113 protein-coding genes, 2 tRNA genes, 2 pseudogenes and 3 riboswitches (2 of these 120 running past the window's edge) are annotated in these 111210 nt (G+C 64.9%); of the genes and pseudogenes, 59 read left to right on the top strand and 58 right to left on the bottom strand.

All coding sequences use genetic code 11. The features are described from left to right. The 7 genes from gcvT to QTI04_RS04815 all read right to left on the bottom strand — a co-directional run. A protein-coding gene (gene gcvT, locus QTI04_RS04845; RefSeq protein ID WP_286614378.1) for a glycine cleavage system aminomethyltransferase GcvT crosses the window boundary here: on the bottom strand, positions 1–824 show its 5' portion. It extends 340 nt beyond the left edge of the window; the window shows 824 of its 1164 coding nt (coding positions 1–824); the start codon lies at positions 822–824; its stop codon lies off the left edge, out of view. A 46-nt stretch (positions 825–870) separates the two neighbouring features. Continuing rightward, positions 871–984, bottom strand: a riboswitch (glycine riboswitch). Positions 985–997: 13 nt separating this feature from the next. Further along, positions 998–1097: riboswitch (glycine riboswitch) on the bottom strand. Positions 1098–1165: 68 nt separating this feature from the next. Further along, complete coding sequence (locus QTI04_RS04840) at positions 1166–2458, bottom strand: TRAP transporter large permease (protein ID WP_286597627.1); 1293 nt, start codon at positions 2456–2458, stop codon at positions 1166–1168. Beyond that, a complete protein-coding gene (locus tag QTI04_RS04835) occupies positions 2455–2967 on the bottom strand; it encodes a TRAP transporter small permease (RefSeq protein ID WP_286597628.1) in 513 nt (170 codons plus the stop codon). The genes QTI04_RS04840 and QTI04_RS04835 overlap by 4 nt, the downstream gene beginning before the upstream one ends. A gap of 94 nt (positions 2968–3061) precedes the next feature. After that, entirely contained in the window at positions 3062–4030 is a 969-nt protein-coding gene (locus QTI04_RS04830) for a TRAP transporter substrate-binding protein (protein WP_286597629.1), read from the bottom strand. Between the two features lie 39 nt (positions 4031–4069). Next, the gene (gene denD / locus QTI04_RS04825; protein WP_286597630.1) at positions 4070–5089 is read right to left on the bottom strand and encodes a D-erythronate dehydrogenase; all 1020 of its coding nucleotides are present in this window, start codon (positions 5087–5089) and stop codon (positions 4070–4072) included. Between the two features lie 35 nt (positions 5090–5124). Continuing rightward, positions 5125–5976: an alpha/beta fold hydrolase gene (locus tag QTI04_RS04820; RefSeq protein ID WP_286614377.1), complete on the bottom strand. Its 852-nt coding sequence runs from the start codon at positions 5974–5976 to the stop codon at positions 5125–5127. 91 nt (positions 5977–6067) lie between these two features. Beyond that, complete coding sequence (locus QTI04_RS04815) at positions 6068–7606, bottom strand: glycine betaine ABC transporter substrate-binding protein (RefSeq protein WP_286597632.1); 1539 nt, start codon at positions 7604–7606, stop codon at positions 6068–6070. 145 nt (positions 7607–7751) lie between these two features. Between QTI04_RS04815 and QTI04_RS04810 the strand changes: the two genes are divergently transcribed. The 3 genes from QTI04_RS04810 to QTI04_RS04800 are packed head-to-tail and all read left to right on the top strand — an operon-like array spanning position 7752 to position 10510. Further along, positions 7752–8501, top strand: coding sequence for an alpha/beta fold hydrolase (locus tag QTI04_RS04810; RefSeq protein ID WP_286614376.1), 750 nt, complete (start codon positions 7752–7754; stop codon positions 8499–8501). A 21-nt stretch (positions 8502–8522) separates the two neighbouring features. Beyond that, positions 8523–9593, top strand: a complete 1071-nt coding sequence (locus QTI04_RS04805) for an ROK family protein (protein ID WP_286614375.1) — start codon at positions 8523–8525, stop codon at positions 9591–9593. Beyond that, entirely contained in the window at positions 9590–10510 is a 921-nt protein-coding gene (locus QTI04_RS04800; RefSeq protein WP_286614374.1) for a complex I NDUFA9 subunit family protein, read from the top strand. Before QTI04_RS04805 ends, QTI04_RS04800 begins: the two co-directional genes overlap by 4 nt. Here the strand turns inward: QTI04_RS04800 and QTI04_RS04795 are convergent. The 3 genes from QTI04_RS04795 to QTI04_RS04785 all read right to left on the bottom strand — a co-directional run bounded on the left by QTI04_RS04795 (position 10501) and on the right by QTI04_RS04785 (position 13849). Next, positions 10501–11880: a phospholipase D-like domain-containing protein gene (locus QTI04_RS04795; protein ID WP_286614373.1), complete on the bottom strand. Its 1380-nt coding sequence runs from the start codon at positions 11878–11880 to the stop codon at positions 10501–10503. The genes QTI04_RS04800 and QTI04_RS04795 overlap by 10 nt on opposite strands. Continuing rightward, positions 11877–12545, bottom strand: coding sequence for a glutathione S-transferase family protein (locus QTI04_RS04790; protein ID WP_286614372.1), 669 nt, complete (start codon positions 12543–12545; stop codon positions 11877–11879). Before QTI04_RS04790 ends, QTI04_RS04795 begins: the two co-directional genes overlap by 4 nt. Before the next feature lie 185 nt (positions 12546–12730). Further along, positions 12731–13849, bottom strand: a complete 1119-nt coding sequence (locus tag QTI04_RS04785; protein WP_286614371.1) for a 5-methyltetrahydropteroyltriglutamate--homocysteine S-methyltransferase — start codon at positions 13847–13849, stop codon at positions 12731–12733. A gap of 145 nt (positions 13850–13994) precedes the next feature. Between QTI04_RS04785 and QTI04_RS04780 the strand changes: the two genes are divergently transcribed. The 9 genes from QTI04_RS04780 to QTI04_RS04740 all read left to right on the top strand — a co-directional run bounded on the left by QTI04_RS04780 (position 13995) and on the right by QTI04_RS04740 (position 22026). Then, the gene (locus QTI04_RS04780; protein WP_286614370.1) at positions 13995–15104 is read left to right on the top strand and encodes an aromatic ring-hydroxylating dioxygenase subunit alpha; all 1110 of its coding nucleotides are present in this window, start codon (positions 13995–13997) and stop codon (positions 15102–15104) included. A gap of 5 nt (positions 15105–15109) precedes the next feature. Then, positions 15110–15868 carry a GntR family transcriptional regulator gene (locus tag QTI04_RS04775; RefSeq protein WP_286599221.1) on the top strand — a complete coding sequence of 253 codons (759 nt, stop codon included), beginning with the start codon at positions 15110–15112 and terminating at the stop codon, positions 15866–15868. 12 nt (positions 15869–15880) lie between these two features. Further along, positions 15881–16891 carry a PDR/VanB family oxidoreductase gene (locus tag QTI04_RS04770; RefSeq protein ID WP_286614369.1) on the top strand — a complete coding sequence of 337 codons (1011 nt, stop codon included), beginning with the start codon at positions 15881–15883 and terminating at the stop codon, positions 16889–16891. Between the two features lie 158 nt (positions 16892–17049). After that, positions 17050–18219: an ABC transporter substrate-binding protein gene (locus QTI04_RS04765; protein ID WP_286597642.1), complete on the top strand. Its 1170-nt coding sequence runs from the start codon at positions 17050–17052 to the stop codon at positions 18217–18219. Between the two features lie 19 nt (positions 18220–18238). Further along, positions 18239–19111, top strand: a complete 873-nt coding sequence (locus QTI04_RS04760) for a branched-chain amino acid ABC transporter permease (protein WP_286614368.1) — start codon at positions 18239–18241, stop codon at positions 19109–19111. After that, positions 19111–20082: a branched-chain amino acid ABC transporter permease gene (locus tag QTI04_RS04755; RefSeq protein WP_286614367.1), complete on the top strand. Its 972-nt coding sequence runs from the start codon at positions 19111–19113 to the stop codon at positions 20080–20082. The genes QTI04_RS04760 and QTI04_RS04755 overlap by 1 nt, the downstream gene beginning before the upstream one ends. Before the next feature lie 8 nt (positions 20083–20090). After that, positions 20091–20849: an ABC transporter ATP-binding protein gene (locus tag QTI04_RS04750; RefSeq protein WP_286614366.1), complete on the top strand. Its 759-nt coding sequence runs from the start codon at positions 20091–20093 to the stop codon at positions 20847–20849. Then, positions 20842–21546, top strand: a complete 705-nt coding sequence (locus tag QTI04_RS04745; protein ID WP_286597645.1) for an ABC transporter ATP-binding protein — start codon at positions 20842–20844, stop codon at positions 21544–21546. The genes QTI04_RS04750 and QTI04_RS04745 overlap by 8 nt, the downstream gene beginning before the upstream one ends. A gap of 63 nt (positions 21547–21609) precedes the next feature. Beyond that, entirely contained in the window at positions 21610–22026 is a 417-nt protein-coding gene (locus tag QTI04_RS04740) for an SRPBCC family protein (protein WP_286614365.1), read from the top strand. Here the strand turns inward: QTI04_RS04740 and QTI04_RS04735 are convergent. After that, positions 22020–22637, bottom strand: coding sequence for an NAD(P)-dependent oxidoreductase (locus tag QTI04_RS04735; protein WP_286614364.1), 618 nt, complete (start codon positions 22635–22637; stop codon positions 22020–22022). The genes QTI04_RS04740 and QTI04_RS04735 overlap by 7 nt on opposite strands. 32 nt (positions 22638–22669) lie before the next feature. Beyond that, a pseudogene (locus QTI04_RS04730) lies at positions 22670–23337 on the bottom strand (DsbA family protein). Positions 23338–23414: 77 nt separating this feature from the next. On the opposite strand from QTI04_RS04730, the gene QTI04_RS04725 reads away from it, so the two are divergent. After that, entirely contained in the window at positions 23415–24389 is a 975-nt protein-coding gene (locus QTI04_RS04725; RefSeq protein ID WP_286614363.1) for a LysR family transcriptional regulator, read from the top strand. On the opposite strand, the gene QTI04_RS04720 is transcribed toward QTI04_RS04725, so the two are convergent. From QTI04_RS04720 to dnaG, 4 genes are all read right to left on the bottom strand, one after another. Further along, positions 24334–25470, bottom strand: coding sequence for an HPP family protein (locus QTI04_RS04720; protein ID WP_286614362.1), 1137 nt, complete (start codon positions 25468–25470; stop codon positions 24334–24336). The two genes, QTI04_RS04725 and QTI04_RS04720, sit on opposite strands and share 56 nt — an antisense overlap. 5 nt (positions 25471–25475) lie before the next feature. Beyond that, a complete protein-coding gene (locus QTI04_RS04715) occupies positions 25476–26714 on the bottom strand; it encodes a multidrug effflux MFS transporter (RefSeq protein WP_286597653.1) in 1239 nt (412 codons plus the stop codon). 139 nt (positions 26715–26853) lie between these two features. Next, entirely contained in the window at positions 26854–29169 is a 2316-nt protein-coding gene (gene rpoD / locus QTI04_RS04710; RefSeq protein WP_286614361.1) for an RNA polymerase sigma factor RpoD, read from the bottom strand. 279 nt (positions 29170–29448) lie between these two features. After that, a complete protein-coding gene (gene dnaG, locus QTI04_RS04705; protein ID WP_286614360.1) occupies positions 29449–31413 on the bottom strand; it encodes a DNA primase in 1965 nt (654 codons plus the stop codon). Positions 31414–31494: 81 nt separating this feature from the next. Between dnaG and QTI04_RS04700 the strand changes: the two genes are divergently transcribed. Further along, entirely contained in the window at positions 31495–32457 is a 963-nt protein-coding gene (locus QTI04_RS04700; protein WP_286597656.1) for a YihY/virulence factor BrkB family protein, read from the top strand. On the opposite strand, the gene QTI04_RS04695 is transcribed toward QTI04_RS04700, so the two are convergent. Continuing rightward, positions 32405–33163 (bottom strand): 3-hydroxyacyl-CoA dehydrogenase, encoded by a 759-nt coding sequence (locus QTI04_RS04695; RefSeq protein WP_286614359.1) that lies wholly within the window; start codon positions 33161–33163, stop codon positions 32405–32407. The genes QTI04_RS04700 and QTI04_RS04695 overlap by 53 nt on opposite strands. Positions 33164–33327: 164 nt before the next feature. Continuing rightward, positions 33328–33885: a phasin family protein gene (locus QTI04_RS04690; protein ID WP_286597658.1), complete on the bottom strand. Its 558-nt coding sequence runs from the start codon at positions 33883–33885 to the stop codon at positions 33328–33330. Positions 33886–34048: 163 nt separating this feature from the next. Between QTI04_RS04690 and QTI04_RS04685 the strand changes: the two genes are divergently transcribed. Then, positions 34049–34987: a histone deacetylase gene (locus QTI04_RS04685; protein ID WP_286614358.1), complete on the top strand. Its 939-nt coding sequence runs from the start codon at positions 34049–34051 to the stop codon at positions 34985–34987. Then, positions 34984–35421 carry a thioesterase family protein gene (locus QTI04_RS04680; RefSeq protein ID WP_286614357.1) on the top strand — a complete coding sequence of 146 codons (438 nt, stop codon included), beginning with the start codon at positions 34984–34986 and terminating at the stop codon, positions 35419–35421. The genes QTI04_RS04685 and QTI04_RS04680 overlap by 4 nt, the downstream gene beginning before the upstream one ends. Positions 35422–35491: 70 nt before the next feature. Here QTI04_RS04680 and QTI04_RS04675 read toward each other — a convergent pair whose 3' ends face one another. Both QTI04_RS04675 and QTI04_RS04670 read right to left on the bottom strand, forming a co-directional pair. Then, a complete protein-coding gene (locus tag QTI04_RS04675) occupies positions 35492–35899 on the bottom strand; it encodes a hypothetical protein (RefSeq protein ID WP_286597662.1) in 408 nt (135 codons plus the stop codon). A 55-nt stretch (positions 35900–35954) separates the two neighbouring features. Next, entirely contained in the window at positions 35955–36188 is a 234-nt protein-coding gene (locus QTI04_RS04670) for a CsbD family protein (protein WP_286597663.1), read from the bottom strand. A 182-nt stretch (positions 36189–36370) separates the two neighbouring features. Here QTI04_RS04670 and pncB point away from each other — a divergent pair, with 182 nt between their 5' ends. The 5 genes from pncB to QTI04_RS04645 are packed head-to-tail and all read left to right on the top strand — an operon-like array spanning position 36371 to position 42557. Further along, positions 36371–37588 (top strand): nicotinate phosphoribosyltransferase, encoded by a 1218-nt coding sequence (gene pncB / locus QTI04_RS04665; protein WP_286614356.1) that lies wholly within the window; start codon positions 36371–36373, stop codon positions 37586–37588. 32 nt (positions 37589–37620) lie between these two features. After that, a complete protein-coding gene (locus QTI04_RS04660; protein WP_286614355.1) occupies positions 37621–39015 on the top strand; it encodes a sodium:proton antiporter in 1395 nt (464 codons plus the stop codon). Positions 39016–39017: 2 nt separating this feature from the next. Next, positions 39018–40004 (top strand): D-glycerate dehydrogenase, encoded by a 987-nt coding sequence (locus QTI04_RS04655; RefSeq protein WP_286614354.1) that lies wholly within the window; start codon positions 39018–39020, stop codon positions 40002–40004. A 19-nt stretch (positions 40005–40023) separates the two neighbouring features. Further along, positions 40024–41367: a DNA recombination protein RmuC gene (locus QTI04_RS04650; RefSeq protein WP_286614459.1), complete on the top strand. Its 1344-nt coding sequence runs from the start codon at positions 40024–40026 to the stop codon at positions 41365–41367. Beyond that, entirely contained in the window at positions 41364–42557 is a 1194-nt protein-coding gene (locus QTI04_RS04645) for an MFS transporter (protein ID WP_286597667.1), read from the top strand. The genes QTI04_RS04650 and QTI04_RS04645 overlap by 4 nt, the downstream gene beginning before the upstream one ends. Here the strand turns inward: QTI04_RS04645 and QTI04_RS04640 are convergent. From QTI04_RS04640 to earP, 3 genes are all read right to left on the bottom strand, one after another. Beyond that, on the bottom strand, positions 42545–43411 hold the full coding sequence (locus QTI04_RS04640) for a TIGR00730 family Rossman fold protein (protein WP_286597668.1): 867 nt from the start codon (positions 43409–43411) through the stop codon (positions 42545–42547). The two genes, QTI04_RS04645 and QTI04_RS04640, sit on opposite strands and share 13 nt — an antisense overlap. A 114-nt stretch (positions 43412–43525) precedes the next feature. Continuing rightward, positions 43526–44080 (bottom strand): elongation factor P, encoded by a 555-nt coding sequence (gene efp, locus QTI04_RS04635; RefSeq protein ID WP_286568623.1) that lies wholly within the window; start codon positions 44078–44080, stop codon positions 43526–43528. Positions 44081–44218: 138 nt separating this feature from the next. Continuing rightward, positions 44219–45289, bottom strand: coding sequence for an elongation factor P maturation arginine rhamnosyltransferase EarP (earP, locus tag QTI04_RS04630; protein ID WP_286614353.1), 1071 nt, complete (start codon positions 45287–45289; stop codon positions 44219–44221). Positions 45290–45337: 48 nt separating this feature from the next. Here earP and QTI04_RS04625 point away from each other — a divergent pair, with 48 nt between their 5' ends. The 4 genes from QTI04_RS04625 to QTI04_RS04610 are packed head-to-tail and all read left to right on the top strand — an operon-like array spanning position 45338 to position 49275. Then, positions 45338–45820, top strand: coding sequence for an OsmC family protein (locus tag QTI04_RS04625; RefSeq protein ID WP_286614352.1), 483 nt, complete (start codon positions 45338–45340; stop codon positions 45818–45820). A gap of 5 nt (positions 45821–45825) precedes the next feature. Then, entirely contained in the window at positions 45826–47787 is a 1962-nt protein-coding gene (gene uvrC / locus QTI04_RS04620; protein ID WP_286614351.1) for an excinuclease ABC subunit UvrC, read from the top strand. 43 nt (positions 47788–47830) lie between these two features. After that, complete coding sequence (pgsA, locus tag QTI04_RS04615) at positions 47831–48397, top strand: CDP-diacylglycerol--glycerol-3-phosphate 3-phosphatidyltransferase (protein ID WP_286597672.1); 567 nt, start codon at positions 47831–47833, stop codon at positions 48395–48397. Further along, positions 48394–49275: a DMT family transporter gene (locus QTI04_RS04610; protein WP_286614350.1), complete on the top strand. Its 882-nt coding sequence runs from the start codon at positions 48394–48396 to the stop codon at positions 49273–49275. The genes pgsA and QTI04_RS04610 overlap by 4 nt, the downstream gene beginning before the upstream one ends. A gap of 4 nt (positions 49276–49279) precedes the next feature. On the opposite strand, the gene QTI04_RS04605 is transcribed toward QTI04_RS04610, so the two are convergent. After that, positions 49280–50224 (bottom strand): LysR family transcriptional regulator, encoded by a 945-nt coding sequence (locus QTI04_RS04605; protein ID WP_286614349.1) that lies wholly within the window; start codon positions 50222–50224, stop codon positions 49280–49282. 74 nt (positions 50225–50298) lie between these two features. Here QTI04_RS04605 and QTI04_RS04600 point away from each other — a divergent pair, with 74 nt between their 5' ends. The 7 genes from QTI04_RS04600 (at position 50299) to QTI04_RS04570 (ending at position 55414) form a co-directional block, all read left to right on the top strand. Beyond that, complete coding sequence (locus QTI04_RS04600) at positions 50299–51189, top strand: alpha/beta fold hydrolase (protein WP_286614348.1); 891 nt, start codon at positions 50299–50301, stop codon at positions 51187–51189. A gap of 3 nt (positions 51190–51192) precedes the next feature. Further along, entirely contained in the window at positions 51193–52278 is a 1086-nt protein-coding gene (locus QTI04_RS04595) for a tartrate dehydrogenase (protein ID WP_286614347.1), read from the top strand. Between the two features lie 222 nt (positions 52279–52500). Next, positions 52501–52773, top strand: coding sequence for an HU family DNA-binding protein (locus QTI04_RS04590; protein ID WP_007830705.1), 273 nt, complete (start codon positions 52501–52503; stop codon positions 52771–52773). 17 nt (positions 52774–52790) lie between these two features. After that, positions 52791–52866, top strand: a tRNA-Val gene (locus QTI04_RS04585). A 74-nt stretch (positions 52867–52940) separates the two neighbouring features. Next, entirely contained in the window at positions 52941–54854 is a 1914-nt protein-coding gene (locus tag QTI04_RS04580; protein WP_286614346.1) for a SurA N-terminal domain-containing protein, read from the top strand. 28 nt (positions 54855–54882) lie between these two features. Continuing rightward, positions 54883–54958, top strand: a tRNA-His gene (locus tag QTI04_RS04575). Between the two features lie 117 nt (positions 54959–55075). Beyond that, positions 55076–55414, top strand: a complete 339-nt coding sequence (locus QTI04_RS04570) for an H-NS histone family protein (protein ID WP_286614345.1) — start codon at positions 55076–55078, stop codon at positions 55412–55414. Between the two features lie 65 nt (positions 55415–55479). On the opposite strand, the gene QTI04_RS04565 is transcribed toward QTI04_RS04570, so the two are convergent. After that, on the bottom strand, positions 55480–56466 hold the full coding sequence (locus QTI04_RS04565; RefSeq protein WP_286614344.1) for an NADPH:quinone oxidoreductase family protein: 987 nt from the start codon (positions 56464–56466) through the stop codon (positions 55480–55482). A 125-nt stretch (positions 56467–56591) separates the two neighbouring features. Here QTI04_RS04565 and surE point away from each other — a divergent pair, with 125 nt between their 5' ends. From surE to rlmD, 5 genes are read left to right on the top strand one after another with little or no spacing between them, the layout of a single operon-like run. Next, a complete protein-coding gene (gene surE / locus QTI04_RS04560) occupies positions 56592–57356 on the top strand; it encodes a 5'/3'-nucleotidase SurE (RefSeq protein ID WP_286614343.1) in 765 nt (254 codons plus the stop codon). A gap of 1 nt (position 57357) precedes the next feature. Then, entirely contained in the window at positions 57358–58131 is a 774-nt protein-coding gene (locus QTI04_RS04555; RefSeq protein WP_286614342.1) for a protein-L-isoaspartate(D-aspartate) O-methyltransferase, read from the top strand. Positions 58132–58142: 11 nt separating this feature from the next. Continuing rightward, positions 58143–59102, top strand: a complete 960-nt coding sequence (locus tag QTI04_RS04550) for a peptidoglycan DD-metalloendopeptidase family protein (protein ID WP_286597682.1) — start codon at positions 58143–58145, stop codon at positions 59100–59102. A 4-nt stretch (positions 59103–59106) separates the two neighbouring features. After that, a complete protein-coding gene (locus QTI04_RS04545; RefSeq protein WP_286597683.1) occupies positions 59107–60153 on the top strand; it encodes a sigma-70 family RNA polymerase sigma factor in 1047 nt (348 codons plus the stop codon). Positions 60154–60195: 42 nt separating this feature from the next. Beyond that, on the top strand, positions 60196–61632 hold the full coding sequence (gene rlmD, locus QTI04_RS04540) for a 23S rRNA (uracil(1939)-C(5))-methyltransferase RlmD (protein ID WP_286614341.1): 1437 nt from the start codon (positions 60196–60198) through the stop codon (positions 61630–61632). A 45-nt stretch (positions 61633–61677) separates the two neighbouring features. Here the strand turns inward: rlmD and QTI04_RS04535 are convergent, their stop codons facing one another. Next, a complete protein-coding gene (locus QTI04_RS04535; protein WP_286597685.1) occupies positions 61678–62379 on the bottom strand; it encodes a Bax inhibitor-1/YccA family protein in 702 nt (233 codons plus the stop codon). A 165-nt stretch (positions 62380–62544) separates the two neighbouring features. Here QTI04_RS04535 and QTI04_RS04530 point away from each other — a divergent pair, with 165 nt between their 5' ends. After that, complete coding sequence (locus QTI04_RS04530) at positions 62545–62952, top strand: heme-binding protein (protein WP_286597686.1); 408 nt, start codon at positions 62545–62547, stop codon at positions 62950–62952. Between the two features lie 178 nt (positions 62953–63130). Here the strand turns inward: QTI04_RS04530 and hemP are convergent, their stop codons facing one another. The 12 genes from hemP to bfr form a co-directional block, all read right to left on the bottom strand. Continuing rightward, on the bottom strand, positions 63131–63343 hold the full coding sequence (gene hemP / locus QTI04_RS04525) for a hemin uptake protein HemP (protein ID WP_286597687.1): 213 nt from the start codon (positions 63341–63343) through the stop codon (positions 63131–63133). A gap of 94 nt (positions 63344–63437) precedes the next feature. Continuing rightward, positions 63438–63851 (bottom strand): biopolymer transporter ExbD, encoded by a 414-nt coding sequence (locus QTI04_RS04520; protein ID WP_286614340.1) that lies wholly within the window; start codon positions 63849–63851, stop codon positions 63438–63440. 5 nt (positions 63852–63856) lie between these two features. Beyond that, entirely contained in the window at positions 63857–64573 is a 717-nt protein-coding gene (locus QTI04_RS04515) for a MotA/TolQ/ExbB proton channel family protein (RefSeq protein WP_286597689.1), read from the bottom strand. 20 nt (positions 64574–64593) lie between these two features. Further along, on the bottom strand, positions 64594–65286 hold the full coding sequence (locus QTI04_RS04510) for an energy transducer TonB (RefSeq protein WP_286614339.1): 693 nt from the start codon (positions 65284–65286) through the stop codon (positions 64594–64596). 101 nt (positions 65287–65387) lie between these two features. After that, on the bottom strand, positions 65388–65660 hold the full coding sequence (locus tag QTI04_RS04505) for a bacterioferritin-associated ferredoxin (RefSeq protein WP_286597691.1): 273 nt from the start codon (positions 65658–65660) through the stop codon (positions 65388–65390). A 115-nt stretch (positions 65661–65775) separates the two neighbouring features. Beyond that, positions 65776–66456 carry a Fe2+-dependent dioxygenase gene (locus tag QTI04_RS04500; protein WP_286614338.1) on the bottom strand — a complete coding sequence of 227 codons (681 nt, stop codon included), beginning with the start codon at positions 66454–66456 and terminating at the stop codon, positions 65776–65778. A 101-nt stretch (positions 66457–66557) separates the two neighbouring features. Continuing rightward, a complete protein-coding gene (locus tag QTI04_RS04495) occupies positions 66558–67922 on the bottom strand; it encodes a sulfite reductase subunit alpha (RefSeq protein ID WP_286614337.1) in 1365 nt (454 codons plus the stop codon). Then, complete coding sequence (locus QTI04_RS04490; RefSeq protein WP_286614336.1) at positions 67919–68833, bottom strand: FAD:protein FMN transferase; 915 nt, start codon at positions 68831–68833, stop codon at positions 67919–67921. Before QTI04_RS04490 ends, QTI04_RS04495 begins: the two co-directional genes overlap by 4 nt. Positions 68834–68958: 125 nt before the next feature. Further along, positions 68959–69762 carry a DUF4198 domain-containing protein gene (locus QTI04_RS04485; protein ID WP_286614335.1) on the bottom strand — a complete coding sequence of 268 codons (804 nt, stop codon included), beginning with the start codon at positions 69760–69762 and terminating at the stop codon, positions 68959–68961. Between the two features lie 34 nt (positions 69763–69796). Then, complete coding sequence (locus QTI04_RS04480) at positions 69797–70321, bottom strand: DUF2271 domain-containing protein (RefSeq protein ID WP_286614334.1); 525 nt, start codon at positions 70319–70321, stop codon at positions 69797–69799. A gap of 19 nt (positions 70322–70340) precedes the next feature. Further along, positions 70341–70985, bottom strand: coding sequence for a PepSY-associated TM helix domain-containing protein (locus QTI04_RS04475; RefSeq protein WP_286614333.1), 645 nt, complete (start codon positions 70983–70985; stop codon positions 70341–70343). 198 nt (positions 70986–71183) lie between these two features. Continuing rightward, positions 71184–71660 (bottom strand): bacterioferritin, encoded by a 477-nt coding sequence (gene bfr / locus QTI04_RS04470; RefSeq protein ID WP_286597698.1) that lies wholly within the window; start codon positions 71658–71660, stop codon positions 71184–71186. 214 nt (positions 71661–71874) lie between these two features. On the opposite strand from bfr, the gene ahpC reads away from it, so the two are divergent. Next, the gene (gene ahpC, locus QTI04_RS04465; protein WP_286597700.1) at positions 71875–72447 is read left to right on the top strand and encodes an alkyl hydroperoxide reductase subunit C; all 573 of its coding nucleotides are present in this window, start codon (positions 71875–71877) and stop codon (positions 72445–72447) included. Positions 72448–72528: 81 nt separating this feature from the next. Continuing rightward, positions 72529–74103 carry an alkyl hydroperoxide reductase subunit F gene (ahpF, locus tag QTI04_RS04460; RefSeq protein WP_286597701.1) on the top strand — a complete coding sequence of 525 codons (1575 nt, stop codon included), beginning with the start codon at positions 72529–72531 and terminating at the stop codon, positions 74101–74103. 56 nt (positions 74104–74159) lie between these two features. Here the strand turns inward: ahpF and QTI04_RS04455 are convergent, their stop codons facing one another. Continuing rightward, positions 74160–74981, bottom strand: a complete 822-nt coding sequence (locus QTI04_RS04455) for a pyruvate, water dikinase regulatory protein (protein ID WP_286597703.1) — start codon at positions 74979–74981, stop codon at positions 74160–74162. Positions 74982–75169: 188 nt separating this feature from the next. On the opposite strand from QTI04_RS04455, the gene ppsA reads away from it, so the two are divergent. The 7 genes from ppsA (at position 75170) to dnaB (ending at position 81436) form a co-directional block, all read left to right on the top strand. Continuing rightward, a complete protein-coding gene (gene ppsA / locus QTI04_RS04450) occupies positions 75170–77563 on the top strand; it encodes a phosphoenolpyruvate synthase (RefSeq protein ID WP_286614332.1) in 2394 nt (797 codons plus the stop codon). Between the two features lie 210 nt (positions 77564–77773). Next, positions 77774–78292, top strand: coding sequence for a hypothetical protein (locus tag QTI04_RS04445; protein WP_286614331.1), 519 nt, complete (start codon positions 77774–77776; stop codon positions 78290–78292). A gap of 118 nt (positions 78293–78410) precedes the next feature. Then, positions 78411–78785: a 30S ribosomal protein S6 gene (gene rpsF / locus QTI04_RS04440; protein ID WP_028253450.1), complete on the top strand. Its 375-nt coding sequence runs from the start codon at positions 78411–78413 to the stop codon at positions 78783–78785. A gap of 4 nt (positions 78786–78789) precedes the next feature. Then, a complete protein-coding gene (gene priB, locus QTI04_RS04435) occupies positions 78790–79092 on the top strand; it encodes a primosomal replication protein N (protein WP_286597706.1) in 303 nt (100 codons plus the stop codon). A 21-nt stretch (positions 79093–79113) separates the two neighbouring features. Then, a complete protein-coding gene (gene rpsR / locus QTI04_RS04430; RefSeq protein ID WP_007830781.1) occupies positions 79114–79395 on the top strand; it encodes a 30S ribosomal protein S18 in 282 nt (93 codons plus the stop codon). A gap of 13 nt (positions 79396–79408) precedes the next feature. Beyond that, positions 79409–79861 carry a 50S ribosomal protein L9 gene (rplI, locus tag QTI04_RS04425; RefSeq protein ID WP_286597707.1) on the top strand — a complete coding sequence of 151 codons (453 nt, stop codon included), beginning with the start codon at positions 79409–79411 and terminating at the stop codon, positions 79859–79861. Between the two features lie 171 nt (positions 79862–80032). Next, complete coding sequence (dnaB, locus tag QTI04_RS04420) at positions 80033–81436, top strand: replicative DNA helicase (RefSeq protein ID WP_286614330.1); 1404 nt, start codon at positions 80033–80035, stop codon at positions 81434–81436. Between the two features lies 1 nt (position 81437). Here dnaB and QTI04_RS04415 read toward each other — a convergent pair whose 3' ends face one another. The 7 genes from QTI04_RS04415 to QTI04_RS04385 form a co-directional block, all read right to left on the bottom strand. After that, on the bottom strand, positions 81438–82148 hold the full coding sequence (locus QTI04_RS04415; RefSeq protein ID WP_286597710.1) for a YafY family protein: 711 nt from the start codon (positions 82146–82148) through the stop codon (positions 81438–81440). A 9-nt stretch (positions 82149–82157) separates the two neighbouring features. After that, positions 82158–82640, bottom strand: a complete 483-nt coding sequence (locus QTI04_RS04410; RefSeq protein ID WP_286597711.1) for an MGMT family protein — start codon at positions 82638–82640, stop codon at positions 82158–82160. A 1-nt stretch (position 82641) separates the two neighbouring features. Further along, positions 82642–83109: a GyrI-like domain-containing protein gene (locus QTI04_RS04405; protein WP_286614329.1), complete on the bottom strand. Its 468-nt coding sequence runs from the start codon at positions 83107–83109 to the stop codon at positions 82642–82644. An 18-nt stretch (positions 83110–83127) separates the two neighbouring features. Beyond that, positions 83128–83424, bottom strand: a complete 297-nt coding sequence (locus QTI04_RS04400; RefSeq protein ID WP_286614328.1) for a hypothetical protein — start codon at positions 83422–83424, stop codon at positions 83128–83130. 203 nt (positions 83425–83627) lie between these two features. After that, positions 83628–85373 (bottom strand): PhoH family protein, encoded by a 1746-nt coding sequence (locus QTI04_RS04395; RefSeq protein WP_286614327.1) that lies wholly within the window; start codon positions 85371–85373, stop codon positions 83628–83630. Between the two features lie 191 nt (positions 85374–85564). Continuing rightward, the gene (locus tag QTI04_RS04390; protein ID WP_021006537.1) at positions 85565–86041 is read right to left on the bottom strand and encodes a peroxiredoxin; all 477 of its coding nucleotides are present in this window, start codon (positions 86039–86041) and stop codon (positions 85565–85567) included. 120 nt (positions 86042–86161) lie between these two features. After that, the gene (locus QTI04_RS04385; RefSeq protein WP_286597715.1) at positions 86162–86548 is read right to left on the bottom strand and encodes an Mth938-like domain-containing protein; all 387 of its coding nucleotides are present in this window, start codon (positions 86546–86548) and stop codon (positions 86162–86164) included. Between the two features lie 66 nt (positions 86549–86614). Between QTI04_RS04385 and QTI04_RS04380 the strand changes: the two genes are divergently transcribed. Genes QTI04_RS04380 through QTI04_RS04355 form a run of 6 tightly spaced genes read left to right on the top strand, consistent with a single transcriptional unit; the run spans position 86615 to position 92675 of the window. Then, positions 86615–87838, top strand: coding sequence for a pyridoxal phosphate-dependent aminotransferase (locus QTI04_RS04380; protein WP_286597716.1), 1224 nt, complete (start codon positions 86615–86617; stop codon positions 87836–87838). Between the two features lie 44 nt (positions 87839–87882). Then, positions 87883–89205 carry a homoserine dehydrogenase gene (locus QTI04_RS04375; protein WP_286614326.1) on the top strand — a complete coding sequence of 441 codons (1323 nt, stop codon included), beginning with the start codon at positions 87883–87885 and terminating at the stop codon, positions 89203–89205. Further along, positions 89205–90620: a threonine synthase gene (gene thrC / locus QTI04_RS04370; RefSeq protein ID WP_286614325.1), complete on the top strand. Its 1416-nt coding sequence runs from the start codon at positions 89205–89207 to the stop codon at positions 90618–90620. Before QTI04_RS04375 ends, thrC begins: the two co-directional genes overlap by 1 nt. Before the next feature lie 15 nt (positions 90621–90635). Next, entirely contained in the window at positions 90636–91181 is a 546-nt protein-coding gene (gene mobB, locus QTI04_RS04365; protein WP_286597719.1) for a molybdopterin-guanine dinucleotide biosynthesis protein B, read from the top strand. Next, a complete protein-coding gene (glp, locus tag QTI04_RS04360) occupies positions 91174–92421 on the top strand; it encodes a gephyrin-like molybdotransferase Glp (RefSeq protein WP_286597720.1) in 1248 nt (415 codons plus the stop codon). Before mobB ends, glp begins: the two co-directional genes overlap by 8 nt. Before the next feature lie 2 nt (positions 92422–92423). Then, on the top strand, positions 92424–92675 hold the full coding sequence (locus tag QTI04_RS04355; RefSeq protein WP_286614324.1) for a MoaD/ThiS family protein: 252 nt from the start codon (positions 92424–92426) through the stop codon (positions 92673–92675). On the opposite strand, the gene dapA is transcribed toward QTI04_RS04355, so the two are convergent. After that, on the bottom strand, positions 92662–93552 hold the full coding sequence (gene dapA, locus QTI04_RS04350) for a 4-hydroxy-tetrahydrodipicolinate synthase (protein ID WP_286614323.1): 891 nt from the start codon (positions 93550–93552) through the stop codon (positions 92662–92664). The two genes, QTI04_RS04355 and dapA, sit on opposite strands and share 14 nt — an antisense overlap. 251 nt (positions 93553–93803) lie before the next feature. Here dapA and QTI04_RS04345 point away from each other — a divergent pair, with 251 nt between their 5' ends. Beyond that, the gene (locus tag QTI04_RS04345) at positions 93804–94280 is read left to right on the top strand and encodes a molybdenum cofactor biosynthesis protein MoaE (RefSeq protein WP_286614322.1); all 477 of its coding nucleotides are present in this window, start codon (positions 93804–93806) and stop codon (positions 94278–94280) included. 10 nt (positions 94281–94290) lie between these two features. On the opposite strand, the gene QTI04_RS04340 is transcribed toward QTI04_RS04345, so the two are convergent. Then, positions 94291–95283, bottom strand: a complete 993-nt coding sequence (locus QTI04_RS04340) for a Bug family tripartite tricarboxylate transporter substrate binding protein (protein WP_286597724.1) — start codon at positions 95281–95283, stop codon at positions 94291–94293. Positions 95284–95375: 92 nt separating this feature from the next. On the opposite strand from QTI04_RS04340, the gene clpB reads away from it, so the two are divergent. Genes clpB through arfB form a run of 3 tightly spaced genes read left to right on the top strand, consistent with a single transcriptional unit; the run spans position 95376 to position 98795 of the window. Beyond that, complete coding sequence (gene clpB / locus QTI04_RS04335; protein WP_286614321.1) at positions 95376–97997, top strand: ATP-dependent chaperone ClpB; 2622 nt, start codon at positions 95376–95378, stop codon at positions 97995–97997. Between the two features lie 5 nt (positions 97998–98002). Then, entirely contained in the window at positions 98003–98335 is a 333-nt protein-coding gene (locus tag QTI04_RS04330) for a hypothetical protein (protein ID WP_286614320.1), read from the top strand. 46 nt (positions 98336–98381) lie between these two features. Further along, on the top strand, positions 98382–98795 hold the full coding sequence (gene arfB / locus QTI04_RS04325; RefSeq protein WP_286614319.1) for an alternative ribosome rescue aminoacyl-tRNA hydrolase ArfB: 414 nt from the start codon (positions 98382–98384) through the stop codon (positions 98793–98795). Here arfB and QTI04_RS04320 read toward each other — a convergent pair. Together QTI04_RS04320 and QTI04_RS04315 are read right to left on the bottom strand one after the other, a co-directional pair. Beyond that, positions 98764–100479, bottom strand: a complete 1716-nt coding sequence (locus QTI04_RS04320) for a SulP family inorganic anion transporter (protein WP_286597728.1) — start codon at positions 100477–100479, stop codon at positions 98764–98766. The genes arfB and QTI04_RS04320 overlap by 32 nt on opposite strands. 68 nt (positions 100480–100547) lie before the next feature. Then, positions 100548–101423: a helix-turn-helix domain-containing protein gene (locus QTI04_RS04315; protein WP_286597730.1), complete on the bottom strand. Its 876-nt coding sequence runs from the start codon at positions 101421–101423 to the stop codon at positions 100548–100550. Positions 101424–101512: 89 nt separating this feature from the next. On the opposite strand from QTI04_RS04315, the gene QTI04_RS04310 reads away from it, so the two are divergent. After that, positions 101513–102754: an MFS transporter gene (locus tag QTI04_RS04310; RefSeq protein WP_286614318.1), complete on the top strand. Its 1242-nt coding sequence runs from the start codon at positions 101513–101515 to the stop codon at positions 102752–102754. A 13-nt stretch (positions 102755–102767) separates the two neighbouring features. Continuing rightward, positions 102768–103520: a sulfite exporter TauE/SafE family protein gene (locus tag QTI04_RS04305; RefSeq protein WP_286597734.1), complete on the top strand. Its 753-nt coding sequence runs from the start codon at positions 102768–102770 to the stop codon at positions 103518–103520. Between the two features lie 18 nt (positions 103521–103538). On the opposite strand, the pseudogene arsC reads toward QTI04_RS04305, so the two are convergent. The 8 genes and pseudogenes from arsC to QTI04_RS04265 all read right to left on the bottom strand — a co-directional run. After that, positions 103539–103907: pseudogene (gene arsC / locus QTI04_RS04300) on the bottom strand (arsenate reductase (glutaredoxin)); the annotation flags it as partial. A 20-nt stretch (positions 103908–103927) separates the two neighbouring features. Beyond that, positions 103928–104440: a 6,7-dimethyl-8-ribityllumazine synthase gene (locus QTI04_RS04295; RefSeq protein WP_286568543.1), complete on the bottom strand. Its 513-nt coding sequence runs from the start codon at positions 104438–104440 to the stop codon at positions 103928–103930. Positions 104441–104526: 86 nt separating this feature from the next. Beyond that, positions 104527–104684, bottom strand: a riboswitch (FMN riboswitch). A 56-nt stretch (positions 104685–104740) separates the two neighbouring features. Beyond that, entirely contained in the window at positions 104741–105871 is a 1131-nt protein-coding gene (locus QTI04_RS04290; RefSeq protein WP_286614317.1) for a crosslink repair DNA glycosylase YcaQ family protein, read from the bottom strand. A 28-nt stretch (positions 105872–105899) separates the two neighbouring features. Continuing rightward, the gene (locus QTI04_RS04285; RefSeq protein WP_286614316.1) at positions 105900–106778 is read right to left on the bottom strand and encodes a sugar phosphate isomerase/epimerase; all 879 of its coding nucleotides are present in this window, start codon (positions 106776–106778) and stop codon (positions 105900–105902) included. Positions 106779–106785: 7 nt separating this feature from the next. Beyond that, complete coding sequence (locus QTI04_RS04280) at positions 106786–107973, bottom strand: dihydrodipicolinate synthase family protein (RefSeq protein ID WP_286614315.1); 1188 nt, start codon at positions 107971–107973, stop codon at positions 106786–106788. Positions 107974–107981: 8 nt separating this feature from the next. Further along, complete coding sequence (locus QTI04_RS04275) at positions 107982–109145, bottom strand: Gfo/Idh/MocA family protein (RefSeq protein WP_286614314.1); 1164 nt, start codon at positions 109143–109145, stop codon at positions 107982–107984. 26 nt (positions 109146–109171) lie between these two features. Beyond that, a complete protein-coding gene (locus QTI04_RS04270; RefSeq protein WP_286614313.1) occupies positions 109172–110146 on the bottom strand; it encodes a tripartite tricarboxylate transporter substrate binding protein in 975 nt (324 codons plus the stop codon). 38 nt (positions 110147–110184) lie between these two features. Continuing rightward, positions 110185–111210 carry the 3' portion of an enolase C-terminal domain-like protein gene (locus QTI04_RS04265; RefSeq protein ID WP_286614312.1) on the bottom strand. 411 nt of this gene lie beyond the right edge of the window, so 1026 of the gene's 1437 nt are visible here — the last part of the coding sequence; its start codon lies beyond the right edge, outside the window; the stop codon is at positions 110185–110187.

Below are 111210 nucleotides of genomic sequence, written 5' to 3'. Positions count from 1 at the left end.
AATCCGCCTTCGCGCTCGCCGCCGGTGCGCCGAACCTTCTGCATCGCCCAGCCGAGCGACGCCTCGACGGGCGTGGTGGTTTCATCGATGTCGTTGCCGTAGAGGCAGAGCCCGGCTTCGAGCCGCAGCGAATTGCGCGCGCCCAGGCCGATGGGCTTGACCTCGGGCTGAGCAAGGAGCAGGCGAGCCAGCGCCTCGGCGTCCTTGGCGGCGACCGAGATCTCGAAGCCGTCCTCGCCCGTGTAGCCGCTGCGCGCGACGAAGGCCGGCAGGCCGCCGATCTGAACGGCGCCGCCCGTCATGAAGACGAAGCGCTCCACGCCGGGCGACAGGCGCGCGAGCGTGGCCGCGGCTTGCGGCCCCTGAAGTGCCAGCAACGCATGGTCGGGCATCGGCAAGACCTGGCAGCGCTTGCCGATCTTCGCCGTGATGTGCGCGATGTCGGTCTGCTTGCAGGCGCCGTTCACGATCACGAAGAGCGAATCGTGGCCCTCGTTGAAGAACATCAGGTCGTCGAGGATGCCGCCCTCGTCGTTGAGCAGCAGGCCATAGCGCTGCTTGCCCGGCGCCAGGCCGATCACGTCGACCGGCATGAGGGTCTCGAAAGCTGCCGCGGCATCCGGGCCGACGAGGCGCAGCTGGCCCATGTGGGAAATGTCGAACAGGCCCGCGGCCTCGCGCGTGTGCTTGTGCTCGGCCATCAGGCCGGCGGGGTATTGCACCGGCATCGAATAGCCCGCGAAGGGAACCATGCGGGCGCCGAGCTCAACGTGCAGGGCGTGAAGCGGGGTCTTCAGAAGATCGTCGGTCGATGCGGAGGCCAAGGCACTCTCCAAAAGGGGCAGTCCAGATCCATGACCGGAGCCATGGGCCACCCCTGCTGTCCGCTTTACCTGAGAGATTCGCCCCACGATCGGGGTTTGCTCCTTCGGTGGACAGCCCCTCCGACGTGGTGATGGGCCGTCTCTCTCCAGCAAGGAAACGCCCGTGCAGGGCGCCTCGTCAGTCCTTTTGCCTGAGCGTTCGGGCCCTTGTTTCGAGGGGACCTGCGCCTTCGGCGGCACCGCTGTCGCGGGGCTCTCTCCTGACCCGGCGAGTGTAGTGGATCGGCGCCGGGTCGGTCTGCGATTTCAGTGCATCAGCATGACACCGTGGTGACCGGGCGCTACTTGAAGCCCCACAGCCGCGGCAGCCATGTGCTGAGCGCCGGCATGAAGGTGAGCACCAGCAGTACCGCGCCGTGCGCCCACAGGAAGGGCACCAGTTCGCGCACCAGTTGCGACATCGGCACGCGCGAGACGTTGCAGGTGACGAAGAGCAGCCCACCCACCGGCGGTGTGATCATGCCGAGCGTGAGGTTGTAGATCACGATCATCGCGAAGTGGATCGGATCGATGCCCAGCTTGACCGCCACCGGCGCAAGGATCGGCGCCAGCACCATCACGCCCGGCAGCGGCTCGATGAAGATGCCGAAGAGCAGCAGGAAGACGTTCACGATGATCAGGAACATCCACGGCGACAGGTTCATGCCCGCCAGCCACTCGGCCAGCGTCTGCGGCACGTTCTCGATGGTCAGGATCCATGCGAACGAAGCCGACAAGCCGATGATGATGAGCACGGATGCCGAGAGCAAGGCGGAACGCGAGAGGATGTCGGGCAGCGCTTTCCACTCGAGCGTGCGGTAGACGAACTTGCCGCACACCAACGCATAGAACACCGCCACCACCGATGCCTCGGTCGGCGTGAACCACCCGGCCCGCATCCCGCCGAGGATCACTACCGGCAGCAGGATCGCGGGGATCGCCTTCCACGTCGTCAGCAGCACTTCGTTCCAGGGCGGCATGCCGCCGTCGCCCTTGTAGTTGCGCTTCTTCGACACGTGGAAGTTGACCGCGCACATCGCCACCGCGATCAGCAGGCCTGGAATGAGGCCCGCCACGAACAGGCTGCCGACTGACACATTGTCGTCCTGCAGCGCGTAGATGATCATGATGATCGAGGGCGGGATGATGGGCCCGACAATGGCGGTCGAGGCAGTCAGCGCGGCGGCGTATGAGCGGTCGTAGCCGGCCTTGTCCATCATCTTGATGAGCATGGAGCCCGGCCCCGCCGCGTCGGCCAGCGCCGATCCCGAGATGCCCGAGAAGAAAGTCAGCGACACCACGTTGGTGTAGCCCAACCCGCCGCGCCGGTGGCCGACGAACTGGCCGGCGAAGCGCAGCAGCACCTCCGTCAGCGAACCGCCACTCATGAGCTCAGCGGCAAGGATGAAGAAGGGCACCGCCATCAGCGGAAAGCTGTCGATGCCGGTGAAGGTTTCCTTCAGCAGCACCATCAGCGGGTAGGACTCGGCGAGGATCAGCGTCGCGGCCGTGGCGAGGCCCAGTGCGAAAGCGACCGGCACGCCGATCGCGAGGAACACGCACACCGAGAGGATGAGGACGAGGCTGGCGTTCATAGCGAGGCGCTCGCGGCCGCATCGAAGTGCGCGTCGGATGCGAATTCGCGTCGCAGCACGTAGCCACGCACGATCAGGAGCCAGTGCACGATCAGCAGCAGGCCGCCGAACATCATGGCGCTGTAGATATAGGCGAAGGGAATCTGCGTCACGGCCGTCAACTGGAACATCGTGCGCTCCATGTAGAGCCAGCCGTACCAGACCATGAAGCCGAAGAAGGCGAAGAGCAGCGCCGCGACCACCGCACGCATCGCGATGGCGGCCTTGGGCGGCAGTGCGTCCTGCAGGTTCTCGACCGCGATGTGCCCGCCGTAGCGCAGCACCGGCCCGGCGCCGAGGAAGGTGAGCCAGATCATCATGTGGCGCGCGACCTCCTCGGCCCATTCGAGCGAGTTGCTCGTGAGGTAGCGCATCGCCACGTTGATGAAGATGATGACCGACATCGCGGCGAGCAGCAGGATCAGCGCCCACCGGTTCGCGGCCAGGAAATAGTGTTCGAAGGTTTTCACGACGACTGTTGTTGTGGGATCTGTGCAATGAGAACCGCCCGGTGCCATGGCTGGCTCACCGGGCGGCGGTGCCGTAAGGGGCGCGTTTCCGCGCTTACTGGACGTCCGAGATCTTCTTGATGTTGTCGGCGCCGAATTCCTTGGCGTAGCCCGCGTAAGCGGGCTTCAGCGCTTCACGGAACGCGGCGCCGTCGACCTTGCGGGTCACCTTCATGCCGTCCTTCTCGAGCTGGGCGATGCCGTTGTTCTCGTCTTCGTTGACCTTCTTGCGTTGTGCGGCGCCGGCCTTCTTCGCGGCTTCGACGAACACTTTCTTGTCGGCGTCCGACAGCTTGTTCCAGACTTTGGGGGACAGCAGCAGCAGTGCCGGCGAATAGACATGGCCCGTCAATGACAGGTGGTTCTGCACCTGTGCGAATTTGGAGGACAGGATCACGGGGATGGGGTTCTCCTGGCCGTCCACCGTGCCTTGCTGCAGGGCACCGAACAGCTCGGGGAAGGCCATCGGCGTGGGCAGGATGCCGAAGGTGCGGTAGCCATCCATGTGCACCTTGTTCTCCATGGTGCGCATCTTCAGGCCGGCGGCGTCGGAGGGCTTGACGATGTCGCGCTTGCTGTTCGTCATGTGGCGGAAGCCGTTCTCGGTCCAGGCCAGCGCGATGATGCCCTTGCTCGGGAACTTGGCGAGGATGTCCTGGCCGATCGGGCCGTCCATCACCTTGCGCGCGTGGTCGTAGTCGCGGAACAGGAAGGGGATGTCGACGATCTTGACTTCGGGCACGAAGTTGCCGACCGGGCCCGTGGACGTGTTGACGAGGTCCTGCGTGCCGAGTTGCACGGCCTCGATCTGCTCGCGCTCGCCGCCCAGTGCGGAGTTGGGGAAATGCTGGCACTTGTAGCGGCCTTGCGTGCCTTTCTCGACCTCGTCGCAGAACACCGTGGAGCCGACGCCGTAGTGCGATTCCTTCGTCGTGGCGTAGCCGATCTTGAGCGTGGTGGTCTGTGCGAAGGCGCTGGTGCCAAGGGCGAGCGAAAGGCAGGCGGCGAGGGTGCCGAGTTTCATGTTGTCTCCGGGGAGGTTGCGGGAAGGATGCCCGACCGACTATGCCTGAAGAGGGAGCTTGACCTCGTCGGGATTTTCACGGACGTATTCGCGTATCACGTCCTCGAAGCTTGCATCCGAACCCAGGCCCAGCGCACGGGCACGCACCGTTTCGAAGCGCCCCGGCCAGCTCTTCACGATGCGGCGGATCGCCGGGTCGGGCGTGCGGTCGAGCAGATCGGTGGCGGCCGCGCCGGCGACGCGAGCGAGCGCCGCGGCCATCTCGCCGACGGTGGTGGAGAGCGAGGGCAGGTTGACCGCGGTGCGCGGACCCCATTGCGCGTCGCTCGCCTCGGCGGCACGGACCAGCCCTTCGATGGTGCGCGTCGGCGACGAGATCGCCACCGGCGTTTCGTCCGCCACCGGGCAGACGGCGCGAACGCCCGCGAGCGGCTCGCGGATCATTCCGCTGAAGAAGCCCGAGGCGGCGCCGTTGGGTCGGCCCGGACGCACGCTCACCGTCATGAGCCGCACGCTGCGGCCATTGATGAAGCCCTTGCGCGTGTAGTCGGCAACGAGTTGCTCGGCGATGAATTTCTGGATGCCGTAGCTGGTCTGCGGGGTGGGCAGCGTGTTGTCGGTGATCACCTCGGGCAAGGGTTGCTCAGGCGAGTTGCCGAACACGGCGAGCGAACTCGAGAACACCAGCGTCGGCGCCGTACCGAGCTTTCGGCAGGTTTCGAGCAGTGCGTTGGTCGCGGCGAAGTTGCTGCGCATGCCGAGGTCGAAGTCGGCCTCGCATTCGCCACTGACCGCAGCGGCGAGGTGGAAGACGAGCGAGGCATTCGGGGGGACGGCGCTCTCGGGTGCCTTGGCGAGCAGCGCATTGAGATCGCCCACCACGGCGCTCACGCGCGGGTCGCGGGCCAGATCGTTCGGCGGTGGAACGCGGTCGACGAGGGTGATGGTGTCGATGGGCGCAGGCGCTGCGCCGGCCAGGGAGAGTTGCCGACGAGCGAGCAGGGTGCGGGCGAGGCGTGCGCCGACGAAGCCGGCACCGCCGGTGATGACGATGTTCATTGCGAGGTGTCCTTGTGTCCCTGGAATGGGCAAGTCTATGTTCGTCCACTGCGCAGTAAGGTCCAGAACACCACCCGATTGAAGCCGACGGGATTCTCGGAAGGCGCACCATGTCCCGCGCCCGCGATGACTTCGCGCCGCGAGCGGGGCAGCACCAGTGCCAATTCATCGACTACTCTTCGATGAAGATCGGTGGCCCGGTCGCCGTTCAAGAGCAGAACAGGCATCTCCAAGGCCGCCACTTCCGAACGCGACAGATCGGGAAACGGCTCCGTCGACCGTGTCAGCGCCTTCATCGCGCCCGCGTTGCGCGTCACGACATGCATTCGCTCGGGCGGCAATCTGTCGAACAGCGGCTCGCCCCAGATGCCATCGACCAGCAGGCGCAACGCCGTGCGCTCGTCGTTCCGGTCGAAGGCCAGGGCGGCGGGGCGCCAGACATCCGCCATGAATGCTTCGAACAGCGCGCTCCCCTCGGGCGTGCGACACGCCCATGGGTGCAAAGGCGGTTCGTTCAAGACGAGGCTCAGCACCTGTTCGGGATGCTGGAGCGCAAACATCAATGCAATCAAGGCGCCGTAGGAGGTGCCGACCAGATGGGCAGGTCCGCAGCGAACGTGCCCTTGAAGTGCCGCGAGGTCGTCCACGTCGAGTTGCGGTGTGTAGCCGGCATGCGCGCCGGGGCTTCTGCTCGGGCTGCTGAATCGCCGGCTGTAGGCGATGACGCGGAAACGTGCCGCAAAGGTCTGCATCTGTGGCGTCCAAGAATGACAATCGCCCAAGCTGCCGTGCAACAGGATGAGCGGTGATCCGCGTCCATGCTCGGTGTAGTGCAGTTCCGCCCCATCCGCCAGCGGCAGGCGCGTGGGCAGTTCGCATCGATTCATCGTCGACTCCTCCGGGCCGCGCGTCGGCGCAGCAGCGATTCACGAGACTAGTCCGGCTCGCTTGCCGTCGCAATCGGGTGATGCGCCGTCTTCAGCCCCGGCGACGCCGCATCACGAATTCGATGGTTTCGAACAGCGCCTCGCTCAACAGGGCCAGCACGGCGGCCGGGACGGCCCCCGCGAGCAGCAGCTCGCGGTCGTTGAGCGCAAGCCCGGTCACGATGCGTTCACCGAAACCGCCTGCGCCGATGAAGGCCGCGATGGTCGCGGTGCCGATGGCGATGGTCGTTGCGGTTCGCACGCCGGCCAGCAGGGTGGGCAGCGCCAGCGGCAGCATCACCACCCGCAGGCTCTGGGCGCCGGTCATGCCAAGCGCCGTGCCCGCCTGCCGCAACCCCGCCGGAACCTCGGCCAGCCCGGTGACCGTGTTGCGCATGATCGGCAGCAGCGCATAGAGCGTGAGCGCGACCAGCGCAGGCAGCGTGCCGATCGCCCCCATCAGGGAGATCAGCACCGCGAGCAACGCGAGCGACGGAATAGTCTGCAGAAGGCCCGTGAGTCCGAGCACCACCGCGCGCAGGCGCAGGTGCGGAAACACCAGGATTCCAACCGGCACCGCGATGAGGACGGCGACCCCGACCGATACCGCGACGAGCGTCAGGTGCTGTCGCGCCAGCCGGCCCAGGTCGGGGCCAAGCAGCTTGGCGACGAAGCCGCGCGCAGCCGCGCCCGATGAGCCGGCGTGCACGCCGGCCTGCCCTTGCTGGGCCAGGAAGTCGCGGGCGATCACATCGAAGGCCACGCCCTGCAGTTCGGCGCGCGCGTTCATCGCGATCATGGCGCGTTCGTCGATGCGGCCTTCGAGCTTCTGCAGCGCCGCCCAAGCCTTCGGCCAGCGCGTGGGCACGTCGAGCCGGTACAGCACCACGGCGTCGTAGCGCGGGAAATAGCTGCGGTCGTCCTGGAGCACGCGCAGGCCGAGATGGTCGATCTTGGCGTCGGTGGTGTAGATGTCGATCACATCGATCTGCTTCGCGGCGATCGCGTCGTAGGCGAGGCCATGGTCCAGCCCGGTCGGCGTCTGCCGGAATCCGTAGCGCGCGGCGAGACCCTGCCAGCCGTCCGCACGACCGATGAACTCGTTCGACAGGCCGAGCTTCAGTTCGGGATGGTTCGCCAGGTCGCTCAGGCTGCGCACGCCGAGCCGGTCTGCATCGGCTGCGCGCATCGCGAGTGCATAGCCGTCGTTGAAGCCGAGCGGAATCGCGACGCCCAGCCCCAGCGGTGCGAGGGCCGCGTTCATGGCCTCGCGCGTCATCGACTGGGAGCCCTTGAGGATCTCCAGCGCGATCGTGCCGGTGTACTCGGCATAGAGGTCGATGCCGCCGGAGCGCAGGGCTTCGTAGACGATCGCGGTGTTGCCCAGCCCCTGGCGGACCGTCGGCGGCGTGGGCGATTGGGGCGAAGCCGTCTGCGCCATGACCTCCGCCAGGATGTAGGACTCGGTGAAACGCTTCGACCCGATGCGCAGGCCCTGTTCCTGCCCGTGCGAGACGTACGAGAACACGGCCGCGCAGAGCAGGCCCAGGCAAGCCAGGGCGGTGAGCCACGGTCGGCGCAACGAATGCATCGACCCAGTGTATCGGCGCTGCCAGGGGCTGACAGGCTCGTTCTCCTACAGCGGATCGTGCGGCAGGCTGATGCTGCAGCGCACTATCTGAACGCAAACTGAACGCGTGCTGATCAACTATGTCCGACGCGGTGAAGGGAAGCCCTTGTTGCTCGTACATGGACTTGGCAGCAGCTGGCGCTCGTGGCAGACCATCCTGAATCCGCTGGCAGCCGAGCGCGCCGTGGTGGCGATCGACCTGCCGGGCTTCGGCAAGAGCCCGCCGTTGGCGGGAGAGGTGTCCGTGCGGACCTTGTCCAACGCGGTCGCACAGTTCCTGTCGGAACACGACCTGGTCGGGACTGACGCGGTCGGCAGTTCGCTGGGCGCCCGCCTCGTGCTTGAACTGGCAAGGCGCGGCGGCGTGCTCGGCTCGGTCGTATCGCTCGGACCGGGCGGCTTCTGGGGCGGCTGGGAGCGCTATATCTACCAGAGTTCGATCTGCTTCTCGCGGCGGCTGGTGCGGAGCCTGCAGTTCGCGATGCCTTCCATCACCGGTCACGAATGGTCGCGCAAGCTGCTGCTGGCGCAATTCTCCGCACAGGCGGCACGGCTATCGCCGGCGCTGGTGTTGGAGGAGATGCGCAGCTACGCTTCGGCGGAATCCTTCAGCCTGATGCTTCGCGACCTGGTGCGCGGAGCGCCGCAGGAAGGGCTGGCCATCGGCAGCATGACCAAGCCGCTGGTGATCGGCTGGGGGCGACTGGACCGGGTGTGTTTTCCGCGGCAGGCGTCGCGCGCGCAGCAGCTTTTTCCGGATGCGCGCCTGCACTGGTTCGAGCGCTGCGGCCACTTCCCGCATTGGGATGCGCCGGAGGAAACTGCACGCCTGATCCTGGAGACCACCGGCGACTGAACGGCCTTCATGAAAGACGCAATGGCATCCAAGAAAGAATCGCATCCGCTCCCCGACGTGCACGGCGCACGTGAACTGCCTTCCGTCGTCGTCGAGGGGTACAGCCTTCAGTTGCGGGGCAAGGACGGCTTCATCGGAGACCAGGCCAGCCAGACCGCGTTCAGGGCGCTACTGGAGCGCTGGCGCCAGAAGCGCCGGCGCAAGGGCAAGGATCCGCTCGGTGGCCGCCACTCCAAGGACCTCAGCAAGCAGACGCTGGACGAGGCGCTTGGCGCGAAGAAAGCCTCTGAAGCGGGCGACGTGGTGCACGCCGCGGTCGAGGAATTCGCCGAGGAACTCGCCTCGGTGATCGAGCGATTCATGCGGCACCCGTCGTGGAAGGGCGTCGAGCGCATCGTGATCGGAGGCGGCTTTCCGGAGAGCGACGTTGGCGAGCGCGCCATCCTGCAGGCAGCGGCGATCTTGCAGGACATGAAGTTGTCGGTGCAACTCGCCCGCATCGGCCATGAGACCGACGACGCCGGGCTGCTGGGCTGGGTTCACCTCGTGCCGCCGCCACTGCTCGCTCACCACGACGCGATCCTCGCGCTCGACATCGGCGGCACCAATGTGCGCTGCGGCATCGTCAAGATGCGGATGAAGCGCGCCAAGGACATGTCCCGGGCCAAGGTGCTGCGGCGCGAAAAGTGGCGACACAAGGATGACAAGCCCAACCGCAAGGCGCTGATCGACCGCCTGGCCGACATGCTCGAAACACAGATCCGCTACTGCAAGAAAAAGGGCATCCGGCTCGCGCCGTACATCGGCATCGCTTGCCCGGGGCTGATCGCCAAGGACGGCTCGATCTCGCGCGGCGCTCAGAACTTGCCTGGCGACTGGGAAGGAAGCAACTTCCACCTGCCCAGCGAACTTTGCAAGCGGATTCCGACCATCCACGGCGCGCCCACGATGGCCTTGATGCACAACGACGCGGTCGTGCAGGGCTTGAGCGAGCTGCCCTTCATGAAAGATGTGAAGCGCTGGGCGGTGCTGACCATCGGCACGGGGCTCGGGAATGCGAGCTATGCCAACAAGCGGGCGGAAACCGGATGAACAAGCTACTGGTCCTTGGAGGAACGGGCTTCGTGGGGCGCAGCCTGTGTGCGCTGATCGCTGGCTCGGACGGCGCAACTGAGATCACCGTGCCTAGCCGTCGGCCCACGCAAGCAAGGCAACGGGAGTTGCCGCCGTCGGCCAGGGTCGTGAGTGCAGACGTCCACGACCCGACGCAACTCGCAGGCCTGGTCGAAGGCCATGACGCCGTGGTCAATCTCATTGCGATCCTGCACGGGAGCGAGGCCGAGTTCGTCCGAACGCACGTCGCCTTGCCCCGAACGCTGGTCGGTGCCTGCCGTTCGAAAGGCGTCCGGCGGATCGTGCATGTCAGCGCGCTCGGTGTCGACAGCGCACAGCCGAGCCGGTATCTGCGGTCCAAGGCAGAAGGCGAGGCGGTGCTGCGAAGCGCGGGTCTCGATGTGACCATCCTTCGGCCCTCCGTGATCTACGGCCAGCACGATCGCTTCACGAACTTGTTTGCGCGCCTGTTGACGTTCGCGCCAATGCTCCCACTGGCGTCCGCGGATGCCCGTTTCCAGCCCGTGTGGGTCGAAGACGTCGCCCGCGCGATCCTCGTCTGCCTCGAGCGACCGGTGACCGCCGGCCAGACCTTCGAGTGCGCGGGGCCGGAGGTTTTCACGCTGAGGGAGCTTGTCAAGCTGGCCGGTCGGTGGTCGGGCCATGAACGACCCGTGATTGCGCTCCCGCCTGCTGTGGGAACACTGCAGGCGGCCGTGATGGAACGCTTGCCGGGCGAGCCGCTGATGTCACGCGACAACCTGCAGTCCATGAAGACGCCGAACGTGGCCAGCGGCAAGCTCCCGTCGCTGGAGGATCTGGGCATTCGCGCTGCATCGCTCGACACGGTCGCACCGAAATACCTCGGTGCCGGCCGGGCGTCCACTCAGAGCTGAAACGCAATCGTGAGCAGCAGCCCCTCGGCCACATCGCGCACCAGCCCCGGCCTGCGTGCGCGATAGGTCTCGCCGGCGGAGGCGGCGGTCTCGATCCACTGGGCGAACCACTCGACCTCGCCGGGGCCGTAGAACACCACGGCCGCTTCGTGGTTCAGCAGCAGGCTGCGCATGTCGAGATTGATGGAGCCGCACAGGGCCAGGTTGTCGTCCACCACCACCGCCTTCGCATGCGCCATGAAGGGCAGCATGCGAAAGATGACGCCGGCGCGCGCGAGATCGCGCATGGCCCGGGCACGCACGAAGTCGGCCAGCCGATGGTTCGACTCGGCTGGCATCGCGATCGTGACCTGCACGCCGCGCCGTGCGGCGAGCCGCAATGCATCGCGCAGGCCGTCGCCCGGTACGAAGTAGGGCGTGATCGCGAGCAGACGGTGCTCGGCACGGAAGCAGGCGTCGATCAGCAACGCATGCGCGGTGTCCTCGGTCTGGTCGGGGCCGCTGGGCAGAAATTGGGCGAGGCCGTCGCTGGACGGGCTGTCGTCGGCCGCGATGGCGCGCGGCTTGCGCTTGCGCACCGACGACCAGTCATGGTCGAACTGCCGCGCCGCCGCGGCCGCCACGCTGCCCCGGAGGTCGAAGGACAGGTCACGCCACGGGACAGGGTGGTCGTCGTTGCCGGTGAAGTATTCGCCCGCGAGATTGCGGCCTCCGGACCAGAGCCATTCGTCGTCCGCGATCGTGAGCTTGCGGTGGTTGCGAAGGTTGCGCGGGCCGGTGCGGCGCAGGCTGAAGATGGGCCGGAACACGGCGACTTCGGCTCCGGCTTCGCGCAACGAATCGAAATGCGAGCGCGGCAGCGAGAGCGCGCCAAAGCCGTCGAGCAGCACCCGCACCTTGACGCCTTCGCGTGCGCGGCGCGACAAGCGGTTGATCACCTCGTGCCCGAGCGCGTCGTCGCCGATGATGAAGGTGCACACGTCGATGCGGCGGCGTGCACCCTCGATCACCTCGAACAGCGCATCACGCGCAGCGCCGCCATCGGAATGACAGCGGGGAGTGCAACGCCCCGGCGGGGCGAGGCCGAAGCTTTCGATCAGGTCGGCCGCCCAGTGCCCCGCCGGCGCGGATCTTGGCGGGCGCGGCGAGCCGGTCGGCCGCAGCTTGCGCTGGCCGAACATCAGGTACATCGGGAGGATGACGTACGGCACCAGCACGAGGCCCATGACCCATGCGATGGCCGTGGTGGGCGCGCGTTGCTCGCGCCGTGCGCGCGTGCTCAACACGTAGACCAGCAGAGCGAAGGTGACGACCAGCAAATGCTGCGACGGCGATGGCAGCCAGTCGAGCAGGTCGTCGAGCCGGTTCACGTGCGGAGGTGCTGCTGCAGGAAGGCAGGTACAGGGCGGCCTGCCGAGGCAAGGAAACCCATCATCGCGCCAATCACTTCGCGCACGGCATCCCGTGCGCCGACGCGATCGCGCCATGCGACCAGCCGCGGGGTGCCCTCGGTCATGCCCGCGCCCTTGCGGTCCGCGAACACGTGTGCCATGTAGAAGGCGATATCGGCATAGGAATAGGCGCCCGCGAGATAGTCGCGGTCGGCCAGCAGCCGATCCAGGACTTCATGAAAGCGCGCGCAGGCGCCGCAGGCTGCGACTGCGGCGGGGCTTTGCATGTCGTGCTGAAGTCCGAAGAGCTTCACCACGTGCGGGAAATAGACCTCATCCGACTTGAGTTCCAACTGCCGGGCCCGTGCCCGCGCCGCAGCCCCGGCGGGCCAGAGCGGGGGAGTGGGCGCGAGGTCTTCGAGGTACTCGAAGATCTGCGTCGAGTCGAACAACTCGACGTCGCCGTCGATCAGCACCGGCACCTGCCGCTTCGGGTTGACGCGCAGAACCTCAGGGTGCTTGGGCTCGTAGTTGTCGTCGCGATCGAAGGGCACCATGACGCATTCGAACGCGAGCCCTTTTTCGAGCAATGCGATCTGCGCCTTGGCGCCAAACATGCTGAGGGGACCGGTGAAGAGCTTCATCCCCGGAGCCTACTTCAACGGAACGCGAATACAAACCGTCCAACGAACCAGGCTCCTTCGCGCGGGCCCCTTCCCGCGGGTCCCTTCGCGAAACACCGCGGAACCGGCTTTGCCGGGCCGCCGGTGTTGCCCCCGGTAGGGGGATGGCGAAGCGACACGAAGTGCGCGAAGCCTGGGGGCGAGCTTCACCCCCCCCAGACTTCTTGTGCGACTTCCACCACAAGGCGCAGCTTGGCGCGCTGCGCCTCGACGGCGATGTTGTTGCCATGCACCGTGCTCGAGAAGCCGCATTGCGGCGACAGCGCGAGCTGGTCGAGCGACACGTACTTGGCGGCGGCCTCGATGCGGCTCTTGAGCTCGTCCTTGTCTTCCATCTCGCCGAACTTGGTGGTCACCAGGCCCAGCACCACCGTCTTGCCCTTGGGCAGGAAGCGCAGGGGGCGGAAGTCGCCGGAGCGGGCGTCGTCGTATTCGAGGAAGTAGGCGTCGAGATCCATCTCCTTGAGCAGCGCTTCGGCCACGGGCTCGTAGTTGCCGGCCGCCGCGTGAGTGCTCTTGAAATTGCCGCGGCACAGGTGCATCGCGAGCGTCATGCCGGCGGGCTTCTGCGCGACCACCTTGTTGATGAAGGCGGCGTAGCGGTGCGGCAGTTCGTTGGGGTCGTCGCCGCGCTGGCGGGCGGCTTCGCGCATCCGCTCGTCGCAGAGGTAGGCGAGGTTGGTGTCGTCCATCTGCACGTAGGTGCAGCCGGCGGCGGCCAGCGAGCGAAGCTCGTCGCCGTAGGCGTTGGCGACGTCGTCGTAGAAGGTCGGGTCGAGTTCGGGGTAGGCCTCCTTGCTGATGCCGGCGCGGCCGCCGCGGAAGTGCAGCATCGTGGGCGAGGGGATGGTGACCTTGGGCGTGTTGCCGGCCGACACCTGGCTCTTGAGGTACTGGAAGTCGGCCAGTTGGATGTTCTTGGCGTGGCGCACCTTATCGATCACGCGCATCACGGGCGGCGCCAGCTCTTCGGTGCCGTCGGGCTTGCGGATGGTGACCGGGATGTCGGTCTTCACGCCGCCGAGTTGTTCGAGGAAGTCGATGTGGAAGTAGGTGCGGCGGAATTCGCCGTCGGTGATGCTCTTCAGGCCGACGTCTTCTTGAAACTTGACGATCTCGGTGATGGCCTTGTCTTCGACCTTGCGAAGCTGTTCGGGCGTGATCTCGCCCTTGGCTTTTTGCTCGCGGGCTTCAAGCAGGTACTTGGGACGCAGAAAACTGCCGACGTGGTCGTAGCGGGCAGGCAGGGAGGCGTGCTGGGACATGGGGTGGCTCCGTCGAATCTGGAAAAGAACGGTCGATCGTATCCGCTCAGGGCATACCTGTTGTGGATACAGTGAGACTGGTGTTTTCCCTTAAAACACGCAAAAAGACTGGATGTTGAGGCTTCAATGTATACAGTCCGTATCCATGAATGCCTCCACGAGCCCATTTCCGCTGAACGCCTGGTACGCCGCGGCCTACGATGTCGAGATCAAGCACGCACTGCTGGCGCGCACCATCTGCAACCAGAAACTGGCGCTCTATCGGCGCACCGACGGTCAGGTCGCGGCGCTGGAAGACGCCTGCTGGCATCGCCTGATGCCCCTGTCGCTGGGGCGGCTGGAAGGCGACGAAGTCGTCTGCGGCTACCACGGCCTCGTCTACAACAGCCAGGGCCGCTGCACTTTCATGCCGAGCCAGGAAACGCTGAATCCCTCGGCCTGCGTGCGTTCCTTTCCGGTGGTCGAGAAGCATCGCTTCGTCTGGGTGTGGCCAGGCGATCCGGCCAAGGCCGACCCGGCGCTGGTGCCCGACATGCACTGGAACGACGACCCCGAATGGGCAGGCGACGGCAAGATGATCCGCGTGGCCTGCGACTACCGGCTGGTCGTCGACAACCTGATGGACCTGACGCACGAGACCTTCGTGCACGGCTCGTCGATCGGCAATCGTGCCGTGGCCGAAGCGCCATTCGTCGCGACACATGGCGACCGCTCGGCCACTGTCACGCGCTGGATGGAAGACATCGACCCACCGCCGTTCTGGGCCGCGCAGATCCACCACGCGCACGGCTACCGGGGCAAGGTCGATCGCTGGCAGATCATTCGTTTTGAAGGGCCGTGCACGGTCAACATCGACGTCGGCGTGGCCGAGGCGGGCAGCGGCGCCGTGCCGCGCAACGGCTCGGCGGGCGACCGCAGCAAGGGCGTCAACGGCTTCGTGCTCAACACCATCACGCCGGAGACCGACAAGACCTGCCTCTATTTCTGGGCCTTCGCGCGCAACTACTGCATCGGCGAGCAGCGCCTCACGCACGAACTGCGCGAGGGCGTGGCCGGCATCTTCCGCGAGGACGAAGTGGTGCTCGAAGCCCAGCAGCGCGCCATCGACGAGCGGCCTGACTACAGCTTCTACAACCTCAACATCGATGCCGGCGCGATGTGGGCACGACGCCTCATCGACCAGATGATTGCGCGCGAGAAGCCGCGCGCCCCCACCATTCCGATCCAGCCGGCCGCGGCGATGGAGCGGCCGTGAGTGCGATCACGACGCCTGCTGCAGCCGAGCCCGTCGAAGCGGGGGGTTCCCAGTCCGTCAAGGCGCAACTGCGGTTGCGCGAGATGGTGCTGGCCGGCGAACTGCCCGGCGGCTCGCGCATTGCCGAGGTCGCGATCTCCGAACTGCTGGGCGTCTCGCGCACGCCGGTGCGCAGCGCACTCATGCGACTCGAACAGGAAGGGCTTCTCGAAGCCTTGCCCAATGGCGGGTACGCCGTCCGGACCTTCTCCGAACGCGACGTCGCTGACGCGATTGAACTGCGCGGCACGCTCGAAGGCCTGTCGGCGCGGCTCGCGGCCGAGCGGGGCGCGCCGCCTGTGGTGTTGCGCGAGGCGCGCGCCTGCCTGAAGCGTATCGACGATTTGCTGCGCGACCCGGCGCTCGACGACGCAGCGTTCTCGCGCTACGTCGCGTTCAATGAAGAGTTTCATCGGCTCCTCTCCGAAATGGCGGGCAGCCCTTTGATCGCGCAGCAGTTGGAGCGCGTGATCAACCTGCCGTTCGCGTCACCCTCGGGCTTCGTCGTCGTGCAGGCGAACTCGCCCGCAGCGCGCGACATGCTCTTGATCGCGCAGGACCAGCACGGACAGGTGCTCGATGCGATCGAGAACCGCGAAGGCTCGCGCGCCGAGGCGCTGATGCGCGAGCACAGCCGCATTGCGCAGCGCAATCTCCGGGAGGCGCTGCATGGCGCGCAGAACCATCCCCTGCCGGGCGTGCAACTCATCCGCCGCCGGGCCTGAAGACACTTCAAGATGAAAAGCGATATCCACTGGATGCCTGCGCGCATCACGGCCTGCCGCGACCTCACGGCGACGGTGCGCGAGTTCGAGATCACGCCCGAGTCGGGCATCGTCGCCGGCCATGAGCCCGGAGCCCATCTGCAGGTTCAGGTCCTGGTCGGCGAGCCAGGGTCGGGGCGCATGCAGACCCGGTCCTATTCGGTGGTGGGCGCTCCCGACGGGCGCGCATGGCGCATCGCGGTGAAGCGGCTGGACGACGGCCGCGGCGGGTCGCTCGCGATGTGGCGCCTGGCGCCCGGTGACCGCCTGCTGGTGAGCGAGCCGCAGAGCCACTTCGGCCTCGATCTGACGGCACCGGGCTACCTGTTGGTGGCGGGCGGTATCGGCATCACGCCGCTGGTCTACATGGCACAGCGCCTTGCCGAACTGGCGCAGCGCCGAAGCGTGAGCGTCCGCATGCTCTATGGCGCTCGCAGCGAGCAGGAACTGGCTTATCTGTCGACGCTCCAGGAAGCATTGAGTCAGTCGGCGAATACCGGCATGCAGGCCTTCACCGGCAGCGCGCCTATCGACTTCGCCTCGGAGATCGCGCATCTGCCGCCCGGTGGCCAGCTCTACACCTGCGGACCGGTGCCGATGCTCGAAGCCGTCAAGCGCGCATGGGCGGCAGCAGGTCGCGCGCAGGCGGATCTTCGCTTCGAGACCTTCGGCAGCAGCGGCCGGCTTGCGGCGCAGGCCTTCGAGGTGCGCATTCCGCGCCATGACCTGGCGATCACCGTCCCGGCCGGGAGTACGCTGCTCGAAGCGCTCGAAGGCGCTGGCGTGCAGACCCTCTGGGACTGCCGTCGCGGCGAGTGCGGCTTGTGTGCGATGGACGTGCTGGCCGTCGATGGCGAGATCGATCACCGCGATGTGTTCCTGAGCGAACACGACAAGCAGTCGGGCCACAGGATCTGTGCCTGCGTGTCGCGCGCGGTCGGCACGATCACCCTCGATTCGGCATGGCGACCCGAAAGTCCATGAGTCCTCGCAAGCATTGCGCGATGATCGCGCAGCCCATTTGCTGATCGCGCAGAAATCCTCTGCGAGGGCCGTGCGCTAGGTGTTTGCCGACGCCCCGGCTCGCTTGCATCTGGTCACAATATCCCCCGTTCCTGCATCCATCCAACAAGGAGAGCTTTATGCTTCGTCGCCATCTCGTCCAGGCTGCCAGCCTGACCGCCATTGCGCTGGCCATCCCCCTGGCTCACGCCGCCGACACGTTCAAGATCGGGCTGATCCTGCCGATGACCGGTCAGCAGGCTTCCACCGGACGCCAGATCGAAGCGGCGGCGCGCCTCTACATGGCGCAGAACGGCGATACCGTGGCGGGCAAGAAGATCGAGTTGATCGTGAAGGACGACACCGCGCTGCCTGACGTCACCAAGCGCCTGGCGCAGGAGCTGGTGGTCAACGACAAGGTCAATGTGCTCGCGGGCTTTGGCGTCACGCCGGCAGCGCTGGCGGCGGCACCCATCGCCACCCAATCGAAGACGCCGCTGGTCGTGATGGCCGCAGCGACGTCGAGCATCACGCAGGCCTCGCCGTACATCGTGCGCTCCAGCTTCACGCTGCCGCAGGTCTCGGTCGCGATGGGCGACTGGGCACCCAAGAACGGCATCAAGTCGGTGGTGACGCTGGTCAGCGACTACGGCCCCGGCAACGATGCCGAGAAGTTCTTCAAGGAGCGCTTCGAGCTCAACGGCGGCAAGGTGCTCGACTCGCTGCGCGTGCCGCTGCGCAACCCGGACTTCGCACCCTTCCTGCAGAAGGTGCGCGACCTGAAGCCTGATGCGCTGTTCGTCTTCGTGCCCTCGGGCGCCGGCGCGGCGGTGATGAAGCAGTTCCTGGAACGCGGCATGGACAAGGCCGGCATCAAGATGATCGCCACCGGCGACGTGACGGACGACGACCAGCTCAACGACATGGGTGACGGCGCGCTTGGCGTGGTCACGACGCACCACTACTCCGCGGCGCATCCCTCGGCGGCCAACAAGAAATTCGTCGAAGCCTTCCAGAAGGCCAACAAGAACATGCGCCCGAACTTCATGGCCGTCGGCGGCTATGACGGCATGCGCATGATCTACGAAGCCCTGAAGACCACCAAGGGCCAGGGCGGCGGCGATGCACTGCTCGCGGCGATGAAGGGCCAGGTCTTCGAAAGCCCGCGCGGCGAAGTGCTGATCGATGCGCAAACGCGCGACATCACGCAGGACGTGTACCTGCGCAAGGTCGAGAAGAAGGACGGCCAGCTCTACAACGTCGAGTTCGACGTGATCAAGGCCGTGAAAGATCCAGGTAAAGCCAAGTAAGCGGTGGCCGGACAGCAGCATGTTGACTATTCTTTTTGACGGCATTGCCTACGGCATGCTGCTGTTCGTGCTTGCGGTCGGACTGGCTGTGACGCTGGGGTTGATGAACTTCATCAACCTCGCGCATGGCGCGTTCGCGATGGCGGGCGGCTACCTGACGGTGTTCGCAATGCAAAAGCTGGGCGTGCCGTTTCTCGTCTGCCTGCCGCTCGCGTTCATCCTGGTCGGTCTGCTGGGGGCGCTGCTGGAATGCACCTTGTACCGGCCGATGTACGGCAAGCCGCATCTGGACCAAGTGCTGTTCTCGATCGGGTTGGCGTTCATGGCAGTGGCCGGGCTCGACTACTTCGTCGGCTCGTCGCAGCAGAACATCCACTTGCCCGAATGGCTGCGCGGCCGTACCGAGATCGGCGACGGCGCGTTCCTGCTGGGCATGGGGCACTACCGCATCTTCATCATCGTGTTGTGCGCGCTGCTCACGGTGGTGCTGCAACTGATTCTTTCGAAGACGCGCTTCGGCAGCCGGCTTCGCGCCGCGGTCGATGATCCGCGCGTGGCGGCGGGGCTGGGCATCAACGTGAACGTGGTGTTCCTGATGACCTTCGCGGTCGGTTCGGGGCTCGCGGGCCTGGGCGGTGCGCTGGGCGCGGAGATCCTGGGGCTCGATCCGACTTTCCCGCTCAAGTACATGATCTATTTCCTCATCGTGGTGTCCGTCGGAGGCACCTCGTCGATCACGGGGCCGCTCCTGGCCGCGCTGCTTCTTGGCATCGCCGACGTGGCAGGCAAGTACTTCATTCCGAAGATGGGCGCGTTCACGGTGTACCTGCTGATGATCCTGATCCTGATGTGGCGGCCGCAAGGGCTGTTCACGCGCAAGGGAGGAAAGTAATGGACTTTCAGCAACCTTTGCTGCGCAAGGCTCGCTGGCGTCCGTGGGAGTTTGCCGTCTGGGCGGTGGCCTTCGTGCTGCCGCTCCTGATGCCCTCGCACGCTCTGATGATCAACGAGATCGCGATCGTCGCGCTGTTCGCGATGTCGCTCGACCTCATCCTCGGCTACACCGGCATCGTTTCGCTCGGGCATGCGGCCTTTTTCGGTTTCGGCGCCTACACGGCTGCGCTGTTCGCGAAGCTGGTGATGCCGGACCCGACGGTGGGGCTCGTGGTGGCCATCGTGCTGTGCGCCGTACTGGGCGCCATCGCGAGCGTCACCATCCTGCGCGGCACGGACCTGACGCGGCTCATGGTCACGCTCGGCACCGCGCTGCTGTTGCTCGAACTCGCGAACAAGCTCGACTGGCTCACCGGTGGGGCGGACGGACTGCAGGGTGTCGTGATGGGGCCGGTGCTCGGTCTCTTCGAGTTCGACCTGTACGGTCGGACGGCGGCCTGGTATTCGCTCTCGGTGGTCTTGCTGCTGTTCCTGCTGATGCGCCGGCTGGTGCAATCGCCCTTCGGCGCGACGCTCAAGGCCGTACGCGACAACCGCTTGCGCGCGATGTCGATCGGCATTCCGGTCGTGTCGCGCCTGGCCGTGATCTACACGGTCGCCGCTGCGATCGCGGGTGCGGCGGGCGCGTTGCTCGCACAGACCACGGGCTTCGCATCGCTCGACGTGCTGGCCTTCGACCGCTCGGCCGACGTGCTGCTGATGCTGGTCATCGGTGGCGTGGGTTGGCTCTATGGCGGCATCGCCGGCGCCATCGTGTTCAAGCTCCTGCAAGACACGCTCTCGACCGTCACGCCGCAGTACTGGATGTTCTGGATCGGCCTGATCCTGGTGCTGCTGGTGCTGGTCGGGCGCGATCGGCTGCTGCGACCCTGGACCTGGTTCGGTGCGCGCGGGAGTGCCAAGCCGTGAGCGCCACCGTGAATGACATCGTCCTGTCGGCGACGGGTCTGGTGATGCGCTTCGGCGGCATCGTGGCGACCAACAACGTCTCGCTGAACCTCCGGCGTGGTGCGCGCCATGCGCTGATCGGCCCCAACGGCGCGGGCAAGACCACGCTGATCAATCTGCTGACCGGCGTGCTCACGCCCACCGAGGGCCGCATCGTGCTCGAAGGCGAGGACATCACCCGCCTCGCGCCGCACCGGCGAGTGGCGCGAGGCATGGTCCGGACCTTCCAGATCAATCAACTCTTCGATTCCATGACGCCGCTGGAAACGCTGGCGCTGGTTGTCTCTCAGCAGACGGGGCTGGGCGGGCAGTGGTGGAAGCCGCTGGGTTCGTCCAGGCAGGTCGCCGAGCGGGCCGGGGAGTTGCTCGAGCAGTTCCGGCTCGCCGACGTCGCGCAACAGGAGACGCGGCACCTCGCCTACGGCAAGCGGCGCCTGCTGGAGATTGCCATCGCGCTGGCCTGCGAGCCGCGCGTGCTGCTGCTCGACGAACCCGTGGCCGGTGTGCCGGCGGGCGAGCGCGAGGAACTGCTGGAGACTGTCGCCGCGCTGCCCGCCGACGTGTCCGTGCTGCTGATCGAACACGACATGGACCTGGTGTTCAGCTTCGCCGACCGCATGACCGTGCTGGTCAACGGTACGCTCCTGACGGAGGGCGACCCCGACACGATTGCCAACGACCCGAAAGTGAAAGAGGTCTACCTGGGCCATGGAGCCGCGCATGTCTGAACTCTTGCGCATCGAAAACCTGAGCGCGGGCTATGGTGAGGCGGTCGTGTTGCACGACATCTCGCTCGCGCTCGGCCAAGGCCAGACCCTGGCGCTGCTGGGCCGCAACGGCACCGGCAAGACGACGCTGATCAACACGCTTGCCGGTGCGACGCGCCAGCACGGCGGCACCATCGCGCTGGGTGGCCTGGCGCTGCACAAGCTGTCGCCGCACCAGCGCGCTGCCGCAGGCATCGGCTGGGTGCCGCAGGAGCGCAACATCTTCAAGTCGCTTACCGTGCACGAGAACCTCACCGCCGTGGAACGCCCCGGCAAGTGGAATCCGCAGCGGGTCTACGAGATGTTCCCGCGGCTTGCAGAGCGCAAGGGCAATCTGGGCACGCAGTTGTCAGGTGGGGAGCAGCAGATGCTGGCCGTCGGGCGCGCCTTGGTGGTCAACCCGACCTTGCTGCTGCTCGACGAGCCGCTCGAAGGCCTGGCGCCGATCATCGTGGAAGAACTGTTGCGCGCCATCCGCCGCATCACTCGCGACGAAGGGCTGGCGGCCATCGTCGTCGAGCAGCATCCGCAGGCCATCCTGGCGATCTCGGATGAAGCCGTCGTGCTGGACCACGGCACTGTGGTTCACGCCGACCATGCGGCGACGCTAGCCACGCAGCCGGAGGTGCTCGAGCGTCTGCTGGGCGTCAAGCGCTGAGGGCTACCCGCGGGACTTGTTCGCGCCTAAACTGGCCCGCCGGCCTGAAAGGAGTGAAGAACCATGGCGTCCATTCGACAGGAAATCCGTGTGGCGGCAAGTGCCGAGCACATCTGGGATGCGGTTCGCGATGTCGGCGAGATCCACCACCGGCTGGTGCCGGGTTTCGTGATCGACTGCAAGCTGGAAGGCGACGCACGCATCGTCACTTTCGCCAACGGCCTGGTGGCGCGCGAAGTCATCGTCGATGTCGACGATGAAGCGCGGCGCGTGGCGTGGTCTGCAACCGGCGAGCGGCTGACGCATCACAACGCGTCGCTGCAAGTGTTTGCCGAAGACGCTGAGCACAGCCAACTCGTCTGGATTGCCGACTTGCTGCCCAACGATATGAAGCCGCCCATCAGCGCCATGATCGAGCAGGGCATGCTTGCGATGAAGACCACGCTGGAAGGTCAGGCCGCCGGGCGCCGCAATCAATAGCCGACGGTAAAGCGCTTGCGGAAATTCTTGGGGGCCTCCACTTCGTCGGCCAGCGCGATCGCGTAGTCCTCCATCGAGATCCAGCTCTTGCCGCCTGTATCGCTCAGCAGGCTGTCGCCGCCGACCCGGAACCTGCCGGTGCGCTCGCCGGGTGCGAAGAGGGCGGAAGGCGAGAGGAAGGTCCAGTCCAGTTCCTTTTCGGCGCGCAGCGCCTGGAGCATTGCGCTGCCGGCCTGCGCCTCCGGCTTGTAGGCGTCGGGAAATTCGGGCGTGTCGAGCAAGGCCTTGCCCGGCGCAACTGCGAGACTGCCGGCGCCGCCGACGACCAGCAGGCGCGGCACGCCGGCTTGCTTGGCAGCCGCAACAAGGGTGGCGGCGTCCGCTCCGTCCGCGAACCGCGTTGCGCTGATCACGGCATCGTGGCCGCTCAGCACCGGAACCAGCGCGTCGACGGACGTCGAATCGGCCGATTTCAGCGTCAATCCGGGGCGCGTTTCGGCGCCTTCGATCTTGCGTGCGACGCCCGTGATGGTGTGTCCGCGCTGCAGCAGTTCATTGGCGATGCGGGAGCCGGCGCGGCCGGTGACGCCCAGGATGGCGATCTTGCTCATGAAGTGGTCCTTATGGTGAGTGAAGAAACGGGTCAGCGCTGGATCAGCGCTCCGAGATGCGCAGTCCAGGCTTCCGGCTGGCCGAGGTAGCGCGCTACGTCCAGCGCGTGAGTCCGCCATCGGTCGTTTCGAGCGCGAAGGTCGGAAAGCCCTGTCCGCGTGCGCGCGCCAGCCACGCGCGGCTGTCAGCGATGTGGCGCTGCGTCGGCTCGCCGCTCAGATAGTCGAACGCTTCCGTGAAGGCTGCCGGGTCGAGGTCGATCTCGGCTGCCAGGTCGCGCAACACGGGGGTGTCGGCAATACGGCGGCCTTCGGCGTAGTGGGCGCGCTGCACGCGGTGGAGCATCTCCAATCCCTTGCCGGCGTCGGCCTCGGCGGCCAGCACCGCGGTCAGCGGCGGGGCGGAATCCAGCATGGCGCCGCCGTCGTTCAGCAATCCATCGAAGTACGCGACGCCGAAGGGCTGGCCGCTGAGTTGCGCGATGCGCCGGTCGTGCGGCATCACATAGTTGCGCCACTCGGGCGTCAACGCGCGGCGGTTCGCGCCGGTCATCATGCCGCCGCCGTGGAGGTCGATGACCAGGCCGGGAAGGGCACGCGCCGCCTGCACCAGGGGCGCTGCGGCGTAGCACCAGCCACACAGCGGATCGAAGACATAGTGAAGCGTGGCGCGCTGCGGGTCGGGATTCGTTGCTGTCATGTCCGCGATCGTAGGTTTCTTGATTCGATCGAAAAACACCGTAGCATGCAAATGTTTGTTGCCTGAATCGATCGAATATGGACCGCATCATCGCCGCCGAAGTGTTCGTCCGCATCGCCGAGCGCGCGAGCATGACCAGTGCCGCCGAATCGCTCGACATGTCGCGCGCCATGGTCACGCGCTACCTCGCGCAGATGGAGCAATGGGCCGGCGCGCGCCTGCTGCATCGAACGACGCGGCGACTGAGCCTGACCGAGGCGGGCGAGGAGACGCTGGCCCGGTGCCGCCGCATGCTCGAAGTGGCCGGCGACATGGCGGTGACGCTCAGTGCCGAAGCGGACGTTCCGCGCGGCCTGCTGCGCGTGGCGTGCGCGCAGTCGCTTGCGCAGGACGTACTGGCCTCGTCGGTTGCGGAGTACCTGAGGCGTTATCCGCTGGCCGCGATCGACCTGCATATCGACGCGCGGCCGGTGAACCTCGTCCAGGAGCGCATCGATCTCGCTATCCGCATCACCAACGACCTCGACCCGAACCTGATTGCGCGACCGTTGGGGCATTGCGCGTCCGTCGTCTGCGCGTCGCCGGCTTACCTCGCTTCCCATGGCACGCCTCGCAGCGTGCACGATCTGGCGACGCACAACTGCCTGACCTATTCGTACTTCGGCAAGAGCCTGTGGCAGTTCGACCAGGACGGCGAAAGGATTGCCGTGCCCGTGAGCGGCAATCTCAGCGCGAACGAATCGCAGGTGCTGCTTGCGGCGGCGATGGAAGGCGCCGGCATTGCGATGCAACCGGTGTATTCGGCGCGTGGGCCGATCGCGGAAGGCCGGCTCGTGGCGCTGCTGTCCAAGGTTGTTCCTCTGGGACTGGGCGTGTACGGGCTCTACGCCTCGCGGCGGCAGATGCCGGCGTCCTTGCGCGCGTTGCTCGACTTTCTGGTGGAGCGCTTCGCCGATGCACGGCACTGGCCGGCGGGCGCCGCCGAAGCCAAGCGCCTCAAGCCTGCGGCTCGACCGCCCGATACAGTGCGCGCACGAAATCGGACTGAGTGATCATCCCCGTGAGCCGCCGCTCGCCGTCGATGATGGGGATGTGGTGGTGGCCCCCCTCAGAGAACAACGGCACCAGGTCGACCATCGGCCGATCTTCGCTGGCGACACGAACCTGGCGCGTCATGATCTGGCCGACGACCTCGGGCTTGCTCGACATCACGGTGCGCGTCGCGCGGATGAAGTCGCGCAGCCGGCCGCCCAGGCCCTCGTGGTGCTGCAGATCGATGTGCCGGAAGAAGTCGGCCTGCGTGACGATGCCGACCACGCGCCGGGTTCGGTCGGTCACCGGGAGCGCCTTGATGCGCCGCTCGTGCATGAGCGACCACGCTTCTTGCAGCGGTGTGCCGAACTCGACTGTCACCGGCCCGCGGGACATGATGTCGACACAGCGCACGGTGCCCAGCCGGCGGTGCCACGACTCCATCTCGGTCTGCCGGATCAGCGATTCCAGGTCGTCGCGGCTGATGTCGAGCACCTGGTTGTAGCGCGCGAGCACCGCATCGATGTCGGCCGAACTGAAGCGCGTGTCGTCCGTGGTCGCCTGGCGCTGCGCGATCTGGACGTGCGGGTAGCGCCGGCCCGTGAGGGTGTTGTAGAGCACACCGGCGAGCACCAGCAGCAGTGAATCGGTCAGCACCGGCGAGATGGCGAAGGGGAACTCCGGGGTGTGCGTCAGCACGGTCAGCAGCGCGACCGCGCCGCCCGGGGGGTGAAGGCAGCGCAGGGAGAACATGAGCCCGATGGCCAACGCGGTCGCGACCGCGCCGAGCCACCACGCATCGGGCAGCCACCGGACGCACGCCACGCCGACCAGAGCCGCAAGCGTGTTGCCGCCGATCACCGGCCAGGGTTGTGCGAGCGGGCTGGCCGGCAGCGCGAACACCAGCACCGCGCTGGCGCCCAATGGCGCGATCAGCCAGTTGCCGCTGACCGAAGGTCCCGCCAGGAGTTCGCAGATCAATGCCGTGAACAGCAGGCCCACCGCGGCGCCGGCGACGGCGCGCAGGCGTTCCCGTCCGTCGACGACGGTAGGGCCGGGAATCCAGGCGCGCGCGAAAGTCGTGAGAGTGTCGAACCGCATCGTCGTCAGGCCGCTTCGCCGGCGACCAGGCGCCCGATCTCGGGCCACTGCCCGTGAAGCCAGACCCAGGCGACGAGTCCGATGCTCAGCATGAGGATCGAGGTCGTCGCCAGCGCCAGCGTCGAATGCATCACCAGCGGCGCGATCACACCGGCGACGACGCCGTTGGCCGTCGAGCCGATCACCGCCTGGAGCGAGGAGGCCATGCCGCGTCGTTCGGGGTGAAGATCGAGCACGAGCAAGGTCACGACCGGTACCATCAGCGCCCAGCCGAAGGCGAATACGGCCAGCGGCCACAGCGCCCACGCTGCGTGGGGAGTGAAGAGGGCGTTAGCGACCACGTTGACGAGCGAGGTCGCCAGCATGATCACGAAGCCGTCGCGAATCTGCCGCTTCGGCGCGACCTTGCCGGCCATGCGTCCGCTCGCCCAGGCGCCGGCCATGATGCCGCCGATGGTCAGCAGGAAGAACCAGAAGAACTGCGTCGGTGCCAGCGCGAGGTGTTCGCCGAGGAAGGCCGGAGCGGCCAGCACGTAGAGGAACATGCCGTTGAAGGGCACGCCGCTCGCCAGCGCGAGCAATAGAAAGCGCGGGTCCGAGCACAGGTCCCAGTAGCCGCGCATCAGGTGCCGCACCTCGAAGGGCTGGCGCTGGTCGCGGTGCAGCGTCTCGGGCAGCAGCTTGTAGTTGGCAGCGAAAAGCACCACGCCCACCACCACGAGAAACCAGAAGATGCTGTGCCAGCCCAGGTGCACGAAGAGAAAGCCGCCGACGATCGGCGCGATCGCGGGCGCAATGCCAAAGTAGATCGTGACCTGGCTCATCACCTTCTGAGCCTCGGCCGGCGGGAACATGTCTCGGATCACCGCGCGCGACACCACGATGCCGGCTCCCGTCGACAGTCCCTGCAGCGCGCGGAACACCACGAGCTGCCCGATGGTCTGCGACATCGCGCAGCCCAGTGAAGCAATGGTGAACACCGCCAGGCCCCACAGCACGACCGGCCTGCGGCCGAAACTGTCCGACAGCGCGCCGTGGAACAGGTTCATGAAGGCAAAGCCGAACAGGTAGGCCGAGAGCGTCTGCTGCATCTCGACTGGCGTGGCGCCGATCGACTGCGCGATGCCCGAAAACGCCGGGATGTAGGTGTCGATGGAGAAGGGTCCGAGCATGCCCAGCACCGCCAGCAGCACGGCGAGCGCCCAGCGCGGGGCCAGCCAGAGTTTGTCGGCGTCGGGGTTCATGCAGCGTCTCCTGTCTCCAAAAAAAAGAGCGCCTCGTCGGCGCCCTCCTGATTCTTGTTCTCTGTCTTCTTCTTCGCGGAAACACTGCGGAACCGGCTTCGCCGGGCCGCAGGTGTTGCCCCCTGCAAGGGGGGTGTGCCTAGAGTGTATCGATGAAGCTGCGGAGCTTATCCGAACGGCTCGGGTGCTTCAGCTTGCGCAGCGCCTTGGCTTCGATCTGGCGGATGCGCTCGCGCGTCACGTCGAACTGCTTGCCGACTTCTTCCAGCGTGTGGTCGGTCGACATCTCGATGCCGAAGCGCATGCGAAGCACCTTGGCTTCGCGCGGCGTCAGGCTGTCGAGGATGTCCTTGACCACGTCGCGCAGGCCGGCCTGCATCGCGGCCTCGATAGGAGCCGTGTTGCTGCTGTCCTCGATGAAGTCGCCCAGGTGCGAATCGTCGTCGTCGCCGATGGGGGTTTCCATCGAGATCGGCTCCTTCGCGATCTTCATGATCTTGCGGATCTTGTCTTCCGGGATCTCCATCTTTGCGGCCAGGATGCCGGCGTCGGGCTCGAAGCCGAACTCCTGCAGATGCTGGCGGCTGATGCGGTTCATCTTGTTGATGGTCTCGATCATGTGCACCGGGATGCGGATGGTGCGCGCCTGGTCGGCGATCGAGCGGGTGATCGCCTGGCGAATCCACCACGTCGCATAGGTCGAGAACTTGTAGCCGCGACGGTATTCGAACTTGTCGACCGCCTTCATCAGGCCGATGTTGCCTTCCTGGATCAGATCCAGGAACTGCAGGCCGCGGTTGGTGTACTTCTTGGCGATGGAGATCACGAGGCGCAGGTTGGCCTCGATCATTTCCTTCTTGGCGTCACGCGAAGACGATTCGCCTTCGTTCATGCGCTTGTTGATGTCCTTGAGCTCGGCCAACGGCACCACCACACGCGACTGGATGTCGGCGAGGCGCTGCTGGAGCTCTTGCACCGGTGGAATGTTGCGTGCGAGCACGGCGCTCCAGGGCTTGCCGGCGGCAGCCTGCTTCTCGACCCACTTGAGGTTGAGCAGATTGGACGCGACGCGGTTGCCGTTCTTGTCGTATCCGCTGAAGTCGCGGATGAACTCTTCCTGCGGGAAGCCGCACTTGTCCACGATGATGCGGCGCAACTCGCGTTCCTTCTTGCGGACGTCGTCGACCTGCGTGCGCACCAGGTCGCACAGCTTCTCGATCGTGCGGGCCGTGAAGCGGATGGTCATCAGCTCTTCCGACAGGGAGTGCTGCGCCTTCTGGTAGGCCGGCGTGCCGTAGCCTTCCTTGTCGTAGATCTTGTGGACCTTCTCGAACATCACGGCGATGCGGTCGAAGCGCTCCAGCGCGTCGCGCTTGAGTTCCTCGAGCTTCTTGGTCAATGCCTTGGAGCCGCCCTTGCCGTCGTCGTCGTCTTCCTCGTCGAATTCGTCGAAGTCTTCTTCGGCCACGTAGTCGTCGGCCTCGTTCGGGTTCGAGAAGCCGTCGACGATGGTCGAGATGACGACCTTGCCGTCACGGATTTCCTGTCCGAGGCGCAGGATTTCGGCGATGGTCGCGGGCGAAGCCGAAATGGCTTCCATCATGGCCATCAGGCCGCCTTCGATGCGCTTGGCGATTTCGATTTCGCCTTCGCGCGTCAGCAACTCGACCGTGCCCATTTCGCGCATGTACATGCGCACGGGGTCGGTGGTGCGGCCGAATTCGCTGTCCACCGTGGAAAGAGCGGCTTCGGCTTCTTCCTCGGCTTCCTCGACCGTAGTGGCGGTCGGGGCGGTGTTGTTCAGCAGCAGGGTTTCCGCATCGGGGGTCTGCTCGTAGACGGCCACGCCCATGTCGTTGAGCATGGTGACCACGACTTCCATGGTCTCGGCGTCGACCAGCTTGTCGGGCAAGTGGTCGGAGATTTCACCGTGCGTGAGGTAGCCGCGGGTCTTGCCCAGCGTGATCAGGGTCTTCAGGCGCGAGCGGCGCTTGGCCAGGTCTTCTTCGGAGAGGACGGTCTCGTCCAGGCCGAATTCCTTCATCAAGGCGCGTTCCTTCGCCTTGCTGATCTTCATGCGCAGTGGCTTGACCTTTTCCTCGGTCGTCGTGGCTGCCGGCTCGTCACCGACCAGCTCGTCCTCGATGTCGGACAGGTCGACGTCGCTCGAAGGCGCCTCGTTGCCGGCCTTGGGTTTGCGGCCTCGCTTGGCGCCTCCGGTTGCGGCGGGCGCACCGGCGGCTTTGGGAGGACGGCCAACCTTCTTGGCGGCTGGTTTCAGGGTTTCGTCGGCGGTGGTCGATTTCGTGGGCACGGTTTTCACTTTCGTTGCGGCGGACGCCTTGGACGCGGCGGCACCCGTCTTGGTTGCCGGCAGGGCGGCGACCTTGGACGGTTTCTTGTCTGCAGCAGGCTTCTTGGCAGCGGACACGGCAGGCTTCTTTGAACTGGGCATACGACCTCAATACAACAAGATGGACCAAGCGGAATCACACGCGCCACAAACCCGGCGCAGGCAGGAGCACAAACAATGAGGCCATGAGGACACAAGTCCTCGAAGAGCCGTCAAAAGGCAAGATGTCGGGCGAACATTTGGTGTGCAGTCCTTGCGGTGTATTGACCCGTTTCCCTTTGGGAAGTGCATTGCGCATGGGGTCGGCCCGGAGGTGCTGCTGTCGCTCTTGCCTGTTTTCGCGTCTAGCGAAGCCTTACATTATAGCGCGCTGCGTAATTTTCAAGCAGGGTTTGAACCGGGATTGAGGCGATTACGCAACTCCAGGCGCCGCGCTTCCAGCGCCTTGTAGCGTTCCAGGGCGCGCGGATCGCTTCCGACTGCCGCTATCGCCTCGCTTTGCTGGACCTTGAGCAGGTCGTCCAGCATGTAGTCGAGCACGTTGCGCAGTTCCCGTGCCGAATCGGCCGCCTGTTCGCCCTCGGCGTCTCCGATGGGGCCGCCGTCGGGGCCCGTCATGACGCGCAGGGCCAGCGTCTCGAAGGGCATGGTGCGCATGCCTTCGCGCAGGGCTGCCCAGGGCTGCACCCCGTGCTCGTGTGATTGGCTGTCGAGCCAGGCGAAGAGCTGGCCGTGCTCGCCCGGCAGATCGCACAGCAGCGCGTGCAGCTCCTGGGAGAGGCGTTCCCATTCCGCCATGTTCGACAGAATCAGCCTGGCCGCCACGTCGGGGCGGCTGGTCGGCAGCTTCCGGCCTCCGGGTGGCGGCAGCGGAGGGGAGGGTTTGCGCCAGGACTTGAAGCGTCGCTTTTCGGACGAAGACGAAGGGCGCGGAAAATCGTCGACCCATTCGACGCGCTCGCTCCGGTCATTCCAGTCGTTCCAGTCACTCTCGGCGCGCGTCGGGGCAGAGGGCGGAGGAGCCGGGGCTCGCGGCGCGGCCGGGGCCCACAACTCGCCCAGTTCCTGGCCGCTCAGTTGGACCAGGGTGGCGATCTCGCCCAGCAACTGGCGCTTGAGCGCGCCCTCGGGCATGGCGCTCCAGAGGGGGCGTGCGTTGCTGGCCATGTGGGCGCGGCCTTCCGCCGTACCGAGATCGCAGCCTTCGCGGGCGGCCTCGATCATGAAGCGGCTGAGCGGCGTCGCCTCGTTGACGAAGCGCGCAAAGGCGTCGGCGCCGAATTCCCGGATGAAGCTGTCCGGGTCGTGCTCCGACGGCAAGAACAGGAACTTGATGCTGCGCACGTCGGTGGCGTAGGGCAGGGCGCCGTCGAGCGCCTTGCGCGCGGCGCGTCGGCCAGCGGCGTCGCCGTCGAAGCTGAAGACGACGGATTCGGTGAAACGGAATAGCTTCTGCACGTGCTCCGGCGTGCAGGCGGTGCCCAGTGTCGCCACGGCGTTCGGGAAGCCCAGTTGCGCCAGTGCCACCACGTCCATGTAGCCCTCGGTCACGAGGGCGTAGCCGCGGTCGCGGAAGGCGGCTCGCGCCTCGTAGAGTCCGTAGAGCTCACGCCCCTTGCTGAAGACCGGAGTTTCGGGCGAGTTGAGGTATTTGGGTTTCTCGTCCCCCAGCACCCGTCCGCCGAAGCCGATGCACTCGCCCTTGACGTTGCGGATGGGGAACATCACACGGTCGCGGAAGCGGTCGTAGCGCTTGCCATCCGCGTTGTCGTCGGCCTCCCCGACGATCACCAGCCCGCTTTCGGCCAGCAGGGGATCGTCGTAGTCGGGAAACACGCTCGCCAGCGTGCGCCAACCCGCTGGCGCGTAGCCGATGCCGAACTGGCGGGCAATTTCACCGGAGACGCCGCGTCTCTTCAGATAGCCGATCGCGCCTTGCGACTGGCGCAGGTGCTTCCGATAGGCTTCGCCGGCCTTTTCCAGCACCTCGGAGAGCGTGGCCTGCTTCTGGCGCTGACCAGCGGCGCGGGCGCGTTCCTCGGGCGAGGCATCGTCTTCCGGCACCTGCATGCCGTACTGGCCTGCCAGGTCGTGCACGGCCTCGACGAAGCCCATTCCGGCGTGCTCCATCAGGAAGCCGATCGCGTTTCCGTGCACGCCGCAGCCGAAGCAGTGATAGAACTGCTTGGTCGGGCTGACCGAGAACGAGGGCGACTTCTCCCCATGGAATGGGCACAGGCCCATGAAATTGGCGCCCGCCTTCTTGAGCTGAACGTAGCGGCCGACAATTTCCACCACGTCGGCACGTGCGATCAGTTCCTGGATGAATGAAGCGGGGATGGTCATGGAGGCGAAGAGCGGCAGATGATACGCAAGCCATCAACACGCCGCCGGCCGGCGGCATACTCGTCTTCCCGAAACCGACGCATGATCCGCCGAACCATCACCCATGCAGTGCCCCTGTTGCGCCACCCGCTGAGATTCATGTGGGAGGCGCTGAAGGGGTTCAGGGCCAACCAGGGCCTGCTTCTGGCGGGCGCGGTCGCCTACTACGCGCTGCTGTCGATCGTGCCGCTGCTGATCGTGAGCGTGATCGCGCTCTCGCGCTTCATCGAGCAGGCGGCGCTGCTGCGCGCGGTCGGACGCTATCTGGAGTGGCTGCTGCCGGGGCAGTCGCGGGCGATCATTACCGAGCTTTCCAACTTCCTGACCCATGCGGACGTGCTTGGCCCGGTGCTGTTGGTCACGATGATCTTTTTCAGCTCGCTTGCTTTCACGGTGCTCGAAAGCGCGATGGCAGTCATCTTTCACCACCGCAAGGCGGATCACTCGCGTCATTTTCTGATCTCGGTGGTGATGCCGTACATCTACATCCTGTGCCTATGCATCGGCTTGTTGCTGGTCACCTTGGTGTCCGGTGCCCTGCAGGTGATCGGGGAGGAACGCATCGAACTCCTCGGCCGCAGCTGGTCGCTGTCTGGCGTGTCGGGCGTGCTGCTCTACCTGCTCGGGCTGGCCGGCGAGATCTTCATGCTGACCTCGCTCTACCTGGTGATGCCGGTGGGCCGGCTCCGGCTGCGACATGCGTTGCTGGGCGGGGTGACCGCGGCGCTGCTGTGGGAAGTCACGCGCCGGGTGCTGGTGCTCTACTTTGCGACGCTCTCGCAGGTCAACGTGGTTTACGGCTCGTTGACCACGGCCATCGTCGTGCTGCTCAGCCTGGAGATCGCCGCAACGCTCGTGCTCTTCGGCGCCCAGGTGATCGCCCAATACGAGCGCCTGGAGCGCACCGGCAGCGTGACCCCGCTCGACGACACCGAGGGAGCCCTGGGCAGCGTCAGCGCGGCGCGAGCCGGATCGCGCCGTCGAGTCGGATCACCTCGCCGTTGAGCATGTCGTTTTCGATGATGTGCTTGGCGAGCTTCGCGTAGTCCTCCGGCGTGCCGAGGCGCGAAGGAAACGGCACGCTCGCGGCCAGCGCGTCTTGCACCTCCTGCGGCATGCCGAACAGCATCGGCGTGCCGAAGATGCCCGGCGCGATCGTCATGTTGCGAATGCCGTTGCGCGCCAGATCGCGCGCGATCGGCAGGGTCATCCCGACGACGCCCCCTTTCGAGGCGCTGTACGCGGCTTGGCCGATTTGCCCGTCATAGGCAGCGACCGAGGCCGTCGAGATCAGTACCCCGCGCTCCCCGGTCGCTTCGGGTTCGTTCTTGCTCATCGCCTCGGCCGCAAGACGAATCATGTTGAAGCTGCCGATCAGATTCACTGTGACCGTCTTGCTGAACACCGCCAGCGCATGTGGCCCGGTCTTCCCGACCGTCTTTTCGGCCGGCGCGATGCCAGCGCAATTGACCAGCCCCGCCAGCTTGCCCAGGTTCAGCGCGGCAGCCACGGCGGCTTGACCGTCCGCTTCCTGGCTCACGTCGCACTTGACGAAAACACCGTCAATCTCCTTGGCGACTGCCTCACCCTTGTCGGCCTGCATGTCGGCAACGACCACCTTGCCGCCATTCGCGGCGAGCATCCGCGCCGTGCCCTCACCCAGCCCCGAAGCGCCACCGGTGACGATGAAAACCTTGCCGTCGATCTGCATGAAGAGTCTCCTGAACGATATGACCCGTGATTATGGAATCCGAAGTGAACGCCGCCCTGGGGCGAGCAAAAAAGAAGGGCCCCGTCGCAAGGACGGGGCCCCCTGAATTGGATCCAGAAGGACCCAAGGAGACAATCAGCGCCCGCTGGATGCGGGCTTGCCAATCAGCGCTTGCGCGAGGCGGTTTGCGCCGTGCTCTTGGCAGCGTTCACGGCCGTGGTCTGCACGGCCTGAAAGTTCGCTTCGGCGACGTCGGAGGCTTGCTTGACAGCCTTTTGCACCGATTCGAAAGCGTTGTTGGCAGCAGCCACGGCGCTCTTCATCACGGCAACGGCGGTTTCCGAACCGGCGGGTGCGTTCTTGGCGGCGCTGTCGACCAGGCCGACGAAGGCTTGCTGGGCTTCAGCGGCCTTGACTTCGAAAGCCTTGGTGAATTCGGCGCCGGTGCCTTGGGCGATGTCATACAGGTGACGGCTGTAGGCGGCGGTCTTTTCAGCCAGGGGCTGGTACAGGCTGGCTTGCAGGGTGAGCAGTTCTTGCGCATCCTTGACGCTCAGCAGGGCTTGCGTCGTGCCGGCGGCTTCGGTCAGTGCTGCCTTGGAGGCGGTCACGTTGAGTTCGACGAGCTTTTCGACGCCTTCGAAAGCCTTGGTGGTCAGGCCGAAGAGGGTTTCGAGGTTGGCTTTTTGAGCAGAAATCAGTTGGTCAGCGGTCAGGGCCATGTGGGGACTCCAGTTGAAAGAAAAGGGGGATTCACAGTGAGCTGCCTCTGAACTTTTGTTGCGGTGCAGCATGGACTCAAGTATAGGCAGCTTCACTTCCAAAACAAGAATTTTCTGATGCACTGCAGCAATTTAGAACGCGCCTTCTAAATGGGCCCTGACAATGTTCCCAATGCGTGCGTTTTATTCCGGCCAATTCGTCTTGCCTCTGCCCACCGGCCACCGTTTCCCAATGGGACGGTATGTCCTTCTTCGCGATCGACTCGAACAGCATTTGCCCCAGATCCAGATGTTCGAGGCACCGCGTGCCAGCGACGGCGAACTGGCGCTGGCACATACGCCGCAATGGATCGCCTCCATCAGCGACGGAAGCGTGAGTCCCGAGGCCATGCGCGAGATCGGCTTTCCGTGGAGTGAGGCGATGGTCGAGCGCTCGCGCCGGTCGACCGGCGCCACCATTGCTGCTTGTCGCACCGCCTTCGGGGAAGGCATCTCGGCCAACATGGCCGGCGGGACTCACCACGCCAGCGCGGGGAAGGGCGGCGGCTTCTGCGTCTTCAACGATGCCGCGGTCGCCGCAAGGCTGATGCAGGCCGAGCACGGCCGGCATAGGGGGCCTCCCTTGCGTGTCGCCGTCATCGACCTGGACGTGCATCAGGGCAATGGCACCGCCAGCATCTTTCGCAACGATCCCAGCGTCTTCACGCTCTCGATGCACGGTCAGAAGAACTTCCCGTTCCGCAAGGAAGCCAGCGATCTCGACGTCGAACTGCCGGACGGTTGTGCCGATGACGACTATCTTGCCGCCCTCGAACATGCGCTGGACGAACTGGATCGGCGGTTCACGCCGGGCCTGGTGATCTATCTCGCAGGGGCCGATCCCTTCGAACGCGATCGCCTCGGCCGTCTCAAGCTGAGCTTCGACGGCCTGGAGGCACGCGACCGGCGCGTCTTCGATTTCGCCTGGCAACGGCGCATTCCGCTGGCCTTCGCGATGGCCGGTGGCTATGCGAGCGACATCGCCGAGACGGTTCAGGTGCAACTGGGCACCTTCAAGGTCGCCTTCGAATACTGGCGGCGCTGGCAAAATGCCGCGCCATGAGTGCCCGACCATCCCCCGAACTTCGCACCGGCTACCGCGCCTTTCGCAGCATTCCCACGCGCTGGGCGGACAACGACATGTACGGGCATGTCAACAACGTCGTCTACTACGGCTGGTTCGATACCGCGGTCAATGCGCTCCTGATCGAGCGGGGTGCGCTGGACATCCATCACGGCACGACGATCGGCTTCGTCGTGGAGACGCAGTGCAACTACTTCGCGCCGCTTGCGTTCCCGCAGACGGTGGAGGCGGGGATTCGGGTGGCACATGCCGGCAGCTCCAGCGTGCGCTACGAGATCGCGCTGTTCGCAGAGGGCGCCGAGACCGCAGCGGCACAAGGGCACTTCATCCACGTCTATGTCGACAGGGCGACCCAGCGGCCGGTCAAGTTGCCGGCGGCACTGCTGGCCGTGGTCGACGACCTGCGCGTCTGAGGCAAAAGAAAAACGGCGCCCTAAGGCGCCGTTGGCAATCGCGACCCGGCCCGGAGGCCGATGGGGCTGATTAACCCTTGGTCTTCATGGCCTTGATTTCGGCCTTGCCCTTGGCTTCGTCAGCCTTGGCTTGCTTTTCGCAGGCGTTCTTGGCATCGCCCTTCAGGTCGTCGCACTTTTCCTTGGCGACTTCATAGGTGGCCTTCACCTGTTCTTCCTTCACATTGCGAGCATGGCTTTCGCTGGGCTTGTATTGCTGTTCGAGTTCAGCCTTGGCGACGTTTTCCTTGCCCTTGGCTTCCTTGTCGCAGACATCCTTGGCGTTGTCCTTCAGCGTGTCGCACTTCGCCTTGTCGACCTTGTAGTCAGCTTCGATCTTTTCCTTGGCGACCTTGTATTCGTCACTGGTCATCGCGCTGGCTTGGCCCGCAATCAGGCATGTAGATGCGATGGCGATCATGAGCAGATGTTTTTTCATGGCTTTTCCCTCTGGAGTTGTGAATCGGTTGTTCGGTGAATGAGTGGACGCGGCGTCAGACGCGTTCCATCCAGATGGCAGCAGGGGTGCGGCCGTCGCGGCTTTCCCAGTCGGCCACCTGCTTTTCGGCTTCATCGCGGCTGATGCCATGGCGTTCCTGGATGCGGCCCAGAAGCTGATCGCGCTTGCCGGCGATGACGTCGAAGTCGTCGTCGGTGAGCTTGCCCCACTGCTCCTTGACCTTGCCCTTGAGCTGTTTCCAGTTGCCTTCGACGGTGTCCTTGTTCATGACGTATCTCCTTCAGATCAGGTTTCGTCGCCGACCTGAACTTGTGCTGGTCGGCGTGGACACACTGTCGCGTCAAGGCATTGGCCGCACGGTAGGACGCCCGGGGAACGGTTCGTAGGCACATGCCGACGCAGCCCGTGATAATCGAACGCACATCGAACCCGGAGACAGCGTCCCGCACCATGATCATTCACAGCCTGCTCGATACCGACCTCTACAAGTTCACGATGATGCAGGTGGTGCTGCATCACTTTCCGGGCGCGCGCGTCGAGTACCGCTTCAAGTGCCGCAATCCCGGCATCGAGCTGGCGCAGTTCGCCGGCCAGATCCGCGAGGAAGTGCGCCACCTCTGCTCGCTGCAGTTCAAGGATCCGGAACTGAGCTACCTGCGCACGATGCGTTTCATCAAGAGCGACTTCGTCGATTTCCTCGGCCTGTTCCGCCTCAACGAGAAATACATCAACATCATCCCGAAGGCTTCCGGCGAACTCGAGATCCGCATCGAGGGACCCTGGCTGCACACCATCCTGTTCGAGATCCCCGTGCTGGCGATCGTCAACGAGGTGTACTTTCGCAATACCCAGCCGAACCCGGACCTCACCGAAGGCCGCAACCGGCTCGACACCAAGATCGTGCAGTTGCAGGACGAAGGTCTCGCCGACCTCAAGATCGCCGACTACGGCACGCGCCGCCGTTTCTCCAAGGACTGGCACGAAGAGGTACTGCGCACGCTCGCGACGCGGCTCGGCGCCGTGACCGCGCCCAACCATCCGAGTGCGTCGGGGAAGCTGCCGCAGTTCGCCGGCACCAGCAACGTGCTGTATGCGATGAAGCTCGGGTTGATTCCGCTGGGCACCATGGCGCACGAATATCTCCAGGCCTGCCAGGCGTTGGGGCCGCGGCTGCGCGACAGCCAGATATTCGGCTTCGAGTCGTGGGCGCGGGAGTACCGCGGCGACCTGGGCATCGCGCTGTCGGATGTCTATGGCATGACGGCGTTCCTGCGCGACTTCGACCTTTACTTCTGCAAGCTGTTCGACGGTGCGCGCCACGACAGCGGCGATCCTTTCCAGTGGGGCGAGCGCATGCTGGCCCACTACATCGCCAACCGGGTCGATCCGCGGACCAAGACGCTGATCTTCAGCGACAGCCTCACCGTGCCCCGCACCATCGAGCTTTACCAGCAGTTCCGCGGACGCTGTCAGCTGGCTTTCGGCATCGGCACCAATCTCACCAACGACCTGGGCTACGAGCCGCTGCAGATCGTGATCAAGATGATCCGCTGCAACGACCAGCCGGTGGCCAAGCTGTCGGACACGCCATCGAAGAACATGTGTGAAGACGAAAGGTATCTGGCCTATCTGCGCCAAGTGTTCGAAATCGCCCAGCCCGTCGCATGACAGCGGGGCAAACCACGAAGACTGCTTTGCGCATGCTGGCGGCCGGCGCATTGCCGATGGTGGCGCCGGCCATGGCCTTTGCAGCCGATTTCGACGGGAGTCGCCTTTCTCCGCTGTGGGGCGTGCCGTTCGCCGGCCTTCTGCTGTCGATCGCGCTGATGCCACTGCTGGTGCCGTCCCTCTGGCATCACCACTACGGCAAGGTGGCTGCGGCCTGGGCGCTGGCATTCTTGCTGCCCTTCGCAGGGATCTATGGCCTGTCGCTGGCGAGCGCCCAACTCGTGCATGCGTTGCTGGCCGAATACATACCGTTCATCGTGCTGCTGGGTTCGCTCTTCGCGGTGGCTGGCGGCATCCACATTCGCGGCAACCTGCGCGGGTCGCCCAAGCTCAACACGGCGATTCTGGCGATCGGCGCTGTGCTCGCGAGCCTCATGGGCACGACGGGCGCGTCGATGCTGCTCATCCGGCCGATGATCCGGGCGAACGACAACCGCAAGCACAAGGTGCATGTGGTCGTGTTCTTCATCTTCATCGTGTCGAACGTCGGCGGCTCGCTGACGCCGCTGGGCGATCCGCCGCTTTTTCTCGGCTTTCTGAAGGGCGTTGATTTCTTCTGGACCGCGAAGAACATCTTTCCAGACACCCTGTTCGTCGTCGGTGCGCTGCTCGCCATCTTCTATGCGCTCGATTTCTTCTACTACCGCAACGAGGGCGTGATGCCCTTCGATCCGACGCCCGATACCGGCGCGATCGGCTTCGATGGTGCCGTCAATTTCTGGCTGCTGGGGGGCATCCTGTTCTTCGTCCTGCTGAGCGGCATCTGGAAATCGCCCGTCAGCTTCGACATCCATGGCACCACGGTTGGCTTGCCGGGCATCGTGCGCGACGTGGCGCTGATCGTGATCACGCTCGTCTCGCTCAAGATCACCGCGCCCAACGTGCATGCGGCCAACCAGTTCGGCTGGGAGCCGATGGCGGAGGTCGCCAAGCTCTTCGCCGGCATCTTCCTGACCATCGTTCCGGTGATCGCCATGCTCAAGGCGGGCACGGAAGGTCCGTTCGGCGCCATCGTCTCGGCCGTGACGCGGCCCGACGGCCAACCCGATCCCGCGATGTACTTCTGGGCCACCGGGATCCTGAGCTCTTTCCTCGACAATGCACCGACCTACCTGGTGTTCTTCAATACCGCCGGCGGCGACCCCCAGGCGTTGATGACCACCTACGCGACGACGCTGGCGGCGATTTCGGCCGGCGCCGTGTTCATGGGCGCCAACACCTACATCGGCAATGCGCCCAACCTGATGGTCAAGGCCATCGCTGAAAGCCGCGGTGTGCGCATGCCGAGCTTCTTCGGCTTCATGCTGTGGTCGGGTGTCATCCTGATCCCGCTGTTCATCATTGCGACCTTCATCTTCTTCCGTTGATCATGAGCAAACCCAAAATCCTCGTTGCCCGTTCGATCTTTCCCGAGACCATTGCCCGTCTAGAGGAACACTTCGAAGTCGATTCCAACCCGAACGACGAAAGCTGGAGCAAGGCCCGGCTAATCGAAAAGCTCCAGGGCAAGCAGGGCGTCTTCACCACCGGCAGCGAGCGCATCGACGCCGAGGTGCTCGATGCCTGCCCCGACCTGAAGATCTGCGCCAACATGGCCGTGGGCTACAACAACTTCGACATCGACGCGATGACGGCGCACAGGGTGCTCGGAACCAACGCACCGGACGTGCTGACCGAAACCACGGCCGATTTCGGTTTTGCGCTGCTGATGGCCACGGCGCGCCGCATCGCGGAAAGCGAGCATTTCTTGCGCGCGGGCAAGTGGGAAAAGTGGAGCTACGACATGTTCTCCGGTTCCGACATCCACGGCGCCACGCTCGGCATCATCGGCATGGGCCGGATCGGGCAGGGCATTGCGAAACGCGGCGCGCACGGCTTCGGCATGAAGGTGATCTATCACAACCGTTCGCGGCTCGACGCGGCGCTCGAGGCCGAATGCAAGGCCGGTTACGTGGGCAAGGAAGAATTGCTGAAGACCGCCGATCACGTCGTGCTCGTGGTTCCCTACACGCCGGCATCGCATCACACGATCGGTGCGGCCGAACTGGCGCTGATGAAGCCCACCGCCACGCTCGTCAACATTGCGCGTGGAGGCATCGTCGACGATGCGGCGCTCGCGGCGGCGCTGCGCGACAAGCGCATTGCGGCGGCCGGCCTCGACGTATTCGAGGGCGAACCGAAGGTGCACCCGGACCTGCTCACCGTGCCCAACGTCGTGCTCACGCCCCACATCGCCAGCGCCACGGTGCCTACGCGCCGGGCCATGGCCGACTTGGCGGTCGACAACCTCATTGGCTACCTCGTGAACAACAAGCCGGTCACGCCCCTCAACCCCGCAGTGCTTGCGGCCAAATAAGAAGACAACGTCACCCGTGATCGAAACCTGGATCCTGCTGGCCCTCGCGGCCCTGAACTTCATCCTCATCCTGTGGTTGCTGCTGCGCAAGCAGCCGGCGCCCGACCATTCGACGCTGGTCGCGACCCTGGGCGCCGGCAACGAGCGCATCGAGCGCGAACTGCGCCACGAGATCGGCGAGTCCTCGCGCGGCGCCCGGCAGGAAACGGCGCAAGCTTTTGCCACCTTCCAGCAGGCGTTGATCCAGCAAGGCGCGGAGTCCACCCGCACGCAGAATGCGCAGATCGACGCCTTCGCGCAGCAACTCACGCTGTTGCAAAAGACGCTGGCCGACACGCTCAACACCCAACTCCAGGGGCTGAGCGAATCCAATGCGCGCCGACTCGCCGAAGTGCGCGCCACGATGGAGACCCAACTCGCACAACTCCAGCAGAACAACAGCGCGAAGCTCGACGAGATGCGCAAGACGGTCGACGAGAAGCTGCAGAGCACGCTCGAAGCCCGCCTGGGCGAGAGCTTCAAGCAGGTGGCGGACCGGCTCGAACAGGTTCATAAGGGCCTGGGCGAAATGCAGACGCTCGCCGTCGGCGTGGGCAGCCTGCAGCGCGTGCTGACCAATGTGAAGACCCGTGGCGTGTTCGGCGAAGTGCAGCTCGAGGCGCTGCTCGAACAGGTGCTGACGCCCGACCAGTATGCCAAGCAGGTCGAGACCAAGCCCCACAGCGGCCAGCGCGTGGATTTCGCGATCCGCTTTCCGGGCCGCGGCGGCGATGGCGCGCCGGTCTGGCTGCCCATCGACGCCAAGTTTCCGCGCGACGACTACGAGCGCCTGCTCGACGCACACGAACGGGCCGATCCGGGCGCCGCCGAAATTGCCGCCAAGGCGCTGGAAACACGCATTCGCACCGAAGCAAAGTCGATCGCCGAAAACTACCTGGCCGCGCCGCACACCACGGACTTCGCGATCCTCTTCCTGCCGGTCGAAAGCCTCTATGCCGAAGTGCTGCGTCGTCCCGGCCTGATGGATGCGATCCAGCGCCAGCATCGCGTGACGCTCGCCGGGCCAACCACGCTGCTGGCGATGCTCAACAGCCTGCATATGGGCTTTCGAACGCTCGCGCTGGAGCAACAGGCTTCCGAAGTGTGGAAGGTGCTGGGCGCGGTCAAGACGGAGTTCGAGCGCTACGGCGAATGGGTCTCGCGCATCAAGGAACAGGTGGCGAAGGCTTCCGACACCCTCGACAAGGCGGACACGCGCGCCAAGCAGATGCGGCTCGCGCTACGCAAGGTGGAGGCGCTGCCAGAAGCGCAGTCCCAGGCGCTGCTGCCGCCTGCCGACGGCGACGACGACCTCCAGACGTGAATGCCGGCCTGCTTCGCCTGATCCTCGCGCAGGTCTGCCTGCACGCCGCGATGACGGGCACCCGGCTGGCAGCCCCGCTACTGGCGCTGCGTGAGGGCTACAGTGCGGCCGCCGTCGGGGTCCTGCTGGCGCTGTTCGCGCTGACGCAGGTGTTCCTGGCGCTGCCTGCCGGGCGCTTTGCGGATCGGCATGGGCTGCGGCGGCCGTTGACCATCGCCGTTGTTTCAGCCTCGGCCGGAGCCGCGATGGCCGCGGTACTGCCGGTGTTCCCGGTGCTTTGCCTGGCGGCGCTGTTGACGGGGGGCGCCACCGGCATCGCGGTGATTGCGCTGCAGCGCCACGTCGGCCGCGCGGCGAGCAACCCCACCCAACTCAAGCAGGTGTTCAGCTGGCTCGCGATCGCGCCGGCTGCGGCCAATTTCGTCGGTCCCTTCGTCACGGGTCTGCTCATCGACCATGCCGGCCCCACACCGGGCGATTTGCTCGGCTATCGGGTGGCTTTCGCCTTGCTGGCGCTGCTGCCAATTGCTTGCTGGATGCTCGCGCGCGGGACAGCCGAACTCCCCCCGGTGCGCCTGCCACCCGGAGTGCCAAGGCCGCGTGCCTGGGATCTGCTGAGCCAGCCCATGTTCCGGCGCCTGCTGTTCGTGAACTGGCTGCAGTCCGCGTCGTGGGACGTGCACACCTTCGTGCTGCCGATCCTGGGTCACGAGCGCGGGCTGAGCGCTTCGATGATCGGCTCCATCCTCGGCGCCTTCGCGGTGGCCGCGGCCGGCATTCGCGTCGTGCTACCGCTGGTGGCTTCGCGCTTCAGCGAACGCGGCGTGATCACCGCATCGAACGTGGTCACGGCGCTGGTCTTCGCGGCCTATCCATTCATGACCTCGGCGTTCGGCATGGGCGTCTGCTCGGTGGTGCTGGGTGTGGCCCTTGGTGCGGTGCAACCGATGGTGATGAGCATGCTGCACCAGATCACTCCGCACGCGCGGCACGGCGAAGCCCTCGGCCTGCGCGTGATGACGCTCAACGCCTCCAGCGTCGCCATGCCCATGCTGTTCGGCGCAGCCGGCGCCCTGATCGGCGTCGCGGGCGTGTTCTGGATCGTCGGCGGCGTGGTGGCGCTTGGCACCCGCTCGGTCTGGGGACTGCAGGCTCCGTCGCGCGAAGACCAGCCCGTTCAGAGTTTGTAGAAAGTCTTGATGTAGTCCCAGGCGTCTTGCGGGGCATCCACGTATTCGATCAGCTTCACGTCGTTGGGCGAGATCACACCTTCCTCGGCCAGGAACTCGAAATTGATGAGTTGCTTCCAGTAGTCCGAGCCGAACAGCACGATCGGCACAGGCTTGGCCTTGCGGGTCTGCACGAGCGTGATGACCTCGAACAGTTCGTCCAGGGTGCCGAAGCCACCGGGAAAGGCCACCAGCGCCTTTGCCCGCATCATGAAATGCATCTTGCGAATCGCGAAGTAGTGGAACTTGAAGCTCAACGCCGGGGTGACGTAGGGGTTGGCTTCTTCCTCCATCGGCAGCGCGATCGCCAAGCCGACGGAGAGGCCTCCACCTTCGTACGCGCCGCGGTTGGCCGCCTGCATGATGCCCGGACCGCCGCCGGTACAGACGAAGAGCTTGTCCTGGGGCTCCTTGTCGTTGCTGTACTGCGCCACGAGCTTGCCGAAGGCACGCGCCTTTTCGTAATAGTGGGAACTGCGTGCGAGCTTGCGCCAGCGGTCGGCCGCGATCGAGTCGCCGGATGCCTCGGCTTGCGCAATCAGCGCGCCCGATTCCTCTTCGCTTCGAAATCGCGCGCTGCCGAATACGACCACCGTGTTCTCGATGCCGTGCGCGCGCATCTCGAGGTCGGGTTTCATGAGCTCGAGCTGCATGCGCAGTCCGCGCGTTTCGCGGCGCAGCAGGAATTCCGGGTCGGCGAAAGCCAGGCGCGAAGGATCGGTGTGCAGGGGAAGGCCTTTGTCCGCATGGGCCTGCAGAGTGGCCCAGGCGTCGGCGAGGCGCTTGTCGTGGAGGTCGTGTGTGCTGTTGGGCATGGTCTTGCGAGGAAAGCGAGGCTGAATTGTGCGCCTTGCAGATTTCGGGCCCGGTGCGTCGGAACGCACGCAAAAAAGGCTCCCGAAGGAGCCTTTTTCAGGGTGATCGGTCGCTCAGACGCGCTTGCGGTATTCGCCGGTGCGGGTGTCGATTTCGATGCGGTCGCCTTGCGCCACGAAGAGCGGCACGCCGATTTCGAAACCGGTGGAGATCTTGGCCGGCTTCATGACCTTGCCCGAGGTGTCGCCCTTGACGGCCGGTTCGGTCCAGGTGATTTCGCGCTCGACGCTGGTCGGCAGTTCGACCGAGATGGCCTTGCCGTCGTAGAACACCACTTCGACCGGCATGCCGTCTTCGAGGTAGTTGAGCGAGTCGCCCATGTTCTCGGCTTCGACTTCGTACTGGTTGTACTCGGTGTCCATGCAGACGTACATCGGGTCGGCGAAGTAGGAATAGGTGCATTCCTTCTTATCGAGCACGATCTGCTCCATCTTGTCGTCGGCCTTGAAGACCACTTCGGTGTTGAAGTTGGCGATCAGGCTCTTGAGCTTCATGCGCACGGTGGCGGAATTGCGGCCGCCACGGCTGTATTCGGTCTTGAGGACGACCATGGGGTCCTTGCCGTGCATGATCACGTTGCCAGCGCGGATTTCTTGAGCGATTTTCATAATCAGGGTCTCTGGATGTTGGCCGCTCGGTGCGTCGTCGAGCCCTCTGGCCCTTCTGGCGCATTCACCGCGGCGGGTTCAGCGGATAGTGCGGCAATCGGGGAACGCCCCGGCCGGAAATCCGCAAAGCCCGCAATTTTAGCTTTTTTGGGCGACGAAACGCTGCAGCCGCGTCAAAAGGTCGTCCTGTTCGAGCAGGCATGCGCGTGCGGCCAGCGCGCTGAAACCCCAGGATTCGAGCGTCGTCCGGTTCAGATCCGGCAATCGATCCCTTGCCATTCCGTTCCAGAGATGGTGGAAGCCGCGCAGAGAGGGCGGGGCGTTCATCCAATCCATCAAAGCGTTCAGTTTGGTGTGGTGCGCGTCGTCGTCCTGCGGGTAGATCTGCCAGATGAAGGGAGCGCCGGCCCAGATCGCCCGAACCAGGGAGTCTTCGCCACGGACGAAATTCAGATCGCAGGCCCAAAGCAGGTGGTCGAATTCGGGTTGCGGCACATGGGGCAGCCATGAGATCGAAAGCGCGCCGCGCTGTGCGGGACCGGGTGGCAAGGCGGCCGCGGCGCGTCCTGCCGTGACCAGCAAGCGGGTGGGCCGGTCGGCGCGCTCGAATTGGGAGAGCAGGGCTTCGAGCGCCGGCGGTTCGTAGCAAAACAGCGAGACGAGGCGTTCGCCTTGCCAGGGGATGCCTTGGCTTGCGAGCCACGCGCCGCGATCGAATCGCTCGCGCCGCGCCATCAACTCGGGCTCGCGCAGCAGGCCGCCCGTGGCTCTGGTGAAGCCTGGATAGAAGAAATTCTTGGTCAGCCCGGCGCCGGGTGCCCTGAAGACGGGGGAGGGGAGGCCGTGCAGGCGCTCGACATAGGGCTCGGCCGACAGGTATTCCAGGTTGATCCATCGGTGAGTCGAGCCGTTTCTTGGCGCGTGCAGCGCGAACATTGCAACGATTTCCGGCGCGGGATCGCAGCCGAAGGCCTCGATCAACACGTCCGGGGCGGGTGCGTTGGTGGCCTGGATTTCCGCCGTCGCCGCAGTCCAGGCGACGACAGAAACCCCTTCGCAACCTTCGGGCGCCATCCAGGCCAGCGCGGAGGGATCGTCGATCCACAAGCGCACCGTCTCGCCTTCGCCGCTGAGCGCAGCGGCCAGCCGCCAGCAGACGCCGGCGTCGCCATGGTTGTCTATCACCTTGCAGAAAATGTCCCAGCGCATCGCGGGATACTCTACAGCCCCCCAATGGAGACACCGGAGACAGATTCCATGTCACATCACTCCGCCGACATCCTCTGGCAACGCGACGGCCAGGATTTCGTCGGCAACCGCTACAGCCGTCGCCACGCGATCCGCTTCGACGGCGGCGCGGAATGGGTCGGCTCGTCCTCTCCGCACGTTGTGCCGCTGCCGATGTCGGATGCCACGGCCGTCGACCCGGAAGAACTCTTCGTCGCTTCGCTGTCGAGCTGCCACATGCTGTGGTTCCTGTCGATAGCGGCATCGCGCGGCTTTTGCGTGGAACGCTACGCCGACAGTGCCGACGGCCGGATGGGGCGCAACGCTGCCGGCAAGTTGGCGATGACCGTCGTCACGCTGCGGCCGCAGGCGCTTTTTTCCGGCGAGCGCCTGCCGACGCGCGAGCAAATCGAAGCCATTCACCACTCGGCGCACGACCAGTGCTTCATCGCCAATTCGGTCCACACCGACGTGCGCTGCGAGCCAGTGCTGGAAGACGGGACTCCACAGTAAACACAATGGCTGAAACGCATTCCGATCAATTGCTCAGCGAAGTGGCGGCATTGCCGCAATTGCCTGGCGTCTATCGCTATTTCGACGCGGCAGGTGCGGTGCTCTACGTGGGCAAGGCGCGCAATCTCAAGAAGCGCGTGGCGAACTATTTTCAGAAGAATCACGCCGGCACGCGCATCGGCCACATGATCTCGAAGATCGCCCGCATGGAGACCACGGTGGTGCGCTCCGAGGCCGAGGCGCTGCTGCTCGAGAACAACCTGATCAAGACGCTCAAGCCGCGCTACAACATCCTGTTTCGCGACGACAAGAGCTATCCGTATCTCAAGATCGCCTCGCACACCTTCCCCCGGCTGGCGTACTACCGCGGGTCGGTCGATCGCAAGCACCGCTATTTCGGGCCGTACCCAAGTGCGTGGGCGGTCAAGGAGTCGATCCAGCTGCTGCAGAAAGTGTTCAAGCTGCGCACTTGCGAAGACACGGTCTACAGCAATCGCACGCGGCCCTGCCTGCTCTACCAGATCAAGCGCTGCAGCGGCCCCTGCGTGGGCTACATCACGCCCGAGGATTACGCACAGGACGTCGCCAACGCGGAGGCCTTCTTGATGGGTGACACGCAGGTCGTTCTCACGCAACTCGAGGCGCGGATGATGTCCCACGCCGAGAAGCTGGAGTTCGAGCAGGCGGCCGAATTGCGCAACCAGATGTCGGCGCTGTCACGTGTGCTGCACCAGCAGTCGGTCGAGATCGCCTCCGACAAGGACGTGGACATCCTCGCCGTCAAGGTGCAGGGCGGCAAGGCCTGCGTAAATCTCGCGATGGTGCGCGGCGGCCGGCACCTGGGCGACCGTGCCTATTTCCCGGTGCATGTGGAAGACGCCACGCAGATCCAGCATGGCGAGCGGGATGCCGAGAGCGACGACGAACCGCCGTTGTCCGACGCGGTCGAGGTGCAGGTACTCGAGGCCTTCATCGCGCAGCACTACATCGACGTGCCCGTGCCGGCCACGCTGGTTCTGAGCGAACTGGTGGGCCGCGAACTCATCGAGGCGATCTCGCAGCAGGCGGGCACGCGCGTGACCGCCGTGTTCCAGCCGCGGGAGCAGCGTCGCCACTGGCTGGAAATGGCGTGCAAGAACGCGGCGCTCCAACTCGCGCGCCTGCTTGCGGAGGAGGGCTCTCAACAGGCGCGCACGCGCGCGCTGGTCGATGCGCTCGAACTGGCGCCGGACGATCTCGACAACTTCCGCGTCGAGTGCTTCGACATCTCGCACACGGCGGGCGAAGCGACGCAGGCTTCGTGCGTCGTGTTCGAGCATCACGCCATGCAGAACCGCGAATACCGGCGCTACAACATCGAGGGCATCACGCCGGGCGACGACTATGCCGCGATGAGGCAGGTGCTGCATCGCCGCTACGGCAAGCTGGCCGAGGCGATGGCGGCGGAGACCGATGCGCCCCCTGCCGGCGATGCCGCGGGCGCGGGCACTGATGCACGGCCGGGCACGCGGACCGCGCGCATGCCGGAACTGGTGCTGGTCGACGGCGGCAAGGGCCAGGTGTCGATGGCGCGTGAAGTGTTCAGTGAGTTGGGGCTGCCGCTGTCGCTGATCGTCGGCGTGGAGAAGGGCGAGGGTCGCAAGGTCGGGCTCGAGGAGCTGGTGTTCGCCGATGGCCGCGAGAAGGTCTATCTTGGCCGCGATTCGGCGGCACTGATGCTGGTCGCGCAGATTCGCGACGAGGCGCACCGATTCGCCATCACCGGCATGCGCGCCAAGCGGGCGAAGATCCGGGTGGGCGGCAGCCAGCTCGAAGATATTCCTGGCATCGGGCCCAAGCGTCGCGCGCGCTTGCTGCAGCGCTTCGGCGGAATTCGCGGCGTTGCGGCAGCCAGCGTCGAGGACATCGCTTCGGTCGAGGGAATCGCTTTTGACCTTGCCGAGGAAATCTATAGAGCCTTGCATTGACCGGTCCCCGGCCTCGCACCGGGGGGGCCATATACTCGTTCCAATGTTCTGGACTCTGCCAACGATCATGACCTGGACGCGCATCGTCGCGATTCCGTTGATCGTGGGTGTGTTCTACCTGCCGCTGTCGGAGCCGATGCGCAATCTCATCGCGACGGTGATGTTCATCGTGTTCGCGGCAACCGATTGGCTCGACGGCTTCCTGGCGCGCCGGCTCAACCAGACTTCGGCGTTCGGCGCCTTCCTCGATCCGGTCGCCGACAAGTTCCTCGTGTGTGCTTCGCTTCTCGTGCTGGTGCACCTGAATCGCGCTGACGTGTTCGTGGCGCTGATCATCATCGGTCGCGAGATCGCAATCTCCGCGCTGCGCGAATGGATGGCGCAGATCGGCGCCGGCAAGAGTGTCGCGGTCCACATGGTCGGCAAGGTCAAGACCGTGGTGCAGATGGTGGCGATCCCCTTCCTGCTCTTCAACGGCATGCTGTTCGGTGTGATCGACACGGGCGCCTGGGGCCAGTGGCTGATCTGGATCTCCGCCGTGCTCACCGTCTGGTCGATGGTCTACTACCTGCAGAAGGCCATTCCCGAGATCCGGGCCCGGGCGAAATGACGGGGGCGGCCCGTTCGGCGGGCTGGCTTCGCATCATGCCAGCGGTCTTCGTGCTGATCTGGAGCACCGGCTTCATCGTGGCGCGGTATGGCATGCCTTACGCGCCGCCGCTCAAGTTCCTCACGGTGCGCTATGCACTCTCGGTGATCTGCTTCCTCGCCTGGGTCCGGGTGGCGCGCGTCGCGTGGCCGCGAGATCGGGTGCAGTGGGGACATCTCGCGGTCACCGGCGTGCTGATGCAGGCGGGCTACCTGGGTGGCGTCTGGGCGGCCGTCAGGGCCGGAATGGGCTCCGGCCTCATCGCATTGCTGGTCGGTATCCAGCCGGTGCTGACCGCCGTCTGGATGTCGATGACTGGCGGCACGATCACGCGTCGCCAGTGGGCGGGACTGTTCCTCGGATTTCTCGGGCTCGTGCTGGTCGTGTCGCGCAAGCTGGGACAGGGCGGGGAGGTCAATGTGCTGACGATGGGGCTGGCGCTGATGGCGCTCCTGTCGATCACCGTCGGCACGCTGTATCAGAAGCGCTTCGTCGCGCCTTGCGACGTGCGCAGCGCGAATGCGATCCAACTCGCAGCGGCGCTGCTGGTCACGCTGCCTTTCGCTGCGCTGGAGACCGACAGCATCCAATGGAACCTGGCTTCGGGCGGCGCGATGGCATGGTCCGTCCTCGCGCTGTCGCTGGGTGGCAGTTCGCTGCTCTATATCCTGATCCAGCGCGGCACCGCCACTGCCGTCACGAGCCTGCTCTACCTCGTACCGCCATGCACCGCCGTGATGGCTTGGCTCTTGTTCGCGGAGCCGATCACCGTGGTGACGCTGGCAGGCATTGCGACGACCGCCGTTGGCGTCAGCCTGGTGGTGCGCGGCGAGCGCTGAGAGCTCAGCGCGAACGCGTGGGGTCGACCTTCCACGGCTCGCCGCGAAAACGCTCCACCAGGAAGTCGATCAGCACCCGCACGCGCCGGGGCGTCTTGGGTCGCCACGGCGCGACCCATTGAATGTCGGCATCCGGCATCGCGAGGTGCGGCATTACGCGCACCAGTTCGCCCGAGGCGAGGTGAGGTGCAATGTCCCAGAGGCTGCGCAGCATGATCCCGCGACCGGCCAGGCACCAATCGCGCACCAGTTCACCCGAATTGCTCGACAGCGGACCGCGCACGTGGACCCGAACCGTGGTTCCGTCCTTGACGTGGCGCAGCGTCCAGAGCGCGAATTCACGCTCGCTGCCTTCGCTGTTCTCGCGTGCCACGAGGCAGTCGTGCGACGCGAGCGCAGCAGCGTCGGCCGGAAGACCATGGTGTTCAAGATACGCCGGAGCAGCCGCCAGCACGCGCTGATTGCGCGCGATGCGGCGCGTGACCCAGTCGCCTGCACGGCGATGTTGCGGCTGCCACAACCACACGGCGCCGTCGTGTCCTTCCGCGCCCAGGTCGGGCAGTTTCTCCGCCAGCGTGAGCTGGATCTGCAGTCCGGGATGCTGCTCGTTGAACGCCGCGAGCGCCGGCCCGAGCCAGCGCCTGCCGAATCCGAAGGTGGCGACGAGCCGGATGGTGCCGCTCAGTTCGCTCTGGCGTTCGCCCAGTTCGTTCTCGAGCGCGGCGAAGCCGGCGAGCAGGCCTTTGGCATGCAGGCACACCGCTTCGCCCTCCGCCGTGGCGCTGAGTCTGCGCGTGGTGCGGTCGAACAGCCGCTGGCCCAGTCGCGCCTCCAGCGCCCCGAGCCGTTTGGTCACCACGGAAGGAACGACGTTCAGCGCGAGCGCGGCACCGGCGAGGCTTCCGCGCGCGCGGATCGCCATCACGAGTTCGAGATCACTGCGGTCCATTGCTGCAATTTTGGAAAGTATCAATTGGCTGATTGTTGCTTGATGAAGAGGGGTGCGCAACGCACAATCATTGCATGTTGACTTCGTTCACTACCTTCGACCTGTCGCGCGACGGTGTTCGGCTGCATGGACGCGTCGGTGGCAGCGGCTCACCTCTGCTGCTGCTCCATGGCCACCCGCAGACGCACGTGATCTGGCATCGCGTGGCGCCAGTGCTGGCCGAGCACTTCACCTTGGTCATGCTCGATCTGCGCGGCTACGGGGACTCCGGCCGTCCCGTGGCCGATGCGGCCCATGTCCGCTACAGCAAGCGCGAAATGGCACTCGACGCGCTCGCCGCCATGCGGCATCACGGTTTCGAGCGCTTCGGCGTGCTCGCGCATGACCGGGGGGCGCGCGTGGCCCATCGGCTCGCGGCAGATCACCCGGAGGCGGTGGAGCGCCTCATGGTGCTCGACATCGCGCCGACGCTCGCGATGTACGAGGACACGTCCGAAGCTTTTGCGAAGGCCTATTGGCACTGGTTCTTCCTGATCCAGCCGCCGCCGTTGCCCGAAGCGCTGATCGAATCGGATCCGGTGCGCTATGTGCGCAGCGTCATGGGCAGTCGCCATGCGGGTCTTGCGCCCTTTGCACCGGAAGCGCTCGCGGAGTACGAACGCTGCGCATTGATCGATGGCAGCGCGAAATCCATCTGCGAGGACTATCGGGCCTCGGCCACCATCGACCTGGATCACGATCGCGCCGACATCTCGGCCGGCCGCAAGCTCACGCAGCCGCTGCGCGTGCTGTGGGGCGAGCATGGTGCGGTCGGACGCTGCTTCGATGTGCTGGCACTCTGGCGCGAGCGCGCCGACGACGTATCGGGCGAAGCGCTCGCCTGCGGCCACTACATTCCCGAGGAAGCGCCGCACGACCTGCTGGCACGCGCGCTTCCCTTTTTCAACGCGACCCACAAGGATTGAGACATGAGCACCCAACGAATCGCAGTCATCGCCGGCGACGGCATCGGCAAGGAAACCATGCCCGAAGGCCTGCGCGTGCTCGATGCCGCAGCGCGCAAGTTCGGCATCGACCTGAAGTTCGACCACTTCGATTTCTCGAGTTGGGACTACTGCGAGAAGCACGGCAAGATGCTGCCCGACAACTGGAAGGACCAGATCGGCGGGCACGACGCGATCTACTTCGGAGCGGTCGGCTGGCCCGAGAAGATCGCTGACCATGTGTCGCTCTGGGGCTCGCTGCTGCTTTTTCGTCGCGAATTCGACCAGTACGTCAACCTGCGCCCCGCGCGTCTGATGCCGGGCATCGTCGCGCCTGTGGTTCGTCGCGATGGCACGCCACGGCAACCGGGTGAGATCGACATGTACATCGTGCGCGAAAACACGGAGGGCGAGTACTCGAGCATCGGCGGCAGGATGTACGAAGGCACCCCGCGCGAAATTGTCGTCCAGGAGACCGTGATGTCGCGAGTCGGCGTGGACCGTGTGCTCAAGTTCGCGTTCGATCTGGCGCAGTCGCGCCCGAAGAAGCATCTCACCAGCGCCACGAAGTCCAATGGCATCTCGATCACCATGCCTTACTGGGACGAGCGTGTGGCTGCCATGGCGCAGGGCTACCCGGACGTCAAGCTCGACAAGTTCCACATAGACATCCTGACCGCGCACTTCGTGCAGCGCCCTGACTTCTTCGATGTGGTGGTGGCGAGCAACCTGTTCGGCGACATCCTGTCGGACCTGGGGCCTGCATGCACCGGCACGATTGGCATTGCGCCCAGCGCCAACCTGAATCCGGAGCGCACCACGCCGTCGCTGTTCGAGCCCGTGCATGGCTCCGCGCCGGACATTGCCGGCAAGAGCATCGCCAACCCGATCGGCCAGATCTGGTGCGGCGCGATGATGCTGGAGTTTCTCGGCCACAAGGCCGCGCACGACGCGATCCTATCGACGATCGAGAAAGTGCTGGCTCCCGGCAGCGGCGCCCCGCGCACGCCCGACATCGGCGGAACCGCAAGCACGAGCGACCTGGGCAAGGCGATCGCCGAGGCACTTTGAAAAAGACTTGTCAAAACGCCACTAAAATCGCGCTCCTCGCTGTGTTCTAGGGGGGAGTGTCGTATTGACACCCTGTAGACCAGTGGTTGTAATCCTTGTCGGCAGCGCGCTGCCGGCGCGTCAGAACTGCCACCCTTTTTTCGCATTTCGCCCCCGTGGCATCGTCACGGGGCTGGCATCGCTTCTGACGACTGATCAACAATTTTCCTGCAAGGGGCCCTTGTGAACAAAACCGAACTCATTGAGCACATCGCAAAAAACGCCGACATCTCCAAAGCTGCCGCCACGCGCGCACTCGAATCCACCATCGGCGCCATTCGTACAACGCTCAAGAAGGGCGGTTCCGTATCGCTCGTCGGTTTCGGTACATTTGCAGTAGGCAAGCGTGCCGCGCGGACCGGTCGCAATCCGCGCACCGGCGACGCGATTAAAATCAAGGCCGCCAAGATCCCGAAGTTCCGTCCCGGCAAGGCGCTGAAAGACGCGCTGAACTGAGACACTGTTTTCCGGTGGGGTGCTTAGCTCAGCTGGTAGAGCGGCGCCCTTACAAGGCGTAGGTCGGGGGTTCGAGCCCCTCAGCACCCACCACCCGAAGCAAAGGCGAACAGCGTGTTCGCCTTTTTTGTTGCCGTCCCGCAATCCGTCACAGAGAGTGCCCAAGCATGTTTGATTCCTTCCGCAAGTACAACAAGATCATCATGGTGCTCTTGTTCTTGCTGATCATTCCTTCGTTCGTGCTCTTCGGCGTCGATCGGTATCAGGGAAATACGCAAGGCGAAATGGTCGCGCGCGTCGCGGGCCATGAGATCACCCGTCCCGAATGGGATGCGCAGCATCGCAACGAGGTCGACCGAATCCGCCGTCAGGCGCCCAACATCGATCCGGCCTTGCTCGACTCCGATGCAGCGCGCTACGCCACTCTGGAACGCATGGTGCGTGATCGCGTGCTCGCTGCAGCGGCGTCCAAATCCAATATGACCGTGTCGGAAGAGCGGCTCGCACGCCTTTTTGCGGCGGACTCGGGCCTCGCTTCGTTCCGCACAGCCGATGGCAAATTCGACCGCGAGAGCTTCATGCGCGCGACCGGCCGCACGCCCGAGCAGTACGAAGCGTCGGTTCGCGCCGATCTGGCGACCCAACAGGTGTCTCTGGGCGTTTCGGGTACGACCTTCGCGACCGCCGCCCAGGCCGCCGCGGCGCTCAATGCGTTCTACGATCGTCGCGAGATTCAGGTGGCGTTGTTCAAGCCCGCCGACTTCGCGTCGAAAGTCAGCGTGAGCGATGCCGATCTCCAGGCTTTCTACAAGGACCACGCGGCGCAGTTCCAGGTGCCTGAACAGGCCAGCGTCGAATACCTGGTCCTGGACCTCGAAGCCGCGAAGAAGAACATATCGGTCAGCGAGGCGGATCTGCGGAGCTACTACGACCAGAACAGCGCGCGCTTCGGCACCAAGGAAGAACGTCGTGCCAGCCACATCCTCATCGCCGCGCCGGCCAACGCACCGGCCGCCGAGCGCGAGAAGGCGCGTGCCAAGGCGGAACAACTGCTGGTCGATCTCCGGAAGGCACCCCACACCTTTGCCGAGACGGCACGGAAGAATTCGCAGGATCCCGGGTCGGCGGAGAAGGGCGGCGATCTCGATTTCGTGACGCGCGGCGCGATGGTCAAGCCTTTCGAGGATGTGATGTTCTCGCTCAAGAAGGGCGAGATCAGCAATGTCGTCGAGACCGAGTTCGGCTACCACATCATCCAGCTCAACGACATCAAGCCCGCCGTGGTTCCGCCCTTCGAAAAGGTGCGTGCCACCATCGAGAACGAAGTGCGCAGCCAGCAGGCCACGCAGGAGTTCGCCAAGGCCGCCGAGATCTTCACAGACATCGTCTACCAGCAGCCGGACAGCCTGAAACCAGCTGCCGAGAAACTGAAGCTCACGATCCAGACGGCTGGCAATGTGGCGCGTACGCCTGCGCCGGGTGCCGCGGGCGCGTTGGCCAACCGCAATTTCCTGAACGCGCTCTTTGCTCCCGACACGCTCGAGCGCAAGCACAACACCGAAGCCATCGAAATCGGGCCAAACCAACTCGCATCGGGTCGCGTCACGCAACACGCTCCGGCGCGCACGCTGCCCTTCGAAGAGGTCAAGGACAAGGTTCGCACGCAACTCATTGCCCAACGCGCGGCCGCCCTCGCAAAGGCCGAAGGCGAGGGCAAGCTGGCGGCCTGGCAGGCGAACCCTGCGGGCGCGACTTTCGGCGCACCTGTAACGGTTTCGCGGCTGGAGATGCAGTCGCAGCCGCCAGCTGTCATCGAAGGCGCGTTGCGTGCCGATACCAGCAAGCTGCCGGCTCTCATCGGAACGGATCTTGGTGCGCAGGGCTTTGCCGTGGTGCGCGTCGTCAAGGCCGTCCCCCGCACGCCGCCCGCGGCGGAGCTGGCGAAGCAGGAGAACGAGCAGTTTGCACAGGCCGTGGGCGCGGCGGAAAGCTCCGCTTACTACGACTTGCTGAAGAACCGCTTCAAGGCTGAAATTTTGGTTCCGAGGCCCTCGGATCCGACGGCGGGCGTCGAACGCTAGTTTTTTCACGCTACAATCGCAGGCTGCGGTGGCTGTAGCTCAGCTGGTAGAGTCCCAGATTGTGATTCTGGTCGTCGTGGGTTCGAGTCCCATCAGCCACCCCAAACGTCATTGACAAAAAGCGCCGATCGAATGGTCGGCGCTTTTTTTGTGCCTGCATTACTTGTGGCAATTGACTTTTGAATTAGAATTTTCGCTTTCTAATTCGAGGATTAGCACCGATGGCCTCATCCCTTGCCGACATCAATTCCCAGATCAAGAAGCACGACGAGCAGATTGCGCAATTGCGCAAGCAAGCCGAAGAGCTGAGAAATCAGGAACGCTCAGGAGTGATCGAGGAGATACGCAAGAAGATCGCTGAATACGGTTTGACGGCAACCGATCTCAAACTCGCGGGACGCGTTGGCAAGCGCAGCGCAGGGATTGCTGTAACCAAGTCCGCTGCAAAGTATCGCAGCCCCACCGGTGAGACCTGGTCCGGCGGCCGTGGTCGCAAGCCGCGCTGGATCACGGAGGCGCTTGCAGCCGGTAAATCGCTGTCGGACTTCGAGATCAAGTAAGGCCTTCGTGTCGGCCAAAGTAAAAAGCCCGCTCATGCGGGCTTTTTTGCGGGCTTCTCGAGTCCTCAGTTGACCAGCACGAGCTTGCCCTTGACCCCGCGCGAGCCCATGTGGGCGTAAGCGGCCTTGAGTTCCGCCATAGGGACGGCGCGATCGATCACGGGCTTGATCCTGCCCTGGCCGTACCACTGGGCCAATTCGGCCATCATCTGCGCGTTGGCCTTGGGCTCGCGCTTGGCGAAATCGCCCCAGAACACGCCGACCAGCGATGCGCCTTTGAGCAGCATCAAATTCAATGGCAGCGAAGGAATGGGGCCTGCGGCGAAACCGACGACGAGATAGCGGCCGCGCCAACCGATCGAGCGGAACGCTGGTTCGGCAAATTCGCCGCCCACAGGGTCGTAAATGACGTCAGGTCCTTTGCCGCCGGTTGCTGCTTTGACTGCATCGCGAAAACCATTGGGAAGCGCGTGCGTGGTGTAGTTGATCGTGACGTCCGCGCCGATGGATTTGCAGAGTTCGCATTTTTCATCGGTCGACGCGGCTGCGATGACCTTGGCACCCGCAGCCTTTGCAATCTGGATCGCCGCGGTTCCGACGCCGCCGGCTGCACCGAGCACCAGCACTGTTTCACCCGCCTTCAATTGCGCGCGGTCCATCAATGCGTGCCAGGAGGTCGCGTAAATCATGATGAACGCGGCGGCATCGACATAGCCAAAGCCTTCGGGAAGGGGCATGCAAAGCGCTGCGGGCGCGAGCGTATGCGTTCCGAAGCCGCCCGTGCCGGACAGGCATGCAACGTTTTGCCCGATCTTGAGATGCGTGACGCCTTCGCCGACGGCGGTGATCACGCCGGCGTATTCGGAGCCCGGCACGAAAGGCAGTGGCGGCTTGATCTGGTATTTGTTCTGGACGATCAGCAGATCGGGAAAATTCAGGCTTGCCGCCTTGATTTCGATCAGCACCTGTCCGGGCCCGGGGGTCGGCGTTGGCAGTTCTTTCCACGTGAGTGCGTCGACGCCGGTGGGATTCTCGCAGAGCCATGCGTGCATGCTCGTGTCTCCTATCAATGAGTCTGGGGGCAATGAATGCGGGCCATGATAGGCGTGGTGCGCTGGCCGTGTTGTCCCAGCCGTGACGCCCCCGCCGCCTACAATCGCGCGCACTGATAGACGCCATGAAGATACTTATTTCGAACGACGACGGTTTCCAGGCTCCGGGTATCGTCGCATTGCACGACGCACTGAAGGAAATTGCCGAGGTCGAGGTGGTCGCGCCCGAGCACAACAACAGCGCGAAGTCGAACGCGCTCACGCTGGCCGCGCCGCTCTACGTGCATACCGCTCACAACGGATTCCGCTACGTGACCGGAACGCCGGCCGATTGCGTGCACATCGCGTTGAAAGGCTTGCTCGACTATCGGCCCGACCTGGTCGTGTCCGGCATCAACAACGGCGCCAACATGGGCGACGACACGATCTATTCGGGCACTGTCGGCGCCGCGATGGAGGCCTACCTGTTCGGCATCCCAGCGATCGCCTTCTCCCAGATCGAAAAGGGCTGGGCCCACATCGACGCGGCGGCCCGAGCGGCGCGGCGACTGGTCGAGCAGATCGAGCGAGATCAGATGCTTGGCGGCAACGCATTCCTTCTCAACGTCAACGTGCCGAATCTTCCCTTCGATGAACTGAAGTCGGTCCAGGTGTGTCGTCTGGGGCGTCGCCATGCCGCCGAGAAAGTGATCACGCAAGACAGTCCTCGCGGCGAGACGATGTACTGGATCGCCGGCGCGGGGGGAGCGAAGGACAGCGGCGAGGGCACCGACTTCCATGCCACCGCTGCCGGCCACATCGCGCTGACACCGTTGCAGATCGACCTGACCGATCACGCCAATCTGGGACAGTGGCGCGACACGGTGGCTCGCCTCGGCGAGCGCTCCTGACATGGCTGGCCAGCGCCCGGGATTTCCCGTGCGGCTAACGCCCACGGCTTCTGCGGCGACGCGCGGACGTTTGCCCGCGGTACCCGCCAAACCGACGGTCCACAGCACGCCTTCCATGGCGTCGGACGCGGTCCGTGCGCGGATGGTCCAGCGCCTCGCCGCTCAAGGCATTGCCGATGCGCGTGTACTGCGCGCCATGGGCACGGTGGAGCGTCACCTGTTCGTGGACAGCGCGCTGGTCAATCAGGCGTACGAGGACACCAGCCTGCCGATCGGGCTGGGCCAGACCATCTCCAAGCCCAACGTCGTGTCACGCATGATCGAATTGCTTCTCGGCGCGTCCGCATTGGCGGGCAAGCCCGGCGATCGATTGGGACGAGTGCTCGAGATCGGCACCGGCTGTGGTTACCAGGCCGCGGTGCTCAGCCACGTTGCGACCGAGGTCTACAGCATCGAGCGCTTGCGAGGGTTGCATGAACGCGCGCGCGCGAACCTTCGCCCTTTCAGGTTGGCGACAGTCCATCTATTGCTTGGCGACGGGATGATCGGCTATGCCAAGGGTGCGCCTTATGCCGGAATCATCGCGGCGGCGGGCGGGGAGGCCGTGCCGGAAGCGTGGATTACGCAGTTGGCGGTGGGCGGAAGAATCGTCGCGCCGACGCAATCCGCGACGGGCGGACAAGCCCTGGTTGTCATTGACAAAACCGCACGCGGCGTCGAGCGACGCATTCTTGAGGCGGTTCACTTTGTCCCCCTAAAATCGGGAATTGCTTGAAGGAAAAACACATGCAGGGTATTGGCAATCGGGGCTGGCTTGCCGGCATGACGCTGGTGGTTTCGCTCGTGATTGCGGGTTGTGGCGCACCGCGTGGCCCGGTGCCGGTCGAGGATCGCGGCACCATGACTCGTACGCCGGTCGCAGCCACCAACGGAGCCGCTGTTCCTGGTGTGCCGCCGATCACCACCGATGCCAGCGGCAAGCCGCTGGCCGGCATCGAGAACTACGGCAAACCGGGGTACTACGCGGTGCGTCCGGGCGACACCATTCGCCGCATCGGCACGGAAACCGGCCAGAGCTGGCAGAACATCGCGCGTTGGAACAATCTCGACAATCCTGATCTCATCGAAGTCGGCCAGGTGCTGCGGGTGATCCCGCCCGTTGGCGCAACGGCGACGGCATCCACACCGCCCGCGACGACCGACGCGTCCGGTGTCGTCACTCGGCCGGTGACACAGCCGATCGTCGCACCGAGCACCGCGGCGGCGGCTGCGGCTGCGGCTGCGGTCGCACCTGGTGCGGCGCCGAGCGCGGCAACCAAGCCGACTCCGCCGGTCACTGCGTCGCCAACGCCGCCGGCCGCCACGGCTTCGGGCGACGAGGACGTGGGCTGGATCTGGCCAGCCCAAGGATCTTTGATTGCAGGCTTCGACGAGGCCAAGAACAAGGGGCTCGATATCAGCGGCAAGGCGGGCGATTCGGTCCTCGCGGCAGCCGATGGTCGTGTCGTCTACGCAGGCGCAGGACTGCGCGGCTATGGCAACCTCATCATCCTGAAGCACAACAACACTTACCTGACCGCCTACGCCCACAATCGCACGTTGCTGGTCAAGGAAGATCAGTCGGTGCAGAAGGGGCAGAAGATTGCCGAGATGGGCAACAGCGACGCAGACCGCGTCAAGCTGCACTTCGAAATCCGCCGCCAGGGCAAGCCGGTTGATCCGGCGCGGTACCTGCCAGCGCGCTAGCGTCATGACCGCCTCTCGCCTTCGTCGCACCCCGGTCGTGCGGCGAGTGGCGGGCAACGGCGGCACCTCGGACTTCGAACCGCCGCGAGCTTCGGACTCTCCCATCCCGATGCGGGGCGCGGTGGACCGCGTCGCTGGCGAGGCGTTGGGCCTCAATGAAAATCCTCGCGAAGCAATACCCACCGACCTTGGCGGCGATGGTGGCGATTCGTTGACGATCTACCTGCGCGAGATCCGGCGCACGCAGTTGTTCACGCCCGAGGAAGAGTATGAAACCGCCTGTGCCGCACGCAGCGGTGATTTCGCAGCGCGGCAATCGATGATCGAGCACAACCTGCGGCTGGTCGTCAATATCGCCAAGTCCTACCTCGGACGCGGCGTGCCGATGGCGGACTTGATCGAAGAGGGCAACCTCGGTCTCATGCATGCGATCAACAAGTTCGAACCGGAGCGCGGCTTCCGCTTCTCGACCTATGCAACCTGGTGGATTCGGCAATCCATCGAACGCGCGGCAATGATGCAGGCGCGCGCCATCCGCTTGCCGGTGCATGTGGTGCGTGAGTTGCAACAGGTGATGCGCGCGCGTCGTGCGCTGGAGGGCGACCCCGAATTCATTGCCCGTCGTCCGGATGGCGTGCGCGTCGAAGATGTCGCAGCGCTTCTGGGCCGCGAGGTGCAGGAAGTGGCGGACCTGATGGCGCTCGCCGAGGCACCGCGCTCGCTCGACGCCGGTGCTGAGCGCGGCGACGACAGCTTCACGTTGGCAGACACGGTGGCGTCGGACGACGAAGGCGGCGATCCTACGGGCGTCACACAGACGCACGAGGTCGAGAAACTGCTCGATCAGTGGATCCTGGTATTGACCGAGCGCGAACGCGAAGTGCTCGAAGGCCGGTACGGCCTGCATGACCGTGATCCGGAGACGCTGGAAGTGTTGAGCGTTCGTCTTGGACTGACCCGCGAGCGCGTCCGGCAGATCCAGAATGAGGCGCTGGCCAAGATGCGCCGGCAACTGGCGCGCGCAGGCGTGCAGCGTGACGCGCTCCTGTAGGGCCCGAGGAGCGCGCTTCCCGCGGCCTGAGACAATCCAGGCATGACGGAATCGATTGAAAAGAAGGAAGCGCAGCGCCCCCGCGATGAATGGCTGCAGGTGGAGTCGCTCGATCTCGACGCGCAGGGTGTGGCGCACAAGGCCGACGGCATGGTGGTGTTCATCGAAGGCGCATTGCCCTTCGAAGAGGTGCAGTTCAACGTGCACCGGAAGAAGAACAACTGGGAGCAGGGCACTGTGACGGCGATTGCCCGTGAATCTTCGCAGCGCGTGCGACCCGGGTGCCCGCACTTCGGCTTGCATGCCGGTGCCTGCGGGGGCTGCAAGATGCAACACCTCGATGCAGCCGCACAGGTTGCGGTGAAGCAGCGATCGCTCGAGGACAACCTCTGGCACCTCGGCAAGGTGCGGCCCGAGAACGTGCTGCGCCCGCTCGAAGGACCCTCCTGGCACTATCGCTATCGTGCGCGCCTTTCCGTGCGTCACGTGGTGAAGAAGGGTACGGTTCTCATCGGCTTCCACGAACGCAAGAGCCGCTATCTGGCGGACATGAAGGTGTGCCCCGTCTTGCCGGCGCAGGTCAGCGACATGCTCATGCCCTTGCGCGAACTGATCGGCTCGATGGACGCGCGGGAGACCTGCCCGCAAATCGAGCTGGCCTGCGGCGATTCTCCCGATGGCACGGGCCGCTTGGGTGTCATTGCCTTGGTCCTGAGGCATCTGGAGCCGTTGACCCATGCCGATGTGGCCCGGCTCAAGGCTTTTGCATCAAAGAACGAAGGCGTTCAATGGTGGCTGCAATCCAAGGGGCCCGAGACCGTCAAGTTGCTGGAAGAGGGCGGAGAGCCGCTGGCTTATGGGCTCCCCGAGTTCGGTGTCACGATGCCCTTCAAGCCGACCGATTTCACACAGGTCAACCCGCACATCAATCGCGTGCTGGTCGGCCGCGCGTTGCGGCTGCTCGATGTGCGGCCCGATGAACGCGTGATCGACTGGTTCTGTGGACTGGGCAATTTCACCTTGCCGTTGGCGAGCCGGGCTCGCGAGGTGCTGGGCATCGAAGGCAGTGACACGCTGGTGGCGCGTGCCACGGACAACTACGAGCGCAATCGCCCCGCGGTGCCCGGGCGGCGCGCGCTGGCATCAACGAGCTTCGTTGCGCGCAATCTGTTCGAGATGACGCCTGCGATGCTGGTAGCAGACGGCGCTGCGGACAAGTGGCTGGTCGACCCGCCGCGCGAAGGCGCGTTTGCGCTGGCCAAGGCGCTCGCGGATCTGCACCAGCAGGTCGAATTGCATCGGGGCGGCTGGGCTCCGCCCAAGCGGATCGTTTATGTGAGCTGCAACCCCTCTACGCTGGCGCGCGATGCGGGCCTGCTGGTTCATCAGGCCGGGTATCGATGCACCTTCGCGGGGGTGGTCAACATGTTCCCGCACACCTCGCACGTGGAATCGATCGCAGTATTCGATCTCGCATGAAAAAAGGGCCCTTGGGGGCCCCTTTTTCTGATGTGGCGAGACCTCTCAGTCGCGCTCGCCGCCGAAGATGCCGAGCAGGGCCAGGAGGCTCTGGAATACATTGAACAGATCGAGGTACAGCGCCAGCGTGGCGCTGATGTAGTTGGTCTCGCCGCCGTCCATGATCTGCTTCAGGTCGTACAGCATGAAGGCCGAGAATATGCCGATCGCGGCGACCGAGATTGCCATCATGCCTGCGCTCGAGCCCACGAATACGTTGATGATGGCGCCGACCATCAGGACGATCGCGCCGACGAAGAGCCATTTGCCCATGCCGGAGAGGTCGCGCTTGATCACCGTGGCCAAAGAAGCCATCACGAAGAACACGCCAGCGGTGCCGCCGAAGGCGGTCATGATCAACTCCGAGCCATTCTTGAAGCCCAGCACCATCGCGATCAGCCGCGACAGCATCAGGCCCATGAAGAAGGTGAAGGCCAGCAGCACCGGCACGCCGGCAGCAGAGTTTTTGGTCTTCTCGATCGCGAATATGAAGCCGAACGCACCGCCCATGAACACCATGAGGCCGAGGCCGCCACCGAGAGAGCGGGTGATGCCGGTGGCAACGCCGAGCCAAGCGCCGAGCACTGTGGGCAGCAGGCTCAGGGCGAGCAGCCAGTAGGTATTGCGCAGGACGCGCTGACGGTCTGCCTGCGGCAACGTCTGGCCGTAGCCGACGGTGGTGTCGAGGGTGTTGACGCGGTCGTTCATTGCTGAAACTCCAGGGGTTTGCTGCAAAGATGCAGTTGGGCGCATTCTAGGACCCTGCAAGGGCCACCGATCAGAAAGACCTGGGTTCGGATATTCCTATCTGCGTCAAGGGCTCTATCGGTCCCAAACGCTATGCTTCGGGATTACGCAACTTCCCTCAAGACCATGAAGACCAAGTCATTCCTCGAACTCGCCGATGTCAAGGCCATTGCCGCCGCCGCCGAAGCCGAGGCCCTCAAGAACAACTGGGCCGTGACCATCGCCATCGCCGATGACGCAGGCAATCTGCTGTGGTTGCAGCGACTGGACGGCGCGGCAGCGTTGTCGTCCCACATTGCGCCAGCCAAGGCCCACACGGCTGCGATGGGACGCCGCGAAAGCAAGACTTACGAAGACATGATCAATGGTGGTCGCACTTCGTTCCTGACGGCGCCGGGCGTCACGGGCCTGCTGGAAGGCGGCGTGCCAATCGTCAAGGATGGCCACGTCATCGGCGCGGTGGGCGTGAGCGGCGTGAAGTCGAACGAGGACGCCCAGATCGCCAAGGCGGGCATCGCGGCAATCGGTCTCTGAGCACCGCCCCGTCAAAAGCAAAACGCCGACTGCGAGGTCGGCGTTTTTCGTTGGCGGTCCAAGGTGGAAAAAGAGCTTGGCTAGTCGGCGAACCGTTGGCTAGCAAAAAACGACCCTTCGGAGATGAATCTCCTCGAGTCGCCCCACGATGAAACTTGCGCGAGGGGCGGACTGAACCTTATTTGGTCAGGATCAGCTTGCCGAGTTTGGTGGCTTGAAGTCGATAGAGGGAACCGTTGTGCAGGATGCCGACCGTCTTGCTGCCCTTGAGGAGTTCAGCGCTTTCGAGCAACGGCGCCGGGCGCGCCACCTCGCTGGAAACGCGGCCACCGCCTGTATGGTCAAGCGAGGGATGGCTCAAGACGGTGAAGGCATTGGGCGTGGCTTGCATTGAAAATCCCCTTATCGAAGCGATGAGCAAATGATAATGATTCTCAATAAAAAGTCAATCGTCGCGATCGATTTTTTTGTCTTGCGCGCCTGCTTTACTTGGGATCGGGCTCGGTGATGAACCCGATCTTGCGCACGCCGGCTTCGCGCGCCGCCGACATGGCCTGCGCCACACGCTCATAGCGGACCGCCTTGTCACCGCGAATATGCAGTTCGGGCTGCGGGTCCTTGGCGGCTTCCGCGGCGAGACGCGTCTTCAGGTCGGCGTCTTCGATCTTCTGTTCGTTCCAGTAATAGCTGCCGTCGGCTGCCACCGTGAACAGGATGTTCTGCGGCTTGGTCTGCTCCGGCTCGCTCGAGGCGCGGGGAAGGTCGATGTTCACCGCATGCTTCATCACGGGCACCGTGATGATGAAGATGATGAGGAGCACCAGCATGACGTCGACCAGCGGCGTCATGTTGATCTCGTTCATCACCTCATCGGGTTCGTCCTGTGTTCCGAAAGCCATGGCGCTCAGCCTTTCTTGAGCGGAACGACCGTGGCTTCGACGCTGCCGCTTTGAACGCGCGCGCCGGTCACGAAGTAGGCATGCAGATCATGCGCAAAGCTGTTGAGCTTGGTCAGCACGAACTTGTTGCCGCGCACGAGTGCGTTGTAGCCCAGCACGGCGGGAATGGCGACCGCGAGGCCCAGCGCCGTCATGATCAGCGCTTCACCGATCGGACCGGCCACCTTGTCGATGGTTGCCTGGCCAGCAGTGCCGATGCTCATCAGTGCGTGATAAATGCCCCATACCGTGCCGAACAACCCGATGAACGGCGCCGTCGAGCCGACCGAAGCGAGGACGGCGAGACCGGTCTGCAGGCGCGCCGTGAACTCGTCGATGCCGTTGCGCAGTGCGCGCGTGATCCAGTCGCTGACGTCGAGCGCATCATGAAGATGGGCCTTGGTGTTGCGATGGTGGGCGGCCGCTTCGCGACCTTCGAGGGCCAGTGCCCGGAACGGATTGCTGTCGTTCGTGCCCAGCTTGTTGAGTGCGGTGGCGAAGTCTTCGCTGTGCCAGAAGTCTTGCGAATGCGTCGCTTGGCGCTTGTACTTGATGACGTCGAGCGCCTTGATCAGGATCACGATCCATGATGCGAGGGACATGCCGATCAAGAGCAGCGCAACGGCCTTGGTGACGAAGTCGCCCTGATGCCATACGTTCATCAGGCCAAATTGGGAATCCATACGAAGCTACTCCAGAGAAATTAATTGAGAACCCAGTTGATCGGCACGTTGAACTCCATCGGTTCAACGACCCCGTTGCGTTTGCCCGGCACGAAGCGCCAACTCATCACGGCGGCACGTGCAGCGTCGTCCAGCCGTTCGTAGCCGCTTGACGTGCGAATGCTTGCTTGTTTGGGAAGCCCGTCGACGCCGATCAGGACACGCAGGACCGTCTTGCCTTGTTCGCCGAGGCGCCTGCTCATGGCAGGGTAGACCGGCTTCGGGTTCTGCAGATAGTCGGCGTTGCTGGAAGGCAGCTGAATCGAAGGTGGTGCCGGCGGCGCAGGCGCCGGCGGCTCGGGCGGCGCCGGCGGTGCAATGGGCGCGGGTGGCGGTGGCGGTTCGACGCTGCCGGTCGGCGCGTTCGGCACCGGTGTTGGCTTGGGTTCGCGAATCGCCTGCGGGCGCGGCGGAGGCGGTGTCTTGGTGATCTGCCGCTTGGGTTCGGGTGGCGGCGGAGGAGGAGGGGGCGGTTCGACCGGCTTGGGCGGCTCGACGAACTCGCTCAGGATCGACACCGGAATGACCACCTCGGCGGCGCGGCGCAACAGCCCGCTTTGAAGCGCCCAGAGGGCGGCGACGTGAAAGAGCACCACGCCGCCTGCGATGACGGCGTTGCGCGAAAGGCCAAGGGCTGTGGGAGGGGGCGGAGAAAAGCGGCTAGACACAATCAACCATTCGAGTGCGGACACCGTCAAAGGTGCCCCGATGCAGTAAAACCGCTACGCCAATTACTACTTGCGAAAAATCCACCAGACCGAGCTGGCGACGAAGATCAGGCTACCGCCGAGGGCCGCGAAGAGTTCCATGCGTTGCTTTCCTTGATGGAATTGGCAAGCTGGATCGCCACCGGCCCCGTTTCGCGATGAAGCGCGGCGACCGGATGCGAGATGCTGCACTGCGCGACCACGTCGCGCGCGCAACCTTCGCACTGGCCGCACTGGGTGGCCACGCCGAGTTCAAACTGCACTTCGTCGAAAGTCATGCCGGCTCGCACGTGACGTGCGATTTCTCGGTCGGAGACTCGGCGACATACGCAAACGATCATGGCGGTGAGAGCGGCTGTTGGCTGGCTGTTTGAAGAGGACTTGATTATAAATACGAATTCTTCGCATTTGCAATAACTATCGTGTCTTCAGGGTCGGCCCGCCAACGCCAAGCCCTCAGACCTCAGACCACATGCGCAGGAGATTGTGGTACTGGCCGGTGAGCGCGATGGATTCTTCGCATTCTCCGAGGCGACCGCGCAGTTTCTGGATCACCTGGTCCATTTCGAACAGCATGGCGCGCTGTCGGTCGTCGCGCACCATGCTCTGCAGCCAGAAGAACGAGCAGACACGCGCACCGGCCGTTACTGGGTGGACGCGGTGCAAGCTGCTGGACGGATACAGGATCAGGTCGCCCGCCGGCAGCTTGACCTCGTGCGTGCCATAGGTGTCGACCACCTCGAGTTCGCCGCCCTCGTAGTCCTCCGGATCGCACAGGAACAGCGTGCAGGACAGGTCGGTGCGCAACTGCTCGCCGCTGCCCGGTACCGAGCGCACCGAGCCGTCGACATGCAGGCCGTAGTGCTCGCCGCCCTCGTAGCGATTGAACAATGGCGGCACGAAGCGCAAGGGCAGGGCGGCCGAGAAGAAAAGTGGATTGCGTGCCAGGGCGCCGAGGATCGTCCTGCCAAGTTCGCGGCCGACCGGGGATCGCTCAGGCAACTGCCGGTTGCGCTTGACCCTCGCCCCTTGGTCGCCAACGGTCTCGCGTCCATCTACCCAGTCGGTAGCGTCCAGGCCGGCGCGAATCTCACGCACTTGATCTGTGCTGAGAACTTCGGGCACATGCAACATCATCTTGCGGATTCCTCAAAGAAATAGCCCCGCCCAAGGGGCCGAATGCGAGTGTCGCACCGCGGGGACGCGACTGGATGGACCGGGGAAGGCAACTTCACGGCTCAATAGACGTCGCGGCAATACCTTCCGCTGGACAAGAGTTCGCCCATGACGGACTCCCCGACGATCTGGCGCAGCGCCGCGTCGACGCCACCCGCCATGCCCTGCAGGCTGCCACATACGTAGATCGCGGCATCGCGCGTTACCCAGGCGCGCACTTCCTCGTGCAGTTGCAGCAGGCGATGCTGAACATAGAGCCGCTCGGACTGATCGCGCGAAAACACCATGTCGACCCGTTGCAGAACCCCGCTGTGCTGCCAGGCTTCGATTTCGTCGCGGCAGAGGAAGTCGTGCTGCACATTGCGCTCGCCGAATACCAGCCAGTTGTCCTGTCGACCCATAGCCGCACGGGCCCGCAGGTGGCTGCGGAGGCCAGCCAGGCCGGTGCCGTTGCCGATCAGCAGCAAGGGGCGGCGCGCGTTCTCGCCAAGGCGAAAGCCGCGGTGCGGGCGCAGGCGCAACTGAATCGTGTCGCCCAGGCTCAGCGTCGACGTCAGCAGCCCGGATGCGGCGCCGAGGGTGCCGTCCTGATGCTGCTCTTGCCGCACCAGGAGCTGCAGTTCGCCGTCGGCGGCGATGGAGGCGATCGAGTAGTCGCGGGGCCGTCCGGAATCGCTCGCGAGCGCCAGTTGCGCGATGTCGCCGGACTCCCAGTCGGGCGCCGGAGCGGCCGCCGGCGTGAAGGCCAGCAAATAGACCGGGGCACCCGCGCTGCCACGGTTCAGCAGGCGGCGCGAGGCGAGGCGCCAGGATGCGTCTCGCGTCTCTGGAGTGTCCGCCGTGGAGGTGTCGGGGCTGCTGCCGCATTGCGCTTGCCATTCAGCCAGCGTGGCTGGGTCCGCGTTGTCGACTTCGATGCGCTCGAAGGCACGTGTCGCGCCAGCCGCGTGGAGCCATTCGTCGAGCTGGCGCCCGAAGCGGCAGAAGTTGGCGTACTGCCGGTCGCCGAGCGCCAGCACCGCATAGCGCAGGGATGACAACTCGGCCCGCACACCCATCACGCGCTCCGCGAACACGCTGGCGCCATCGGGCGCGTCGCCTTCGCCATAGGTGCTGGCGATGAACAGGGCCCGTGGCGCGCTGCGGAGCATGGCCGTGTCGACATCGTTGAGCGCAAGCACGCGGGCGGGCGTACCGGCCTCGTGCAGCCATCGACCGGTCTGCCAGGCGAGGGCTTCAGCCTGTCCAGTCTGGCTGGCAAACAGCACCAGGGTCGCCGCGCCAGGCTGGTTGCCGGCCAGCGCCGCCGCCCGGCGGGCCGTGGCGTCGCGCAGTTGCCGCTGGCGCCAGTAGATGGTGGTGCACAACACGACATAGGCGAGCACGGTCAGGCTCGCGGCCAGCGCTCGCAGGGTGGGCTCGGTCATGGGGCGGAGTCGCTGAGTACGGGCCAGCGGTCGCTGGCGAGTCGCTGCGGCCCAGCGGCGCCGCGGCAGACGAACAGCGCGGAGATGCTGTGCCGCCGGGCGAAGGCCAGGCCCTCATGTGGACCGAGCACCGTCAGCACCGTCGCCAGTGCGTCGGCCTGCATGCAGGCCTGGTGCAGTACCGTCACCGAGGCCAGGGCGTGGATGCTCGGTTCTCCGGTACGAGGATCGAGCGTGTGAGACCAGCGCCGGCCCTGGTGCTCGCGCACGTGCCAGCGGTCGCCGGAGGTTGCGATCGCCATGTCTTCGAGTGGCATTCGCAGGAGGGGCACTGTTGATGCTTCTATCGACACTCGCCAGGGTTGGCCGTCAGGCCGCCTTCCAGCGGCACGCAGTTCGCCGCCGACCTCGAACAGGAAGTCGGACAGTCCGAGAGCCCGCAGTCCGGCGGCGCCCAGATCGACCGCGAAGCCCTTCGCGATGCCCGAAAGGTCGAGCGAGGCTCTACCTGGCTGCACGAGGCTGCGCGTGGCAAGGTCGAACCTCAGGCGCTGCCAGCCTACCTGTCCGCGCGCGTGCTCGAGCGTGGCTGGAGAAGGCGGAGCGATGGCTGATGCGCCGGCATGCGCGCCGAATCCCCATAGCGCGACCAACGGACCGATGCTCGGATCGATCGCGCCCTCACTGGCGGCCGCCCAGTCGAGCGCGCAGGCCAGCACTTCGGCGAATTCGGGATCGAGCACGTGCCGACTGCCGGTTTCAGAGCGGTTGAAGCGACTGATGGCCGAATCGGCCTCCCACGTGCTCATCTGCGCGACCACGCGGTCGAGAGCGCCCTGCACGCTGGCGCGCACCTCGTCGAGCGCCATCATGCGTGGGTTGTCGAAGCGAAGCGACCAGGTCGTGCCCATGCTGCGGCCCGCCAGGGACTGCAGCGTCGGAAGATCGGCGCGGCGCGGCTGCGGCGTATTGGCGTAGCCGTCAGCGCGCCAGGTTGCGAACGAGGGGCGTTGCGCGGCCGGATCGTTGTTGGGACTCAGGGCATCACTTCCAGGGTGGCGGCGTAACTCAGGCGGCGTTCCTTGGCCTTCGGCACCGAGGTGTTCTTGTCGGTGGTGTTGACATCGAGCCAGTACATGCCGGCCACCGGCCAGGTCACGCTGAACTGGCCCTTGGCATCGGTCTTGACCTTGAGCTCGTCGAGCTTGTCGCGGTAGCGTGTGTTGCCCAGCGTGACCGTCACTTCGAGGTCTTGGGCCGGCTTGCCGTCGAGCTGCAGCGTGAAGTTTGCCTTCTCACCCTTGACCAGGTCGGTCGGGTTGGCCGAGACCAGTTCGAGACCCTTGCCCGTCGGGCGCAGCGTGCTCGGCTTGCCGACGGTGACGAAGGTCTCGTTGCGGCCGGCCGATTGCGTGATCTCGACCTCCTGCGCATCGGCCGGGATCTGGCCGGCGATGTTCTCTGCTGTCCCACGGGCGCGCTTGGCTTGGCCGGTGGCCTTGTCCTTCCAGCGTGCGAAGACGCCGTCGTTGACGAGTGCCACGCGATAGGTGCCGGGCTGCGTGAGGTTCAGGTCGAACACGCTGCGCAGCTTGCCCTTGAACATGTTCTCCGGCTTGACCGTGCTGCCGTCGGGCGCGGTGACAGCCAGGCTGTCCAGGTTCAGTGGGTTGTGATTGAAGAAGAACAGGTCGTTCGACACCGCGGCGTCAACCGTGATCCAGTCGGCCTTCGACAACACGGTGCTCGAAGGCATCAGCCAGGCATTGTGGGCCTGGACGGCGGCGGTGCCGGCGCAGAGGGCGAGGCCGAGGGCAAGGGTGCGAAGGGAGAGCTTCATGATGGGATTCCGGTGAGGATGTAGGAAGAAGAACTCAGGGCTTGAGTTCGAGCGTGACGGCTCCGAGCTCGCTGTTGCCTGCGGCCTGCGACTGCTCGGCCTTCGCCGGTGGCCACTGAAAGGGAATGCTCACGATCTCGCGGCCACCGACCTCGCGCGCGGCCTCGACATACAGCTTGTAGGCCCCGGGGGCCAGCTTCGGCAGCGTCACCGAACCCTCGGAGAACGCGATCTGGTGCTTGCCGGCGGGGCGGGTGGCACTGCTCACACCATCGATCGGCATTTCCAGGTCGCGGCCGGTGCGTCGCCACCACTGGCGCATGTCCTTGAGCCACTTGGTGCCTTCGCCCTCGGCATTGCCGCCCTTGTTCTTGACGTCGTACCAGACCGCGAGCGTGCTGGCCACCGACTGGTCGGGCCGCTCGATCCAGGCCGCCACGTAGGGACGGTGGTACTCGGACACATTGAGCCGCGGCACTTCGATGTTGACCGTGAGCCCCGCAGCGAAGGCCGGCGCGCCGAATAGTGCGGCGAGCGCGAGGGAGTAACGAACTTGCACGAAAACCTTCTTTCCTGGATCAGTGGATGAACAGCAGCGCGAGCAGCACCGGTATCACGAGGCCCATCCCGACCATCGGCCAAGTGAAAGGCCGGTTGCCGGCGTGCATCTTGAGAATGAAAAGCCCGGTGATCGAGAACACCAGCGTGGCGGCGGCAAAGATGTCGATGAACCAACTCCATGCGGCGCCGCTGTTGCGGCCCTTGTGCAGGTCATTGAAGTAGGACAGCCAGCCGCGGTCGGTGCGTTCGTACTCGGCCTCGCCGTCGGCCAGGCTGAGCCGCAGCCAGGCATCGCCGCCGGGGCGGGGCAGGGAAAGGTAGATCTCGTCGTCCGACCATTCGGCCTCGCGGCCCGCTGTGTCGATCGACCACTGCTTGTGGATCCACTGCTGCAGGTCGGCGGGCAGTTCGGCCTTGCCCTTGTTGGCCCTTGCTTCGGGCAGTTGCTTCAGCAGCGTTGCGCGCAGGACATCGTCGGCCGTGGCGGTCCGGCTCGTCACCTTGGGCCTGGCTTCGATGCTGGCCGCATGGTTGAGCGTGAAGCCGGTGATGCCAAATAGCAGCAGGCCGATCAGGCAGAGCGCCGAACTCACCCAGTGCCATTCGTGCAGGGTCTTGAGCCAATAGGCGCGTCGGCGGTTGTCGGTGGGAGCTGCGGTCATCGAAGGCGATGATTCTAGCCTTACAGATGAGAATGAATGTTATTTGCGAGATCGTGGATCAAGAGTCGCCAGGGAGGCCGAGGTACCTGGGCGCCTCGTCGTCGCTAAGTCGAATGCTCCGAAATTGATAGCGGTGAAGTTTCGTAAAGGCGAAAAAAAGCGGGGCTGGGCCCCGCTTGGATGGTGCGTGTCGCGCGCCTATTCGATCTCGCCCATCTGCGACTGCAGGTAGTTCTGCAAGCCGACCTTGCCGACCAGATCGATTTGCGTCTCGAGAAAGTCGATGTGCTCCTCGGTGTCATCGAGGATTTCCTGGAGCAGGTCGCGCGAGACATAGTCGCGTACCGATTCGCAATGAGCGATGCCGGCCTTGATGGTCGCTTGCGCGCCGGTTTCAGCCTTGAGGTCGCACTCGAGAATTTCCGGCACGTCCTCCCCGACGTTGAGCTTGGCCAGATCCTGCAGGTTGGGCAGGCCGTCCAGCATGAAGATGCGGTCCATGAGCTTGTCGGCATGCTTCATCTCGCCGATCGACTCGTCGTATTCCTTCTTCGCGAGCTTGTCCAGACCCCAGTGCTTGAGCATCCGGTAGTGGAGGAAGTATTGGTTGATCGCAGTGAGCTCGTTCTTGAGCTGCGCCTGCAGATGATCGATGACTTGTGGGTCGCCCTTCATGGTTTTTCCTTGTTCTTAAATGGTCGATTGTGAGAGCCACTCGTGCGGCGTTGCAAGTAAACCCATGCTTTCGCGCTCTGCATGCGTGTGAGGGTGATAGGCGTTCGCATTCATAGGGGAGTGCAATGCCTTTAATAGTTCATGCCTATTAAAATTGACAGATCAGTAGTTATACTAAGCACTCGTTTTTTCATCAGCTACCAAGGAACCCTACATGTCCCTGATCAATACAGAAGTCATCCCGTTCAAGGCCACCGCATATCACAACGGCAAGTTCGTGCCTGTCAGCAACGAGAACTTCAAGGGCAAATGGTCCGTCGTCGTGTTCTACCCGGCCGACTTCACCTTCGTGTGCCCGACTGAACTCGGCGACCTGGCCGACCACTACGCAGAGTTCCAGAAGCTGGGCGTCGAGGTGTATGGCGTGTCGACCGACACCCACTTCACGCACAAGGCATGGCACGACACCTCCGACACCATCGGCAAGGTGAAGTACCCGCTGATCGGTGACCCGAGCCAGCAACTGGCCCGCGCTTTCCAGGTTCTCATCGAAGAAGGTGAAGACGCAGGTCTCGCTTACCGCGGCACCTTCGTGATCGACCCCGAAGGCAAGATCAAGACCATCGAAGTGCACGACAACGGCATCGGCCGCGACGCTGCCGAACTGCTGCGCCGCGTGAAAGCTGCCCAGTACGTGGCAGCACACCCGGGCGAAGTCTGCCCCGCCAAGTGGACCGAAGGCGCTGAAACGCTGAAGCCTTCGTTCGACCTGGTCGGCAAGATCTAAGCCGCCTCGTTCGCGCCACAGCCCGGGCGTGTCAACTCCCGGGCTTTTTTGTTCCCATCGCATTCAAGAAGAGAGTTCACCATGCTCGACGCCGGCACCAAATCACAACTCAAGAGCTATCTCGACCGCATCACGCAGCCCGTCGAGATCGTCGCATCGCTCGACGACAGCAAGGCGTCGGGCGAACTGCAGGCCCTGCTCAAGGACGTGGCTGAATCGTCGACGCTGGTGAAAGTCATCGAGAGCCGCGACGACAACCATCGCAAGCCTTCGTTCTCGATCAATCGGCCGAGCGAAAACCACGGTCCGCGTTTCGCGGGCGTGCCCATGGGGCATGAGTTCACCTCGCTGGTGCTGGCGTTGCTGCAAGTCGGCGGCTATCCGCCCAAGGTCGACGACGCGGTGCTGCAGCAGATCCGTTCGCTCGACGGCGATTTCGAGTTCGAGATCTACATTTCACTGACCTGCCACAACTGCCCGGACGTCGTCCAGGCGCTCAATCTGATGGCAGTGCAGAACCCGCGCATCAAGTCGACCATGATCGATGGCTCGCTGTTCCAGGACGAAGTCAAGGAACGCCAGATCATGGCCGTGCCCACCGTGTTCCTTAACGGAACCGAGTTCGGTCAGGGTCGCATGAGCCTGGAGGAAATCCTCGCCAAGATCGATACCAGCGGCGTCGAGCGCGAGGCCAAGAAGATCGCTGGCAAGGATCCGTTCGACGTGCTCATCGTTGGCGGTGGCCCCGCGGGCGCAGCGGCTGCGGTGTACGCGGCACGCAAGGGAATCCGCACCGGTGTGGCATCCGAACGTTTCGGCGGCCAGGTGCTGGACACCATGGGCATCGAGAACTTCATCTCGATCAAGGAAACCGAAGGGCCCAAGTTCGCGCTGGCGCTCGAGGAGCATGTGCGCAACTACGACGTCGACATCATGAATCTGCAGCGCGCGGCGGCATTGGTGCGCGGCAGTGATTTCATCGAGGTCAAGCTGGAGAGCGGGGCCTCGCTCAAGAGTCGCTCGGTGGTGATCTCCACTGGCGCACGCTGGCGCAACATCAACGTGCCCGGCGAGCACGAATACAAGAACAAGGGCGTGGCCTATTGCCCGCACTGCGACGGTCCCCTGTTCAAGGGCAAGCGCGTGGCGGTGATCGGCGGCGGCAACTCGGGCGTCGAAGCGGCAATTGACCTGGCCGGCATCGTGGGCCATGTGACCCTGATCGAGTACGACACGCAACTGCGCGCCGACGCAGTGCTGCAGCGCAAGCTGCACAGCCTGTCGAACGTCAAGGTCATCACCAACGCGCAAACGACCGAGATCACCGGCGACACGCAGAAGGTCAATGGCCTGGTCTACAAGGATCGCGCGAGTGGCGAGAGCCACTCGGTGCTGCTCGAAGGCGTGTTCGTCCAGATCGGCCTCGTGCCCAACACCGACTGGCTCAAGGGCACGGTCGAGTTGTCGAAGCATGGCGAGATCGTGGTCGACGCGAAGGGACAGACTTCAGTGCCCGGCGTGTTCGCGGCCGGCGACGCGACCACGGTGCCGTTCAAGCAGATCATCATCGCAGCCGGCGACGGTGCGAAGGCGGCGCTCAGTGCCTTCGATCACCTGATCCGCACCTCGGCGCCGGCGGAAGAGACGGTGGCCTGAACAACCTTTGATCCGACGGCACGAGCCAATATCTCTTCGCGCAGCCCGCAACCGGTTCAGTAGGTCAGCCGTTCGGGCCGCAGCTCCTGCAGGATCGTCGTCGCGATCTCCTCGATCGACTTGGTTGTCGTCGACAGCCAGCGGATGCCAGCGCGGCGCATCATCGCCTCGGCCTCGCTGACCTCGTGGCGGCAGTTTTCGAGGCTCGCGTAGCGCGAGTTCGGCCGCCGTTCGTTGCGGATCTCGCTCAGGCGCTCCGGTTGGATCGTGAGCCCGAAGATCTTCTTGCGATGCGGCATCAGGGCCGGCGGCAACTGGCGGCGGTCGAAGTCTTCGGGAATCAGCGGGTAATTCGCTGCCTTCAGGCCATGCTGCATGGCGAGGTACAGCGAGGTCGGCGTCTTCCCGCTGCGGCTCACGCCGACGAGGATCACGTCCGCGCCGTCGAGATCGCGATTGCTCTGGCCGTCATCGTGCGCCAGGCTGAAGTCGATGGCCTGGATCCGAGCGTTGTATTCCTTGCTCTTGCTGACATCGCTGAAGCGGCCGATGCGATGGTTGGACTTCATCGCCAGCTCGATTTCCAGCGGTCGGACGAAGGTGCCGAACATGTCCAGCAGCATGCCCTTGCAGCCGGTTTCGATCACCTCCAGGACTTCCATGTTGGCCAGAGTCGTGAAGACGATGGGGCGAAGCCCCTCGATCTCCGCCGTGTGATTGATTCTTCGAACCGCCTGGTGGGCCTTGTCGACCGTGTCGGTGAAAGGCAGCCGAACGTGGCGGGGCTTCATCTCGAATTGGGCGAGAACGGCGTTACCGAAAGTTTCGGCAGTGATGCCGGTTCCGTCCGAGACGAAGAAAACTGTGCGCGTGTGCATGATGTGGCGGCCTTGTCCTGCGGCACGCCGAACCGGGGCGCGCCTACAATTCGGCCCATTATCGGGAATGCGATCCGCGATTCCCGCCCCAATCTTTCCATGCACCTCCCGCCAACGCCCAGAACAAGAAAAGTGATCGCGTTGCGCCGCCTGCATGAAGCGTCGGTTTCAACTTCTGGAGCTTTCCCATGTCTGCACTCTTCGAAGCGACCGCCCTGGTCGTACCGTTTGAAAACCTGAGGATGACCGACGTCGAGTCGGTCGGCGGCAAGAACGCCAGCCTCGGCGAGATGATTTCCCAGTTGCCGCAGGGCGTGAGCGTTCCCACGGGATTCGCGACCACAGCCCACGCGTTCCGGCAGTTCCTCGCGCACGACGGTCTGGCCGACAAGATCAGCGCGAAGCTCGCGAAGCTCGATACGGAGGACGTTCGTGCCCTCGCAGCCGCCGGCGCCGAGATCCGCGCGATGGTCGAGGCACAGCCCTTCCCGGACGATCTCCAAAAAGCAATTCAGGGTGCCTTTGCAACCCTTTCGGCGGGCAACCCCCAAGCCAGCTTTGCGGTACGTTCTTCGGCGACAGCGGAAGACCTGCCGGACGCGTCCTTCGCGGGCCAGCAGGAAACCTTCCTGAACGTGGTCGGCATCGACGACGTGCTCCACAAGATGAAAGAGGTGTTCGCCTCGCTCTACAACGACCGCGCCATCAGCTACCGCGTCCACAAGGGCTTCGCGCACGACGTCGTTGCCCTGTCGGCGGGCGTCCAGCGCATGGTGCGCAGCGACCTCGGGGCTGCCGGCGTGATGTTCACCATCGACACGGAATCCGGTTTCGAGGATGTGGTTTTCATCACGTCGAGCTACGGCCTCGGGGAAACGGTGGTGCAGGGCGCGGTGAATCCCGATGAGTTCTACGTGCACAAGCCGACGCTCAAGGCCGGCAAGCGCGCGGTGATCCGCCGCAACCTCGGCTCCAAGCTGATCCAGATGGAATTCGCGACCGCCGAGGAAAAGGCGGCCAGCGGCAAGCTCGTCAAGACCACCGATGTTCCGACCGAACACCGCAACCGCTATTCGCTGAGCGACGTCGACGTCGAGCAACTCGCCAAATACGCGCTCGTGATCGAGGAGCACTACGGCCGTCCGATGGACATCGAATGGGGCAAGGACGGCACCGACGGTCAGCTCTACATCCTTCAGGCGCGGCCCGAAACCGTGAAGAGCCAGCAGCAGGGCAAGGCCGAGCAGCGCTACAAGCTTCTCGGCAGAGGCGCCGTGCTGGCCGAGGGGCGCGCGATCGGGCAGAAGATCGGGACCGGGCCGGTGCGCCTTGTCCACAACATCAGCGAAATGGACAAGGTGCAGGCCGGCGACGTGCTTGTGACCGACATGACCGACCCGAACTGGGAACCGGTGATGAAGCGCGCGGCAGCGATCGTCACCAATCGTGGTGGGCGTACCTGCCACGCGGCCATCATCGCGCGCGAGCTGGGTATCCCGGCGGTCGTGGGCTGCGGTGATGCGACGGACCTGCTCAAGGACGGCACACTGGTGACCGTCAGCTGCGCGGAAGGCGATACCGGTTTCATCTACGACGGCTTGCTCGAGACCGAAGTGACCGAGGTCACGCGCGGCGAGATGCCCGAGATCGACCTCAAGATCATGATGAACGTGGGCAACCCTCAGCTTGCTTTCGACTTTGCCCAGTTGCCGAATCACGGCGTGGGTCTGGCGCGCCTCGAGTTCATCATCAACAACAACATCGGCGTGCACCCGAAGGCGATCCTCGACTACCCCAATGTCGACGCGGACCTCAAGAAGGCGGTGGAGTCGGTCGCACGCGGCCACGCGTCTCCCAGGGCCTTCTATGTGGACAAGGTGGCAGAAGGCATCGCGACGATCGGTGCGGCGTTCTGGCCCAAGGCGGTGATCGTGCGCCTGTCCGACTTCAAGTCGAACGAATACCGCAAGTTGATCGGCGGCAGCCGCTACGAGCCCGAGGAAGAAAACCCGATGCTCGGCTTCCGCGGCGCGGCGCGCTACCTCAGCAAGGATTTCGGCGAGGCGTTTGCCATGGAGTGCGAAGCGCTCAAGCGTGTGCGCAACGAGATGGGCCTGACCAACGTGCAAATCATGGTGCCCTTCGTGCGCACCCTGGGCCAGGCAGAGCGCGTGACGAGCCTGCTCGGCGAGCACGGCCTGAAGCGCGGCGAGAACGAGCTCAAGCTGATCATGATGTGCGAGGTGCCGAGCAACGCGATCCTTCCGGAGGAATTCCTGAAGTACTTCGACGGCTTCTCGATCGGGTCCAACGACCTGACCCAACTCACCCTGGGCCTGGACCGGGACTCGGGTCTCGAACTGCTTGCCGCAGATTTCGACGAGCGGGATCCGGCTATCAAGGCGCTTCTCGAACGCGTCATCAAGGCATGCAAGTCGCAAGGCAAGTACGTCGGCATTTGCGGGCAGGGGCCCAGCGACCATCCGGATTTCGCGCTGTGGTTGGCCGAGCAGGGAATTGAATCGATCTCGCTCAATCCCGACAGCGTGATCGATACCTGGCAGCAGCTCGCGAAGCGCTGACGCGAGGGGCGGCGGCGGATGCTTGTCACCGCCGCGCAACGACATTGTTCACAGCTGAGGTCGTAATCCCTATGTCAGCTTGGTGTACTTGAAACCAAATGAATCTTTGGTGTCAAACTTACCACTCACAGGGGGATGCACCTCCGAGAGCGCGCACATGGGCCGTATGTCGGTCTCGAAGGCGCTCCGGACTTCCGCGTCCAGGAACACATGATTCTTGTCAAGACAGAAGCCGGGCACCAAGCGCTCAAGGACCGATCCGTGCGGCTCACGCCCCGGCAACGCTCCGCATTCATCCTCTTCGACGGCAAACGCTCGTTGAACGACGTGCTCGAAGCCGGCATGGGCATTGCGCGAGAGGACATCGACAAGATGGTCGAACTCGGGCTGCTAGGGCAAGTGGGCGGATCTTCGGATGCGGCCAACGCTGGGGCAGACGGTAAGCCAGCCATGCCGGACGTCCCGGCGCGCGTGCCGTCGGCGCCTCCGACCGAGATGCTGCCCGTTGCCTCATCGTTGCCCTCGGAGCGCTCGAGCCAGCAGCGCTACAAGGACGCCTATCCGATCGCTACGCAACTCACGGGAAGCCTCGGGTTGCGGGGGTTCAGACTCAATCTGTCGGTCGAAGGAACCTCGACGTACGAGGAACTGGTCGAGCTCCTGCCGAAGATTCGGGCCGCCGTAGGCCCGGAGAAGGTGGCCGCACTGGAACTCGCGCTGGTCGGGTGATCGGTCACGGGCCTGCCGGCAGCGTTTGACTGCTATAATTTCCGGCTTTGCCTTGCCACACCGCGACCGACGCTGCGGGTGGCTTTATCCCTTCTACGGAAGATCCACAAGGAGTGCCATGCGTCACTACGAAATCATTTTGCTGATCCACCCGGATCAGAGCGAGCAAGTTCCGGCCATGCTGGAGCGCTACAAGGGCCTGATCACCGCCGGCGGCGGCAAGGTCCACCGCGTCGAAGACTGGGGCCGCCGCCAGCTGGCTTACCAGATCAACAAGCTCAACAAGGCGCATTACCTGTGCGTCAACATCGAGGCTGAACAAGCCGTGATGGCCGAGCTCGAGCACGCGTTCAAGTTCAACGACGCTGTTCTGCGCCACCTCACCGTGGTCAAGAAGAAGGCCGATACCGGTCCTTCGTCGATGATGAAGACGGTCGAGCGCGAAGAGGCCCGCAAGGCCCAGCAGGCCGAATACGCCGCCAACAACAACTGATGGTGTGAGTGCTGCCGCAGTCAATCAGCTGGTGCTGACTGCCTGCGTCGCCGAACTCGGAGCCCTGCGTTTCACTCCTGCCGGATTGCCCGCCGTCGACCTCAGACTCGAACACGAGTCGACAGTCTCCGAGGCGGGGCAACCCAGGCAGATCAAGGCGGCCCTCAAGGCCGTGGCGTTCGGCGCAGTGGCCGAGCGACTCGCAAGGCAGGCGTTGGGAAGTCTCTGGCGATTCCAGGGATTTCTCGCAACCCCGGGCAACGGCAAGCATCCGGTTCTGCACATCCAGGATTTTCAGCAAGATTAATTTTCGACAAGAGGTCCCTCAATGGCCACGTTCAAGAAATTCAACAAAGACAAGCGCCCGAAGCGCAATACCCAGTCGCTGCTGTTCAAGCGCAAGCGCTTCTGCCGCTTCACCGTCGCTGGCGTCGAAGAAATCGACTACAAGGACATCGACACCCTGCGCGATTTCATCAGCGAAAACGGCAAGATCATCCCCGCACGCCTGACCGGCACGCGCGCGATCTACCAGCGCCAGCTCAACACCGCGATCAAGCGCGCACGCTTCCTCGCAATGGTGCCGTACAGCGACCAACACCGCGTCTAAGGAGCAAGACACCATGCAAGTCATTCTTCTGGACAAAGTCGTCAACCTCGGCGTGCTCGGCGAGATCGTCAAGGTCAAAGACGGCTACGCACGCAATTTCCTGATTCCGTCGGGTCGCGCACGCCGCGCCACCGAAGCCAACAAGGCCGAATTCGAAGCCAAGCGCGTCGAACTCGAAAAGGCCGCGGCCGCCAAGCTGGCCGAATCGCAAGCCCAGGGCGAAAAGCTCGGCGGCACGACCGTCAAGCTGACGCAGAAGGCCGGCGTTGACGGCCGTCTGTTCGGTTCGGTCACCAACCACGACATCGCCGAAGAGCTGAACAAGCAAGGCTATAAGGTTGCGAAGTCGCAGGTGCGTATGCCCAACGGCCCGATCAAGGTGGTCGGCGACAGCACCGTCAGCGTCGCACTGCACACCGACGTGGTGGTCGATATCACCGTCACGGTGTACGGCGAAAGCGCCTGATCACCGAGCGCGCCTCGTGCGCGTCGAAAAAGCCGCCTTCGGGCGGCTTTTGTTTTTCTGGCCACCTGGGTTGTCCCGCGTGGTGCACCGGAAGATCACCGTTTATTCACAGCCTTGTCCACGTGACGCAGCGCGTCGCGCGGCTTAGCATGCAAGGTTGCAAGGAGCTTCATGTCCGCCGTCTTTTCCTACGCCGATAACGATCCGTCGTCCGATCGCCAGATTGCGCAGCTGCGCATCCCCCCGCATTCGATCGAGGCCGAATCGAGCGTGCTCGGCGGCCTCCTGCTCGACAACGGTGCCTGGGACCGGATGGCCGACGTGGTGGTGGACAGCGATTTCTATCGCCATGAACACAAGCTGATCTACGCGTCCATAGGTACGCTGATCAACGCCAGCAAGCCGGCGGACGTGATCACGGTGTACGAGCAACTGCAAAACCTCGGGAAGGCGGAAGAGATCGGCGGCCTCGCATACCTCAACTCGCTCGCGCAGTACGTGCCGAGCGCAAGCAACATCCGGCGCTACGCGGAAATCGTCCGCGAGCGCTCGATCCTGCGCAAGCTGGTCAGCGCGAGCGACGAGATCGCGACCAATGCGTTCAATACGCAGGGCAAGGCGGTTGACAAGATCCTCGACGAGGCCGAACAGAAGATCTTCAACATCGGCGAAGAAGGCACCCGCATGAAGCAGGGCTTCCAGGGCATGGATACGCTGGTGGTCGAACTGCTGGATCGGGTGCAGGAGATGTCGGAGAACCCCAACGACATTACCGGCGTTCGTACGGGCTTCTACGAATTCGACAAGATGACTTCGGGTCTGCAGCCGGGCGACATGATCGTGCTGGCGGCGCGCCCGTCCATGGGAAAGACCTCGCTGGCGATCAACATCGCCGAGCACGTCGCGCTCAACGAGGGTTTGCCGGTGGCGGTGTTCTCGATGGAAATGGGTGCGTCGCAACTCGCGGTGCGTATCGTCGGCTCGATCGGCCGCATCGACCAGGGACATCTGCGGACCGGCAAGCTCACCGACGAGGAATGGCCGCGTCTCACCGAAGCGATCGAGAAGCTTCGCAATGTATCGCTGCATATCGACGAGACGCCAGGTCTGACCACCAGCGAGTTGCGTGCGAACGCCCGACGCCTGGCGCGGCAGTACGGGAAGCTCGGGCTGATCGTGGTCGACTACCTTCAGCTCATGAGCGTGTCGACCAGCATGAACGATGAGAACCGCGCGACGGCCGTGGGCGAAATCTCTCGCGGACTGAAGATGCTCGCCAAGGAACTCAAGTGCCCGGTGATCGCGTTGTCGCAGCTCAGCCGTGGCGTGGAAAGCCGCACCGACAAGCGCCCCATGATGAGCGACCTGCGCGAATCTGGCGCCATCGAACAGGATGCCGACATCATCATGTTCATCTACCGCGACGACTACTACGACAAGAACAGCAAGGAGCCGGGCGTGGCCGAAGTGATCATCAGCAAGCATCGCAATGGGCCGACGGGGACGGTCAAGCTGGCGTTCCTCAAGCCGCTCACCAAGTTCGAGAACCTCGCCGGTGGCGGCGCCGATTTCTGACCTATGACTTCTGCGGTGAATCGTATTGCCGCGATTCTTCCTGCAGGCGTCGAAGCAACTCGGCCAGCGTCTTGCCGGGTTCATCGCGAAAGCGCTCGGGCAGGACTTCGATATGGTCGATGCGGTCGATCCTGAACCCGCGAAAGTCCTGGCGGAGCTCGCACCAGGCGGAAAAGGTCCAGACCTTTCCCCAATAGAAACAGCCGAGCGGCCGGACGATGCGCTGGCTCGGGGCGCCATTGACGTCGCGGTAGTCCATGCGCAGCTTCTGGCGTGATTGCACGGCTTCACGCAAGGTCTGCAGGCGGGCGCGCGTCCCGTCGTCGAGTGCGTAGGCCGGCGCGTAGAGCGCAAGGCTTTCGGCCGAGATCCGCGCTGCCGGAGACAAAACCGACAGGATCTTGCATAGCGCAGTCTCGATGTCCCGCGCCATCGCGGGATCGACCCAGCTTTGCGCCATCCGCGCCGACGCCACCAGTGCCGCCGCTTCATCCTGCGTGAACATCAGCGGCGGTACGTCGAAGCCTGCGCCGATGCGATAGCCGACGCCGGCTTCGCCCTCGATGGGCACTCCCTGGCGCTGAAGGTCGGCCACGTCGCGGTACACCGTTCGATCCGACACCTCGAGGCGTTGCGCCAGGAAGGTGGCGGTCGTGAGTCGTCTCCCGCGAATGAGCTGGACGATCTGGAACAGGCGGTCTGCGCGACGCATAAAGGGAGATTAGCGCATGAGCTTCTTCTCGAAGTCCTCGACGAAATATCGCCGTCCGCGCTGGACCACGGTGTGACCTTCGGATTCGAGCCGTTGCATGAGTTCATCGAGGCCGCCCGGATACTTGAGATTCAGCTCGCCGTTGGCTTTCAAGGTGCGCCAGTAGGGCGTGATATCTGCAACGCCGGCCTGCCGGTCTTCTTCGGCGGCCTGGGCCGCCATGCTCGCGAAGATGGCCGTTGTCACCGTGCAGCCGATCGTGGTGCCGTGCTGAAGGGCCAGTTGCTGTCCGATGCCGAAGACCGTGACCAGGCGACCTTCCGGCACGCGCTTCATCGCTTGGTCGACCTCGCGAGGGGAGGGCGTCACGATCGTCCCGTGTCCGTGGCGCTGCTGCATGCGCTCCGGAATCGGCTTGATGTCGGGCAGCGTGGGATAGCCGGCGAGCCTCTCTCGCCAGCTTTTGCCGTTCCTCGCGATGGCCGAACCCATGTCAATCCAATTCGACTCCGATGTGGATGGCGACCTGTTCCGGGCCGCTGTAGGCCTCGAAGTCGCTCCGGTAGCGGCGCTTGATTTCGCGGTGCTTCTCGAAATACTGCCAGATCGCCCTCCACACGGCGAGCACCATCTCCGGCATTTCGCCTTGCCCAGTAAAGACCAGGTAGTCGCCCCCCTCGATCCGGACCGCCGACGGCCCATCCGACACCGCGACGCCGGTTGTGATGTCGAACACTCCGTGCGTGTCTGCCGCGCAGGCGGAATAAACGCCGAAGAGCCGCATGTCGTTCATCCGGTGCGGCGTCTTTTCGTACACGCGCTCGTCGAAAAAGCGATCCCACAGTGCACCGATCTGCGCAGCGCCCGGGTCGCTGTCGTCGCGATGAGTGGTTCGCCCGGAGACGCCAGCGACGTTGAAGGCGTCGACGCGTCGAAGTTGGGGCTGTGATTGAGTCTGCATGTGTCGCTCCATGTGAAATTAGAGGGCGAGCGCCCGGGGACTGGCCTTCATCGCGCCGGCGATCAGGCGCATGTCGTGCTCGTTGACTTCGAATAATCCGAATCGGAACCTGTAGCCCCAGCGCCTCGGGTCTTCGACGAAGTCGAACCGGTCGATCAGGGGAAGGATCGGCGCCTCGCTCGCGACCGCATAGCGCACGTCGCGGCGCCACGGGACGAAGCCGTTGCCCATGTGCATGAAGCCGCCCTCCGGGCTGTCACGCCCACGGCGGGCGTGCTCGGCACTGGCGACTGCGATCCAATTTCTGCGGTTCATGCCCGCCATGCTGCGCGAGCCCTACTGACAGCGTCCTGTCAGCAGCGATGTGGCTCGCCCCCAGGTTGGCTCACTTCGTGTAGCCGCCCACCCCCTGCCGGGGGCAGCACCAGCGGCCCGGCAAGACCGATACCGCGGCGTTTCACCAACGGGCCTGGCTTCGCCGGCCGCAGGGTCGTCCTCGGCCGGCTAAGCGAAGGGGACTAAAGGACTTCGCTGGCGAAATCGGCTAGGCGCGAGCGCTCGCCGCGTGCAAGGGTGATATGGCCGCTGTGCGGCCAGCCCTTGAACTTGTCGACCGCGAAGGTCAGGCCGGACGAGCCCTCGGTGAGGTAAGGCGTATCGATCTGCGCCAGGTTGCCCATGCAGATGATCTTGGTGCCCGGACCCGCGCGCGTGACCAACGTCTTCATCTGCTTGGGCGTCAGGTTCTGCGCTTCGTCGATGATCACGTACTTGTTCAGGAAGGTGCGCCCGCGCATGAAGTTCATGCTCTTGATTTTGATCTTGCTGCGGATCAACTCGTTGGTCGCCGCCCGTCCCCATTCGCCTGCGCCGCCGCTGTCGCCTTTGGCGAGGAATTCGAGGTTGTCGTCGAGCGCGCCCATCCAGGGGCCCATCTTTTCCTCTTCCGTGCCGGGCAGGAAGCCGATGTCCTCGCCGACGCTCACGGTGGCACGGGTCATGATGATCTCGGTGTAGCGACGGTCGTCGAGTACCTGTGTCAGGCCCGAGGCCAGCGCCATCAACGTCTTGCCTGTGCCGGCCGTGCCGGTCAGCGTGACGAAGTCGACGTCGGGGTCCATCAGCAGGTTCATCGCGAAGTTCTGTTCGCGGTTGCGCGTACTCACGCCCCAGACAGCGTTTTTGAGCGAACCGTAGTCCTTCAGCGTCTTGAGTACTGCCGTCTTGTCGCGGATTTCGGTCACGCGCGCATACATGCTCGGCTCGCCGGGCGCCTCGAAATAGACGAACTGATTGATATAGAGGTTCGGCACGATCGGACCGCTGATCCGGTAGAAGGTGCTGCTGCCGCTCTGCCAGCTCTCGACCGTCTTGCTTTGGCGCGTCCAGAAATCAGCTGGCAGGGCGAGCGATCCGGAGTAGAGGAGGTCGCCGTCCTCGAGCGTCTTGTCGTTCTGGTAGTCGTCGGCGGCCAGGCCCAGCGCGCGCGCCTTGACGCGCATGTTGATGTCTTTGGACACCAGCACCACTTCCTGCTTCGGGCGGTCGGGCGCGTCCTTGGCGTAGAGGTCGCGCAGGGCCTGCACCACGCCCAGGATCTGGTTGTCGGCCTTGCCTTGCGGCAGGCTGGTCGGCAGCGTGTAGTCGAGTGGCGCGGTCTGGAAGAACAGCTTGCCGCCGGCTTCGCGGTGACCGGTTGTGTCGAGCTTCAGCCCTTTGCCGATGTCCGCGCCTTGCGCCGCGGCGAGCGCATCGAGCGTGCGGCTGGTCTGGCGGCCGTTTCGCGCGACTTCCGTCGTGCCCTTTTTGTGGCCATCGAGCTCTTCCAGCACGATCATCGGCAGGAAGATGTCGTGTTCCTCGAAACGGAACAGGCACATCGGGTCATGCAGCAGCACATTCGTGTCGAGGACGAAAAGCTTGGCCGGACCGTTGGATTTGCCGCGTTTGGCGCGCGGCGGGTTTTGCGGCGCAGCCACCGGCGCGCTCACACGAGTCTCGCCGCGGCGGCTGGGCGGCGCTTCGGGCACCGCTGGCGCGGGTGCTTTTGCCCTGGGCGCGACCGGCGCCTCGACAGCGCCGCCGGCTTCCGCGGCATGGCGGTCGAACAATTCGAGCGGTCGGGTCCCGTTCGACCCGGTGTCTTCGGTACTGCGATCAGACGAGCGTCGGCCGCTTCTTCCGTGCGAAGAACGGGCGGGCGCGTCGTGCGCGTCCGGCGAAAGCAATGCGGCGCGTTTCGTGGGGGCGGGAGGCAGGGGCATGGATCGGTTCGCTCGCAAAAAAGAAGGGGCCAGAAAGCGAAAAAGCCGCCTGAAGACCAGGGCGGCTTTGTTCGGTGGATGCGGTCGTGGAGCTCAACGGCATTGGGCCATTATGCACATCAGGTGTGTCGCATCCGGTGTTCGTTGCGCGTCACCAACGAGATTGCGCAAAACCTCACACACTTCACAGTTCAAGCAGCTTTTTTGAGGGCCTTGACAGCCTTCAGCACGTCGTCCACGTGGCCGGGCACCTTGAGGCCGCGCCATTCGGCCTTCAGGACGCCATCGGCGCCGATCAGGAACGTGCTGCGCTCGATGCCCTTGACCTTCTTGCCGTACATGATCTTGTTCTTGACCACGCCGAACATGTGGCACATCTTTTCTTCGGTGTCGGCGATCAGTTCGAAGGGGAGTTCGAGCTTGGCCTTGAATTCATCGTGCGACTTCATGTTGTCGCGAGAAACACCGAATACGGTGGCGCCTGCCTTTTCGAAGTCCTTGTAGCGGTCTCGAAACTGCATCGCTTCCGTCGTGCAACCTGGCGTGTTGTCCTTGGGGTAGAAGTACATGACCAGCACGTGGCCGAGATGCGAGGTGTTCGAGACCTTGAGACCGCCGGTGGCATTGGCGTCGAATTCGGGAATGGGTTTGTTGACAACGATCGCCATGAAACTTGTTTTCTCCGTTTGATTCCATGCCCGATCCGGTCGGGTTCATGAAGGATTGGTCGTTGCTAACTGAGGGCGGGCCGCCGGTTCGCAACCCGCGATTTTACCCCGAAATGCCTGCTACTGCCCAGCGTCCGGGCTCTCGACGAGCAGAGCGGCGACCACGTGACGGCCTTCGCTCGCAAGGATGTTGTAGGTGCGGCAGGCCGCAGGCGTGTCCATCGTCTCGACACCGGTACGCTGCGCCATCAGGGGCTGAAGCCAGGCCGGTTGCGGGAAACGGATGCGTGCGCCGCTGCCAAAGATGATCAGTTCCGCGCCCAGCGAGGCGAGTTGGGCGAAATGCTCCGCGCCGATTTCGTCGAAGCGGGAGCAATTCCACTCGACGCGCTCGCCGCGCGAGCCGACCACCACACTGGTTTCGACCCGTTCATTGTTGATGGCGACCCAGCCCGGGCCATGTGCCGTGAGTGTCTGGACGTCGGATTTGTCGGGCTGGAGCTTCATCTGGAGGGGGTGGGAACTGTGGTCAAATTATAGGTTTTCCCCTGCGCAGACCCCCTTGGAGGGACTTTGAAACCGCTCAAGAAATCGGCCAAGCTGGCCAACGTGCTCTACGACATCCGCGGCCCGATCATGGACGCCGCGAAGCAGATGGAGGAAGAGGGCCAGAAGATCATCAAGCTCAACATCGGCAATCTCGCCCTGTTCGGCTTCGATGCACCCGAAGAGGTCCAGCAGGACATGATCCGCAATCTGCCGGCGTCGGCGGGCTATTCGGACAGCAAGGGGATTTTTGCGGCGCGCAAGGCCGTGATGCACGAAACCCAGAAACAAGGTGTCGCGGGCGTCACGCTGGACGATATCTACCTCGGCAATGGCGCCAGCGAACTGATCGCGATGGCCACCAACGCGCTGCTCAATGATGGTGACGAACTGCTGCTGCCGGCGCCTGACTATCCGCTGTGGACGGCAGTGGCGAGCCTGTCGGGCGGCAAACCGGTGCACTACCTGTGCGACGAGGACAACGGCTGGATGCCGAACCTCGACGACATCCGCGCCAAGCTTTCGCCCCGTACCAAGGGCATCGTCGTCATCAACCCCAACAACCCGACCGGCGCGCTGTATTCAGACGACCTGCTCAAGGGCATCGTCGCTATCGCGCGCGAGCACGGCCTGGTGATCTTCGCCGACGAGGTCTACGACAAGGTGCTCTACGACGGCGTCAAGCACACCGCCATCGCCAGCCTCTCGAAGGACGTGCTCACGCTCACCTTCAATTCCTTGTCGAAGAGCTACCGCTCTTGTGGCTATCGCGCCGGATGGCTCGTCGTGTCCGGCGACAAGAAGATGGCGCGCGACTACATCGAGGGCTTGAACATGCTCTCGAACATGCGCTTGTGCGCCAACGTGCCGGGCCAGTGGGCGATCCAGACCGCGCTGGGCGGCTACCAGAGCATCAATGACCTGGTGGGTCCGGGCGGTCGACTGCGCAGGCAGCGCGACCTGGCCTACGAACTCATCACCGCGATTCCGGGCGTCAGTTGCGTCAAGCCCAGTGCGGCGCTCTACATGTTCCCGAAGCTCGACCCCAAGGTCTATCCGATCGATGACGACCGGCAGTTCTTCCTCGAATTGCTCAAGGAGACCAAGGTGATGCTGGTGCAGGGCACCGGCTTCAACTGGTCGACGCCGGACCACTTCCGCATCGTGTTCCTTCCCCACGAAGAAGACCTGCGCGAGGCGGTTGCACGCATCGCCAGCTTCCTCGAACGCTACCGAAACCGGGTCGCCTGAAGCCGCCGCGCGTTCAGATCCCATTGCTTTAGAAGACGAATCGAATGAATCCCATCCAAGTTGGCCTGCTCGGCATCGGCACGGTCGGTAGCGGCACCTTCAAGGTGCTCCGGCGCAACCAGGAAGAAATCAAGCGCCGCGCGGGCCGCGGCATCGAGATCACGATGGTCGCCGATCTCGATACGGCGCGCGCCAGGGAGGTGGTCGGCGATAGCGTGCAGGTCGTCAACGACGCACGCGCCGTCATCGCCAATCCCGAGATCGACATCGTGGTCGAGCTGATCGGTGGCTATGGCATCGCCAAGCAGCTGGTGCTCGAGGCGATTGCCGCCGGCAAGCACGTGGTCACCGCCAACAAGGCGCTGCTCGCCGTGCACGGCACCGAAATCTTCGCGGCGGCGCACGCCAAGGGCGTCATGGTGGCCTTCGAAGCCGCGGTCGCAGGCGGCATCCCGATCATCAAGGCGCTGCGTGAAGGCCTCACGGCCAACAGCATCCAGTGGATCGCCGGCATCATCAACGGCACCACCAACTTCATCCTGTCGGAGATGCGAGACAAGGGCCTCGACTTCGCCACGGTGCTGAAGGAGGCGCAACGCCTGGGCTACGCCGAAGCCGATCCGACCTTCGACATCGAAGGTGTCGATGCCGCGCACAAGGTCACGCTGATGAGCGCGATCGCCTTCGGCATCCCGGTGCAGTTCGACAAGGCGCACATCGAGGGCATTACCAAGCTCGCGGCGCAGGACATCAAGTACGCCGAGCAGCTCGGCTACCGCATCAAGCTGCTGGGTGTGACCAAGCGCAAGGCGCAGGGCATCGAGCTGCGCGTGCATCCCGCGCTGGTGCCTTCCAAGCGGCTGCTCGCGAACGTCGAAGGGGCGATGAACGCGGTGGTGGTCAACGGCGATGCCGTCGGCACCACGCTCTACTACGGAAAGGGCGCCGGCAGCGAGCCGACCGCCAGCGCGGTGATTGCCGACCTGGTCGACATCGCGCGCCTGCACACGGCCGATGCGGCGCACCGCGTTCCGCACCTGGCCTTCCATCCCGACGCAATGAGCGACCTGAAGGTCCTGCCGATGGCCGAGGTGGTGACCAGCTACTACCTGCGCCTGCGAGTGGCGGACGAGGCCGGCGTGCTCGCCAAGGTGACGGGCCTGCTCGCCAGCGCCGGCATCAGCATCGATGCCGTGCTGCAGCGGGAAGCCGACGAAGTGGGCGGCGAAGGCTCGACGCAGACCGACCTGATCATCCTCACGCACGACACGCGCGAAGGGACCCTGGACGACGCGCTCGCCCAACTGCAGGCGCTGCCCACGGTGCTGGCGCCGATCGTGCGCATTCGCAAGGAAGAGCTGTCCTGATGCGTTATCTCTCCACGCGCGGTCACCCGGACCGCCGACGTTTCTGCGAGATCCTGTTGGAAGGTCTGGCGCCCGACGGCGGCCTGTACCTGCCCGAGCGATACCCCCAAGTCGATGCCGCCACGCTGGCGAAGTGGCGTGGGCTTTCCTACGCCGAGCTGGCGTTCGAAATCCTCTCGCTCTATATCGACGACATCCCGCCTGCCGACCTGAAGGCGATCTGCGCGAAGACGTACACCGCCGAAGTGTTCGGCACGGTCGAAATCGTTCCGCTGCGCGAGCTGGAGGATGGCGTCTACCTCGAGGCCCTGTCCAACGGCCCCACGCTCGCGTTCAAGGACATGGCGATGCAGCTGCTCGGCAACCTGTTCGAGTACGAACTGGCCCGCCGTGGCGAAGAGCTCAACATCCTCGGCGCGACCAGCGGTGACACCGGCAGCGCCGCCGAGTACGCGATGCGCGGCAAGAAGGGCGTGCGAGTCTTCATGACCTCGCCGGACGGGCGGATGAGTCCGTTCCAGCAGGCGCAGATGTTCAGCCTGCAGGACGCGAACATCCACAACATCGCGATCGCCGGTGTGTTCGACGACTGCCAGGACATCGTCAAGGCGGTGTCGAACGACCTGGCCTTCAAGCGCAAGTACAAGATCGGCACGGTCAACTCGATCAACTGGGCGCGCTTGCTGGCGCAGGTCGTCTATTACTTCGCGGGGTACTTCCAGGCGACGGGCAGCAACGACAAGCAGGTGAGCTTCACCGTGCCGTCCGGAAATTTCGGCAACGTCTGCGCCGGCCACGTCGCGCGCACGATGGGCCTGCCGATTCGCACGCTCGTGGTCGCCACCAACGAGAACGACGTGCTCGACGAGTTCTTCCGCACCGGCGTCTACCGGGTGCGCTCGGCCGCTGACACGCACGAGACGTCGAGCCCGTCGATGGACATTTCCAAGGCAAGCAATTTCGAGCGCTTCGTGTTCGATCTGGTCGGCCGCGACGCAGCGAAAGCGAGCGGGCTGTTCGAGGACGAACTCGGCCGCGAAGGCCGCTTCGATCTGAGCAACGATCCGGTCTTCGCCCAGGCCGCGACGCGTTTCGGCTTCGCGAGCAGCCGGAGCACGCATGCCGACCGGCTCTCCACCATCCGCGATACCGACAAGCGCTTCGCGACGCTGATCGACACGCACACCGCCGACGGCCTGAAGGTCGCGCGCGAGCACTTGGTGCCGGGCGTGCCCATGATCGTTCTGGAAACCGCGCTGCCTATCAAATTCGCCGAAACGATCGTCGAAGCGTTGGGGCACGAGCCGGAGCGTCCCGCACGCTTCGAGGGCATCGAAGCGCTCCCCAAGCGCGTTGTCAAGCTGCCGGCTGATGCCGAAGCGGTCAAGGCTTACATTGCGCAGCACTGCGACTGATGCGGTAGGCGACGCATGAAAGTCATCGGCTTCGCCGGTTACTCGGGGGCGGGAAAGACGACGCTGGTCGAGCGGCTGATTCCCGCGCTCAAGTTGCACGGGCTGCGCGTTTCGGTGGTGAAGCACGCGCACCACAAGTTCGACATCGACCATCCCGGCAAGGACACCCACCGCCACCGCGAGGCAGGTGCATTCGAGGTGGTGGTCGCGTCGGACAAGCGGCTGGCGCTGATTCGCGAATTCGAGCAGCCGACGCACCTCGATGTGCACCAACTCGTTGCCGAACTCGATACCGGCGTCGACTGGGTGCTGGTGGAGGGCTTCAAGCACAGCGATCTGCGCAAGATCGAGATCTGGCGCGCCGCCGGGGAGGGCGAGGCGGCCCGGCCTGCGCGCTATGTCGACGACAAATTCATCGATGCCATCGCAACAGACGATCCGCACAGTCTGCCGTTGCCAACCGACCTGCCGATCTTTGACCTCGATGACGTCGATGGCATCGTCGCCTGGCTGCTGCTGAATGCCGAACGTTTCGACTACAAGGTGAAGCACCATGGCTAGCACTTCCCCGCGTCCTCCGCTGATGGCCCTCGACGAGGCACTGTCTCGATTACTCGCCGCCGCGACGCCGAAGGTCGGGATCGAAAGCGTGTCGACCTTCGAGGCCGATGGCCGTGTGCTCGCCCAGGACGTGGTGTCGGCGCTGACGGTGCCGCCACGCGACAACAGCTCGATGGACGGCTACGCGGTGCGGATGGCCGACTGTGCCGCGCCCGGTGCCGTGCTCCGCGTGGCACAGCGCATCCCGGCTGGCACCGTGGGCACGCCGCTCACGGCCGGCACGGCAGCCCGCATCTTCACCGGCGCGCAAATTCCCGAAGGTGCCGACGCGGTCGTGATGCAGGAAGACACGAGCGCACTGCCCGAAGAGGGCGGCCTGGGTAGCGTACGCATCGATATCGCGCCGGCCGTGGGTCAGTGGATTCGCCGCGCCGGCGAAGACGTTGCCGCCGGCGACATCGTGCTGTCGAAGGGCGAGCGTCTCACGCCTGCCGGGCTGGGCCTGGCTGCAAGCGTCGGGCTGGCCCAACTCGAGGTTTCGAAGCGCCCCCGCGTTGCACTGCTGTCGACTGGCGACGAACTCGTGATGCCGGGCGAGGTGTCGCCGGAGGCGATGAAGCCGGGCTCGATCTACAACTCGAACCGCTTCTTCATGCGCGCGCTGCTTCAGCGGCTCGGATGCGAGGTCAGCGACCTCGGCATCGTGCCGGACCGGCGCGACGCGACCATCGAGGCGCTGCGCGCTGCGTCCCTGAGCAACGACCTCATCATCACCACGGGCGGTGTTTCGGTGGGCGAGGAAGACCACATCAAGGCTGCCGTCGAGCACCTGGGGCAGCTCGACCTGTGGTCGCTGTCGATGAAGCCGGGCAAGCCCTTCGCTTACGGCCGGATCGGCAACGCGCATCTCACTGGCCTGCCTGGGAATCCGGTGTCGAGCTTCCTGACCTTCCTGCTGCTCGTGCGGCCATTTCTGCTCACCTTGCAAGGTGCAGCGCGCGTGGCGCCGCAGGCGATCCCCATGCGCGCCGATTTCGACTGGCCGCGCGCCGATCGCCGTCGCGAGTTTCTGCGCGCACGTCGCAATGCGGCGGGCGGGCTCGATGTATTCGCCAACCAGAGCTCGGGTGTGTTGACATCCACGGTCTGGGGCGACGGCGTGATCGATACGCCTGCCGGCCAGCCGTTCAAGGCCGGCGATACCGTGCAGTTCATTCCGTTCGCGTTGCTGCTGGCCTGAGCATGAAGATCAACGTCCGCTATTTCGCCTCCGTCCGCGAAGCGCTCGGAACGGGCAGCGAAGCGGTGGAAACCACCGCATCCGACCTCGGCGCGCTGCGTGATGAATTGATCGCGCGTGGCGAACCGCACGCCAGCGTGCTTGCGCGCGGCCGCGCGGTACGCATGGCGCTCGATCAGGTGATGTGCGGCGAGGGCGCCGAACTGCGCGACGGCAGCGAGGTCGCCTTCTTTCCACCCGTCACGGGCGGCTGAGCGCGGCCTGGATTTCCAGCAAGCGCTCGCGTAGCTCGTCCGAAGCGCGCGTCATCGGCGCCCGCAAGTCGTCCTGCATCATGCCCTCGTTGGCAAGAATGACCTTGAGCGGTCCGGGATTGGCGTCGCTGAAAAGTGCTTCGATCAGCGGCAGCAAGGGCTGCCATCGCGCACGGGCATCGGCAAGGCTGCCTTCGCGAAGCAGGCGCAGTACCTTGACGAAACGTTCGGTCTGCAGGTGCGCACTGGCGGCAATGGCGCCGGCGCCGCCCTCGGCCACCGTGCTGAACATCTGCGCGTCTTCGCCAGCCAGCACTTGGAGCCGGCCGTCCGCGATCAGCGCGCGTGTCTTGCCCGCGTCGCCACCGCAGTCCTTGATAGCGCGGATGAGCGGGTGGTCTGCGAGTGCAAGCAGCGTCTCGCGCGTCAGGGTGCTGCCGGTGCGGTAGGGGATGTCGTAAATCAGGAGCGGCACCGCGCCAGCCCCGGCAATCTCGCTGAACCAATCGATGAGTCCCGCCTGCGACGGCCGGATGTAACTTGGCGCGGGCACGAGCAGTCCGGCCAATTCGCGATCGGCGAGTCGGCGCACCCACTCCCGCGTCTTGCCAAGGTGGTAGCCCGAGATGCCCATGATGCGCGGCAGCGACCGTGCCGTCCTGGCGACGGTATCTAGCACCGCCAGTTGTTCTTCGCTGTCGAGCGCGGCTGCTTCACCCGTGGATCCGCAGACGACGAAGCCCGCGATGCCGGTGGGCGCGAGTTGCTCGACCAACCGAGCCAGTGCCGGATGGTCAACTGCCTCGTCGCGAAACGGCGTCACGAGCGGAATCCAGAGGCCCGAGAAATCGGGGGAGAGGGAGTGTGTGTCTTGCACGCGAAATTTCCTTTCAGGAATCGACCGATGGAAGCAACCATCGTCGAATGCGCGCGCACAACCAGCTTCGACCTGGGTCTTGCAGTTCCGTCGCTCATCCGACGACGGAACCGAAGCTCCGGTCAGACGAGCTTGGGTTTTTTGGCTTTGCCTTGCTGGCGCACGCAGGCCGGTTCTTCGTGGGAAGAAAGAAGGCGTTGCAGGGCACGGGAAGGCATCGGCGGAGTCTATCGCAGTGCCACAATCCCGGGATGACCGGTGCACGTGTTTCGATCCAAACCGAAGACTTCGATCTGCAGACGGAGGTTGCCGCGTTGCGCCAGGCCGACGCGCGCGTGGGGGCGATCTGCAGCTTCATCGGCACGGTGCGTGACCGGAACGACGGGAGCACGGTCGCTTCGATGGAGTTGGAGCATTACCCCGGCATGACCGAGAAGGCGATCGAGGCCATGATCGACGAGGCGCATCGCCGCTTCGACATCCTCGGCGCCCGTGTGGTCCACCGCGTTGGGCTGTTGCAGCCGCTGGACCAGATCATGATGGTGGCCGTCATCTCGGCCCATCGCGGCCAGAGCTTCCAGGCCTGCGAATTCCTGATGGACTATCTCAAGACCCAGGCGCCGTTCTGGAAGAAGGAACAGACGCCCGAAGGTGCGCGCTGGGTCGACGCCAGGGTCGACGACGACGCAGCGCTGGCGCGCTGGGGCATCACCGCCAGCAACGCCTGACGCGAGCCAGTTACTGGGGCTGGAAGCCGCTGGCTCTAATGATCTGTTCCCAAGTCTGCGTATAGCTGCGCACGCGACCAGCGAATTGCCCTTGCGGCATGAAGCTGACCGTCAAGCCCATGGCCACCAGGCGCTCGCGCACATCAGGCATGGCGAGCACCTTCGACAGCGCTTCGCCGAAGCGATCGATCACCGGCTGCGGCGTGCCCACCGGCGCGAAGATGCCGTAATAAGGCAGGTCTTCCAGTCCCGACAGGCCGAGTTCCGCGAAGGTGGGCACTTGCGGCAGCACGGCCTGACGCTTGCCGCCGATCACGGCAACCACGCGGATCTTGCCGGCCTTCTGGTTCTCGATGAAGTCGGGAACGGAGCCGATGCCCGCGCTGATCTGGTTGCCCAGCATGTCGGCCATCATCGGCGCGCTGCCGCGGTAGGGTGCTGCCTGGAGGTCGAGCTTGTACTTGGTGCCGATCAGCTTGACCAGGAACTCGGGGATCGAGGCGGGTGCCGGCACGCCGATGGTGTCCTTGCCGCCGCGCTGGGTCCTCACCCACGCCACGTACTCATTGACCGACTTGGCCGGCGTGCCACCGGACACGGCGAGCGCATTGGCAAAGGTCGCGAAGCCCGCCACGGGGACGAAGTCGCGCGCCGGATCGAAGCCCGGGTTCTTCACCACCAGCGGCAGAATCGAGATCGAGTGGTCATGCGAGAGGAAGAGCGTGTGGCCGTCGGCCGGCGAGGCTTTGAGCGCCTGCGCGGCGATCTGGCCGCCTGCGCCCGCGCGGTTCTCGACCACGACAGGGCTGCCCAGCTGGTCCTTGAGCTTCTCGGCCAGCGTACGGGCAATGACGTCGGTGCCGCCGCCGGCTGGGAATCCGACCAATAGCCGGATCGGCGTGCCGGCGGGCTGCGCGAGCGCCATTCCCCCGGCGGCCAGCAGGCCCGCCGCGAAAACGCCGCGCATCAGGCGCGAGGCGCCACCCCATGTTGACTTCAGCATCTGTCGACTCCAAATGATTGCTTGATGAAAAAAGTCCGGACGGTCTTGATATCGCCTCGGAACAGCCCTATTTTGAATGCAGGAATCAAGCCATGCGCCAAGACAAACTCACCACCAAATTCCAGGAAGCCCTCGCGGACGCCCAGTCGCTCGCCTTGGGCAATGACAACGCGTACATCGAACCTGTCCACCTGCTGGTCGCCATGCTGCGCCAGGACGACGGTCCTCGGGCGCTGTTGGAGCGTGCCGGCGCCAACGTGCCCGGCCTGCTGCATGCCGCCGAAGCCGCCATCAAGAAGCTGCCGCAAGTGCAGGGCCATGACCAAGTGCAGGTCGGCCCCGAACTCGGCAAGCTGCTGCAGGCGACCGAGAAGGAATCGATCAAGCGCAACGACCAGTTCATTGCGAGCGAACTCTTCCTGCTGGCACTGGCGGACAGCAAGGCCGATATCGGCAACCTTGCGCGCAGCAATGGTGTCACGCGCAAATCACTCGAAGCCGCGATCGAAGCGGTGCGCGGCGGGCAGGGCGTGAACAGCGCCGATGCCGAAGGCCAGCGAGAAGCGCTCAAGAAGTATTGCCTCGACCTCACCGAGCGTGCGCGTCTCGGCAAGCTCGACCCGGTCATCGGCCGCGACGAGGAAATCCGCCGTGCCATCCAGGTGCTGCAACGTCGCACCAAGAACAACCCCGTGCTCATCGGCGAACCCGGCGTCGGCAAGACCGCGATCGTCGAAGGTCTCGCACAGCGCATCGTCGCGGGTGAAGTGCCCGAATCGCTCAAGGGCAAGCGCGTGCTGTCGCTCGACATGGCGGCGCTGCTCGCCGGTGCCAAGTACCGCGGCGAGTTCGAGGAACGCCTGAAGACCGTGCTCAACGAACTCGCGAAGGACGAAGGCCAGACCATCGTCTTTATCGACGAGCTTCACACCATGGTCGGAGCAGGAAAGGCCGAGGGCGCGATGGATGCGGGCAACATGCTCAAGCCGGCCCTTGCACGCGGCGAGTTGCACTGCGTCGGCGCGACCACGCTCGACGAATACCGCAAGTACATCGAGAAGGACGCCGCGCTGGAGCGCCGCTTCCAGAAAATCCTCGTGGGTGAGCCGAGCGTCGAAGCGACGGTCGCGATCCTGCGCGGCCTGAAGGAGAAGTACGAAGTCCACCATGGCGTCGACATCACCGACCCGGCGATCGTCGCGGCGGCCGAGCTGTCCGACCGCTACATCACCGACCGTTTCTTGCCCGACAAGGCCATCGACCTGATCGACGAGGCTGCGGCCAAGATCAAGATCGAGATGGACTCGAAGCCAGAGGCCATGGATCGTCTGGACCGCCGCCTGATCCAGCTGCAGATCGAGCGCGAAGCCGTGCGCCGCGAAAAGGACGAGGCCTCGCAGAAGCGCTTCGGCCTGATCGAGGACGAGATCGCCAGACTGCAGAAGGAAATCGCCGATCTCGACGAAATCTGGCAAGCCGAGAAGGCGCAGGCCCAGGGCAGCGCGCAGATCCGCGAAGAGATCGACAAGATCAAGTTCCAGATCGCCGAGTTCACCAGCAAGGGTGACTTCAACAAGGTGGCCGAGCTGCAATACGGCAAGCTGCCGGGGCTCGAGAAACGCCTGAAGGAAGCGCAGGAGACGGAAGCGAACAAGGGCAAGTCCAGCGTACCCACCTTGCTGCGAACGCAGGTCGGCGCCGAAGAGATCGCCGAGGTCGTGGCGCGCGCCACCGGCATCCCGGTCTCGAAGCTGATGCAGGGCGAGCGCGACAAGCTGCTCATGATGGAAGGCAAGCTGCACGAGCGCGTGGTCGGCCAGGACGAGGCCATCGGTGCGGTCGCCAACGCGATCCGCCGCTCGCGCTCGGGGCTGTCGGACCCGAACCGTCCCACGGGCTCCTTCCTGTTCCTGGGCCCCACGGGCGTGGGCAAGACGGAGCTGTGCAAGGCGCTCGCGGGCTTCCTGTTCGACAGCGAGGATCACCTGATCCGCGTCGACATGAGCGAGTTCATGGAGAAGCATTCGGTCGCGCGTCTGATTGGTGCGCCGCCCGGCTACGTGGGCTACGAGGAGGGCGGCTACCTGACCGAAGCCGTTCGCCGCAAGCCCTACAGCGTGCTGCTGCTCGACGAGGTCGAGAAGGCGCACCCGGATGTCTTCAACGTGCTGCTGCAAGTGCTCGACGATGGTCGCCTGACCGACGGTCAGGGCCGCACCGTGAACTTCAAGAACACGGTGATCGTCATGACCAGCAACATCGGCTCGCCGATCATCCAGGCGATGGTGGGCAGGCCGGGCGAAGAGATCAAGGAGGCGGTCTGGGACGAGCTGAAGAACTACTTCAGGCCCGAGTTCCTCAACCGCATCGACGAGACGGTCGTGTTCCATGCGCTCGACGCGAAGAACATCGAGGCGATCGCGGCGATCCAGCTCAAGGTGCTGCAGGAGCGCCTGGCGAAGATGGACCTGGGGCTCGATGTGTCACCGGCGGCGCTGGCGGAGATCGCCAAGGTCGGCTTCGATCCGGTGTTCGGTGCGCGGCCGCTCAAGCGAGCGATCCAGCAGCGCATCGAGAACCCGTTGTCGAAGCTGCTGCTCGACGGAAGCTTCGGGCCGAAGGACACGATCGTCGTGACCACCGACCCGATCCAGGCGCCTGGGCAGTTCGCGTTTCGCAAAGCCGGGGAACAAAGCGCCGAGGCCGTGGCCTAAACCCGATGCTGAACTTTTTTCTGCGCCTGGTCCTGTTCTTCCTCGGCCTCATCTTCGCGGCCAGCCTGGCCGTTTCCGTGCTTCTGCTGGCAATGGTCTGGGGGCTGCGTTACGGATGGGCGCGCCTCACGGGGCAGCCCGTGAAGCCGTGGGTGATGCGCTTTGACCCGCGCGGCGGCTTCGATCGCTTCCGGGCGGCGGGCCGTCCCGCCGAGCCGACGGCGGCAGATGTCGTCGCCGCCCGCGCACGAGGCCAGGAGGCCGACAGCCCGGTGCGCTTGCGCGATCCCGGCCAGGTGACCGACGTTCAGGCGCGGCCGGTATCGCGTGAGGAGTGAGCGTGTCGGGCGCGATAAGGCGCCTCGACGCAAGCCAGAATAGCGGATGACCTTGCCGCACCCACCCGTCCTGATCGATCCGCTGGAGGTCGAGTTCAGCGCGATCCGTGCGCAGGGCGCGGGCGGACAGAACGTCAACAAGGTCTCCAGCGCGGTGCATCTGCGCTACGACATCCCGGCCAGCTCGCTGCCCGACGATGTCAAGGAGCGCCTCCTCGCCTTGCGCGACAGCCGCATCACGCAGGAGGGCGTGCTCGTGCTGAAGGCGCAAAAGCACCGCAGCCAGGACATGAATCGCGCCGATGCGCTCGCACGCCTGCAGGAACTGGTCGACAGCGTTGCCGCGCCGCCTCGCGTGCGTCGCGCCACCAAGCCAAGCTACGGCGCGCGGCAGCGCCGGCTCGAGGGCAAGAGCCAGCGCTCGGCCATCAAGAGCCTGCGTGGGCCGGTGAGGGATTGAGGTTGTCTCGAGGAGTGCCGGACGCGTTGGATAGGGCCGCCAGCGCCTCGGCGTCGGTCCGGTAGCTGAAGAGCATCGGCCCGGGCGCCAGCAGCCCGGCGCGGTCGAGCACCTGCTGCGCAGGCAGCTTGAGGCCCGAGATGTGAAAGCGCACGCCCTGCGATTCGAGCAGCCGGCGAATGCTGCCGAAGACTTCGGCGCCCGTGATGTCGATGCGGTTGATCGGCTGCGCAAAGAGGCACACATCGGTCAGGCCGGGCCGCTCGGCCAATGCAACGGTGACGGCGCGCTCCAGCGTGCTGGCGGACGCGAAGTCGAGTTCCGCATCCATGCGCAGCGCATAGAGGTCGGGCGCAAGCAGCGGCAGATGCCACAGGTGACGGTCGCGCAGGCTGCCGTCCGGGTGCAGGCCGACTTCGATGATCCTCGGATGCAGATGCCGGTACATGTAGTGCGCCAGCGCCGCGAGCAGGCCACCCAGCACGCCCCAATAGATCGATGGTGCGGTGGCGATGGTCAGCGCAAAGGTGCTGAGCGCGATGGCCGCCTCGATACGCGAGATGTGCCACAGGGCGACGAAAGCAGATGGCCGCAGCAGGCCGATGGTTGCCGTCGCCACGATCGATGCCAGCACCGCCTGCGGCACGTGATAGAGCAGCGGCATGGCCCAGAGCAATGCAGCCGCGACCACCGCGACGCTGAAGAGCGTCGCCCACTGGGTCTTGGCGCCCGCGTAGAGCGTGATTGCCGAGCGCGAGAACGATGAACTGGTCGGGAATGAGCCCGTGAGGCCCGAAGCGATCTTGCCCAGCCCCTGGCCGATCAGGTCCTGGTTTTCGTTCCACAGCTTGCCGGCGCGCGCGTTGTCCACCTTGGCGCTCGAAGCCGTTTCGAGAAAGCTCACGAGCGTGATCAGGAAGGCCGGTAGAAGCAGCGTGCCCAACTGGTTCAGTGACAGCCCGCCCGGCCAGTAGAGCGAGGGCAACCCTGAGGGAAGCTTGCCGATCACCGCGCCGCCCTTCAGCGCATAGCCGACCGCGGCACTGGCGGCCGCCGCGACTGCGACGAGCGCCATGGTGGTCGGGAAGCGCGGCATCATCCGCTTGCCCAGCCACAACATCGCCATGCCGCCCAGGCCGAATGCGATCGCGATCGAGTCGGGCGGCGGTCCATGCAGCACCTGGGCGAACGAGCGCCCCGTGAAGCCCAGCAGCGCCGGCAGTTGCGAGAGCGTGATCAACACGGCCGCGCCTTGCGTGAAGCCCATCAATACTGGCGAATTCACCATGCGCAGCAGCCAGCCGAAGCGCGCCGCGCCCAGCACCACCTGCATCGCTCCCGACAACAGGGTCAGCCAGACGGCGAAGGCGACCCATTCGCTGCTGCCCGGAATGGCGAGCGGCGCGAGGGACGCGCCGACCAGCAGGCTCGTCAACGCCGTGGGCCCGACCGACAGCCGCGCCGAGGAACTGAAGAGCAGCGCGACCAGTGCCGGCAGCAGCGCGGCATACACGCCTGTCACCAGTGGCATTCCCGCCAGCGCGGCGTAGGCAACGCCTTGCGGGATGACCATCAGCGCCACCGTGACGCCGGCCGTGGCCTCGTTGATGAGGAGGGCCCGGTCGGGGCGCGGCCAGGAAAGGAAGGGGAACCAGCGCGTGAGCTGGTGGCGATTCAAGGCCATGGCCTTGGTGCGCGGAAAGGTGGGAAATGCACCCGGCGATGATACGAAAGCGCCCGGCGCTGCGGCGGCTAGGACCGTCTCTTGTGCTGGAACGCCGTCGGCGATTGCCCCGTTGCCGCCTTGAACATCGCGCAGAAGGCGCTGTCGGTTGCATAGCCGCTCGCTGAGGCGACCTGGCTCACCGCCATGCCGCGCGCGAGCAAGGGCAGTGCGTGGGCGAGCACGGCCTGCTGACGCCACTGCTGCCAGCTCATCCCGAGCTGGTCGCGAAACAGGCGTGCCACGGTGCGCTCGCTGGCACCGATGGCCTCGGCGCGTTCGGCCAGCGTGGCGCGGTTGGCCGGATTGCGCAGCAACGCTTCGCACAACTGGCGCAGCCGCTTGTCGGAGGGCAGCGGGACGTCGATACGGATTTGCGTCGCGCGCTCGAGTTCATCGACCAGAAGTGGCGCAATCCACCGTTCGCGCTGCGCTGCATGGGGATCCGCCGGCGGCAGGCCGTCCGGTGTCGTATCGAGCGCGAGCATCAGCGCCCGCAGCAAGGGGCTGATCTCCAGTACCTCGCACCTCTCCCATGCCGGCCCGAGCCAGCTATGGAGGTACACGGTGCGAAGTTCGGCGTCCTCGATCAGCGTGACGCTGTGCGCCATGTCGGCCGGTACCCACAGGGCGCGCGAGGGCGGCACGATGTAGCTGCCGTCTTCCGTGCTCAGGCGGATCACGCCGCGCGTCGAGAAGGTCAGTTGTGGCCACGGATGCTTGTGCAGGTCGACCAGTGTGTCGGCCTTGAGAAAGTGCTCCTTGGCCCGCAGCGGGCGCAGCGCGTTGGGCTCGTACAGATGAGGCGTCAGGGGGCCCACGCTCGTCGTGGCGTCGGGGTGGGGCGAGTTGGGGCGCTTGGTGCTCGTGTCGACGGGCGCCGGAGGCGGGGCGGTGGACGGCATGATTTCGACAAATGTTGTCTCTGTATCGCCATTCTGCCGCGACGCGCTGGCTTAGGATCGACGTCCAATCCAGTTTGTTGTTGCAATCCATGTCTTCCTCCAACGCGACCGCCGCCACGACCACCCTGGGCTCCGATGCCAAACTGATCGGCCTGGTCGGCTTGGCGCACGCCATCAGCCATTTCAGCCAACTCGTGCTGCCGCCGTTGTTCCCATGGCTCAAGGATGCGTTCAACGTGAGCTACACCGAACTCGGCGCGGTGCTCACTGTGTTTTTCGTGGTCTCGTGCATCGTGCAGGCGGCCTCGGGTTTCATCGTCGACAAGCTGGGCCCGCGGCCGGTGCTGTTCGTCGGGCTCGGGATGCTGGGTCTCGCCGCCTTCGGCTATGCGCTGGCGCAGAGCTACTGGATGCTGCTCGGCTGTGCCGTCGTGGCGGGCGTGGGCAACGGGGTGTTCCATCCGGTCGACTACACACTGTTCAATCGCAAGGTCGCGCCGACGCGGCTCGGACATGCCTACAGCGTCCACGGCATCACCGGCAGCCTCGGCTGGGCGCTGGCGCCGGCCTTCGTGGTGCCGTTGGCGATGGCCTTCTCGTGGCGCGTGGCGCTCGCCTCCGCGGGCGTGGTGGCCGTGGTCGTGATGCTCATCCTCTGGGCCTATCGCAGCGTGCTGTCGCTGGACGTGAAGGCGGTGCACAAGGCGGCAGGCGCCGACGTGGCTGCAGGCAGCGAATTCGCGTTCCTGAAGATTCCCGCGGTGTGGATGTGCTTCGGCTTTTTCTTCTTCTACGCGATGGCATTGAGCGTGGTGCAGACCTTCGCGCCCGCTGCGGCAGGGCGTCTGCACGCGGTGCCGGTGACGCTGATCGCCATCTGCCTGACCGTCTACATGGTCGCCAGTGCGGCAGGCATGGTGGTGGGTGGCTTCCTCGCGTCCGACCCGTCGCGCTGCGAGCGCGTCGTCGGCGCGGGTTTCGGCGTGGCAGCGTCTATTGCGCTCGTACTCGCGCTGGCGGACTTCGCGCCCTTCCTGGTGCCGGTGATGTTCGGCGCGATGGGCTTTGCAACCGGCATCGCGGGGCCATCGCGCGACCTGCTGGTCAAGCGCTCGACGCCGGCGAATGCTTCGGGCCGCGTCTATGGCGTCGTCTATGCGGGCCTGGATATCGGGCAGGCCGTGGCGCCGCTGATCTTCGGCCGGCTGATGGACCACGGCCAGTACGCGAGCGTGATCGTCGGCCTGGCGGTGGTGCAGGGCGTGCTGATCGCCAGTGCGTTCAACGTGAGACGCGTCCGGCGCGAAGCGCTGGTGCCCGTCTCAGCCTGAAGCGCGACCGGCTTTGTCGCTCTACCTGATCGTCGCGCTGGGCGCGGTGGTGGCTGGCTTCGTGCAGGGCCTGTCGGGCTTTGCGTTTTCCATGGTCTCGATGTCGATCTGGGCATGGACGGTGGACCCGAAGCTTGCGGCAGTGCTGGCGACCTTCGGCGGGCTCACCGGGCAGATCATCGCGGCGGTGACGACGCGGCGCGGCTTCGACAAGGCGTTGCTGCTGCCTTTCATCCTGGGCGGGCTGGTCGGCCTGCCGGTCGGTGTCTGGCTGCTCCCGCGACTCGACGTGCCCCTGTTCAAGGCCTGTCTCGGCAGCTTGCTGGTGATCTGGTGCCCGGCGATGCTGATGGCGCGAAATCTGCCGAGGATCACCGTGGGCGGACGGGTTGCCGACGCCGTCACCGGCATGCTCGGCGGCGTGTGCGGTGGCCTGGGCGGCTTCACGGGCGCGATCCCGACCCTCTGGTGCACGCTGCGCCGCCTGGACAAGGACGTGCAGCGTGCCGTGATCCAGAACTTCAATCTCTCGATGCTGGCGGTCGCCTTTGCGCTCTATCTGGGCGCAGGCATGGTCAGCGCTGCGATGGTGCCCCTGCTCGGGATCGTCGCGCTGGCGGTGCTGGTGCCCGTGCTGCTCGGCGCCCGGCTTTATGCAGGCCTCAGCGAGGCGGCTTTCCGGCAGATCGTTCTGGGGCTGTTGACTTTGTCGGGCGTGGCGCTTCTGGCGTCGTCGCTTCCCGTGCTGTTCGCTCGCGCCGGTTGAGGCCGCGGGAATGCGTCATGGCTTGGGAAGGATCTCGAGCACCTGCTCCGCAGGCCGGCACAAGCGCGTGCCGATCGGCGTGGCGACGATCGGGCGGTTCATGAGGATCGGGTGCTCGACGATGAAATCCAGCAGTTGGTCGTCGGTCCACTTCGGGTCGCCGAGGCCGAGCTCGTCGTAGGGCGTTCCCTTCTGACGCAGGATGTCGCGCACCGGAACGCCCATCGCCGTCACGAGCTCATGCAACTGCGCCTTGGTCGGTGGCGTCTTGAGGTACTGGACCACTTCGGGTTCGAAGCCGTTGTCGCGGATCAGGGCCAGCGTGTTGCGCGAGGTGCCACACGCGGGGTTGTGGAAGATGGTGATGGAGGAAGACTTGGGTTGCATCGCGCCATTTTGCGCGGAACTCAAGCGGCGATCAGCGCCTCCACGCGCCGAAGTCCTTCGATGGTCTTGACGCAGGCTTCCGCCGCCTCGGTGCCCTTGACCGCGAAATGGGCGTGGAAGTACTTGCGGTGCTCCACGTGCTCGTGGAAGTGGTGCGGCGTGAGCACCGCCGAGAGGATCGGCACGTTGGTCTCGAGTTGCACCGTCATCAGCGAATTCACCACCGTGCTGGCGACGAACTCATGGCGGTAGATGCCGCCGTCGACCACCAGCGCGCAGCCGACGATGGCGGCGTAGCGGCCCGAGGTGGCGAGCCGCTTGGCATGCAGCGGGATCTCGAATGCACCGGGTACGTCGAACACGTCGATGGTGTCGAGCGGCACGCCCTGCCGCTTCATTTCGGCGAGGAAGGCGTCGCGCGCCTGGTGGACGATGTCCGAATGCCACTGCGCCTGCACGAAGGCGATGCGCTGCCCGCGCGGGGCGTCCGATGCGGGGATGGCGGAAAGGGGAAGGTCGTTGATCTGACTCATGGTGTGCCTTTTGAAGGATTTCCTGAATCAGGGCGCACGAACCCGAGGCCCGGCACGCGCGTGAACACGCCTGCCCGACAACAGGATCGCGCTCTCTTTCATCCGGACTGTGACCGTCGGCCCCGGGATCTCACCAGGTCTGCTGACCCTGCGGCGCATGGCGCGCCGCAGGCGCTCGCGGGCTCGTGCGGCTTTCGCCGCCATCACCGCCGGTGGGGAATTGCACCCCGCCCTGAGAACGCTTGCTCCGGCCTGAGCCGGAACGACGCAGATTCTAGGCAAAGCGGCAAAAGCGCGCTGTCACGGAAGCGGCAAGACCCCCGAATGCGGGCGGGGATCGGGGCGTCCGGCGAGAAACACCGTCATTCGCTGCAACTCGTCATCGAGCGCCGCCCGGAACGCGGGGCCCGTCGGCTTCTTGCCGGCAAAGCCGAAGGCCGGCTGCAACTGCCCTTGGTGAGTCGACACATTGGCCCACCCCATGACGCGATCGTTCAGCAGCAGCGGCAAGGCGTAGTAACCAAACTGGCGCTTCGGCGCCGGCGTGTAGCCCTCGAACTTGTATGTCCAGTTCCACAACAGCTCGAAGCGACGCCGGTCCCACACCACGGGGTCGAAGGGCGCGAGCAGACGGAGCGCGTCGTCAGGCGCGTGGCGCCGCGAGGCCGGGTTCTCGTCGGCGGGCCAGTACCAGGTCGTGCCGTCGATGCGGCAACTCGCGAACTTCTCGCGCGCCAGGCGCAGGGCCGTCTGCGTCTGCGCGGAGAGATGTGGCGCGCCGTAGCCCAGCAGGCGAACGAGGTAGGTCAGGCTCGAAGACGGCAGAGGCGCGTATTTGCGCACCACCAGATCGATCAGGGCCGCTGCGCGTTGCGCGCGGGCGGTCGGACTGTCGTCTGCGGGAGGATGCGTCACCGCTTCATAGATCCGCGTGCCGCCTTCGCGCCGTTTCACACGCAGCATGCCGCGGTAGTGCATGCCATCGAGCAGATGCGTGCTTGCGTTGCTCGAGCCGCCCCAGTAGTTCTTCACTCGCCCGTGCGCGAAATGCTGCTCCACCAGCCGCGGATGCACCGGTCCGTGCTCTCGCACGAAGGCCAGCACATCGGCGGCCTTGCGTCGTGTCTCGGCGTCCCAGGCGCTGGCCGCCTCGCGCGGATGCATGAGCGCCAGATGCTCGCGCGGCAGGAAGCCGTAGTTGACGAGGCAGTCCTCTTCGATCGGCAGTTGCGCGTAGCGGCGTTCCAGATCGCCGGCCCGGTAGTCCTTGACGCGGTGGCGCAGTGTCAGGTCCTGTGCACGCGCAGGCGCACGAATCGGATCAGCCTGCACGAAGCCGAGCCGCCGAATGGCTTGCGGCAGGGAGGTGGCGTTGAAGAGGGTGCGCGCTACCGCGTAGCGGCGCAGGTCATCGAGGGTCGGTGCGGCCATGCTGCGAATTGCAGCACAACCGCGCGCGTCAGACAGCCTCCCGGTGTCGCTGGATGCAAGTGTCCAGCGTCTCCTCGCCTGAGCGCTTCCACCAGTCCAGCACCGAGAAAATCTCGACCTCGCTGAAGCCCTGGAAGCCGGCCGCCTCGACCCAGCCGCGGATCTTCTTCAGCTCGACCACGCCGTCGCCCATCATCCCGCGGTCGGAGAGCAGATCGCGCGTGGGCGTGAGCCAGTCGCATACGTGGTAGGCGAGCAGGCGTTCCTTGCCGGCGCGGGCGATCTGCTGCTGCAGCTTCGGATCCCACCACACGTGATAGATGTCGAGCGCGACGCCGAGCATGCCGGAGCGTGCCGGATCGAGTTCGTCGCACAGATCGAGCGCGTGCTCCATCGTGTTGACGCAGGCGCGGTCGGCGGCCTGCATCGGATGCAGGGGCTCGATGGCCAGCGGCATGCCGACTTCGCGGGCGTAGTCGAGCGACGCCGCGATGCCGTCGCGCACTTCGCCGCGTGCTCGGCCGATGTCCTTGTAGAGCGCATTGCCGTCCAGCGCGCCGGGCAAGGCGCCGACGACCAGCACGAGGCAGGGTGCGTCGAGCGTCTTTGCTTCGTCGATGGCCCGGCGGTTGTCGTCGAGCGCGGCCTTCAGTCCCGCCGCATCGGGTGCGGGGAAGAAGCCGCCGCGGCAGTAGCCCGACAGCCCGATGCCTTGTGCCTTGAGCTGCTTCGCGATCCTGTCGAGCCCGACCGCCGCGACCTGGTCACGCCAGGGGCTGATGGCGCGGATGCCACGCGCGGCGCACTGGTCGATGATGCGATCGAGCGGCACCTCCGCGCCGAGCTGCTTGCGGATCGTCGCGGTGTTGATCGACAGCCAGTCGTGGTTCTGCGAGAAGTCGCGCATGGCTGAATCAACCTTCGACGCCGTGCAGCGCCAGCAGAGTCTTCATGCGCCGAACCGCCAACTCCGGCTGCTCGAGCAGATTGGCCGCGTCAGCCAGACGGAACAGTTCCGCGAAATGCTGCAACGACCGCGTGCTCTGCTGGCCGCCCACCATCGTGAACTGGCTCTGGTGACCGTTGAGCCAGGCCATGAAGACCACGCCCGTTTTGTAGAAGCGCGTCGGCGCCGCAAAGATGTGGCGCGACAGCGGCACTGTCGGGCCGAGGATGGCGTGGAACTTCTCGATGTTGCCTTGCGCAAGTTCGCCCAATGCGGCGCTCGCGGCCGGCGCGATCGCGTCGAAGATGCCCAGCAACGCATCGCTCTTGCCGTGGGTCGGCTCGCTGCCGTGGCCATCGCCGGCGATCAACTCGGCGTAGTTGAAGTCGTCGCCGGTGTACATGCGTACGCCGGCCGGGAGACGACGGCGCATCGCGATCTCCTTGTCCTTGTCGAGCAGGGAGATCTTGATGCCGTCGACCTTGTCCGGATGCGCTGCGATGATGCCGAGCGCGGTATCCATGGCGCGGTCGACGTCGGCCGTACCCCAGTAGCCGGCGAGCGCCGGGTCGAACATGTCGCCGAGCCAGTGCAGAACCACAGGCTGCCGGGCTTGCGACAAGATGCGGTCGTACACGCGCTCGTAGTCGGCGGGGCTCTTCGCGACGCGGGCGAGCGCGCGGCTCGCCATGACGATCAGCTTGCCTCCGAGCGCCTCGATCGCCGCCATCTGCTCCTCGTAGCCGCGGATCACGTCGTCGACGTTCTTGACCTCGTCGAGGTTCAGATGATCGGTGCCGCAACCGGAGGCGACCAGCGCACCGGGAACATCCTTGGCGGCGTCGAGCGAGCGGCGGATCAGTTCGAGCGAGGTCGGCCAGTCGAGGCCCATGCCGCGCTGCGCGGTGTCCATGGCTTCGGCGACGCCCAGGCCCAGAGACCAGAGGTGGCGGCGGTAGTCGATGGTCGCGTCCCAGTCGACCGCACATTGCAGCCAGGGATCGACGGCAGCCAGCGGATCGGCAACGACGTGCGCGGCCGAATAGGCGATGCGGTTGAACTTGGCGCCCGCCGGCGGCTTCACCGGCGTGGTGCCGCGCAGCGTGTAGGGCGCGAGCGCGCCGCTCGCGGTGGGGAGGGTGAGTGCGATGGCCATGGCGTGACTCAGATCTTCAGCGTGGGCACGTCGACCCAGCGACGGTCCTTCCAGCTTTCGAGCGCGGTCTCGACCAGTTGAACGCCCTTGGCGCCTTCGGGCAGCGTCCACTTGTAGGGCGCGTTCTCGACCACGTGGCGAATGAAGTGTTCCCACTGGATCTTGAAGCCGTTGTCGTAGACCTGCGAGTCCGGGATCTCCTGCCACTGGTCGAAGAAGTTCGTGGTCTGCTTCTCGTCCGGATTCCACACGGGGCGCGGCGTCGCGACGCGCGATTGCGCGCGGCACGACGACAGGCCCGCCACGGCGGAGCCGTCGGTGCCGTCCACGTGGAAGGTCACCAGATCGTCGCGGCGTACGCGCGTGACCCAGCTCATGTTGATCTGCGCGATCACCGGCTCGCCGTTGTGGCCCTTGAGTTCGCAGGTGGCGTAGGCCGCGTCGTCGGCGGTGGCTTCGTAGGGCTTGCCTTCCTCGTCCCAGCGCTTGGGGATGTGCGTGGCGCCGATGCAGGACACCGACTGCACTTCGCCGAACAGGTTGTCCAGCACATAGCGCCAGTGGCACATCATGTCCAGGATCATGCCGCCGCCGTCTTCCTTGCGGTAGTTCCACGAGGGGCGCTGGATCGGCTGCAGGTCGCCTTCGAACACCCAGTAGCCGAACTCCAGGCGCACCGAGAGCATGCGGCCGAAGAAGCCCGCGCGGCGCAGCATGTCGAGCTTGCGCAGGCCGGGCAGGAAGAGCTTGTCCTGCACCGCGCCGTGCTTCAGGCCCGAGCCTTCGGCGAGACGGGCGATCTCGACCGCTTCGTTGAGGTTGGTCGCGATCGGCTTCTCGCAGTAGACGTGCTTGCCGGCGCGGATGGCCTTGGCCAGCAGCGTCGGGCGCATCTGCGTGGTGCCGGCGTCGAAGAAGATCGTGTCGTCCTTGTTCTCCAGTGCGAGGTCGAGGTCGGTCCCCCAGCGTGTGATGCCGTGGGCCTTGGCCAGCGCCTCGATCTTCTCGGCATTGCGGCCGATGAGGATGGGGTCGGGCATGACCTTGTCGCCATTCGAGAGTGTCACGCCGCCTTGCGCGCGAATCGCGACGATGGAGCGGATCAGGTGTTGGTTCATGCCCATGCGTCCGGTGACGCCGTGCATGATGATTCCGAGTCTTTGCTGTGCCATGGATTTCTCTCCGCTGAGTGTGTGGGTTAGTTGGTTGGCGAGAGGCCGGCGGCCTTCACCAGGGTGGCGTTGCTTGCGATTTCGTCCTTGATGTAGGCGTCGAACTGCTCGGGCTTGAGCGTCCATGCATCCGCGCCGAGCTTCAGGAAGCGCTCCTTGACTTCGGGACTGGCGAGCGCTTTGGCGACTTCATCGTGCAGGCGGTTGACGATGTCGCGCGGCGTCTTGGCGGGCGCCATCATCCCGATCCAGAAGTTGAATTCGGAGCCGGGCACGCCGGCTTCGGCGGTGGTCGGCACATCGGGCAATGCGGCGGCGCGCTGCGGCGAGCCCACGGCCAGTGCAAGCAGGTGGCCTTCCTTGATCTGGCCGATGACCGGCGCAATCGGCGAGAAGTAGTAGTCGACGCGGCCCGAAAGCACCTCGGTCACCGCGTCAGCCGACCCCTTGAACGGGATGTTGGTCGCATCGATCTTCGCGGCCAGCTTGAACTTCTCGGCGTTGAGGTGGGTGGCGCTGCCCTGGCCGGCGGACGCGAAGTTGACGGTGCCGGGCTTGGCCTTGGCGGCGGCGACCAGTTCCTTCAGCGTCTTGATGTTCTTGGCCGGCGAGATCACCAGCGCATTCGGCAACGTGGAGATCGGCGTGACGCCGGCGAAGTCGGTCACCGTGTCGAAGGGCAGCTTCGCGAAGGTGGACGGGCTCACCGTGTGCGACGACGAGTGGATCATGATCGTGTAGCCGTCGGGCGCGGCCGTCGCCACGGCCTGCTGGCCGATGGTGCCGCTTGCGCCGCCGCGGTTGTCGATCACGAGCGTCTGGCCCATGCTCGCGCCCATCTTGTCGGCGATGGCGCGCGCAATGATGTCGGTGGTGCTGCCGGCCGCGAACGGGACGATCACGCGGATCGGCTTGCTGGGGTAGCCGTTCTGCGCGGTCGCGCCGAAAGAGGCGGTGAGGGCGAGGCTGGCAAGGAGGGCGGCGCGTCGGGTGAATCGCATGATGTCTCTTTGGTTGTGGGAGGAAAAAAAGTGGGCGTCTACACCAGGGCAGGCGCTTGCGAGAGGGGTTGCAGGCTGTCGAAGTCAGGGTCGGCGCAGTGCGCGAAGCCGGGTCGCGCGAGTGAGGCGATGGCCAGACGGCCGTCGCGAATGGAAAGACGGGGCCGGCCTGCCGTGGTTTCGTACAGGTCGCTGTGCGCAGAGGCGAAGTCGGCCTCTTCGGTGGACGGAGCGTCGCCGAAGCCGTCGACGTAGTGATGGCCGTTTCGCTCGCAGTGCGAGAGGCCGAGCAGCGACGCGAGCGCCAGGTCCTGCTGGACCGCCAGTCCGGCCTGGCAAGTCAGATCCTCGGCGGACATGAAGCAGCGGCTGTCGCTTCCTCCGCCGGAGAGATTCCAATGGTCACAGCGTGCCCGGTTGATGACGGCCTTGTAGAGACCCTTGCAGGCCTTGCTCGATACGCCGCGCCAGCCGTGTTGGCGGCCGGTGGCGAATGCGTCGAGCGTGCCGTCGGCCTCATCCAGCAGCAGCGGCGCCGGCGCGTCCAGCGCGGCGAGCGATGAATCCATGCTCGCGTCGCGCGGCACGGGTTGTTCCAGGTAGAGGAGCGCATCGGGCCGTGCGGCCAGCCGGGGCAGCGAGCGCAGGCCATCGCACAGTGCGCGCAGCGCATGCGAATCGGTGTACTGCTCGTTGCCGTCGAGCGTGAACTGGTGGCCCGGCGCCACCGTGTCCAGCGTCGTGAGCACTGCATCGAGTCGCGCGATGTCGGCTTCCGGATGGCCGCCGAGCTTGATCTTGAAGAAGCGGTGTCCGTAGCGGCGCACGACGGCGGGCAGGCTGGTCGGCAACCCTGCGGCGTCCGTGCTGTCGCCTTCGAGCGCATCGAGCATGCCTACGGTGTGTCGCGCGTGCAGATAAGGGGATGGAGCCAGCTTGGCGAGCCACCCGTCCCAGTCCCATCCGCGCAAGTCGTCGACCAGAGACGTGTCACCGATGCCGATCAGATTGCGCCGGAATGCCGCGTGGACCGGGATCTGCATGGCGCGGCACAGTGCATCCAG

The organism is Variovorax sp. J22R115 (assembly GCF_030317005.1).
Lineage (GTDB): Bacteria > Pseudomonadota > Gammaproteobacteria > Burkholderiales > Burkholderiaceae_C > Variovorax.
The sequence above is the reverse complement of the archived record's forward strand: the minus strand, read 5'-3'. Positions and strand labels throughout refer to the sequence as shown.

Bases quoted from the DNA above. Each gene is read 5' to 3' on its own strand.
- QTI04_RS04840 (WP_286597627.1), bottom strand. From the start codon at position 2,458: ATGAACGCCAGCCTCGTCCTCATCCTCTCGGTGTGCGTGTTCCTCGCG.
- QTI04_RS04830 (WP_286597629.1), bottom strand. From the start codon at position 4,030: ATGAAACTCGGCACCCTCGCCGCCTGCCTTTCGCTCGCCCTTGGCACC.
- denD (WP_286597630.1), bottom strand. From the start codon at position 5,089: ATGAACATCGTCATCACCGGCGGTGCCGGCTTCGTCGGCGCACGCCTC.
- QTI04_RS04820 (WP_286614377.1), bottom strand. From the start codon at position 5,976: ATGAATCGATGCGAACTGCCCACGCGCCTGCCGCTGGCGGATGGGGCG.
- QTI04_RS04815 (WP_286597632.1), bottom strand. From the start codon at position 7,606: ATGCATTCGTTGCGCCGACCGTGGCTCACCGCCCTGGCTTGCCTGGGC.
- QTI04_RS04805 (WP_286614375.1), top strand. From the start codon at position 8,523: ATGGCATCCAAGAAAGAATCGCATCCGCTCCCCGACGTGCACGGCGCA.
- QTI04_RS04800 (WP_286614374.1), top strand. From the start codon at position 9,590: ATGAACAAGCTACTGGTCCTTGGAGGAACGGGCTTCGTGGGGCGCAGC.
- QTI04_RS04790 (WP_286614372.1), bottom strand. From the start codon at position 12,545: ATGAAGCTCTTCACCGGTCCCCTCAGCATGTTTGGCGCCAAGGCGCAG.
- QTI04_RS04785 (WP_286614371.1), bottom strand. From the start codon at position 13,849: ATGTCCCAGCACGCCTCCCTGCCTGCCCGCTACGACCACGTCGGCAGT.
- QTI04_RS04780 (WP_286614370.1), top strand. From the start codon at position 13,995: ATGAATGCCTCCACGAGCCCATTTCCGCTGAACGCCTGGTACGCCGCG.
- QTI04_RS04770 (WP_286614369.1), top strand. From the start codon at position 15,881: ATGAAAAGCGATATCCACTGGATGCCTGCGCGCATCACGGCCTGCCGC.
- QTI04_RS04765 (WP_286597642.1), top strand. From the start codon at position 17,050: ATGCTTCGTCGCCATCTCGTCCAGGCTGCCAGCCTGACCGCCATTGCG.
- QTI04_RS04760 (WP_286614368.1), top strand. From the start codon at position 18,239: ATGTTGACTATTCTTTTTGACGGCATTGCCTACGGCATGCTGCTGTTC.
- QTI04_RS04755 (WP_286614367.1), top strand. From the start codon at position 19,111: ATGGACTTTCAGCAACCTTTGCTGCGCAAGGCTCGCTGGCGTCCGTGG.
- QTI04_RS04745 (WP_286597645.1), top strand. From the start codon at position 20,842: ATGTCTGAACTCTTGCGCATCGAAAACCTGAGCGCGGGCTATGGTGAG.
- QTI04_RS04740 (WP_286614365.1), top strand. From the start codon at position 21,610: ATGGCGTCCATTCGACAGGAAATCCGTGTGGCGGCAAGTGCCGAGCAC.
- QTI04_RS04735 (WP_286614364.1), bottom strand. From the start codon at position 22,637: ATGAGCAAGATCGCCATCCTGGGCGTCACCGGCCGCGCCGGCTCCCGC.
- QTI04_RS04725 (WP_286614363.1), top strand. From the start codon at position 23,415: ATGGACCGCATCATCGCCGCCGAAGTGTTCGTCCGCATCGCCGAGCGC.
- QTI04_RS04720 (WP_286614362.1), bottom strand. From the start codon at position 25,470: ATGCGGTTCGACACTCTCACGACTTTCGCGCGCGCCTGGATTCCCGGC.
- QTI04_RS04715 (WP_286597653.1), bottom strand. From the start codon at position 26,714: ATGAACCCCGACGCCGACAAACTCTGGCTGGCCCCGCGCTGGGCGCTC.
- rpoD (WP_286614361.1), bottom strand. From the start codon at position 29,169: ATGCCCAGTTCAAAGAAGCCTGCCGTGTCCGCTGCCAAGAAGCCTGCT.
- dnaG (WP_286614360.1), bottom strand. From the start codon at position 31,413: ATGACCATCCCCGCTTCATTCATCCAGGAACTGATCGCACGTGCCGAC.
- QTI04_RS04700 (WP_286597656.1), top strand. From the start codon at position 31,495: ATGATCCGCCGAACCATCACCCATGCAGTGCCCCTGTTGCGCCACCCG.
- QTI04_RS04695 (WP_286614359.1), bottom strand. From the start codon at position 33,163: ATGCAGATCGACGGCAAGGTTTTCATCGTCACCGGTGGCGCTTCGGGG.
- QTI04_RS04690 (WP_286597658.1), bottom strand. From the start codon at position 33,885: ATGGCCCTGACCGCTGACCAACTGATTTCTGCTCAAAAAGCCAACCTC.
- QTI04_RS04685 (WP_286614358.1), top strand. From the start codon at position 34,049: ATGTTCCCAATGCGTGCGTTTTATTCCGGCCAATTCGTCTTGCCTCTG.
- QTI04_RS04680 (WP_286614357.1), top strand. From the start codon at position 34,984: ATGAGTGCCCGACCATCCCCCGAACTTCGCACCGGCTACCGCGCCTTT.
- QTI04_RS04675 (WP_286597662.1), bottom strand. From the start codon at position 35,899: ATGAAAAAACATCTGCTCATGATCGCCATCGCATCTACATGCCTGATT.
- QTI04_RS04670 (WP_286597663.1), bottom strand. From the start codon at position 36,188: ATGAACAAGGACACCGTCGAAGGCAACTGGAAACAGCTCAAGGGCAAG.
- pncB (WP_286614356.1), top strand. From the start codon at position 36,371: ATGATCATTCACAGCCTGCTCGATACCGACCTCTACAAGTTCACGATG.
- QTI04_RS04660 (WP_286614355.1), top strand. From the start codon at position 37,621: ATGCTGGCGGCCGGCGCATTGCCGATGGTGGCGCCGGCCATGGCCTTT.
- QTI04_RS04655 (WP_286614354.1), top strand. From the start codon at position 39,018: ATGAGCAAACCCAAAATCCTCGTTGCCCGTTCGATCTTTCCCGAGACC.
- QTI04_RS04640 (WP_286597668.1), bottom strand. From the start codon at position 43,411: ATGCCCAACAGCACACACGACCTCCACGACAAGCGCCTCGCCGACGCC.
- efp (WP_286568623.1), bottom strand. From the start codon at position 44,080: ATGAAAATCGCTCAAGAAATCCGCGCTGGCAACGTGATCATGCACGGC.
- earP (WP_286614353.1), bottom strand. From the start codon at position 45,289: ATGCGCTGGGACATTTTCTGCAAGGTGATAGACAACCATGGCGACGCC.
- QTI04_RS04625 (WP_286614352.1), top strand. From the start codon at position 45,338: ATGTCACATCACTCCGCCGACATCCTCTGGCAACGCGACGGCCAGGAT.
- uvrC (WP_286614351.1), top strand. From the start codon at position 45,826: ATGGCTGAAACGCATTCCGATCAATTGCTCAGCGAAGTGGCGGCATTG.
- pgsA (WP_286597672.1), top strand. From the start codon at position 47,831: ATGTTCTGGACTCTGCCAACGATCATGACCTGGACGCGCATCGTCGCG.
- QTI04_RS04610 (WP_286614350.1), top strand. From the start codon at position 48,394: ATGACGGGGGCGGCCCGTTCGGCGGGCTGGCTTCGCATCATGCCAGCG.
- QTI04_RS04605 (WP_286614349.1), bottom strand. From the start codon at position 50,224: ATGGACCGCAGTGATCTCGAACTCGTGATGGCGATCCGCGCGCGCGGA.
- QTI04_RS04600 (WP_286614348.1), top strand. From the start codon at position 50,299: ATGTTGACTTCGTTCACTACCTTCGACCTGTCGCGCGACGGTGTTCGG.
- QTI04_RS04595 (WP_286614347.1), top strand. From the start codon at position 51,193: ATGAGCACCCAACGAATCGCAGTCATCGCCGGCGACGGCATCGGCAAG.
- QTI04_RS04580 (WP_286614346.1), top strand. From the start codon at position 52,941: ATGTTTGATTCCTTCCGCAAGTACAACAAGATCATCATGGTGCTCTTG.
- QTI04_RS04570 (WP_286614345.1), top strand. From the start codon at position 55,076: ATGGCCTCATCCCTTGCCGACATCAATTCCCAGATCAAGAAGCACGAC.
- QTI04_RS04565 (WP_286614344.1), bottom strand. From the start codon at position 56,466: ATGCACGCATGGCTCTGCGAGAATCCCACCGGCGTCGACGCACTCACG.
- surE (WP_286614343.1), top strand. From the start codon at position 56,592: ATGAAGATACTTATTTCGAACGACGACGGTTTCCAGGCTCCGGGTATC.
- QTI04_RS04555 (WP_286614342.1), top strand. From the start codon at position 57,358: ATGGCTGGCCAGCGCCCGGGATTTCCCGTGCGGCTAACGCCCACGGCT.
- QTI04_RS04550 (WP_286597682.1), top strand. From the start codon at position 58,143: ATGCAGGGTATTGGCAATCGGGGCTGGCTTGCCGGCATGACGCTGGTG.
- QTI04_RS04545 (WP_286597683.1), top strand. From the start codon at position 59,107: ATGACCGCCTCTCGCCTTCGTCGCACCCCGGTCGTGCGGCGAGTGGCG.
- rlmD (WP_286614341.1), top strand. From the start codon at position 60,196: ATGACGGAATCGATTGAAAAGAAGGAAGCGCAGCGCCCCCGCGATGAA.
- QTI04_RS04535 (WP_286597685.1), bottom strand. From the start codon at position 62,379: ATGAACGACCGCGTCAACACCCTCGACACCACCGTCGGCTACGGCCAG.
- QTI04_RS04530 (WP_286597686.1), top strand. From the start codon at position 62,545: ATGAAGACCAAGTCATTCCTCGAACTCGCCGATGTCAAGGCCATTGCC.
- hemP (WP_286597687.1), bottom strand. From the start codon at position 63,343: ATGCAAGCCACGCCCAATGCCTTCACCGTCTTGAGCCATCCCTCGCTT.
- QTI04_RS04520 (WP_286614340.1), bottom strand. From the start codon at position 63,851: ATGGCTTTCGGAACACAGGACGAACCCGATGAGGTGATGAACGAGATC.
- QTI04_RS04515 (WP_286597689.1), bottom strand. From the start codon at position 64,573: ATGGATTCCCAATTTGGCCTGATGAACGTATGGCATCAGGGCGACTTC.
- QTI04_RS04505 (WP_286597691.1), bottom strand. From the start codon at position 65,660: ATGATCGTTTGCGTATGTCGCCGAGTCTCCGACCGAGAAATCGCACGT.
- QTI04_RS04500 (WP_286614338.1), bottom strand. From the start codon at position 66,456: ATGATGTTGCATGTGCCCGAAGTTCTCAGCACAGATCAAGTGCGTGAG.
- QTI04_RS04495 (WP_286614337.1), bottom strand. From the start codon at position 67,922: ATGACCGAGCCCACCCTGCGAGCGCTGGCCGCGAGCCTGACCGTGCTC.
- QTI04_RS04490 (WP_286614336.1), bottom strand. From the start codon at position 68,833: ATGGGCACGACCTGGTCGCTTCGCTTCGACAACCCACGCATGATGGCG.
- QTI04_RS04485 (WP_286614335.1), bottom strand. From the start codon at position 69,762: ATGAAGCTCTCCCTTCGCACCCTTGCCCTCGGCCTCGCCCTCTGCGCC.
- QTI04_RS04475 (WP_286614333.1), bottom strand. From the start codon at position 70,985: ATGACCGCAGCTCCCACCGACAACCGCCGACGCGCCTATTGGCTCAAG.
- bfr (WP_286597698.1), bottom strand. From the start codon at position 71,660: ATGAAGGGCGACCCACAAGTCATCGATCATCTGCAGGCGCAGCTCAAG.
- ahpC (WP_286597700.1), top strand. From the start codon at position 71,875: ATGTCCCTGATCAATACAGAAGTCATCCCGTTCAAGGCCACCGCATAT.
- ahpF (WP_286597701.1), top strand. From the start codon at position 72,529: ATGCTCGACGCCGGCACCAAATCACAACTCAAGAGCTATCTCGACCGC.
- QTI04_RS04455 (WP_286597703.1), bottom strand. From the start codon at position 74,981: ATGCACACGCGCACAGTTTTCTTCGTCTCGGACGGAACCGGCATCACT.
- ppsA (WP_286614332.1), top strand. From the start codon at position 75,170: ATGTCTGCACTCTTCGAAGCGACCGCCCTGGTCGTACCGTTTGAAAAC.
- QTI04_RS04445 (WP_286614331.1), top strand. From the start codon at position 77,774: ATGATTCTTGTCAAGACAGAAGCCGGGCACCAAGCGCTCAAGGACCGA.
- rpsF (WP_028253450.1), top strand. From the start codon at position 78,411: ATGCGTCACTACGAAATCATTTTGCTGATCCACCCGGATCAGAGCGAG.
- rpsR (WP_007830781.1), top strand. From the start codon at position 79,114: ATGGCCACGTTCAAGAAATTCAACAAAGACAAGCGCCCGAAGCGCAAT.
- rplI (WP_286597707.1), top strand. From the start codon at position 79,409: ATGCAAGTCATTCTTCTGGACAAAGTCGTCAACCTCGGCGTGCTCGGC.
- dnaB (WP_286614330.1), top strand. From the start codon at position 80,033: ATGTCCGCCGTCTTTTCCTACGCCGATAACGATCCGTCGTCCGATCGC.
- QTI04_RS04415 (WP_286597710.1), bottom strand. From the start codon at position 82,148: ATGCGTCGCGCAGACCGCCTGTTCCAGATCGTCCAGCTCATTCGCGGG.
- QTI04_RS04410 (WP_286597711.1), bottom strand. From the start codon at position 82,640: ATGGGTTCGGCCATCGCGAGGAACGGCAAAAGCTGGCGAGAGAGGCTC.
- QTI04_RS04405 (WP_286614329.1), bottom strand. From the start codon at position 83,109: ATGCAGACTCAATCACAGCCCCAACTTCGACGCGTCGACGCCTTCAAC.
- QTI04_RS04400 (WP_286614328.1), bottom strand. From the start codon at position 83,424: ATGAACCGCAGAAATTGGATCGCAGTCGCCAGTGCCGAGCACGCCCGC.
- QTI04_RS04395 (WP_286614327.1), bottom strand. From the start codon at position 85,373: ATGCCCCTGCCTCCCGCCCCCACGAAACGCGCCGCATTGCTTTCGCCG.
- QTI04_RS04390 (WP_021006537.1), bottom strand. From the start codon at position 86,041: ATGGCGATCGTTGTCAACAAACCCATTCCCGAATTCGACGCCAATGCC.
- QTI04_RS04385 (WP_286597715.1), bottom strand. From the start codon at position 86,548: ATGAAGCTCCAGCCCGACAAATCCGACGTCCAGACACTCACGGCACAT.
- QTI04_RS04375 (WP_286614326.1), top strand. From the start codon at position 87,883: ATGAATCCCATCCAAGTTGGCCTGCTCGGCATCGGCACGGTCGGTAGC.
- thrC (WP_286614325.1), top strand. From the start codon at position 89,205: ATGCGTTATCTCTCCACGCGCGGTCACCCGGACCGCCGACGTTTCTGC.
- mobB (WP_286597719.1), top strand. From the start codon at position 90,636: ATGAAAGTCATCGGCTTCGCCGGTTACTCGGGGGCGGGAAAGACGACG.
- glp (WP_286597720.1), top strand. From the start codon at position 91,174: ATGGCTAGCACTTCCCCGCGTCCTCCGCTGATGGCCCTCGACGAGGCA.
- QTI04_RS04355 (WP_286614324.1), top strand. From the start codon at position 92,424: ATGAAGATCAACGTCCGCTATTTCGCCTCCGTCCGCGAAGCGCTCGGA.
- QTI04_RS04345 (WP_286614322.1), top strand. From the start codon at position 93,804: ATGACCGGTGCACGTGTTTCGATCCAAACCGAAGACTTCGATCTGCAG.
- QTI04_RS04340 (WP_286597724.1), bottom strand. From the start codon at position 95,283: ATGCTGAAGTCAACATGGGGTGGCGCCTCGCGCCTGATGCGCGGCGTT.
- clpB (WP_286614321.1), top strand. From the start codon at position 95,376: ATGCGCCAAGACAAACTCACCACCAAATTCCAGGAAGCCCTCGCGGAC.
- QTI04_RS04330 (WP_286614320.1), top strand. From the start codon at position 98,003: ATGCTGAACTTTTTTCTGCGCCTGGTCCTGTTCTTCCTCGGCCTCATC.
- arfB (WP_286614319.1), top strand. From the start codon at position 98,382: ATGACCTTGCCGCACCCACCCGTCCTGATCGATCCGCTGGAGGTCGAG.
- QTI04_RS04320 (WP_286597728.1), bottom strand. From the start codon at position 100,479: ATGGCCTTGAATCGCCACCAGCTCACGCGCTGGTTCCCCTTCCTTTCC.
- QTI04_RS04315 (WP_286597730.1), bottom strand. From the start codon at position 101,423: ATGCCGTCCACCGCCCCGCCTCCGGCGCCCGTCGACACGAGCACCAAG.
- QTI04_RS04310 (WP_286614318.1), top strand. From the start codon at position 101,513: ATGTCTTCCTCCAACGCGACCGCCGCCACGACCACCCTGGGCTCCGAT.
- QTI04_RS04295 (WP_286568543.1), bottom strand. From the start codon at position 104,440: ATGAGTCAGATCAACGACCTTCCCCTTTCCGCCATCCCCGCATCGGAC.
- QTI04_RS04290 (WP_286614317.1), bottom strand. From the start codon at position 105,871: ATGGCCGCACCGACCCTCGATGACCTGCGCCGCTACGCGGTAGCGCGC.
- QTI04_RS04285 (WP_286614316.1), bottom strand. From the start codon at position 106,778: ATGCGCGACTTCTCGCAGAACCACGACTGGCTGTCGATCAACACCGCG.
- QTI04_RS04280 (WP_286614315.1), bottom strand. From the start codon at position 107,973: ATGGCCATCGCACTCACCCTCCCCACCGCGAGCGGCGCGCTCGCGCCC.
- QTI04_RS04275 (WP_286614314.1), bottom strand. From the start codon at position 109,145: ATGGCACAGCAAAGACTCGGAATCATCATGCACGGCGTCACCGGACGC.
- QTI04_RS04270 (WP_286614313.1), bottom strand. From the start codon at position 110,146: ATGCGATTCACCCGACGCGCCGCCCTCCTTGCCAGCCTCGCCCTCACC.